Origin of the sequence: Methanoculleus sp. 10 (assembly GCF_913757945.1) — an archaeon.
Taxonomy (GTDB): Archaea; Halobacteriota; Methanomicrobia; order Methanomicrobiales; family Methanoculleaceae; genus Methanoculleus.
Genome location: NZ_CAJYDP010000011.1, coordinates 1 through 111,799, shown reverse-complemented (window position 1 = coordinate 111,799; position 111,799 = coordinate 1). Strand labels below are relative to the sequence as shown.

The following is a 111,799-nucleotide window of genomic DNA, read 5'->3' as shown; positions in this document are numbered from 1 at the left end:
CCACCACGTACCTCCCCTCCTTCTCCAGTCCGACGACGACCTCATCCGACCGCGCCAGTTTCTCGATATTCAGTTCGTACGAACCGGGGCCGAGGATACGGATACTCTCGATCCGCTCAAACACCTCGATCTCCGCTTTACGCCGATCCGCGCGGACCTCGAGCACGTCCTCGCCCGTATCCCGGACAATCTCCTCGATCGTCTTCTCCTTCAGCACGTCGTCGTGCCGTTCGGCCTCACGGATGTAGAGAAACTTCTTCCCGCCGCAGCTCGGGCACCCCTTCAGTATCTTCGTCGAACCGTCCTCGAACTCCCTGCCGCATTGCGTACACTTGTGAGGCATTCCCCGTCACCCCGCCTACCTCGAGGAGGAGACCCATGCGCTGATGAGATCCTTCTCCTTCTTGAGCGTCTTGAGCTGATTTGCGGGCCCGATCACGGTCAACCGGGTCTCAGAGCGTTTCCCCCCGAGAAGTTTGCTGAGAAACCCGGTCGGCGCATCCCTGACAGGATAGGTCTCCATCTCGATCCCCGAGAACCCGTCCGGCGCAATCTCCCGCATCGTGATCTCGATGAGTTTGCTCTGTTCGTCCGGCGCAAGACCCTTCTCCAGGATAACGATGTTCCCCTCCATAACATCGTCAAGGATCAGGCGAATCTTCTCCATTGCCGTGAGCCGATCAAGGCGCTCCGCCGAAATAAGGTCTATCTGTACACCCTGTATCATCTCCATCACCCAAAGTATGACGTCATCTTCTCGTACAACTCATCCACGTTGTTCCCCTCAAGACCCGATATCGATATCACGGGGTGCTGGGGAAACGCACTCTTGATCCGCGCGGGAGAAGCGTCGGGGAGATCGTTCTTGTTTGCGACGATCAGGACCGGGAGCTTGCGGCTCTCGATGATCCCGACAAGCATGATATTCACCTGCTGGAACGGATCCTGCGTGGCATCAAGCATGTAGATGACGCCGTCGATATCCTCGCGGAGCCAGTGCATCGCCTCGGCCACACCCTCCGTCGCCTCCCGGGCCCGCTTGACCGCCTCCTCCTTCTCGATCCCGTACTCGACGAACTCGTTATAGTCGATCTTGGTCGTCACGCCCGGCGTATCGACGATATCGATCGTGACCGAGTGACCGTTCTGGCTCGATATGGTGATATCCTCCTTGCGCCGCACGCGGCGGGTCTCGTGAGGCACCTCGCTGACCGGCCCGACTGCATCTCCCGTCCAATCCCGCACAATCCTGTTTGCGAGCGTCGTCTTGCCTGCATTGGGAGGCCCGTAGATCCCGATGCGGCAGGTCCGCCTCTTAAAGAACGCATTCAGGAACTGCGAGATCTTTTGTTTTGTACGAACTAAGAACTTCATTTAGCACCCTCCGATAGGCCGATTCACCTACACTTGAGTGAGTATGGCACCCGGGAATAAATATAATTATATGTTCCGTCCGGCGCATTCTCCTCAAATTGGAGACAAACAGCATTCCTCAGACGAGAGAATTCTTTTATACTGTCGAAACCTAGATACACTTGCACCTGGAAAATCGGCTCTTACAGCGACCAGATTAGGAGAATCCCATGATGAATAATAGCGATGCCATCCACTTCGAGACGCGGGTACCAATCAGGGAGGTCATGCGGAGCCATCCAACGACCGTCGATGTGGGGGAGACAGTCGCCCGTGCGGCGCAGACCATGTGCCGCGACGAGGTCGGCAGTTGTATCGTACTGCAAAACAGCCTGCCCATCGGGATCGTCACAGAGGAGGACATCAACTGTAAAGTCGTGGCAAAGGACGTAAAACCGGGCAGCGTTCGCGTCGACGGGATTATGAGCACCCCGCTGATCACGATCGGTGCCGACAAGATGGTAGGGGATGCCGTGGCAATGATGGTGAAGCACCGCGTCCGCCGGCTCCCTGTCGTTGAGAACCAGCGGGTCATCGGGATCGTCACGGTCAGGGATATCCTCACCGTCGCGGCCGAGGTGAACGAACTGCTGGCGGATCTCATCGAGATCAACCGCGAGGAAGAGTACACCATGGGCGTCTGCGACCGGTGCGGGAACATGTCCGACGACTTATCAAGGGTCGACAACCTTATGCTCTGCCACGCCTGTCGGGAGGAGGAGCAGTTGCTATGAAAACGGCCGCGAACCTGATGGTGAGTATACCCACCCTGCGCTACGACGACTACGTCACGAAAGCACGGAGCGTTCTGCGGGACGACGTCTTTCGCGAACTCTACGTCGTGGACGAGAAAGACCGGCTGGTAGGCTATCTCGACATATCCGACGTCCTGCGGGTCATGGACACCAAGTCCAACGTCACCATCAAAGGGTTTGTCAGGGAGGCCGCCCGGGTCGCCCCGGATACGCCCCTCGCGGAGGTCGGCCGCGCCATCATGAACGCCCGCACGAACAGTGCCGCGGTCGTCGACGAAGACGGCGTCTTCCTGGGCGGAGTGCTCTTCTCGGAGCTCTTCCCCGTCCTGATCTCCCGCCGCGACATCCCCGGCAGGGTCAAAGACGCCATGTCGCGGGAACCCGTCACCTGCGCACCCGAAGAACCCATCCACCGCATCTATAACCTGATTGTTGCAAGCGGCTTTATCGCGTTCCCGGTGGTGCAGAAGAGAGAGCCCATCGGCATCATCTCCCGCCGGGACCTCCTGCGCGCCGGGAACGTCCGCATATCAGTGAAGAACCAGGCCGACACCACCGTGGACCGGGTGATGACGACCCCCGTCATCACGGTGACGCCCGACGACCCGGTCGCGACGGCGGCGCGGCTGATGGTCGACCACGATATCAGCATCCTTCCGGTCGTCGACGAGAAGAAGAAGATCGTCGGCGTCATCGACCGTCACGACGTCTCAAGTTGCCTCACCCCGTGAGGGCATCCCCAGATACCATATCCCCAGAGGAGTGATACCATGCAACCGAACTCGAATAACGCAGATAAGAAACCGGCTGATCGGCTCCTGAAGATGCCGGGCAAACGTGATCGCGGGCCAATCGACTTTAAAACAAGGATCGCCGGCTACGAAGGCGAGATCATGGCGATCGCCACAAAGAACGTCGTCACGGCGCAGCGGACCACCACGATCATCCAGGCGGTCGGGATCATGACCCGGGAAGGGTTTCGCCGGCTGCCGCTCGTCGATGCGGGAACGCACCGGTTGCGGGGGATCGTGACCGTCAGCGACATCATCGATTTCATGGGCGGCGGCGACAAGTTCAACCTCGTGCAGGTGAAGCACGGGGGCAACTTCCTTGCCGCCGTCAACGAGGAACTCCGCGAGATCATGACCCCGCAGCCGGTCACCATGCCGGCTACCGGGAGGATCGCCGACGCGGTCGATATCATCGTCAACCGCAACGTCGGCGGGATCCCCATCACCGACGCCGAAGGAAACCTCAAGGGCATCGTGACCGAACGTGACGTGATGAAGGTGCTCGCCACCGAGCACTCGGGCCGCAGGGTCGAGGACGTCATGCGGTCGTCGGTCCGCGTCACGAGCCCCGACACCCCGATCGGCAGCGTCTGCAGGGAGATGGTGAAGTGCAGGTTCCGGCGGCTCCCGGTCGTCGTGGACGACGTCCTCTGCGGCATCGTCACCGCCACCGACGTCATGAGTTATCTCGGGAAGGGCAGGGCCTTCGAGCAGTTGACGACCGGGGATTCCGCCGAGGTGATGGGAGCGCCGGTGCGGTCGCTCCTCTCCGGGGAACTCTACACCACCACACCGGACCGGAACATCCACGACATCGCCGTCGAGATGATCCAGAGACGCATCGGGGCGTTCCCCGTCATAGAGGACTCCCGCCTCGTCGGGCTCGTGACGGAGTATGATCTTGTGAAAGCATTTGCAGAGGAGTGATTGAGTGTATGCGTGCCGTAGATGTGATGTCTGCGCCGGTGTACGTCGTTGCACCGACGGATAACGTGGCCTATGCCCGGAACCTCATGCTCAGGTACCGCGTATCGAGGCTTCCCGTCATGGAAGGGGATGAACTCCGGGGCATCCTCACCAAGAAGGATATCGCCTACCGGCTCAGGCAGACGGAACCGATGTGGCGCCGCCGCCCGATCGACCGGATCCCGGTCAGTATCCTGATGGCGGAGAACCCAATCACCGTGACGCCGGAGACCAGCATCCACGATATCGCCGCGACGATGCTCGACCGCGACATATCGGGGCTGCCCGTCGTCGACGACGGTAAGGTGGTCGGTATCGTCACCAAACTGGACGTCATGCGTTCGGCCCACGTCCACGGGCTCTCCGCGCGGGTCGACGAGATCATGGAGGATGCGATCACCGTCAACCGGTATCACTCGCTTGACCACGTCATCGACACGATAAAAGGGAAAAACGATAAACTTATTGTCGTTAACGACAATGGAAGCCTTGCAGGCATTATAACGGAGAGCAACCTCGCATTCTATGAGTACCTGGACGAACGGATGAACCTGCCGAGAAAAGACGTCACCCATCTCCGCAAAGAGGAGCCGGGAGGACAGAAGCGGTTCAGGTACGTGGTCGAGGTTTCGGCAGTCGCAGAGGACATCATGAGCCGCCCGGTCATCACCGTCCCCCCCGATGTATCCATCCAGGATGCCGTCGGGCTGATGCTCAAACACCAGATCAACAGCCTCGTGGTCGTGGAGGACAACGATATCCGGGGCGTGCTCAAGAGAGATGATATCATCAAGGAAGTGGCAAAATGAGCGACAGATTTCAGATACTCGTCAAAGACGTGATGACAAAACCGATCACCATCGCAAAATCCGCCTTTGTCAGCGAAGCGCTCGAAAAGATGCTCGATGAGGGTGTCGACCCGCTCATCGTGACCAACAACGGCACGGTCATCGGCACGACGTCCCGGGCGGCGATCGCCGAGACGCTCGGGAGCAGGAAGACCCATGCGCTGAAGGCCACATCCATCCATGTCGCGAACACGGTCGAGGAGAACTTCACCTCCGCATACCCGGACCAGAACATCGACATCCTGGTGCCGCTGCTCCAGCACTACAAACTGGTCGTGGTCTTCGACTCCGAGCACCGTCTCATCGGCCAGGTGACGGCAGGCGACCTTCTGAAGGTGCTCCGGCCCTCGGGCGATCTCCCCGACGTCATGGAACCAGCACACAGCATCCAGGTCGAGGAGCGTGCCGTCCACCTCCGGCGGAGGATGCTCGACGGCAAGATCAACCGGTTCATCGTCGAGGAGGGCGACCGGACCCTCGGCATCGTCACGGAGACCGACGTCGCAAAAGCGCTCTATGCGTTCAAGGACATCGTGGAAGGGACGCGCCAGGAGTACCGGATCAGGAACCTCCTCGTGCGCGACATCATGAGCACGCCCCTGATATCGGTGAACGCGGATACGGACGTCTCGGATATCATCGACCTGATGCTCAAGAAGAACATCAGTTCCGTCCCGATCACGCAGAACGGTAGAATCACGGGCGTCGTAACCAGGAACTCGCTCGTCCAGGCCCTGTGAGAAGGGGCCGGCACGACCTCTTTTTCGGCCCCCCGGAGAACGCATCGGCTCTCAACCGGCACCCTCGCCAGAGGGGAGCACGCCCGCCCACGACAGTTCCCGGGGAGCGCCACGCAATGCCCCCGTCCCCTCAGAGGAAGGGGAAGGGGGGGCGAGGCGGGGGTTTCCGGGTGTCGCCCGTGCAGGGAGGGGCGGCCCCCGCACCCCGGGGCGATAGCCACCACGGTCCAGCGCCCGGGGATTGCCTCCGGAGAGGGTATTTCCCTGCGTGCAGCCTCTCGCCACATCCCATGGCCGCGGTTTCGCATCGCCCCCGGAAGAGAGCGGCGGGCCTGACGAACCCCACCGCAGGTGTGCTTTTCGCGGTGCATCGCCGTCCCCGTGCCAGGCATTTAATACCCTCCAACCGAAACCCATAACCAGATTTGAGCATGAAACCAACGCAGCCAGTCAAACCAAACAGGGATGTAACGGCCCTCCTTCTATCCATGAGCAGGACCGGGTTTCAGGGAAGAAAACTCGGGGAGTCGCTCGGCGTCTGGACCAGGATGGTCAGGGATCCGGACTGCACAATATTCATGGGACTGTCGGGCGCGATGATCCCGGCAGGTATGCAGAGCGTGCTCATCGAACTCGTCAGGCACCGCTACATCGACGTCCTCGTCTCCACGGGCGCAAACATCTTCCACGACACCTGCGAACACCTCGGCGTCCGGCACTACATCGGTCACCACCACGCCGACGATGCGGCGCTCTTTGAGGAGGGAATCGACCGCATCTACGACGTCTTTGCCTACGAAGAGGAGTTCCGGAGCGTCGATGCAGAGATCGCCCGGTTCGCCGACGAAGTCGCCCCCTTCCGGGGGTCGTCGCGGGAGTTCATCCGGCGCCTCGGGAACTGGCTTTGCGAGCAGAAACCCGAAGGCCGCTCGCTCATCGCCACCTGCGCCGAGTACGACGTCCCGATCTTCATCCCCGCCCTCGGCGACTCGTCGATCGGGATCGGCCTCGTGATGGCGCGCCGGCGCGGGGTCGACGTCGACGTCGACCAGCTCGCCGACACCGACGAGATCACCCGGATGGTTGAGGAGTCGCAGAAGACCGGCGTCATCTACGTCGGCGGCGGCGTCCCGAAGAACTTCATCCAGCAGACCCAGGTCATCGCCTCGATCCACGAACAGCACCTCGGCGGGCATGCCTACGCCATCCAGTACACCACCGACGCCCCCCACTGGGGCGGCCTTTCCGGGTGCACCTTCGAGGAGGCGATCAGCTGGGGCAAGGAGGCACCGGAGTCTCCCCGTGTCCAGTGCTTCTGCGACGCCACGATTGCACTCCCCATCGTCGCGTCGGCGCTGATCGGGAGCGGGGTCGAGCGGGCACGCCGGTCCCGCTGAAGAGAGTCCAGGGTTGACGGCCGGGAGGCAGCGGAACAGAGAGTGATATGACCTGCCCGCACCGGCACCCGGGGGCCGAACCACCACAATCATTATTAATGCATCTCACCAAAATTAGTAAGCACAAGTCATAGAATGCTGTGTCTGGAGCAGCACCCGTGTGCTGCGAGTGTCGAAAGATGCGAAGTTCTATGTTGAGGTAGCCAAGCCTGGTATGGCGCAGGTTTGCTAAACCTGTGTCCCCCTGGGACTCGAGGGTTCAAATCCCTCCCTCAGCGCTTTCACCGACAACGTCGATGAAGAGGCGATCACATGGATGAAGAAGAGATAAAATACTTTGTTCGAGTCAGGAACACTGATCTCGACGGTACCAAGGCCGTGCACATCGCACTGACCGGCATCAAGGGCATCGGTTCGCACACGTCACGCACCATCGCCGCTCTTGCCAATGTCGACCCCCGTGCCATACTCGGCAAGATGGACGACGAATCCGTCGGGCGGATTGCAAACGCCGTCGACACCTACACCGAGCAGGTGCCTGTCTGGATGGTGAACCGCCAGAAAGACGTCTACACCGGAGAGGCCCGCCATCTTCTCGGGACCGATCTCACCATGGCAAACGACGACGACGTCAACCGCATGAGGAAGATGCGCAGTTACCGCGGCATCAGGCACGAGACGGGACAGAAGGTCCGCGGCCAGCGCACCAAGTCCACCGGAAGAACGGGCACGACCGTCGGCGTCAAGAGAAAGAAAGAGTAACGCGGTGATTGAATGGGATATCCCGGAAAGAACTACAAGCAGTACGCGACGCCCAAGCGGCGGTTCGAGAAGACGAGACTTGAAGACGAAAAAAGGCTCCTCATTGACTACGGGCTCCGGAACAAGCGTGAACTCTGGAAGGCCCAGAGTGTCCTGCGCAAGTACCGGGCTGCCGCCCGCGAGCTCGTGGCGCTGCGGTCTGCAGGCCTCAACGTGGATGAGTACCAGAAGAAGAAAGATCAGCTCACCAACCACCTCTACCGCTACGGCCTCGTCGGTGAGGGCGCCGATCTCGGCGACATCCTCGCGCTGAAGGTCGAGCAGCAGCTCGACCGCCGCCTCCAGACGCTGGTCCAGAGGAAGGGGCTCGCACGCTCCCCGAAACAGGCCCGCCAGTTCATCACCCACGGGCACATCGCGATCGCCGGCCGCCGGGTCACCGTGCCGGGCTACCGCGTCGAGAGAGCAGAGGAAGCGGAGATCGCCTACTACGGCCCCTCGCCGTTCACGAACGACGTTCACCCCGAGAGAAGCAGGATCGCCCGCGCAGGAGTGAGATAACACCATGGCAGAAGAGAAATGGGGCATTGCACACATCTTTGCCTCCTTCAACAATACCATCATCACCATCACCGACCTCTCCGGCGCCGAGACGGTCACCAAGAGCAGCGGCGGCATGGTCGTGAAACAGGACCGAAACGAGAGCTCGCCGTATGCGGCCATGCAGATGGCGATCCAGGTCGCCCAGAACGCACGCGACAAAGGGATAACCGGCGTCCACGTGAAGGTGCGCGCGCCCGGCCGGGGCAAACAGAGGAGCCCCGGTCCCGGCGCCCAGGCAGCGATCCGCGCCCTCGCCCGTGCGGGGATGAGGATCGGCCGCATTGAAGATGTCACCCCGGTGCCCCACGACAGCATCCGCGGCAAGGGCGGCCGGAGAGGAAGGAGAGTGTAATGGAGATTGCGTTTTCTCGACTGGATGAGAGAGTCGCCAAATTCACCATAAGCGGCGTTTCGACGTCGTTTGCGAACATGCTCCGGCGGGCGATGATCAGCGAAGTGCCGACGCTCGCCATCGAAGATGTCCGCATCTACGACAACACAAGCGTCATCTTCGACGAGATGCTGACACACCGGCTGGGGCTCATACCCCTCCGGACCGACCTCGCACGCTACGCCGTCCGGAGCGAGTGCTCCTGCGGAGGCGCCGGTTGTCCGGTCTGCACCGCGACCTACACGCTCTCCGTCGAGGGGCCGAAGACGGTCTACTCAAGCGACCTGATTCCCCAGGACCCCGACGCAGCACCGGCGGAAGGGGAGATCCCCATCATCGAGCTCGGGCCGGAGCAGAAGATCGTGCTCGAGGCGTATGCCATCGTCGGCACCGGGAAGGAACACGCCAAGTGGCAGGCGACGACCGCCTGCGGCTACAAGAACTACCCGCAGATTGTCATCGATGAGTTGTGCGACGGGTGCGGCATGTGCGTCGACGAGTGTCCACGCGATGTGCTCGAGCCCGGGCAGGGGAGGATCCGGGTCGTCAGCGGACGGCAGGAGTACTGCTCACTCTGCAGGCTCTGCGAGCGGGCGTGTCTTGCCGGGGGCATCGGAACCGAGCCGGCCATCCACATCGGCACCGATCCGGAACGATTCATCTTCGTGGTGGAAAGCGACGGCTCGATGCCCGTCCGGGAGATCATCGAGAGAGCGCTCCAATACATTCAGAGATCATCAGACGACCTGGTAGACGTGATAAACGATATAACGGGAGAGGGGACTGAATGAAGAAGACAACCGAGACAAAATCAAACCCCCGGCTGGCCGCCCTCATCGTGACGCTGAAAGACGCGTCGCGCGTACATGAGGCGAACATCTGGCGTGAGATTGCACGGAGGCTGGATGCACCCCGGAAGAACTACGCCGAGGTGAACCTCAGCAAGATCGACCGGTATGCAAATGAGGGCGAGACGATCCTGGTGCCGGGCAAGGTGCTCGGCAGCGGCGCGCTCAACCTGCCGGTGAAGGTCGCCGCGCTGGACTTCTCCGAGGCTGCGGTGAGCAAGATCACCGGCGCCAACGGAACGTGCATGACTATCGAGGACCTCCTCAGGGACAACCCGAAGGGGAGCAGGGTACGGATCCTCAGGTGAGACGAATGGTTACAGTTATCGACGCAGACGGACTGCTGCTCGGGAGGATGGCAAGCATCGTCGCGCAGCGCGCGCTCGCCGGCGAAGAGATTGCCCTCGTGAACGTCGAAAAGGCAATTGTCTCCGGCAACCGGGCGCACGTGCTCGCGGCCTACTACACGAAGCGCGACCGGGGGTCCCGCGAGGGCGGCCCGTTCTTCCCGCGCAGACCTGACCACATCGTCAAGCGCACCATCCGCGGGATGCTTCCCTACAAGCGCGAGCGCGGCATCGCCGCGTTCAAGCGGATCAAGACATACGTCGGCGTTCCGGTACAGTTCGCCGGGATGGAGACGGAGACGCTCGAAGCGGCCCACATCGACCGGTTAAGCAGCCCGAGGTACGTAACGGTCGGGGCGATAAGCAGCAACCTCGGGGCAAAGTACTGAGAAACAGGGTGATGGAATGGCAAAGATTATCAATACAAGCGGTAAGAGAAAGACGGCAATCGCCCGGGCGACCCTGAAACCCGGCAACGGCCGGGTCCGCATCAACTCCGTGCCCCTGGAGGTCTACGGGACCGAGTTGATTCGCATGAAGATCGCCGAACCCCTGCTGCTGATCCCGAACGCGCTCGACGGCGTCGATGCGGCGGTCGACGTCTCCGGCGGCGGCGTGGTGGGACAGGCCGAAGCGGTCCGGACGGCGCTTGCGCGCGGCATCGTGGAGTGGCACAACGACCCCGCGATCAAGGACGCGTTCCTTGCATACGACCGGACGCTGCTCGTAAATGACTCGCGGCAGAAGGAGTCCAAGAAACCGCACGGTCCGGGTGCACGGGCACGGTTCCAGAAGTCCTACCGGTGAGGAAAAGAGATATAAGGGATGCAGGACAATTTATATGATACCCGTACGATGTTTTACATGCGGTAAAGTCATCTCTACAGCCTGGAAGGAGTTCGAGGAGCGGCGGGATGCGGGCGAGGATCCAAAACGGATCCTCGACGATCTCGGCCTGGAGCGGTATTGCTGCAGGCGGATGCTGCTGACGCACAAGGAAGTAGTGGAGGACCTGAATCCGTATCAATGAGGGGTCGTGGGGTAGCCTGGACTATCCTATGGCGTTCGGGATGCTGTGACCTGAGTTCAAATCTCAGCGACCCCATTTTATTATGAATGATTTTGAGGCTGCACGATGGAATCATATACCCGATACGAACGAGCGCGGATCATAGGGGCTCGTGCTCTGCAGATATCGATGGGTGCACCGGTTCTGGTAAAAACACCAAAGACCGAGCCGCTTGAGATCGCACTTGAAGAGTACGATCGAGGCGTGATCCCTATAACGGTGAAGAGAAAGTAGTGATCTGATGACGACCATCGAACAGATTATCTTAAGAACAATCCTGGATAGCCGGGGAAACGAGACGGTCGAGGCCGAGATCCACACGGACTGCGGTTTCGGGCGGGCAGCGGCGCCGAGCGGCGCCAGCACCGGAACCTATGAGGCAAAGGTACGGCCGCCGCGTGAGGCTATCGAGGACGCACGGAAAAACCTGATTCCATCGCTCATCGGTGAGGACGCTCACGATCAGATCACGTTCGACGCACTGCTCCGGGAGAACGACGGAACACCCGACTTCAGTTCAATCGGCGCAAACGTCGCCGTAGCACTCTCGCTTGCGTGTGCAAAGGCGGCTGCATCGTCTCTCGACCTTGAACTCTTCCGGTACCTGGGCGGCGCATTCGCCGCCGAGACGCCTCTCCCGCTCGGGAACGTCATCGGCGGCGGCGCGCACGCATCGGGCGCCACCTCCATCCAGGAGTTCCTGGTGGTCCCCACCGGGGCTTCCGGTGCAACGGAGGGCGTCTTCGTGAACGCTGCCGTTCACAAGACCGTAAAGAAGATTCTGCAGGCGCAGGGCAAACTCTCCGGCAAAGGGGATGAAGGTGCCTGGGCACCCGCCATATCCGATACCCAGGCGTTTGAGATCATCACCGAAGCAATCGACGCCGTCTCCGACGAGATGAACGTCGAGATCCGGATGGGGATCGATGTCGCGGCAAGCGAACTCTGGGACGGCGAGCGGTACCGCTACAAGGACGCCGCCCGGACCTGCGAAGACCAGATCGCCTACATGGCGGATCTCGTCGACCGCTACAATCTCATCTACATCGAAGACCCCCTCTTTGAGGAGGACTTCGACGCGTTCGCCGACCTGACCGGTCAGGTCGGGGACCGCTGCCTGATCTGCGGAGACGACCTCTTCGTGACCAACGTCGAGCGGATCACCAGGGGCATCGAGACCGGCGCGGCAAACTGCGTCCTGATCAAACCAAACCAGATCGGCACGCTCACCGACACCTTCGAGGCGATCCACCTCGCCCAGGAGAGCGGGATGGAGACAGTCATGAGCCACCGGTCCGGCGAGACCACCGACGCGACGATCGCGCACCTTGCAACCGCATTCGGATGCATATTCCTCAAGACCGGCGTGGTCGGCGGGGAACGGATAGCCAAATTAAACGAACTGATTCGCATAGAGGAGCTGATCTAACTTGACAGGAAACGAACTCGAGATCGAGCTGAAAGAGCCGCTGGTGCCCGTGGAGGAGTACCTCGCAGCAGGCGTGCACATCGGCACCCAGCAGAAGAGCAAGGACATGATGAAGTTCATCTACCGCGTCCGCGGGGATGGATTGTATATCCTGGACATCCAGGCGACCGACGACCGGATCAAGACGGCCGCGAAATTCCTTTCGCAGTACGAGCCTGCAAAGGTCCTGGTCGTCACCTCCCGGCAGTACGGCCAGTACCCGGCGAAGAAGTTCGCCGACGCCGTCGGCGGCATGGCGGTCATCGGCCGGTTCATCCCGGGGATGCTCACCAACCAGCGCCTGAACAAGTACATCGAGCCCGACGTGGTCGTGGTGACCGACCCCATCGGCGACTCCCAGGCGATCAACGAGGCCGTCCAGGCGGGTATCCCGATCGTCGCCCTCTGCGACACCAACAACATGACGAAGTACGTCGATCTGGTCGTCCCCACCAACAACAAGGGCAGGAAAGCGCTCTCGATGATCTACTACCTCCTGACAAAAGAGCTGCTCCGCCTGCGCGGTGTTGCCACATCGCTCACCCCCGAAGACTTTGAGACAGAGTTATAAGACTCGAAGGCACAAGAGCTCAATCTTGATGGATATGCGCCCATGCAGTGTAGCGGGAATGTTCTATCCTGCCGAGCCCCGGCATCTGGAGCAACTGCTGGAGACATTCTTCCAGAAGAAGAAGGCCCCCGGCATCGATGCCCGGGGGATCGTCTCCCCTCACGCGGGCTACGTCTACTCAGGAGAGACCTCGGCCTGTGCCTTCTCGACCATACCACCTGATTTTGACGGCACCCTTGTCGTCATCGGCCCAAGCCACCGGGGGTACATGACCTGTGCCTCCGCCGTGCCGTGGGAGACGCCGCTCGGGATCGTCGACGTCGATACAAAGTTCGTCGACGCCCTGGATATCGATATCGATGAGGTGTCGCACCGGAATGAACACTCGATCGAGGTGCAGATGCCCATCATCAAGTACCGGTTCCCGAGAGCGAGGGTTGCGCCCGTTATGATGGGAGACCAGAGATACGAGGCAGCGACAAGCCTTGCGGAGCGCCTGCTCCGGGCGATCGGGCACACGGGAAGGAACGTGCGGATCGTCGCCTCAAGTGACTTCTCCCACTACGTCCCGGGGGAGACCGCCCGGCGGCAGGACCTCTATGCGATCGACGCGCTCACCACCCTGGACGTCCCGGAGTTTTACCGCCGGCTCCAGGAGACCGGCGCTACGGCATGCGGCTACGGCCCGATCGCGGCCATGTGCATCGCCTGCCGGTCGCTCGGTGCAGAGCGGGGGGAGTTGCTCCGGTATACAACAAGCGGCGATGTGACGGGGGACTTCAATCAGGTAGTGGGGTATGCGGCAATAGCGGTGGTGTGATTGGCAACGTGGAGCGCGCCGGGCAAGGTCTTCCTGTTCGGCGAGCATGCAGTGGTCTACGGAAAACCGGGGGTAGCGATGGCGATCAAACCCCGGGTCTTTGTCACCGTGAGGAAGTCGCGGAGCCCGACCCGCCCGAAGTCGCCCTACATCGACGAGTGTTTCAAACGGATGGGTGTCCGGGGCAGCGTCTACGTCAACTCGCAACTCCAGAGTTCTTCAGGGCTCGGGTCTTCGGCCGCGGTGACGGTGGCGACGCTCTCTGCGATCAACGACGAGTTCGGGATCGGGCGCACCCGGGACGAGATCGCCGAGATCGCGTTCACCATCGAGAAGAAGGTCCAGAACGGGCGGGCAAGCCCCACCGACACCTACGTCTGCGCAAACGGCGGGATGGTGCTCATCACGGGGACCTCCAAGCGGCGGCTCCCGCCGCAGAGCCTCCAGCTCGTCGTCGGAAATACGCTCGTGCCGCACAGCACCGCGAAGATGGTGGAACTGGTCGGGACCCTGCAGAGGAAACACCCCGATATTGCAGACCCGATCCTGGACGCCATCGGGGCGGTGACGCTTGCCGCCCTCCACAACATCAACAACCCAAAAGTGCTCGGGCAGTGCATGGACACAAACAACGCCCTCCTGGAAGCCCTCGGCGTCGGCCACCCCGCAAGCAGTAAACTCGTGCTCGCGGCAAGGGCGAGCGGCGCGTATGGCGCAAAGATCACCGGGGCGGGCGGCGGCGGGTGCATCATCGCCCTCTGCCCCCGGCGCGCGAAGAGCCGGGTTGCCGGGGCCATCGAGGCCTGCGAAGGGAAAGCCATCATCACCACGATAGACACCGACGGCGCGAGAAAAGAGAAGCATGACTGAGACCGTGGTACTGAAACTGGGAGGGAGCGTGATCACCGACAAGTCGGGAGACTGCGTCATCGATCACGCACGCCTGCACAAGATTGCGGAAGAACTCGCCAGGGAGAGAGCCACCGCGCTCGTCCTCGTCCACGGCGCGGGATCGTGCGGGCACCCGGAGGCCCGGCGCTACCGGATCAACGACGGTCTCACGGGAGAGAACGTGCCCGGCGTCTACCACACGCATGCCGCCGTCTCCCGCCTGAACACTGCGGTTGTCAAGGCTCTGCGGGACGCAGGCGTCGAGGCTATCGGCATCCACCCCCTCGACCTCGCCCTCGCCGAAGACGGCCGCCTGGTCTCGTTTGAGACTCGCCATATCGCCGAAATGACAGAACACGGCATTGTGCCCGTGCTGCACGGCGACGTGGTGATGGACCGCCGGCGGGGTTCCTGCATCGTCTCAGGAGACCAGCTGGTGACCCGGCTTGCCACGGCTCTCGCGAGCAGACGTGTCGGGCTTGCGACGGATGTCCCCGGCGTCCTGCAGAACGGGTCGGTCATCCCGCGCATCGACCGGCATATCGCGGAGATGCTCGATATCGGCGGATCGACGAAGACCGACGTGACCGGAGGCATGCGGGGCAAGATCGTGGAACTCCTCGCGCTCGCCGACGCCGGCACCGACGCTCACATATTCCACGTCTCTAAGATCGGCCGGTTTTTAGACGGCACGGGGCACGACGGGACGATCGTAACGCGGAGAGGCGCACCATGACCCGCGAGACCGCGACATCCTCAAGGAAACGGGATCACCTTCTCATCTGCGCGGAAAAACCCATCGAGGCCGGCGACGCCGGCTTTGAGGATGTTCGTCTGGTCCATAACGCCCTTCCCGAATGCAATATGGACGCGATCGAGACAAAGACGCAGTTTCTCGGTAGAACACTCAACTCCCCCCTCTTCATTGCAGCGATGACCGGAGGACATCCGGACACCCTCGAGGTGAACCGGCGGCTCGCACGTGCTGCCGACCGGTATAACCTCGGTATGGGCGTCGGTTCTCAGCGAGCGGCATTGGAGAAACCCGAGCTGGAGGACAGTTTCACCATCGTGCGGGAGGAAGCGCCACGGGCCTTCCTCTGCGCGAACCTTGGAATCATCCAGCTGCGCGACCACGGCATCGAGTGGGCAGAGCGGGCTGTCGAGATGATCGACGCACAGGCGATCGCCATCCACGTCAATTCGCTCCAGGAAGCGATCCAGCCGGAAGGCGATCATAACGCGGAGGGATGCCTTGATGCGCTCCGCAACCTCTGCGACGAGTTTCCCCTCCCGGTCATCGTGAAGGAAACCGGTTCAGGCATATCCGCCGGAACCGCGAGGATAATCCGGGGAGCCGGAGCGGACGCCATCGACATCGGCGGTTACGGAGGAACGTCCTGGGCGAAGATCGAACGCCTGCGGGCGGACGACTCCGGTCTTGCCGATCTCGGGGAAGCGTTCCTCTCCTGGGGCATACCGACCGTGGTAAGCCTCTGCGAGGTGCGGACGGCAGGAGGCCCGATCATTGCGACGGGCGGGCTGCGTTCAGGGATCGATATCGCGAAAGCCGTTGCACTCGGGGCGAGTCTCGGGGGCATGGCGCTCCCTCTCTTGAAACCGGCCATGGAGAGCGAGGACGCACTCTTTGCAGCCGTCGAGAGGATACACCGCGAACTCTGCGTTGCGATGTTCCTGACAGGATCCCGGACGACACGGGATCTCCGGCACGCACGGGCGTATATCACCGGATTGACCCGGCAGATGATTGAAAACAGCGACTAACCACAAAAAAACCACAGAAGACATCCGGCAAGGAGGCTACATGGATATTGAGATCATAGCAGTGGGCGGGTATAACGAAGTCGGCAGAAATATGACCGCCGTCCGCTGCGGAAAAGAGATTGTCATCTTTGATATGGGTCTACGCCTCGACCAGGTGATGATCCACGAGGATGCTGATATTGAGAACATGCATTCTCTGGACCTGATCGAGATGAAAGCCATTCCTGATGATACCATCATGAATGCGATAGAGGGGAGTGTCAAGGCGATCGTCTGTTCGCACGGGCATCTGGACCACATCGGCGCGATACCGAAACTGGCGCACCGGTACAACGCCCCGATCATCAGCACGCCCTATACCTCGGAACTGATCAGGCAGCAGATCGCGGGCGAACAGAAGTTCGGGGTGAACAATAAGCTCTTCGCCCTGAAGGCCGGGCAGCGCTACACCATCTCCCCGCACCTGACGCTTGAGTTCGTGCGGAGCCAGCACTCGATCATCGATACCGTCTTCCCGGTCCTGCATACGCCGCGGGGCGCGATCGTCTACGCAAACGACTTCAAACTCGACCGGACACCGGTCCTCGGGGAGCCGCCGGACTTCGCCCGGTTGCGCCAGCTCGGCAAGGAGGGCGTGCTTGCCCTGATCGTCGAGAGCACGAACATCGGCGAGAAGGGGCGCTGCCCGAGCGAGAAGATCGCGCGGGACCTCGTCAGGGATACCATCACAAGTTATGAGGACGACAAGAGCGCCATATTCGTCTCGACGTTCTCGTCGCACATCTCCCGCGTCAAGACCATCGCCGAGTGCGCCCATGAGATCGGGAGAAAACCGGTCCTCCTCGGGCGGTCGATGGAACGCTACAGCTCGGCGGCTGAGCAGTTGAAACTGGTCGGGTTCCCCGAGTCTCTCTCGATGTTTGGCAACCGGCGAACCGTCGACCGGACGCTGAGAAGGATCATGAAGACCGGGAAGGACAAGTTCGTCCCGATCGTCACCGGCCACCAGGGGGAGACGGGCGCCATCCTGACGAGGATCGTGATGGGGGACACGCCCTACAAACTGGAGAAGGGCGACAAGATCCTCTTCTCCGCGAAGGTGATCCCGAATCCGATGAACTACGGGCAGCGTTACCTTGTCGAGACGCGCGCCAGGATGGCGGGGGTGCGGATCTTTGACGAGCTGCACGTCTCGGGCCACGCATACAAGGAGGACCACTACGAGTTCCTGCACCTCTTAAACCCCCAGCACGTCATCCCGGCCCACGGCGACATCAACATGACCGGCGGCTACGCGAAGTTCGCGGAGGAGATCGGGTACACACTCGGAAACGACCTCCACATCCTCAGGAACGGGCAGAAGGTGCTGATAACATAGGAGATGAAGGCATGACGACGCTGAACGATTATCTGGAGAAGAATGCCGACCGGATCGACAAGGTGATCCACCGCTACTTTGGAGACGTCCACGGCGACCTCTTCCGGGCGAGCGCCCACCTGCTGCTTGCGGGCGGCAAAAGGCTCCGCCCGGCGGTTGTGATCCTTGCTGCGGATGCGGTGAGGAAAGGAGCCTCGGACGACCTGCTCCCCGCGGCTCTCGCGCTCGAACTGACCCACAACTTCACCCTCATCCATGATGACATCATGGACGGGGACGTCACCCGGCGCGGCGTCCCGACGGTGCATACCGTCTGGGGCGAACCGACGGCGATCCTTGCGGGTGATGTGCTCTACGCGAAGGCGTTTGAGTTCATCTGCCTCTCGGATGCGGGAGATGCCGCAAAAGTCCGGGCGACACGGATGCTCGCCCGGACGTGCGCCGAGATCTGCGAGGGGCAGAGCCTCGATATGGCGTTTGAGAAGCGGGACGACGTCTCGGGGGCGGAGTACCTCGAGATGGTCAGCAAGAAGACCGGCGTACTCTACGGCGCGTCTGCCGCCATCGGCGGGATCCTCGCGGGCGCAAACCCGGTCCAGGCCGATGCCCTCTACCTGTTCGGGGTGAACAGCGGCGTCGCCTTCCAGATCCAGGACGACCTGATCGACCTCGTTGCCGACACCGCAAAGAGCGGCAAGGACCGTGCCTCGGATATCCGGGAAGGAAAGCAGACCCTGATCGCGATCAAGGCGCGGGAGAAGGGGCTTGACCTCTCTTCGTACCGGCGGGATCTTACGGATGCGGAGATCGACGACCTGATCGCCCGCCTCGAGGATGCCGGCGTCATCGACGAGGTCCGGGCCGCGGCCTTCGAGCGGGCCGCCGTCGCAAAAGAGGCGCTCGGAGTCCTCCCCGACTCGGAGGAGAAGCGTCTCCTCGGAGAGATCGCCGACTACTTCATCAACCGGGGCAACTGATACCATGGACGCGGATCTCGGGCACCTGCTCTTCATCTACGCCCTGCAGAACGCGGTGAAGCACGGCGGCACCCCGAAGAGCGGGGCGGTCATCGGCACGGTGCTCGGGAAACACCCCGAGTTCCGGAGCCGGGCCCGCGAGCTCGGGCCGGTCGCCGGGAAAGCGATCGCGGAGGTGGCGGCGATGACCCCGGCGGAGAGAAAGAGCCGTCTCCTGGAGATCGCTCCCGAACTCCTCGAGGAGCTCACCGAGACGCACGAGCGCTCCCGGGAACTCCCCGCCCTCGAGGGGGCGGAGAACGGCGTGGTGATGCGGTTTGCACCGAACCCGAGCGGGCCGCTGCACCTCGGGCACGCGCGGGCCTCTGTCCTGAACGACTACTATGTCCGGCGCTATGGGGGCCGGTACGTCCTCCGCATCGAGGATACGGACCCAAGGAGGGTCGATCCTGAGGCCTACCGGATGGTGCTTGAGGATATCGAGTGGCTGGGGCTCAAGATCACCGATATCGTCTACCAGAGCGACCGGCTCGACGTCTACTACGACTGGTGCCGGCGGCTCATCGAGCTCGGCGGCGCCTACGTCTGCGTCTGCGACGCCGAACGGTTCCGGGAACTCAAACTCAGGGGGAAGGCGTGCCCCTGCCGGGACCAGACGGTGGAGGAGAACCTGGAACTCTGGCAGCGGATGCTCGACGGTGAGTTCTACGAAGGCGACGCGACGGTGCGGGTGAAGACGGACCTCGCCCACCCGGACCCGGCGATGCGGGACTTCTCGGCGATGCGGATCGTGAACGCGCCCCTCCACCCGAGGGTCGAGGCCACGGTCTTTCCGCTGATGAACTTCTCGGTCGCGGTGGACGACCACCTGCTCGGGATCACCCACGTCATCCGCGGGAAGGACCACATCGCAAACACGGGGAGACAGCGGTATATCTTCGATTACTTCGGCTGGAAGCCGCCGGTCTACCGCCACTACGGCCGGATGGGGATATCGGGGGTCGTCCTCTCGACGTCGGGGATGCGCGAGGGGATCCGGAGCGGGGTCTACACGGGATGGGACGATATCCACCTCGGGACGCTGCGGGCGATCGCGCGCCGGGGGATCGAGCCCGACGCGGTCCGGAACGCCATGGTCGATATCGGTATCGGGGAGACCGATATCACGTTCTCGTGGGAGAACCTCTACGCCCGGAACAAGGAACTCATCGACCCGAAGGCGAACCGGTACTTCTTCGTGCCCGACCCGATCGAGGTCGCCGTGGAGGGCGCCCCGGTCCACGAGGCCCGTGCAGCCCTCCACCCGAACGATCCCTCGCGGGGGGTCAGGACCCTCGTCACCGCGGGAAGGGTGCTCCTCCCGAAGGCGGACATCGAGGGGAAGAGCATGGTCCGGTTAAAGGATCTCTACAACGTCAGGATCGCGTGGGACGGGGACGTGCCGCGCCTCTCCTACGCGGGCGAATCGCTCGAAGACGCCCGGCGCGAGAAGGCGCCGATCATCCAGTGGCTGCCGGCGGATACAAAACTCCCCTGCGTCCTCCACCGGCAGGACGGCGACCTCGAGGGGTTCTGCGAACCGCTGGTCGCCGGAGAGGCGGACAACGTCGTCCAGTTCGAGCGGATCGGGTTTGCCCGGATCGACGCGGTGGACGGCGGCCGGGTGAGCGCGTTCTTTGCGCACCGGTGAACCATTCACTTTTTTCGGCCCTGGCAAAAGACCGTTCCGGCCTCTTTCTCCCCACCGCGCTCACCGGCGCTGAACCGCCGGCCTCTCCGCCCTCCCGACGAGTTCCTGGAGCACCGCCCGCGCGAGGGCGACGTTGCCGTAGTCCCGCTCCGTGACGACGTCCCGGATGCAGGCCGGCACCTCGACGAACCGCTCCGCCTCCCGGATCTCGGTTGCGAGCGCTTCAAGGTCCCTCCTCTCCTGCATACGCTCCCGGTGCCAGACCGCAGAACCGCGGGAGGGGTCGAGCCGGACGACCTCCTCATAACAGGCTGCCGCCTCGTCGTACCGGCACATGATCCCGAGCACCCAGCCCCGGCTCTGCCAGGCAAGGATATGCTCCGGGTCCCGCATAAGCGCCTCGTCGCAGCAGGCGACGGCATCCTCGCTCCAGCCCAGGCAGGCGAGCGCATACCCTTTCCGCTGCCAGGCCGTCGTATCGTCGGGATCGAGAGCGAGCGCCCGGTCAAAACTGGCGGCCGCCTCGCGGTAGCGCCCGGCCTTGATGAGAGCAAACCCCCTGCGCTTCCAGAGGAGAGGGTCGCCGGGGGAGAGTTCAAGAGCCCTATCATAGCAGGCGACCGCTTCATCGAACCTTCCGTCGCTGCAGAGAGCCTGGCCCCTGTGGTACCATGCTCCGGCATTCCTGTCCCTGATCGCCATCGGACCTATGAGGGAGGCCAAACCATAAGAACATAACCGTACCTCCCGGTAACGTTTAAGGCCGGCCGGGCGAGAGATAGGTACATCATGGCAGACAGGATTCTTGTTGCCTACGCCACCCGCTACGGCTCGACCGCAGAGGTGGCGGAGGCGATCGGCGACGAACTCCGGAAGGCCGGTGAGACGGTCGACGTCCGGCCGATCACCGGGGTCACCGACCTCTCCCCCTACCGTGCGGTCATCATCGGGAGCCCGATCTACATGGGCAAATGGCTCCCGGAACCGCAGGTCTTCATCGAACGGCACCAGCAGCACCTGCAGAGCATCCCGGTCGCTTACTTCGCCGTGGGGCTCACGGTCAAAGAAGGGACGCCCGAGCTCCTCCGGAAGGCGGAAGCGTCGATGGACCAGGTCCGTCTGCTCGTAAATCCCGTCGAGGTCGGCGTCTTCCCGGGGAGGCTCGATACCAGCCGCCTCTCCATCGCGGATCGTGCGATCGTCAAGCTCATCCGGGCAAAGACGGGGGACTTCCGGGATCTTGGGGCCGTCCGCACCTGGGCACGGGCGGTGCGCGAAAAGATCGCTTTGGCGTGACCGGCCGCCACCCGGATCTTTGCGCCCACAGGGCTCATCCCGGGATACGGGGCCGCAACATGCCCCATCCCCCGATCGGGGCCTTCCGCGCTGCAAGATAAGATGGAAATAGATCGACGGCGTAGTACCGATATCTCCAGGTGAACCGGGTGAACAAATACTCCTTTATCGCCAGAATGCCCGACGAACCGGGCGCGCTCCACCGTGCCGCCGAGATCGTCAAGTCCTACTCGGGGAACATCAACCGCATCCAGTACGACCGGCGGATCGATCCCGCCACGGTCTTCTTCGAGGTAACCGCGACGCCCGCGACCTACCTGCAGATGAAGGAAGACCTCCACGCCATCGGCTACCTCCAGGAGACGCTCCCTACGATCGGGTTCCTCAAGTTCTCCGTATACCTGCCCCACAAACCCGGCTCCCTCTTCGAGCTCCTCACCTACATCACCGGGGCGGGGGCAAACATCGCCTACATCGACTTCGACGACCGGCGGTGCGACCCGGGAAGGGTCACCATCAGCCTGAACGTCGAAGAGACCGCGATCGTGGAGAGCCTGCTCGACCGGCTCAAGTCGCGCTACCGGCTCGACATCATCGAGTACGACACGACCGGCGAGAAACTCGACGACACCGTCTTCTACGTCAGGTTCGCCCAGGCCGTGCGCGGGCTGATCGGGACGGCGGAAGACGGGTTCCTGCTCTCCTTCCTGCAGGACGTCAACCATATCGTTCAGGAACTCAACAGCCTCGGCCAGGACCCAAAGGAAGTCTTTGAGTCCATCCTGCTCACCGGGAGGACGCTCCGGGACACCACCGGGGATCGGTTCTACGCGGACGTCCAGCGCATCCGGCTCAGCGACGCCGTCGAGCTCTTCTGCTTCCAGATGCCGGGCGGCGGCAACATCTTCCTCCTCTGCGCCCCGGACGAGACCGTCATGATCGATACGGGATACGGGATCTACCACGAGGACGTCGTGCGGATGTTCCAGCACTACGGCCTTCCAAACCAGCAGATGATCGGCAGGGTCTACATCACCCACGCCGACGCGGACCACTGCGGGGGGGGAGGGTTCTTCGGCGCAAAGGCGTATACGCACGCCGGATCGCTTGCGATCATCCGCCAGGCGAACCGGGCCTACGGCTCGCGCAGCGAGTCCTCGATCCTCGAGGAGGTCTACACGACCGTCATCAACCTCTTCTCGCGCTTCACCCCGCCGGAGAACCCCGAACTCTTCCCGGCGGAGAAGATCGGCATGCGCTCGATCTTTCCCGTCCTCGCCCGCGTTAAGGTCCACGACCTCGAGTTCGAGGTCCTTGAATCCCTGGGCGGGCATCTGCACGGTCAGGTCTACCTCTTCTGTCCCGGGCACGGGATTGTCTTCACCGCCGATACGCTGATCAACTTCGGGAGCCTCGACGAGGACCGGAAACGCTACAACTCGCTCGCGGACTTCCTGGTGACGTCGGTCAACGTCGACAGCGAGTGCGCACGCCGGGAGCGTAAGGCGCTCCTTGAGCTGATCCGGGGCCTCGATGAGGAACTCGCGCCGAGCGGCCGCCGGTGCCTGGTCGCGTGCGGCCACGGCGCCGTCTCCGTCCTCAACGACGGAAGGCTGGAAGCGGTCGGCCCGGTCGAACGTTACCGGGCCGGGGAGTCAAAGGGCGGGTAGCGGACCGGTAGCAGCCGCCGGGGCACCCCGGCTAATCCCGGACCTGCGATTACCCGGGCGAAGAGAGAAAGATCCTCAGTCGACCCGGACAAAGCCCTCTTCCTCGACGATCGCCTGGCCGTCGGGGCCGAGGATGAACTCGATGTACGCCTTCGCAAGGCCGGTTGCCTCACCCTTCGTGAACATGACGACCCCGCGCGAGAACGGGTACGTCCCGGCCTTCACGGTCTCGACCGTGGGCGGGACCGCGGTTTTGTTCACAACGATGGAAAGGCCTTTTACGGTGTTGTCGAGGTAACCGAGCCCCACGTACCCGATGGCGCCCGGGGTCTGGGCGATGGTCTGGGCCATGGCGCCGTTTGAGTTCTTCTCGAGCTGGGTCTCGACGAAGGCATCCTTCTGCATCACGACCTCCTGGAAGTACTCACGGGTCCCCGAAGCGCTGTCACGGCCGACGACGACGATCTCCCCGTCCAGCCCGCCGACCTGGTCCCAGGCGGTGTAGGTGCCGTTGTAGATGCCCCGTACCTGGTCCGGCGTCAGGCTCTCGACGGTGTTTGCCGGGTTGACGATGACCGCGATACCGTCGATGGCAACCGTGTGCCCGACAAGGCCGGGATACTCCGCCTTCTCCGTCTCTTTCAGGTCGCGGGAAGACATACCGATATCCGCGGTGCCCTCGCCGACGGCCTGGATGCCGACGCTCGACCCGCCGCCGCCGATCTGGACGTCGACCCCGGGGTTTTCGGCCATGAAGGCCTCGGCAGCCAGCTGGGCGATCGGGAGGACGGTCGTCGAGCCGGTGACCGAGAGGGTCCCGGAGAGCCCGGCTCCCGGAGCGGGCGTCTCATCCCCGGTGCCTGCCGTGCATCCGGCGGCAAACGTGACGGCGACGACAAGGAGCGCGAGAACCAAAAGAAGCGCTCCGTCGTTCCGGACAGAAGACAGGCCTGCCATGCATACCGGTGAGGGACCCCGGGGGATAATAGTGTTTCCCCGAGGTGAACCCGGCAGGTGCAGGGCAGCTCCACAGACCCTATAAGGGGCCGTTCTCGCCCGTCATGCCGCCCCATGAGGCTGCCACTCCCCGGCCAGCGCGAGCCCGGCACCGAGAACGACCAGGACCCCGCCGACCAGCAGGACCGGGGTGCCGAGCTGGGCGAGGAGAAAGAGGCTTGATGCCATCCCGATGACCGGGATGACCGGCAGGGTCCCGACGGCGCCCGGGATCCGGAAAGGCCGCACCACATCGGGCGCACGGTACCGGAGCGCGACCACGGATGCGTTGATGACGATGAACGTCACAAAGAGCGTGAAGTTCGTGACGTTCGCGACGAAATCGATCCTGCCCGCAAAGAGGAACGCCAGGGTGGCGAGCAGAACGGCGACGACGGCCGTCCAGGGCGCCCGGGTCCGGGGGTGCACCCGGGCGAGGAAGGGGGGAAGCGAGTACGAGGACGCCATGCCGTAGATGATCCGCGACGATGCCATCATCATCAGGAGAGCGGTGTTTGCCGTGGCGAAGAGGGCGATGACGGATATGAGGGTGAACGCCGCGGGGCCGAGGGCGACCGCCGCGACGTCGGCGAAGGGTGCCCGGGAGGCGGCGAGCTGCTCGGAGCCGACGACCGAGACGGCGGCGAGGGATACCAGGATGTAGAGGAGGATGGAGACGGCAAGCGCGATCATGAGAGCGAGCGGGATGGTCCGCTCGGGGTTCCTGGTCTCCTCCGAGAGTTTTACGATCTCCTCAAACCCCATGTAGGCGAAGAAGACGAGTGCCGACGCCTGCAGGAGGCCCGGGATGCCCCGGGGCATCTCAAGGTAGTCCACCTGCCCTAAATACGGGAGGCCGATCAGGATGATCATGACGATGCCCCCGGCCTCGATGAGGGTCATGGCGATCGCGACCCGGGCGGTCTCCCTGATCCCGGCGAGGAGGATCGCGGCGAGGACGAGGACGATCAGGATTGCGGAGGGGATGACCGGCAGACCGGCGAGGTCCGAGAAGTAGCCGGCGAACCCGAGCGAGACGGTCGCGGCGCCGAGGATGCCGGAGAGGATGATCAGCCACCCGACGACGAACGCGAGCCTCTTTCCAAACGCGTTTGAGACGTACTCGAACTCGGCGCCTGCCCGGGGAAACATCGACGAGAGTTCGGCGTAACTCAGGGCGCTGAACGCGGCGATGACGGCGGCGATGGCGAACGTCAGCCAGACGGCGTTGCCGGCCATGCCTGCCGCTTCCCCGAGCAGGGCGTAGATCCCGGCGCCGAGGATGATGCCGATGCCCGACAGGGTGACTGCAGGGAGCCCGAGATCACGCCGGAGCGAGTTTCCGCGATCCGGAGCGCCGGATCCCTCTTTTTGCATATGCATGATCCTATGCGCCTGCGCCATTTATGGGTATCCGGCGGACCATACGTTTTTATCCGATGCAGACACCGGAAAACACTCGAAGCAGGGGAGAGAGACATGGGGCAGAACATCCTGGACCTCTTACGGCGGGAACATGCAAAGGTGCTCGCCGGGCTCGACGAGCTGCAGCGAAAAGGTATCAGCGACCGGGCGGAGAAGTTCAACCGGATGAAGAACGATCTCCTGCCGCACATGGCAGGCGAGGAGCGGGTCTTCTACCCGGAGCTCGATGCACGGGGGCTGCACGACGTCACGGCGGTGTCCCGCGGGGAGCATAAGGCCGTCCGGGCGCTTGTCGACCGGTTGAACGGCATACCCATGGCAAACGAAGCGGAATGGGTCCGCGCGGTGCCGGAACTCCGCGAGGCGATGAAGAACCATATCGACCGGGAGGAGAAGACGGTCTTCCCGGAGGCCAGGAGGACGATGGATGACGCTCACCTCCTGTATATCGGGGGCCGGTTCGAGGAGGCGAAGGGGAAGGCCCACCTGCGGCCGCTCAGGTGACCCTGCAGTTGCCCGGGCAAGTGCCGCGATGAGGGGCGCCGGCCCGGATCGGGACATAGTTTATATACCTGCCCCGCACCAGGTGACCTCCCTCCACAGCGGGGGGGGAGTGATCGGATGGCGCAGAACGTTATCGATATCCTGAAACAGGAGCACGAGATGGTGCTCTCAATGCTCTCGGAACTCGCGAGCAAAGGCACGAGCAACCGGGAGCAGAAGTACAGCACCTTAAAAGAGAACCTCATGCCGCACCTCATCGGGGAAGAGAAAGCCCTGTACCCCAGGCTCATGGAGGCGGGGATGCGGGACATGGCGCTCGAGTCGATCGAGGAGCACAGCGCGGTCAAGACGCTGCTCGGCCAGCTCGACAGCGCGCCCATGTCAGAGGAGGACGTCTGGGTGGCGAAGATGAAGGTGATCCAGGAGAACGTGGAGCACCACATCAGCGAGGAAGAGGATAAGATCTTTCCTGCGATGCAGCAGAAGATGAGCAGCGACGAACTTTCGAGCCTCGGCAGCCGGTATGAAGAGGCAAAGAGAAGCGCGATGCCGGTTGCGGCACGCTAACAGCGGGTGCACTGCACCGGCGCCCCTACTTTTTTCCGGGCGGGATCCGGCGAAATCGTTAAGTGCCCCACCCCCTATTGCTCACCCGGACGGAGGCAGAGTATGGTCCATATTCTTGAACTGATCCGGAATGACCACGACTTTATCCGGGGCCTCTTTGACGAACTCGAGAGCAACTCCGATGCGCGGGACGTCCGGTGCATCACGCTCCGCCGCGAGCTGCCCGGGCATATGTACGCAGAGGAGGCCACCCTGTATGCACGGCTCCGGGGCGCGGAGCCCGGGGAGGTCCGCCGGCTGATGGCGGAGCATACCGGAATCCGCGAGACGCTCGCCCGGTTCGAGACGATCCCCCAGAGGGACGACGCCTGGCTGCCGGCGCTCGCCGATCTTCGGGAGGAGGTCGAGGCGCACTTTGCCTTCGAGGAAGGGGAGGTCTTCGAGCGGGCGGAACGCCACCTCGACACGGGCAGCCTCTTCGAGCTCAGCGAGGCGTTTCAGCGGGAGAAGGAGGCGGCGGCACGCTACGCGGTGGTGTGAGGGTGGGGTTCCGGCACGGGGGAGCGTGGCCCGCACTCCCGGGGCCGGAGCGCCTGCAGGAGCACCCGGCACTCGCCGGCAGTGCTCCGCCACGTAAACCAAATTAACCTAACAAATAGATAAAATTAAATATTTATAGTTTATATGATCAGGATGATGCCATCGCATAGCGGTGCATCAAGGATTCAGCGGAACTGAACCGATGAGCTGGAACACCAGAGCACGGATCTCTGCCGTCGATGCCATGGTCGATGCAGGTTGCACTCAAGCCCTGAAACCCTCTCTTTCATCAACGTAAAGCCCGGGGCACCCGTGGGAAGGAAAGGCAGCACACCGGACGGAGAACGCCCCGGATGCCCCGGGCGGTGCCATACCGGAGAACGGGCGGGAACGGCCTCCCGGGCCCGCCCCATACCATGCCTCGTGGGACATGCCCGGAGGGAACGGTGCCTCCGGACGGCCCCTTCGGCCCCACTGCCCGGTCGCGCGCGACCGCCCCTCTTCTCTCTCCGGGGTGCGCCTGCCGGGGATGAACCGGCAGCACCTGCACGCCCGGAAGGCCGCATCCCGCGACACTCGCCACAGGACCGGACGCCCCGTTCGGGAGGGATCGCACGCCGGACTTAGTAAATATAATTATATTAACAAACAGTAAAAGTTAAATTGTTATACCCCATACTGATAGTATGGTGCGGCCGCACCAGCGGCGCATCATGGCTACCATGGAACTGAATCGATAAACCTGAACACCGGCGAGGTATCTCCTACCATCGACGTTGTGCCGGCGCAAATTCCGGTCAATAGCCTGAAACCCTCTCTTCCATGATGTAAAACCCCGGGGCATCCGCGACTCCGGGACGGGAAGGAGTCGCCCCGGGGCATCGTGCCGGATGCCCCGGGAGGTGCCGCAAGAGAGAAACGGCGGGGCGGGGAGGCCGCTCCCTCCCCCCAACTGGCACGGCTGCTTTTGAGAACATGTTCCCGGCAGGAATCGCTCTCCCGGGAAGTCCCTCGTGACCCCTGTCCGGAGTATAACCGCGGTTCGCCCCGGGTTGTGCCGAACAGGGAGGATCCGGCGGAACGTTGCAGCCCGCCGATCCCCGGACCGCCCCTGGTGGGCAGTCACGCATCCGCTTTCGTGTAGTATGAGCCCTCCACGCAATTTTTACACATAATATTTCCCCCCACGACAGTTTCCTTGTGATCCAGAACCAGTTCTCCGCAAACGCTGCATCGTGCTTTATGCCCCGGTGTTCCCGGCAGCTCCTCCTGCATGACGACATTCACCGGCAGAACCCGGATGAGCTCGGACTCGGGAGCCTCCAGCAGGGTTCTGGCCACACCTCGTACGTCCGTCTGGCCCGGGGTTACGCGGATTTTTTCGGTGACTGAAACCCTCACCGCTTTACCGGTGTCCATATCCATGAACGTGGCCGCGAATTTACCGTAGGGTTTGTACTTCAGGGTGCGATGGCCCGGAGTACACCGGGTAATAGCCTGTATCGCATCAGCGATGCAGCGATCGGATTCCACGTACACGACAAGGTTCCGGTTTTTTTCCGCGGGATTCATCCCCAGTTCGCGCATACCCGCAATCGTCATCCGGGTTCCCAGAATGATGCCCGGGCACAACCCCTCATGAGAATCTTCCATTATGGTTAATAAGGCGTCAACACCACACATAGACAGCACTTCCAGACAAGTTGATTGCTTCCGGCATGTCCAACCCTGTTCCATGCTAACGCTTCAAGAACCTCACTGTGAGCCACTTTTTCAGTGAACAACCGTTGCAGCAACTCATATCATATTATTGGGTGTCGAACCAGGCACATAAATATTTTTGTTTAAGTTTTACAAAGTGTTATACCATAATGACTTTTCATGCCCCAACCCATAGTGCAACGATTCCCAATTACCGGCACTCTCAACGGGGGATTATCGCTCTTTTTTCGCGCTGCCCGGAAGTTTGCATCCCGGGGCACGGTTTTTTTCCGGATATCCCCATGCACCGCCCCCGCCTCCGGAGGGGGTTACCGGCGGATGGCAATCAGGAGGAATTGAGTCCGGACGCTGAAGACACGAGGCAGGGACAGGGGAGGGGGCTCGCCCCCGCGAGCCGCCACCTCCCATGGCGATAGCCACCACGGTCCAGCGCCCGGGGAAAGAGCCGCTTTCTGGCTAACGCCTGAACCTCATCTGACCCCTCAGGGAAACCGGCGTCAGCGCCGCTCCCGGGCCCGGCTCCCCACCGGGTATCGCCATGACTGCCCTCGCCCCGGAGGACGGGGAGGAGGCCGGGCGGGGTGGGGGACGAAGGAACTTTCATGAAAATCCCATCGAAATCGAAAACAGGTCTGGCTGTCGCGCTTCCAACCGCGACGTACTTGCCAGTTATCACCCTTCGGGGATTTTCATCAGTTGCGCCTGTGTGAACGCGAGCCTCATGGAAGCGTTTTGGTGACATTTGCCCGGGAAGGAAAGCCCCCTCCCGGCCCCTCCCATGGCGATATCCCACGGTCCACTCCACGGGAGATCCGGAGAAGAACCGGATAGGGCTTTGTCGCCACGCCCCGCCCCAGGAGGACGGGGAGGAGCGCACGCAACGCGGGCGGGCGGGGATGCCGGGGAAGCGCATGCGGGTATGCGACCCGTGTAAAGCGCGGGCGGGGCGGGGGGGACGGAGGGGAACGCTCCGTGGGGATGGGACGAAGGCCAGAGAGGGTCTGTTCGTTTGGAACCGATGCAATAGCGGGGCACTGCACCTGACATTTCGCGGGCAACATTGCCTCGCGCAAAGCCTCGAAGATTATATGCCTGGCTCTGCAAGCATGAATCGCGACAGGATATCCCTCACCCGCTTCGCCGAAGGAGACCTGGAACGCTCTGGAGAGGATGAAAAGCACGCACTCCTGCCGGGTGAGAACCCTGCGGGAAACGCCCGCGCTCTTGCGAAGAAACAGCGGCGGCATCAGGGGGATCTTACTCTTATCAGAACGCGTTATGAAGAAAGGTCGATCCAGGAGAAATAACCTGCGTTCGCACAATAAATCATCAGAAAAGCAATCGTTCAATGTAAAGGGAGGTAATAGCAGCGAGTTGGGCTTCCCGAGGACTCTCGTACCTCAGTACCACACAGCACGTGAGAGGGCTTAACTTCTGGGTTCGGAATGGGTCCAGGTGTTTCCCCTCTGCTATGGCCGCTATTACCAAAGCCAAGGCCCGGATTTGAACCGGGGTGTAGTTGATCTGCAGTCAACCGCGTGGCCGCTCCGCCACCTTGGCAAGCCGTGTTACCTCCTATAGGTTAGCCCCCCAGACATATAAAGGTAATCACCTCACACCGGGATAGGGCTTCTGAGATAAGGTGCGTACTCCGGATTTCGTCTGAGTTCAGCGGAAGGCATCGGACGTTAGTACCTGCGGACTGAACATGTCGTTGCCTTCATGCTTACATCCCAGGCCTATCAAACGGGTCTTTTACCCATGTCCTCAGCGGAGTCTCTTTTCAGGTCAGGTTTCAAGCTTAGATGCTTTCAGCTTTTACCCCTTATCGCGTAGCTGCTCGGCATTGCCCTGTCGGACAACCGATCGACCAGAGGCGACGACGGAAAGTTCCTCTCGTACTATTTCCATCTTACCTTCAGACTCCCGACACTCCAGATAGATAGTAACCGACCTGTCTCACGACGGTCTAAACCCAGCTCACGATCTCCTTTAATAGGCGAACAACCTCACCCTTGGCCGCTGCTGCACGGCCAGGATGGAAAGAACCGACATCGAGGTAGCAAGCCGCCGGGTCGATATGTGCTCTTGCCGGCGACGACTCTGTTATCCCCGGGGTAGCTTTTCTGTCGTCAATGGCCCTCATCAATAAGGCTCATTGGTTCGTTAGACCCGAGTTTCCTCTCGCGATTACTTGCTTTGCGTAATCGCGTCAGGCCAACTTATGCTCTTGACACTCTCCTGTGAGTTTCTGACTCACATGAGTTGACCATAGGGCACCCTTGATATTTTTTCGAGGGTGTGGCGCCCCACCCAAACTGCCTACCTACCGTTGTCCTCTCCGAAGAGAGTTAGTGTTACAGTAAACCAAGGATGGTGTCTCATTGACGGCTCCCCACCCCCCGGAAGGGGTGGTTCGACGCCTCCCATCTACGCTGCGCAAGGAATACCGTAACACAGCGACAGGCTGCAGTAAAGCTCCACGGGGTCTTCACTTCCCATCTGGAGTCCCTAGTCTCTGCACTAGGATAAAATGTTCAACGGATTCGTGTTAGGGACAGTAGGGCTCTTGTTAATCCATTCATGCAAGTCGCCAATTAAGCGACAAGGTACTACGCTACCTTAAGAGGGTCATAGTTACCCCCGCCGTTTACGAGTCCTTCGTCCGGTTGAACCCGGTATTCAGATACTCGCACTGGGCAGGAATCAGTGACTATACTAATCGTTTCCGAGTTGCAGTCACCTATGTTGTTATTAGACAGTCAGAGCCCCCTGGTCACTGCGACCTGCCTGATCGCCAGGCAGGCACCCCTTATCCCAAAGTTACGGGGCCAATTTGCCGAGTTCCCTTAACACGATTAAACCGACACGCCTTAGCCTCTTCAGCTAGGGGCACCTGTGTCAGATCTCGGTACGGTCATTCATCCCCCTTTTCACGGGCTCCGGGAATTTGCCTGGTTACCCCATCACGTCTTCACTCGCTTCTCACCATGGCGGTACTCCACGAGCTTGAACGCTTGGACAGGGCGACGGCCCTGCCGGGCATATCCCGAAGCGTCAGGGCGAATTAACGCTACGGATGAATGGTACAGGAATATTAACCTGTTTCCCTGTTGATGTGCTCGAATTACGACACACCTTAGGACCGACTAACCCTCGGCTGACGAACATTGCCGAGGAAACCTAGCCCCTCCGGCGGTTGGGATTCTCACCCAACTTTGCTTCTACTAATGCCAGAATTCTCATTACTACCCGGTCCACAGGAGCTCACGCCCCTGCTTCGACCCAGGCAGCACGCCTCTCTACGCCATCACACAAACGTGTGGTCCGTGGTATCTGTAGTAGGCTTTAGCCCCGTCCATTTTCAGTGCCCCAAACCTCGACTGGTAAGCTGTTACGCACTTTTTAAAGGATAGCTGCTTCTGAGCTCACCTTCCAGTTGTCTTTGGCCTGGGACGCCTTTCAGTGTTGACACTTAGCCTACATTGAGGGACATTAACCACGGTCTGGGTTGTCTCCCTTACGGACTACAAGCTTACCCCGTAGTCCGGACTGCCAGCCATCTTCGACGACGGGGAATTTGGAGTTTGACAGGAGGGTGAGGGATTTCTCCCCCAGCTCCCCCAATCAGTGCTCTACCTCACCGTCTATCTCCGGCCAGGTCATGCTACGGCATGTTTCGAGAGGAACCAGCAGATGCCCAGCTCGATTAATCTTTCACTCCTATACGCAGGTCACGCGAATGATTTGCATATCAAAACCGCTTGCGGTCCTCCACGCGCCTTTCGGCACGCTTCAACCTGCCCACGCATAGATCGCTAGGCTTCGGGTCTTATCCTGCAGACTCCGCGCACTTTTAATACGCCGTCCCATGCAGACGCTACGGACCTGTTGGTTTCCCTTCGGCTCCCCTTTTGGGTTAACCTTCGCCTGCAGAATAAACTCTCTGGCCCGTTCTTCAAAACGTAGGTTACGACACCGGCAACCACGCCCGTACTACCGCCTCGCGACGGGTTCCTTCACGTGGAAGATCCTTTCGCGCCGTAACTCACCATCACCTATCAGTTTCAGGCGCTTTTAACCACCTTTCAAGGGTTACTTTTCAGCCTTCGCTCACGCTACTAATACGCTATCGGTTTCGAGTAGTATTTAGCTTTGGAAGTTGATGACTCCCAGATTCCCGCGAGAATTCCGACCCGCGGTACTCAAGACACTACCAGGACACCTTGGCTTACACGTACGGGACTATCACCCTCTTTGGTACCACGTTCCAGAGGATTTCCGTTTGACCTTGGTATCCGGACGGTAGGCTTACTACACCACATCTCCCCGTGAGGGGATTCAGTTTGAACTCTGTCGTGTTCGATCGCCTCTACTAACGACATCTCGGTTGATTTCTTTTCCTCCCCCTACTAAGATGTTTCAATTCGGGGGGTTCCCGATCCTTACGGATCAACACCGAAGTGTTGGGATGTCCCATTAGGGAATCTCCGGATCGTAGACTCCATGCGTCTTCCCGGAGCTTATCGCAGCTTGGCACGCCCTTCTTCGGCACTCGAACCGAGCCATCCACTGACAGGCATATCGCCGTTCCGCTGAACTCATTTAACGTCCAGAGTACGCACCTTTACACGGCTTCTTCAGGTCAAAGACCTTCAGCCCTTCCCCGGTGACTCTCATCTCCGAGTGCATCGAAGGCGGGAAAAGGACTCCCCGCCCAGTGGACTCAGGGGGATTTGAACCCCCGGCCTCCGCCTCGCAAAGGCGGCGCTCTTCCAGCTGAGCTATGAGCCCGGTCTTCCGGTTGACATCGGCAATTTTACGTTTTGTTCAGCAACCGCATGAACCCCAAGCAATTTCTTTAGGAGGTGATCCAGCCGCAGATTCCCCTACGGCTACCTTGTTACGACTTAACCCCCCTTGCGGAACCTAGATTCGACTACGGCAACGACCGCAGCCTCATCCAAACCCCACTCGGGTGGTTTGACGGGCGGTGTGTGCAAGGAGCAGGGACACATTCACCGCGTTATTTTGAAACGCGATTACTACGGATTCCAGCTTCATGTGGGCGAGTTGCAGCCCACAATCCGAACTAAGGACAGGTTTAGGAGATTGCCTTCACCTTTCGGTGTCGATACCCATTGTCCCTGCCCATTGTAGCCCGCGTGTAGCCCGGATAATTCGGGGCATGCTGACCTACCGTTGCCCATTCCTTCCTCCTCTTTAGCAGCGGCGGTCCCAACAGTGTCCCCGTCACTCCGGAGAGTACGCTGGCAACTGTGGGCGTGGGTCTCGCTCGTTGCCTGACTTAACAGGATGCTTCACAGTACGAACTGACGACGGCCATGCACCTCCTCTCAGCTAGTCATGCAGAGTCTTCAGCCCGGCAATCATTCAGCTGTCTTATCCGGTGAGCTTCCCGGCGTTGAGTCCAATTAAACCGCAGGCTCCACCCGTTGTGGTGCTCCCCCGCCAATTCCTTTAAGTTTCAGCCTTGCGACCGTACTTCCCAGGCGGCACGTTTCACGGTTTCCCTTCGGCACCTCGGTGACTCGTGGTCACCGATACACCTAACGCGCATCGTTTACGGCTGGGACTACCCGGGTATCTAATCCGGTTTGCTCCCCCAGCTTTCGTCCCTCACTGTCGAAGCCGTTCTGGTGAGGCGCCTTCGCCACAGGTGGTCCCTCGAGGATTACAGGATTTCACTCCTACCCCCGAAGTACCCCTCACCTCTCCCGGTTCCAAGATTGCCAGTATCCCTTAGACGCCTGACGGTTAAGCCGCCAGATTTCCCAAGAGACTTAACAACCCAGCTACGAACGCTTTAAGCCCAATAAAAGTGGCCACCACTCGAGCCGCCGGTATTACCGCGGCGGCTGGCACCGGTCTTGCCCGGCCCTTTCTTCAGGTGTGTTTTAGACACCTGAACAGCCTGCATGTACAGGCACTCGAGGTTCCCTTATCACGGTTGCCCGCATTGTAAAGTTTTCGCGCCTGCTGCGCCCCGTAGGGCCTGGATTCGTGTCTCAGAATCCAACTCCGGGCTCTTGCTCCCACAACCCGTACCGATTACTGGCTTGTTGGGCCATTACCCCAACAACTACCTAATCGGCCGCAGATCCATCCTAAGGCGCCGGAGCTTTGGGTTACAGGGCATTCCAGCATCTGTAACCTATAGGGTATTATCCCCAGTTTCCCGGGGTTATCCCCTTCCTTAGGGCAGGTTATCCACGTGTTACTGAGCAGTACGCCGAGGGCCGAACCCTCTCGACTCGCATGGCTTAATCGAACCCCGATAGCAGTGACCTCTGGCAGGATCAACCAGAATTTGGAAGTATGCACACTACTAAACTTGGGAGGAATTAGCGGTTACTGAACAAATTTCCGCATTGCCAATGCCAACGTCAGAACCAACCCGCTCAAAGAGCGGTCGCGTTGATTCTCCATCAACAGGAAAACAATGTTTATTTTGTAAGTATTTAAACATTTGTTTCCTGCATCAGATCCAAGCCTTGAGAGCTTGGACCTTCATGTCCTTTTTAATACAGGGAGTTTGACCCGGACCGGGTCTTGTCATTTCACCTGTAGGGGAACTAATGTTTATTGTTCTTCACATATAAACATTTTCATCCCGCTTCAGGATCCATTCCGGAGATCCCCCAAGGAATTCCGGCCCGATCACAGAAACTCGCCGGAACTTCAGTCCCCGGCGGCCCCGTTTCACCTGTGCAGGAATTAATGTTTGTGAGTCATCACATATAAACATTACTTCCTGTTCCAGGATTCGAGCCGGAAGTTCATCACATATTCCCGACCCGATAGCGCCAGGCCGCCCGCATCGCGGGCGTCATGCACCTTGCGAGAATACATATTGAATTTCCGGATATATAAACATTGTCAACCCGAATCAGACCCAAATCAAGACTTGGGCCCTCACAACGGTTGAGAGAGCGCCGACCAGACCACCCGGATCGGGCTGCACGGTCTGACACCCTGGCAACACAGCCTTACTATGTTAGCGCCAATGTCATATAAACATTTCCCTGCTCAGTCGGATCCGAGCACCCGGCTCGGACCCCCATGAACGCCGGAAGCATCGTGCATCCTGCACCTGAATGCAGAATCAGGCACGAGAACCGCTTCCGGCTTGACTACTACATGTTGACACCGGAGGTATTTATACATTTACCCCAAACCCGTGCACAAAACCGGTATCCGACCGGTGAACGGCCCGGGGCCGCCGCCCGGCGTGCCATCACATATAAACAGGGCGCGTGGCGTTGCGGCACGCGCGCAACGGTACAGCCCATCTCCCCGGTGGGCCGTCCTGGAAGAACAGGGGAATTTGCAACGCCCGATCGGCCTGTTCTCGCCGGATCGGGATCAATCCTCGTCAGCGCCGCCCTCAGGGATGCGGTCGCCGACGTACACCTCGCCGAAGAACTCGTCCTGCCAGAGCGCAAGTCTCCCCTCAAGCATCAGGAAGAGGAGCGGGATGTACACCTCGCGCCGGGTCCGCCCCATCGCCGTGGAGAGGCCGGCGAGCGTCAGGACATCCCCGTCCCGGTTCGCGCGCCGGAACTCCTCCATCACAGCCGAGACCGCCTTCTGGTACCCCTCGTCGTGTGCCACCGCCACCACATCGCCGGCGCTGAGGTCGAGATCCGGCTCCCGCTCCGCCGGAGCCCTCCGGCGCTGCCTGCGGCGCTGCTCTTTCTCCGCCGTCTTCAGCTGCTTGATCAGCTCGTAGAGCGTGACCGGCGGCCGTTTCCGGAGGCTCTTACGCCCCAGGCGGCGCTGGATCTCGCGCTCCAGGCGACCTATAGGCTCGCTCTCATCACCTGAGCTGAAATCAAAGTCGATATCCGGAAATGCATCGTCCTCATCATCAGGAGAGGCCTCATCGTCCTCCTCTCCATCCCACCCCTCGAGATACTCCGACTTCAGGCGCAGCAGGCACGCGGCATAAAAGAGCGTCCTCCCCGAGACCCGCAGGTCCAGTTCCTTCCGGCGGTCGAGCTCGGCGAGAAACCGGTCCGTCACGTCCACGATATCGACGTTCCAGGGATCGATCTCTCCCCGCTCGGCCATGCCCGCCAGGATCTCGACAGGTTCTTCATCCATTGTTCTGCACACCGGTCACGTAGGTGCTCTTGTCGGGGCGGATCGTCACGCCCACGATCCGGTCGGCGCGCTCGATCATCGGCTTTCGGAGCGAGACGATGATCGACTGCGCGTTCCCGGAGAGGTCGCTGATCATGGCGGCGATCCGGCCGACGTTGTTCCCGTCGAGGAACATATCCACCTCGTCCAGCGCATAGAACGGTGCGGGCATGTACTGCTGGATCGAGAAGATGAACGCGAGCGTGGTGAGCGACTTCTCACCCCCCGAGAGCGCGGAGAGGAGGTGGACCTTCTTGTCGCGGGGCTGGACCGCAAACGTCATGCCGCCGGCAAACGGGTCATCCTCGTTCTCGAGGACCAGCCTCCCGCTCCCCTCCGTCAGCCGCGCGAAGATCTCCTGGAAGTTCGCATCGATCGCGTTGAAAGCCGTCATGAACGCCTCGTACTTCATCTTCTCGTACCGCTCGATCCGCTCTAACAGCATCATCCGCTCCCGCGAGAGCACCTCCTTCTTTGCGGTCCGCTCCTCAACGCGCGTAGCGACCCGGTCGCATTCCTCGATGGCGAGCATGTTCACCGCGCCGATCTTCTTTAGCGCCCGTTCAGCCTCCGCTATCCCCGCATCGATAGCCGCAAGGTCGAGGTCGGTCTCCACGTCGCCGGCCTGCTCCCGGAGCGCCGCAAGCTCCGCGAGGAGCGTCCGTTCCCGCTCCGCGAGGGCGTCGATCTGCATCCGGGTGCGCTCCATCGCGCCCGAGAGGTCGAGAGCCTGCCGGTCCAGCACCCGGATCTCCTCAAGGATACGGTCCCGCTCGCCGTGCAGGCCGGCAAGCTCGTTCGAGAACTCCTTCTGGCGGGTCTCCAGTTGAACGATCAGGCGGCGCAGGCTCTCGATCTGCTCTGTGGCGGCGGCGATCTCGCCGTCGATCTCCTGGTTCTTCGCCGTCAGGCGGTCCCGCTCCGCGGTGAGCTCCTCTGCCCGGTTCGCGAAATGCTGCCTCTCGCGTTTGGCGTCGGTGATATCCGCGTCCTTGTTCCGGAGCCGGCGCTCGATATCCTCGACGGATTTACGGTGCCGCTCGTACTGCTCGGTGAGCGCGGGGATCTCCGTGTCGTCGAGTTTCTTCTTGAGGGCGTCGACCTCCCCCGAGATACGCGCGATCTCGACGGTGATGCGTTCCCGGTCCGCCTCGAGCCGCGCAAGTTCCTCGCCGCCGGCCTTCGCCTCAAGGAGCATCTCCTGCAGGGTCTCCGCGAGGGCCTGCCTCTCCCCGGCGAGCACTTCCATGCGCTTCGAAAACTCTTCCGCGAGCATGCGGTAGCGCGCAATCTGCTCGTCGACCGCACTGCGCTCCGCCCGCTTCGCCTCCGCGGCCACCGCAAAGCGGCGTATGGACGCCTCGATCTCCGCCGCCTCCGCCTCGAGGCCAGCGAGCGTCGCACGGACCCGCATAATCTCGTCGTCGACCGCCACCCCGAACCCGCGGACCTTCTTCGTCTGCGCGCCGCCGGTCATGGCGCCGCTCTTCTCGACAAAATCCCCCTCCAGGGTGACCATCCGGTACCGGCCCATCAGTCGCCGCGCCCGCTCGAGGGTGTCCACCACCACCGTCGCGCCGAAGACGACCCGGAAGGCGCGCTCGAACGCCGGGTCGAACTCAAGGAGGTCGACCGCGTAGCCGACGATGCCCGGGTCCGCCTCGAGCGGCGCGAGCACAGGAGGACGGAGCTTGTTGAGCGGCAGGAAGGTGGCCCGCCCGAGACGGTTCTCTTTCAGGTAACGGATCGCGTCGGCCGCGACCGCATCGGTATCCACGACCACCCAGCGGAGCCGGCCCATCGCCGCCACGTCGAGCGCGGTCGCGTACTCCGGCGGCGCCCGGCCAAGCTGCGCCACGGTGCCGTGGACCCCTTCCATGCCAAGGACGGCGTCCATCGCCCTTCCACCGGCATCGCCCTGCGCCTGCTGCTGCGCTTCAAAGCGCATCAGGCTCTGCTGGTTCTCCCGGATCTCCTTCTGCAGCCGGTCAAGGGCCGAGCGCCGCGCAAAGAGGGTGCTCTCGGCCTCGGAGAGGTCGCGCTCAATCCGGCGCTTCTCTGCCTCGCAGCCGGCCGCGCTGGAAGCGTAGTCCGCCGCCTGCGCCTGTTTGTTCGCCAGTTCCTCCTCGATCTGGCGGGTGCGCGCCTCCAGGCGCTCGCGCTCCGATGTCCGCATCCGGCTCTTCTCGATGAAGATGTCCTGCTCGCGGAGGATCTTCGCCCGGAGCTCCTTCTTGTTCTCAAGGTCCTGCATCCGCGCGAAGAGCTGGTCCTTGACCCCCTCGACCTCCTTGCTCTCGCTTGCAATGCGCTCCTCGACCGCCGCGAGCTGATCGCGCTTTGTTGCGAGCTCCATCGCGAGGTTCGCCCGGTCGATCGAGAGGGTGCGGATCTGCCCGGCGCACTCCTCGACCTTCGCCTCGGCGCGCCTGCCGTCCATGTAGACCCGCTGGATTGTTTCGAGGTTCTCGTCCCGGCCGGCCGCGAGACGCTCGATGGTCTTCTCGGCGAGCTTGATCCCGCCCCGCGCCTCCTCGAGCCGCCCGACGAGCGCCAGGTACTCCGGGCCGCTCTTTTTGTTGATCTCTTCGTCGACCGCATGCCGGCGCCCGCGTGCTTCCTCGGCCCGCGCCCGGACGGCATCGGCCTCACCGGCGGTGCGCCCGAGCGCCTCCTGCTGGTCGAGCGCGAGCGTATGGAGAGTGCCGACCTCCTGCTCTTTCTGCCGGACGAGTGCCGCACCCCGGCAGCGGTTGAGGTGTTCCAGTTCGTCCTGCCACCGCCGGTACTCCATCGCCTGCTCGCGCTCGTGCTGGAGCGCGTCCAGCCGCGCCACGAGCTCGTTTAAGAGGATCTCCTCGCGCTCGATCCGCTCCCGGACCACCTCAAGCTCCGAGAACGCCTGTTCGCGCTTATGGTCGAACTCGGCGACACCCGCTATCTCGTCGATGATCTTCCGCCGCTCGGTGTCGCTCATCTCCATGATGCGGGTGATGTCGCCCTGCATCACGACGTTGTACCCCTCCGGCTTGATCCCGATCTTCGCGAGGAACTCGATGACGTCGCTCTGCTTGCAGAGACGGTTGTTTAGGTAGTTGTAACTGTAGTATCCCGCCGGGGTCCGCTTGATCCGGCGGCGGATCGTCGTGCCGTCCGAGAACGTCGCCGTCACTTCGGCGGTGTTCTTCCCGGAGTTGACGTTGATGAGATCGGTCAGTTTCTCGGCCCGCAGCCCCCGCGCACCCGAGAGAGCCAGGACAAAGAGGATGCTGTCGATGATGTTGCTCTTCCCGGAGCCGTTCGGGCCTGAGACGACCGTAAACCCTTCAAAAAAAGGGATTTTCGTCTTTCTCGCGAAAGACTTGAAGTTGTCGATCTCAAGCTGCGTGATGTACAAGGATCGGGCTCCCCTGGTTATCTGTCGAGATCGACGGTGTCGTCCTCTTCAGCCTGGATGACGCTCTCGACCTCCCGCTTCTTCTGCTCCACGAAGAGCGTCCGGTCGGACGATTTGCCGCCCCGGCCCCGGCCCTTCGCCGGGGCGTTCCCGAACTTGTTGCTTGCGATGATATACTCCGAGGATCTCCGCGGCTCCGGTTTCAGCGTCCCGTCGTTCTGCATGATAAGTTCCATGTTCGCGTCGTCCTGGTCCGCACGGGCCCGCTGCTTCTCCACCGGCCGCGCGGATTCCCGGGGTTCGGCGGCACGCACCGGCCGGGGCCCGGCGGCGGCGCGGGGCTCCGCCTGGAGCGTCGCCCCGGCCCTCCTCCCTTCGGCCGCGACGGGCTTAACCTTGCGTTCTTCCGTCTCCCGGGAGAGTTTCATCGTCACGGACTTGAGGTCCAAAACCTCCTCCGTCAGGCCCTTGACGAGGGCCTCGAGCTCCCGCACCTTGCGCTCCAGATCGCGCAGGCGCTCATCGCCCGCATCCGGTACCGCCGGCTGATCAGACTCCGTCATCGTCTCCATCTCCTTCTCGCGTTCCGCGAGTTCCCGCTCAAGGAACCGTATCCTCGCATCTTTCTGTGCCATTGTCTCCCTCGAATTAATCCTTGATAATAATTACGTAATAATATTACTATGGATTCCCGAAAAGAAGAATGATTACTTTTTATCCGGGATATGTCAGACTACAGGCCGGCAGTCGCCGGATATGCAGCCTGCACGGACAAATCCTGCAAAAGAAAGAATATTACCTCACCAAAGCAACCTTTTTTCTGCATGTCTAATCTGGCAAACTTCGATCCGGAAGTCGCAGGCGTCATCGAGAAGGAGCGCCTGCGTCAGATCAACGGGTTGGAGCTGATCGCCTCCGAGAACGTCGTCAGCAAGGCGGTTCTCGAGGCGATGGGCTCCATCATGACCAATAAGTATGCCGAGGGCTACCCCGGCAAACGCTACTACGGCGGTTGCGAGTTCCACGACGTCGTGGAGAACCTGGCGCGCGACCGGATGTGTAAACTCTTCGGGGCGGAGCACGCAAACGTCCAGCCGCATTCGGGAAGCCAGGCAAACCAGGCGGTCTACTTCGCCTACCTCAACTACAAGGACAAAATCATGAGCCAGAGCCTCACCCAGGGGGGCCACCTCTCCCACGGCTCGCCGGTCAACATCACCGGGCGCTGGTACTCCATCTTCCACTACGGCGTCGACCCCGTGACGGAGACGCTCGACTACGCGGTCATCGAGGATATGGCGCGGATCGTAAAACCCCAGATCATCGTCTGCGGCGCGAGCGCCTACCCGCGCGAGATCGACTTTAAGGCGTTCCAGGAGGTCGCCGACACCGTCGGTGCGCGGTGCATGGCCGACATCGCCCACATCGCCGGACTCTGCGCGACCGGATACCACAACTCCCCGGTCGGCGTCGTCGATATCGTGACGACGACGACGCACAAGACCCTGCGGGGCCCCCGGGGCGGCGCCATCATGTGCGGCAAAGAGGACGCCGCCGCCATCGACAAGTCCGTCTTCCCCGGCATGCAGGGCGGCCCGCTGATGCACATCATCGCCGCAAAAGCGGTCTGTTTCAAGGAAGCGCTGACCCCCACGTACAGGGACTACTGCGGACAGGTCGTCAAGAACGCACGCGCGATGGCCGGCGTCCTCGCAGAGGAAGGGCTCGACCTCGTCTCCGGCGGCACCGACAACCACTTAATCCTCCTTGACCTGACCGGGGTTTCCACAAACCACGAGCACCTCACCGGCCTTGCGGCCGAGACCGCGCTTGGAGAGGCGGGCATCACCGTCAACAAGAACACCATCCCCCGCGAGCAGCTCAGCCCCTTCGTGACGAGCGGTCTGCGCATCGGCACGCCGGCCGTCACCTCCCGTGGCATGAAAGAAGAGGAGATGAAACAGATCGGTCACTGGATCGCCCGGGTCGTGAAGGATGTCGCCCGCGACCGGACCTCAAAGAAGGCGATCACCGAAGTGAGGGAAGAGGTTATTGCCCTCGCAAGCAAGTATCCCCTCTACCCAGAAGTAGCATGATACTCGACGGAAAAGCGGTCTCTGAGAAGAGGCTCGAGATCCTCAAGGAGAAGATAGACGAGTCCGGGCTCTACCCACGCCTCGCGACCGTCATCGTGGGAAACGATCCCGCATCGCAGATGTATGTCCGGATGAAGCACCGGGCGTGCGAGCGCGTCGGGATCGGGTCCGTCGGCATCGAGCTCCCGGAGGACGCCTCCACGGAACGGGTGCTTGAGACGATCGCGCGCCTCAACAACGACCCGGACATCGACGGCATCCTGGTCCAGCTGCCGCTCCCCCGGGGCGTGGACACCACCCGCGTCATCGATGCGGTCGCGCCCATAAAGGATGTGGACGGGTTCCACCCCTTCAACCTGGGCCGCCTTCTTGCCGGGAAACCGGTCTACGCCCCCTGCACCCCGCAGGGGATCATGACGATCCTCGACGAGTACGGGATCCCGGCCCGCGGGCAGCGGGCGGTCGTCGTCGGCCGGAGCATCGACGTAGGGAGGCCCATGGCCGCCCTGCTCCTGAATGCCGACGCAACCGTCACGATCTGCCACTCAAAGACGAGGAACATCGAGGACGAGACGCGGAACGCCGACATCCTGGTCAGCGCGGTCGGAAGAGCGAAGTTTGTCAGGCCGGAGATGGTAAAGGTTGGCGCGACGGTCATCGACGTCGGGATCAACTACGACGAGCAGGGTAAACTCTGCGGCGACATTGATTTCGAGGCGGTGCGCGAGCGGGCGGGGGCGATAACCCCGGTCCCCGGCGGCGTCGGCCCCATGACGATCGCGACGCTGATGGAGAACACCTTCAAGGCAGCCAGGTTGAGGACATGCTGCGACGAGACTGCACGATAAACCGCCTCCGGATCGGCGGCGACGCTCCCGTCCGCCTGATGGGCGTCATCAACTGCAGCCCCGAGTCGTTCTACCGGGGTTCCTACACCCCGGCCGGCCGGATATACGACCGGGCTCTTGCCATGATCGATGCGGGCGCCGACCTGATCGACCTCGGGGCGCGGAGCACGGCTCCGGGCTCTTCCCCCATCACCGTTGCCGAGGAGGCGGCACGGATGGACACGGCGCTCTCCGAACTCGACGGGACCGGGATCACCCTCTCGGTGGACACCCGCTATGCGGAGGTGCTCGAGGTCTGCCTCCGCCACGACGTCCACGCGGCAAACGACATCTCCGGTCTTGCCGACGAGCGCTACGCCCGGGTGGTCGCCGACTCCGGGCTCCCGGCATTCGTCATGGCAAGTTTCAGGGAGCCTGGCGATGCGGTCGGGCTTGCCGCAACGCTCGCCGCGCTCGATGCGGTTGTGGCGCGGTGCGCGCGCCTCGGGATTGAGGACGTAGTCCTCGACCCCGCTGTCGGGAGATGGGTCCCGGGGAGGACGAGCGAGGACGACTGGGAACTCTGCCGGAACTTCGAGTCGTTCTCGTCCTTCGGCCGCCCGGTGCTCGCTGCGGTCTCCCGGAAGACGTTCATCGGGGATCTGCTCGGGAGAGAGCCCGAAGACCGGCTCGCCGGGACGCTCGCGGTCACGGCGATGCTGGTGGAGAAGGGAGCGAGCGTCGTGCGGAGCCACGACGTCCGCGAGACTGCCGACCTCCTGCGGGTCTCCGGGAAGATGAGGAGACTATGACGACACCGTCGTTCTCGGTCTACGGCCTCGCGACCGCGCTGATCTGTGCCGGCGACGACGTCGCGGCTCACCTCATCGCGGCGGCCGGGCGTTCGGAGTGCGGGGGGTTTTTGGCCGGCGACGTCGTGGTCGTCGCCGAATCGGCCGTTGCCACCGCCGAAGGGCGGGCCGTGCACCTTGCCGGTGTCGAGCCGTCTGATGAGGCGCTCAGGCTCGCTGAAAAATACCATATGGACCCCCGCCTCGTCGAGGTGGTCCTCCGGGAGAGCGACCGGGTCGTCGGGGGCATCCCCGGGTTCCTGCTCTGCATGAAGAACGGGACGCTCCTCCCGAACGCCGGGATCGACGCCTCGAACACCCCCCACGGCTCCGTCCTCCTCCTGCCGGCCGACCCCGACGCATCCGCGGCGCGGATACGCACGGCGATCAGGGTTCGGTCGGGGGCGGACGTCGGCGTCATCGTCATCGATTCAAGGACGCACGCGATGCGCCTCGGGTGCAGCGGGGTCGCCATCGGGTGCTCAGGGATCCCGTCGGTGCTCGACGAATGCGGAAAACAGGACCTCTTCGGCCGCGAACTCGAGGTCACCAAGCGGGCAGTGGCGGACTGCATCGCGTCCGCCGCGGAACTCGTGATGGGAGAGGCAAACGAGTGCGTCCCCGCAGCCGTGGTGCGGGGGCTCGGGCTCCCGGTCGGCGACTACGCCGGGGTCGCCACCATCGACGCGTCAGAGTGCCTCTTCATGGGCGTCGCGCTGCACGCCGACCCGTCCCTTCTCGTCGATGACAAGAGAGAACCCTGAGTTCTCCAGGTACTCCCGGCTCTTCCTCCCTTTTCCATGGATCAGGATCTCGACGAGGTCTTCCTTCTCGTCGATATCGGTCGACATCCGGAACGAGTCGATCACCTCGACGGAGAAACCGCACTCTCCCGCGATCCGCAGGTGGTCGAGGAAACTTGCGCCGTAGTAGTCGGCGCGGAAGCACCGGGGCTTTTTGAGAAATATAATGTTCGTCCCGCCGCCCCGGCCCGGCACGATGGCCATATCCTTCTCGGTGCGGATCAGCCGCTGGATGTCCCCGGCCGTCACCAGGGGGAGGTCAGCCATGATGATGAGTGCCGGACAGTGGAACTGCCCGAGCGCCCAGTTGATCGCCTCGTTCAACGACTCTTTCCTGACGGCGACGAGCGCGTTCTCGTGCTTGAACGGGTGGGTGCAGAGGAGGGTGGCGCTGCACCCGGACTTCAGCACGGATGCGATCACGTCTTCAAGCATCGCCCGGGCGAACGCCTCCCGCTCTTCCTGGTCGAGGATGCAGGAGAGGCGTGTCTTTGGGTTGACGGGCTTAAAGGGGATGAGCGCGTGGAAGTACATTGAGAAACAGTTGTCGGGATAGCATCAAAAAGGCATCGTTACGGTTGTGCGCCGGACACCTGACCCCTAACCTTGATGTGGAAAGGTGCCGACATATACCCATGCACCGCCGCGTGATCACCTTCTCAAGGAACGCGTTCCTCCCCTTAACGACGGTCTGCAGGAACCGTTGCGGCTACTGCTGTTTCCGGACGCCGGTACGGGAGGGGTGCGTCATGCCTCCCGGCGAGGTGCTCCGCACCATGGAAGCGAGCGCGAGTCTCGGCTGCACGGAGGCGCTCTTCACCTTCGGGGAGCGCCCGGGTGCGGTGCCGGGGTTTGCCGCCGTGCTCGGCAGGATCGGCTATGCCGACATCCTCGACTACGTCTACGACCTCTCTCTTGCGGCCGTAAGAAGGGGGCTCCTCCCGCACACCAACGCCGGCATCCTCTCCTACGAGGAGCTCGACCGGCTCCGCGCGGTGAACGCGAGCATGGGGCTGATGCTCGAGACGACCGCAGAGATCCCTGCACACCGCGACTCCCCCGGAAAGGATCCGGCGGTCAGGATCGAGATGATCGAGAACGCCGGCAAGCTCTCGATACCGTTCACGACCGGGATCCTGGTCGGGATCGGCGAGACGATGGAGGACCGCGAGGAGTCCTTCGAGGTCATCCGGGACCTTCATTCGCGGTTCGGCCATATCCAGGAGGTGATCGTGCAGAACTTCTGCCCGAAACCCGGGACACTGATGGAAGGCGCACCGGCGCCCGACACGGACGAACTCTGTGCGACGATAACCCTCGCCCGGGAGATCCTCCCGGCAGACGTCGCAGTGCAGATACCCCCGAACCTCGCAGACGCATCGCACCTGGTCGGGTGCGGCGTCGACGACCTCGGCGGGGTCTCCCCGCTCACCATCGACTACGTCAACCCCGAGCGCCCCTGGCCGCAGATCGAGGAACTGAAGAGGGTTGCCGGGGACGCCGAACTGCGGGAGCGGCTCTGCATCTACCCGCAGTATATCGAGAAGGGCTGGTATTCCCCTCTTCTCGAACCCCTGATCCGGCGGCTCGCGGCGCGGATCGCGGCACCCGGCCAGGGGGAGGGTGCATAACCTCATCATGCATCCCGATCAACACCTACGAGGAGATCTGGCGATGAAACAGGTTGACCTCCTCTACACAGGGAAGGCTAAGTCCGTCTATCGCACCGACGACCCGGACGTCTACATCATGAAGTTCCGGGACGACATCACGGCCTTTGACGGCGGGAAGAAAGATACCCTGGGCGGCAAGGGGAGATATAACGCGGAAGTCTCCTCGTTCTTCTTCAGGTACCTGGAGGAGAACGGGATCCGGACCCATTACCTCGCGAGCGTCGAACCCGCCGTCATCGCGGTGCGGGGTCTCACGATGATCCCGCTCGAGGTGATCGTGAGAAACGTCGCGGCCGGCTCCATCGTGCGCAACTACCCGTTCCGGGAAGGAGAGGTGCTCGATCCGCCGGTGATCGTCATCGACTACAAGAGCGACGCCCACCACGACCCGATGCTCAACGACGACCTGATCTACGCTCTCGGGCTTGCCACGCCCGAAGAACTCGACCAGATCAAGGCGATGGCACTCGCGATAAACGAGGTGCTCTCGGAGTACCTCGATGCGCGCGGCATCACCCTGGTCGACTTCAAACTCGAGTTTGGCCGGAGTAATGCCGAGATCGTCGTCGGCGACGAGATCAGCATGGACTCGATGCGGCTCTGGGATAAGGAGACCGGGGCGTCTCTTGACAAGGACGTCTACCGTTTCAACAAGGGAGACGTCCTGGAGACGTACGCCGGCGTCGCGAAACGAATACTCGCGCCGCCCAAAGGAGGATCTGCATGAACTATACCGTAACCATCACCATTGCACTCAAGGAAGGAATGCTGGACCCCGAAGCGCGCGCCATCCGGCACGCCCTCGCGAACCTGGGGTTCCCGGCCGGGGACCTCGCTACAGCGCGCCTTTTCCGGATCACGCTCGACGCGGCGGATGCGGCGGCGGCGAAAGAAGAGGCACGGCAGATGTGCGAGCGGCTCCTCGCAAACCCGGTCATCCACCGCTACACGATTGAGGTCGAGTGAGGTATGAGGTTTGCTGTGGTGCAGTTCGGCGGGAGTAACTGCGACCGGGACACCCACCACGTTCTCGCGGACGTCTGCGGGGTCGATACGGACCTTGTCTGGTACAAGGACGGCCTCGTCCGCCCTTACGACGCCGTGGTGCTCCCGGGCGGGTTCTCCTACGGCGATTACCTCCGGGCGGGGGCCATCGCCGCCCGGACGGCGATCATGGCCGATGTCGTCAGGCACGCGAAGGGCGGGGGGTTGGTCCTCGGGATCTGCAACGGCGCGCAGATCGGCTCTGAGGCCGGACTGGTCCCTGGCACGTTCACGCTGAACGCCTACCCGAAGTTCATATCGCGGCACGTCTACCTCCGCGTCGAGAACGCCGCATCCCCGTTCACCAGCCTCTACCGGGAGGGCGAGGTTGTCCGGGTGCCGATTGCCCACAAGGAAGGCCGGTATGTCGCCCCCGCGGACGTGATCGCACGGCTGAACCGTGAGGGAAGGGTCGCGTTCCGGTTCTGCGACGAGCACGGCAACGCAACACCGGAGAGCAACCCGAACGGGTCGGCGGAGAACATCGCCGGCGTCCTCTCGGAGGCGGGAAACGTCCTCGTGATGATGCCGCACCCCGAGCGGGCGAGCGAGTCCGTCCTCGGAACGGAGGACGGGGTCAAAATCTTTAACTCGATGATAGCCCATATCGAAGAGCACGGACGGCAGGAGGCCTGATACATAGTATGACCGAAGAAGAGATCGAAGCGACGCGCGCGAAGGCGAAGGCCTACGCGAAGGAGAAAGGCTACGTCTTAAACGTCGACGAGAAACAGCTCTCGGCCGTCCTCCGCGGGCTTGCCCGGAACAAAGAGCGGTTGGGGGCGGCATACTGCCCCTGCAGGCTCCGGAGCGGGGATCCCGAGAAGGACCGGATCATCATCTGCCCCTGCCTCTATCACGAGCAGGAGATCGAAGAGCAGGGGTCCTGCCACTGCAGGCTGTTCTTCAAGAAAAAATCCGAATAAAACCCTTTTTGTTCGCCCTCCCGGCCCCGGGACAGGGTGATTTCTCTCGGGACCGACGGGCTCCGGCGTTGAGCGCAAAGGAAGGTCACGAATGCATCGGTTCCCGGGAACCAAAGAGATTACCGCTCAGGTTTCACTCTATCCGGAAGGCCGCGAAGGGGGGGCACGCCCGGGCATTGCCCTCGCCCTCCCGGGGATAGGGGAGGAGGCCGGGGGCCGGCGAGGCGAGAGAATACAGAAAAGAACATCCGGGCGTCATTTTAGCCGGGGAGGGCTCGTCACCTCTCCCGCCCCCTCCCCGTGGCGATAGCCACCACGGTCTACCACCCGGGGGGAACCTGGGAAGAACCGGATCCGGGCTCGCTCTCCCCTCCGCCGGAAAACCGCTGTCAGCGCCGCTCCCCCGGCACGGCTTCCCATCGGGTATCGCCATGACTGCCCCTGCCCCCGGGAGGGGGCTACAGGCGTATGGCAATCTGTAGGAATTGAGTCTGGACGCTGAAGACACGAGGCAGAGACAGGGGAGGGACGGCCCCTCCCGTCAGCCCCACCCCCGTGGCGATAGCCACCACGGTCCAGTGCACGGGAGATCCCAGGAAGATCCGCCCCGGGTCGGCTCTCCCCGCCCTTCCCGGGAAACCGATGTCAGCGCCGCTCCCCGGGCACGGCTTCCCATCGGGTATCGCCATGACTGCCCCTGCCCCCGGGAGGGGGCTACAGGCGTATGGCAATCTGTAGAATTTGAGTCTGGACGCTGAAGACACGAGGCAGAGACAGGGGAGGGCTCGCCCTCCCGTCAGCCCCCGGGCGATAGCCACCACGGTCCAGTGCACGGGGAGATCCCAGGAAGATCCGCCCGGGTCGGCTCTCCCCGCCCTTCCCGGGAAACCGATGTCAGCGCCGCTCCCGGGCACGGCTTCCCATCGGGTATCGCCATGACTGCCCTGCCCCGGGAGGGCGGGGAGAGAAGCGCGGGCGGGTGGGGATGCCGGAGAAGTGTATGGGTATGCCACCTGGGTGAAGCGCGGACGGGTGGGGATGCCGGAGAGGGACGTAAAGTATCCTCCAGGAAGCGCGGGCGGGGTGGGGATGCCGGAGAAGTGTATGGGTATCCCACCTGGGTGAAGCGCGGGCGGAGTGGGGGATGCCGGAGAGCGCGTATGAGTAACCCGTCTGCCGGACTTCGCAGGCGCCAGCACCGGATACACGGCACACGCCCGTTGGGCGCGAACGGGGGACCGGCCCTCGTCCGGCCCCTCACCGCCGGAGAGCGCGGCCGTGCCTCAAGACATTGTAGACCGCGTAGAACCCGACGAGCACCGCGAAGACGTAGCCCAGGGCGGCGAGGGTCGTGACGTAGCCGGGGACCGGGAGGTCGGCCACCCGGAGCACCAGCGAAGAACCCACGACGATCGCGGCGACCACCAGCCCGACGATGATCTTGTCGCTCGTCCGGTCGATGACGCCGACGATCTTCCCAAGGTCGGTATCCTCAAGCTCGATCGTGACGGTCCCCTCCGAGAGGGTTTTTAAGGTCTCGTTCACGTTCGCCGGGATGGCAAGCAGCCCCTCCGCCGCGCCCGCGAGCGACCGCACCGCATTTGCCATGGTTTCGGGGGACAACCGCTGCTGCGCCGCGATTCCCGTCAGGTAGGGCCGGATCCGCTGGTCGAAGTTAAACGTTGGATCGAGCCGGGTGCCGACATCCATCACCATGACGATCACCTTCATCATCAGCATCAGGGCAGGCGGAACCCGGATGTGGTACCGCCGGAGGGTGTCGGTCAGGCCCCGGATCGCTACCGCAAAGTTCACCTGCTCAAGGCGCATCTCCCGGTAGTCCAGCAGGACCAGGTAGAGGTCGTCTTTGACGGCGTCAAGGTCGGCAGGGTCGATATGCACGTCGAGCCTCCTGAGCGCCGAGACCACGCCCGCGACGTCCGTCCGGGTCATGGCGAGGAGGAGATCGACAAAGACACGCTTTCTTTCCGGGCGGAGGACCCCGACGATACCGTAGTCGAGGAAGGCGATCTCGCCCCGTCCCGTCACGAGAAGGTTTCCGGGGTGCGGATCCCCGTGGAAGAAACCGTCGACGAAGATCTGCTGGACGTAAGCCTGAAACCCGAGATCGGCGATCTCCTCCGGGAAGAGGCCGAACGCGCGGATGGCCGCCACGTCGTCGATCCGGACCCCCTCGACGTAGTCCATGGCGAGCAGACAGGGGCCGGAGATCTCCCAGTGGATCCGGGGGACCCGCACGCACGGGATGTCGCGCATGTTCCTCCTGAGACGCTCCGCGTTCATCCCGTCCTGGGAGAAGTCCAGCTCGCGCCGGATCTGGACCGAGAACTCGTCCACCATCCCCGGCAGATTGTAGACCTGCAGGTCCGGGAAGAGCGACTCCACCCGCCGTGCAAGCGACTGCAGGATCAAAAGATCGGTCTCGATCAGGTCGACGATCCCGGGGCGCTGCACCTTGAGGGCGACGACCCGGCCGTCCCTCAGCACGGCCCGGTGCACCTGCGAGAGGGAGGCCGCCGCGACCGGATCGGCCTCGATGATGTCGAAACACTCCTCAAGGTTCGGGCAGTACTTCCGGATCTCGGGCAGGATCTCCACAAACGGGAGCGGGGCAACCTGGTCCTGCAGCCGCTGCAACTCCTCGATCAGTTCAGGGGGGAGAAGTTCCCGCCGGGTGCTCATGATCTGGCCGAACTTGATGTAGGTTGGCCCCAGTTCCTCGAGCGCAAGACGGATACGCTCGTATACCGACCGTCTCTCCTCAGCGGGTTTCGGGGCCCCCCGCAACCGCCCGATCCCGGGGAAGACCTCCTCGACCAGGATATCAAAACCGTACTTCGCCAGCACATCCGCAATCTGCCGGTAGCGCCGGAGCCGGGTGACCATCGGGATGAACTCTGCACTCCCGATACTTAAGGCATGGGGCCCGGCTCATCCCCGGGAGAGCGACTTCCAGGGATAGGGGACGGCGAGGAAGAGGGGGAAGGCAAGGCCGATCGCGAGCGGGATGGTCGTGAGGCCGAGCGGGAGGGAAGCCGTCAGGTCGGCGATCCACCCGGTGACCGCGACCCCCATCCCGCCCACGCCGACCGCGAGCCCGAGCATCAGGCCGGAGACGAGCCCGACGTTCCCGGGGGCGATCTCGTGGGCCATGGCGACGGTGACGGCGAAGGTCGACCAGAGGATGAACCCAAAGATCATCAGAGCGATGAGCGAGAGAATGCCGCCCGTCGAGAGGAAGACGAGGAACGGCGGGACGGCGGCAACCAGCCCGACGAGCGTGTACTCCTTGCGGCCGTAGCGATCCGAGAGCGTGCCCCCGACGACCTGCCCCACGACCCCGGCGATGAGCATCCCCGAGACGAGCAGGTTTGCGGTCACGAGGTCGATCCCCCGCAGGGTGAGGACGGTCGGGAGGTAGGCGACCGAGCCGAAGATCGCCCATGCCCGGAGGCCCGAGGCCGCGACCAGGAGGGCGATCGCCCGGTAGGCGGGCCGCTCGCTTGAGGCGGGCGCCGGCCGGTTCTCCGGGCGCTCCGGGGCAGGGAGGACCCGCCGGAGCACCGCCGCCATCGCTACGCCGGGGACGGCGAGGATGACGAGGCCGGGAAGACCCATGAGGCCGACCGCCACCCCGGCGCAGATGGGGCCGATCGCGTAGCCAAGATTCCCGCCGATGACAAAGTAGGAGGTGATCCGGCCCCGGCTCGCGTCCCGGGTCAGGCGGCTGACGGTCCCGAGCGCGCTCGGGTGGAAGAAAGCGTGTCCCAGCGCCGCGACGGCGACGGACGCGAGGACGAGATGGTAGTTGTTGAAGAGGCCGATGACGGATATGAATATCGCGCTTATCGCCACGCTCGTCCCGACGTGGACGGCAAACCCCCGGGTATCAAAGACCCAGCCGACGAGCGGCTGTACGAGCGACGACGTGAGGTTGTAGACCGTGACGATCAGCCCCGCGAGGAAGAACGAGTAGCCCTGCTCCGCGATGAGGAGCGGCAGGATCGCAGGGAGGACCGGCGAGTAGAGGTCGGTCACCAGGTGGGCGGCCGAGAGCCCCCAGACGGACTTGGTATCGGAGGTCACGGTATTAGATCCGCCGTAAGCGTATGACCTCTACAGTAATATCCACTCGCTCTTTGCGGTGGTGGGCAAACGTCCGCCGGAGGGGAAACGCGCACCGGATCACCTCGTCGATCGCCGCCCGGCCTTCGGTATAGGCCGCCACGAACGGGGTCGAGCCCTCGTTGAAGATGCCGTAGACCACACCCGCAAGTTCGAGCGCCCGATCGATGAACGGCCGGTCGGCGTGCGCCTTCTGCGCCCCGAACGGCGGATTCATCACGACGGTGTCGCACGCGAGCCGCGCCCAGTCGACGCTGGGGCTCCGGACGTCGGCGACGAGAAACTCCACGGAGACGCCGAGCATCTGCGCGTTCCGGCGGGCGGCGTCGATTGCGGCCGGATCGATCTCCACCCCGGTCACGGCCGAAGCGCCGAGGAGCGCCGCGCCGCAGGCGAGGACCCCCGTCCCGCACCCGAGGTCGCAGACCCGGCGCCCCTCGATCGCGCCCTGCATGGCGGCGTGGTGGAGGAGGCGGGCCGCCACCGGCGCCGGGGTCTGGTACTGTTCGAGGCGGGCGGTCGGCCGCCCGAAGCCTTCGAGGCGTTCGAGCCGCATCTCAAGGTGCCGGAGGTTCATGCAGCGAGGTACTCGTCTATCGTATAATCGTCCCAGGACCGGGCCCCGCAGAGGATCTCGAACTCCGGCGGCGTCAGCACCGGGACGGGGAACCGGGCCTGATCGTCGTAGGCCAGCCGGGGGCAGGCGGTGTTCACGTAAGCCGCAAAGCCGAGGTCGAGGAGCTCGCCGGGCGAAACCTCGCGCATCATGACCAGCACCGCCCGGTCGGAGAGGGCGACAAGCCGCCGGGCAAGCCCCATCCGCTGCTGCCCGCTTTTTGTGCTGACGATGATCCCGAAACTCTCAGCGCCCTCTGCCTTCGCCATCACCGCGGCGCGGCGGCGGACCAGGCGGTCGGCGTCAACCTCCTGCGCTTTTCGGGTGTAAGGGTCGAGCGCCACCACCCTTGAACGGGTCGCAAGCTGGATGCCGATGGGGTGAAAGACCCCGGTCCCGACAAAGAGGATCTCGTCTGCGCCCGTCGCCCGCGCGGCGGCGAAGTTGCACCCGAGCACCTGCCCCACGAGCGGTGTGCGCCCGTCGCCGGGCGCGACGACCGCCTCGATCCCGCGCTCGCGGAGGTAGGCCGCCATCGCGCTGAGCAGGTGGACGTGCTGGACGGTCGTGACGAGACCGATCCGGCGGGTGCGGAGGAGCGGCAGGGCTGCCTCAAGGGCGTTCACGTCGAAGTCGAACCTGACAGGCTCGTAGATGACATCCGGGCGGTCCTCGACCGGCGCATGGCCGAAATGGACCAGGACGTCAGCATGCAGAAGGGTGTCGAGCGCGAGATCGCAGGCCCCGTAACAGGGGTCGCCGCTGACGACCACGAAGAACCCCGCGTCGCGGAGGGCGGCGGCTACCTGTGGCGCCTGTCGCGCGAGCCCGGCGGGGAACTGGAGAGCGACGGACCGTACAGCGCGCTCGTGGAGTTTCACGACGAGGTCAGAGACAGGTATCAACGACACGCACCCGGTCCTCGGAGACCTCGATCTTGACCAGGGTCTTGAGCGGCCGGCCGATATCAGCGTCGCCCCGGCCGATGACCACGCATATGTCGGCGATATCGGCACCCACCTGCCCGAGCGCGCTGATAAGGGCGCGTAGCGTCCCCCCGGTGCTGCAGACGTCGTCGATGATCACGACCCGGTCGCCCGCACCAACGCCGTTTAAGTAGAGTTCCCCCTTCGAGTAGCCCGTGGTCTGGTGGACCGCAACCTCCCCGGGGAGGTTGTAGGACCGTTTCCTGACGACCACGAGCGGGATATCGGTCATCATCGAGAAGGCGACGCCGATGTGGATACCCATCGCCTCGCAGACGACGATCTTGTCGACGCCCGAAAGGTCGAGGATCCGCACCATGGCGCACGCGACCTCGCGGAGGAGCGCGGGCTCGACGAGCGGCACTCCGTCGGTGATCGGGTGGATGAAGTAGTTGTACTCCCCGCGCTTCATGACCGGGGAGGTTTCCAGCGAATGTATCAGGCGTTCAAGCATGCACATCACTCATATCTCCGAGAAACGCTTCTATCACGTCGCGGGTGACGTGGGGCATACAGACGATCCGTATATGCCCGGCGCGGGTCGTCGAGACCCGCCACCCCTCCGGCGCACGGCCGCAGGAGAACGTCGCCACGTTGACGTCCGGGGTCACCGCCCGTTCGTAGCCGAGCGTCTCCATCCCCTCGATCAGCCGTCGAGTATTCTCCATACACCCGGCGACCACCGCCCGCATGCCGTCCATCCCCAGGTACTCGAGGACCGCAAACGCGGCGGCCACCGACGCCCCGGGCCGGGTGCCGGCAAGGGTGCACTCCCGCTTCACCGTCAGGTAGGGCGTATCGACGTTGAGGCACGAGAAGCACTCCGGGTTCCTGACCAGGAGACAGCCGGCCGGGATGGTGCTCATCCCCATCTTGTGGGGGTCGACGGAGATGGAGTCGACCCCGGGGAGCCGGAAGTCGAACGGGATCGGCCGGTCGAGGAACGGCACCACCATCCCGCCGAACGCGGCGTCGACGTGGAAGAAGATGTCCCGGTCAAGGGCCACATCGGCGAGGCGGGCGATGGGGTCGACCACCCCGTACTCCGTCGTCCCGGCAATCCCGACGATACAGACCGTGTTCCTGTCCACGAGAGCCTCGACCGCCTCCGCGTCCACCCGGAATCGGGCGTCGAGCGGGGCCGTCCGCATCTCGAGCCCGAGGATATCGCAGGCTTTCTGGAACGAGAAGTGGCTCGACGCCGGGACCACGACGTTTGGGGACTCCACCGGCTTTTGCTTCTTTGCTATCCGGAACGCCTGGATGTTCGACTCCGTCCCGCCGCTCGTCGCATATCCCCCGGCTTTCGGGTGGTGCATCAGCGCACCGAGCCTCCGGACGAGGAGTTCCTCAAGTTCCGCCGTCCCGGGGAAGAGCCCGGGGTCGCCGAGGTTGGTCTCAAGGAACATGGCATGCGCCCGGGCCGCGACCGGGTGGGGCGGCGTGCACATCGAACTTAAGATGTTCCGGTAGCCGAGATCCTTCTCTCGCTGCGATGAAAGGAAGGAGAAGAGATCTCCCTCGGGGCATCCTTGCTCACGCATTTCTTCTCGCCGCATCTAACAGGATCTGCCGCTCTTTGCGCGCAACGGCCTCACGGATGCGCGGGACGGCATCGATGTTTGCGGAGACGCTGGTGATGCCGTGCCCGACGAGCCATGCGACCATAGCGGGGTCGGAGCCGGCCTGGCCGCATATGGAGCACTCGATCTCGTGCTCGCGGCAGGCTTTGATCGCGTAGTCGATCAGCCGGAGCACGGCGGGGTGCTCGGGCTCGTACATGTCGGCGACGTGCTCGTTGTTCCGGTCGATGGCGAGCGTGTACTGGACGAGGTCGTTCGTCCCGAACGAGGCGAACCGGATCCCGGCCCTGATGAAGTCCTCGATCAGGATGGCGCTGCTCGGGATCTCGACCATGACGCCGAGGGTTGCGTTCTCCACGTCGACCCCCCAGTCTTTCATCATTGCCCGGGCCCGGATGAACTCGCCGGGATGGTTGACCATCGGGAACATCACGCCGAGGTTGCTGTAACCCGCGGCCCAGAGTCTCTTGAACGCCTCGACCTGCAGGCGGAACTGGTCGGGGCTCCGGAGGTCCCGGCGGATCCCGCGCCACCCGAGCATCGGGTTGTGCTCGATCGGCTCCTCTTCCCCGCCCTCCATGTTCCGGAACTCGTCGGTCGGGGCGTCGAGCGTCCGGACCCAGACGGGTTTTCCCGAAAAAGCATCGAGCACCGTCTTGATGCCGCCGTAGAGTTCGCTGATGAACTCTTCCTCCCTGCCGTGCTCGACGTACCAGCCCGGGGTCTTGTTCAGCCCGAGAATGAGGTGCTCGATCCGGAGGAGGCCGACTCCGTCGGCGCCGGTTGCGGCGGCCCGCTTTGCGGCCTCGGGGAGGGAGACGTTCACCTTGACGAGCGTGCCGGTGATGACCGGGGCGGGCGCTGCCGCCACCGTCGCGGCTGCCGGTGCCGGCGCCGGGGCCGCAACCGCTCCCTCGTAGATGGTGCCTTTCTCCCCGTCGACGGTGATGACCTGCCCGTCCTGGAGCACCTTCGTCGCCTTCTTGGTCCCGACGACCGCAGGCGTCCCGAGTTCCCGGCTCACGATGGCCGCGTGGCAGGTCATGCCGCCTTCGTCGGTGACGATGGCGCTGACCCGCCGCATCGCCGGCACCATGTCGGGGTTGGTCATCTTCGTGACCAGGATGTCGCCTTCCTTGACGGCGCTCGTGTCCTTGACGTCGCGCACGATCACGACCCGGCCGCTTGCGACGCCGGGGGACGCGCCCTGGCCTTCGAGGAGCACCACGCCGAGCGGTTTTTCAGGCCGCGCGCCGGGTCCGGCCCCGGGGCGCGGGATCTCGGGCCGCCGGATCGTCGTGATCGGCCTCGACTGGAGGATGAAGACGTCGCCGCCGACGATCGCCCACTCGATGTCCTGCGGGACGCCGTAGTGGCTCTCGGCGATCCTGCCGAGCGTCGCGAGGCGCGCCACCTCGGCGTCGGAGAGGACCGGGGCAGTGCGCTGTTTCTCGGAAAGGTTGACGACCTTCGTCCCGTGCTCTCCCTCCGGCACGATCATGATCTCTTTCTCGGCGATCAGGCGGTCGACCACCCGCTCCGAGCGCAGGTCAAAGACGTAGTTGTCGGGCGAGACGCTGCCCGAGACGACGGCTTCTCCGAGCCCCCAGGACCCCTCGATGATGGTCAGGGGTTCGCCGGTGACGGGGTGGGAGGTGAACATGACGCCGGACTTCTCCGACCTGATGAGTTCCTGCACGACGACGGCGATGTTTACGCTCCGGTCGTCGAACCCCTGCTTGGCCCGGTAGTAGACGGCACGCGCGCCGTACAGGGAGGCCCAGCACCGCTGGACTGCGTCGACGAGGTCTTCGTCACCAAGGATATTGAGAAAAGTCTCCTGCTGGCCGGCGAAACTGGCCTCCGGCAGGTCTTCGGCGGTGGCGCTCGAACGGACGGCGACGACCGTCCCGTTCGCCCCCATCCGGGCGTATGCATCGGTGATCTCCTCGCGGATATGGTCGGGGATCTCGACGCTCAGGACGAGGTCCTGCGCGTCACGGGAGACGGACTCCAGCGCTCCGTTGTCGTCGACGTCGAGGCGCTCCAACCGCCGGAAGAGCGTCTCCTCGATCCCGGTCTCGACAAGGAACTTGCGGAACGCCTGCGCGGTCACCACAAATGCTTTCGGCACGGGAAGACCGATTGCCGTCATCTCACCAAGAGATGCCCCCTTTCCGCCTACGGAGGGGATATCTTCCTTTTTTATTTCTTCGAGCCACAGAATGTTGGGCATTTCCTTCATTCTCGCACCACACATATACTTCTCACCATTACATAAAAGATTTCGGAGGAAAAAGCATCAATACACATGATGTCGAATCAGATATGGGTTGAACTGTGAAATATAGAGTGCTGGTCAGCGACCCGCTGGCAGAGGAAGGGATTGACATCCTCAAGGAGTTCTGCGACGTGGATGTCAACACCGGGTTGACCGAGGATGAGCTCGTTCGCGCTATCGGGGACTATGATGCCCTGCTGGTGCGCTCGGGCACCGAGGTGACGGCGCGGGTCATCGACGCGGGAGCGAAACTGAAGTTCATCGGCCGTGCCGGCGCCGGGGTCGACAATATCGATACCGAGGCGGCGACACGCAGGGGCATCATCGTCGCGAACGCTCCGGAAGGCAATACCCTGGCGGCCACGGAGCATACGATGGCGATGATGCTCTCGCTTGCGCGCAATATCCCCCAGGCGAACGCGTCCTTGAAGAAGGGCGAATGGAAACGATCGAAGTTCATGGGGATCGAGTTGAACGACAAGGTCCTCGGCATCGTGGGGCTCGGGCGGATAGGTAACGAGGTGGCGAAGCGGGCACGGGCGATGGAGATGAAGTGCATCGCCTACGACCCCTTCATCAGCAAGGAGAGGGCGGCAAAGATCGGCGTCGAACTGGTCTCGCTCGACGACCTCTTCCGGCGGGCGGACGTCATCACGGTCCACACGCCGCTGATCAAGGAGACGCGCCACGTCGTCAACGCGAAGTCCATTGCCACGATGAAGGACGGGGTGCGGCTGATCAACTGCGCCCGCGGCGGGATCATCGACGAGAAAGCGCTCGCGGACGGGATTGCGAGCGGCAAGATCGCCGGCGCGGCGCTGGACGTCTTCGAGTCGGAACCGCCGACGGACTCTCCGCTCATGGGGCTGGACCGCGTGATCGTGACGCCGCATCTCGGGGCGAGCACGGTCGAGGCGCAGAAGAACGTCGCCATATCGGTGGCGAACCAGTGCATCAGCGTCCTTTCGGGCGGCCCGGCGAAGTACGTGGTGAACGCGCCGATGGTGCCCGCGGAGCAGCAGGCGCTGGTCGAGCCCTATGCGATGCTCGCGCAGAAGATGGGCCGCCTCCTCATCCAGCTCATCGAGGGGCGCCTTGAGTCGATCGAGATCACCTACGGCGGCGAGGTCGCCCAGATGCCGAACACGAAGTTCATCACCCGCGTCATCTTAAAGGGGATGCTCGACCCGATCCTGCAGATGCCGGTCAACATCGTGAACGCGGAGTTCGTCGCAAAGGAGCGCGGCATCCGGATGAGCGAGACCACCACCGAAGAGGCGCAGGGGTTCAGGAACATCATCAGCATCACGGCAAAGACCGACCGCATGGCCGAGTCGGTGAGCGGGAGCGTCTCGGGCCCGAACCGCGCCCGTATCGTGAGCATCGGGGGCTACATGACAGACCTGACCCCGACCGGCCACGTGGTGATCTCCCGCCACACCGACAAACCGGGCGTCATCGGGAAGGCCGCGACGATCCTCGGCCGGGCGAACGTGAACATCGCGGGGATGCAGGTGGGACGCCACCGGCCCGGCGAAGAGGCGCTGATGGTCCTCACGGTCGACTCCTCGGTGCCGGCCGATGCGATGGACGAGATCAGGAAGATCGACGGTATCCACACGGCGAAGCACGCCGAGATCTGACCGGTCCCGGCCAATCACCCCCTGTTCTACCGCGTGCCGGCCCCCGATGGGGCGGAGCCGGCACACGGGGGTTTTTGGGGGGAGGGAATAATTTTATACCCGGAGCACCAACCTTATTGATCGTCGGGTAGACACGGGCTCGTGGTCTAGCTGGTTATGACGTCGCCTTGACATGGCGGAGGTCCTGAGTTCGAATCTCAGCGAGCCCATCACTGTTTTTGAAACGATTGATTTCTTGAAGTTCTTTTTCCTGAGTTTCACCGCCGGGAGACGTCGATAAATCAGATAATTCCGTACCATCATCGTCGGGACGAATGTGCCTTCTCTGAAGGAGAATCTCCGGTTCTGTGCGTCTCCACCGGAGCGTGCACCTGCCACCCACGCGCGGTTTTTTCACAGATCTTACCCATTCCTGCGATCCCCGTCGTCCAAGGCTGGAGGAGAAGGCAGGTGGACAGTAGACGAAGGATTGCCGTACGTTCACAAGAAGGGAAGTGGGGAATTGTGGAGGGATTTGTGAGGATCGGGCATGCGCCGGTTCACGCGCCGATGGCGAGCGCAGCCGGACCGGCCGCCCCCTGTCCCTCACTGACTGTGGGGCACCTTCGCCAGCACCGGTTGTCGGCACAATCCCCGTTCAGGGCGCGAGCATAGTTCAGCAGGCAATCGTAGCAGAACTGCGCTGCATGCAGAATCGCCTCATCATGGCCTTCAAAGTCATGCCATCGCCACTCACCTTCGATGTAGGGCCATATGCCGCGCCACATGTCCCCCGATGTTCTTGGCATCGTAGCCGTGCCTGATCGCGGCCCTCTACCGGGGGCTCCTGCCGTCACGGGAGGATGAGCCGGAGAAGAGGGCGCTTGGAGAGGGGCGCAGGCCGGGACGGATCCCCATCCTGGCGTCACGGGAGGGCAGAAGCGCACGCTCGCTGATGAGGCAAAAGAGGAGCCGGCGATCGAGCATCCGCGGAGCCCTCCGCCCTGCGTGAGCGGGTGTATGGGCTCATAACCCCGATTCCTGGAACAGATGGGGCACCACGGGTCTCACCGCGGGGTCCGGCCCGGGCAGGCCGCCTCGCCGGCAACGCCGGCGGCATTGCCGGGGTTTTCCACCGGACGGCCGGGACCCGCGATATCGCTATCCTGAACGCCCGGCACCCACCACCGGGATTGCCGGCCTTCCAAAACCCAAGAGTGCCCGAGAGCCATTACTCCGGGCTACAGCATGCATATATCGGCCGGCATCTCAGGAGCAATCATGCCGACAGTCGTGCATCTCGATATCCCGGCGGAGGTACCCGACCGGGCCAGGACGTTCTACGAGAAACTTTTTCACTGGAAGTTCGAGGCCCCGCCGGGCTACACCGACTACTTCCTCTCTGCAACGACGGACGAGCAGGGAAAACCAGGTGTGGGACTCGGCCTCGGGAAGCGGGGAGCCCCGGACCAGAGGATAACGGCGTACTTCGACGTCGACTCGATCCCCGCCACCCTGCCCCTCGTCGAGCAGCTGGGCGGGAAGGTCGTGGTGCCGTATACGCCGATCCCCGGCTATGGGGCGCTTGCGGTCTGCACGGATACCGAGAACAACACGTTCGGCCTCTGGGAGACACATACGGGTTAGGGAAGGCGGCCACCTCCGGCACTTGAGATTTCTCCCCCACTCAGTCTTTCGCATCCGCCTCCTGAAAACCTCGGATAGATCTCCACGGCGCATACTGCAGAAACCACCCTCATGAGAGGCGCAACCCTCATCATCATCGGCGCCAATCACTCTACAATGAAACCCCGGGATCTCCCTGTCGAGGAGAAGCAGCAACTCCTCGACCTTCTCGCCGGACTGCTCTTAAAGAGAGAGGAGATTCTCTTTGTCTACGTATACGGATCGTTTCCGCACGGCCCCTTCCGCGACATCGACATCGGCATCTTCCTGCAGAAGAGCAGCAACGGGGCAACCGATACGCTCCGATACGAGATGGCGCTTGAGCAGGAACTAGAGGATGCCGCAGGCGTGCCCATCGATGTCAGGGTCCTGAACGCCGCGCCCCTGCCGTTCGCGTATTCGGTCCTGCAGACCGGGGAGGTGCTCATCTCCCGCGATGAAAAGGCTCGTTGCGACTTCGTATGCAGGATCTATACCCACTACCACGATTTCGCCTACTACCGAAAGCGTTACCGGAGGGAAGCCCTTGGTCTCCTACGATGATGAGAAAGTCACCGCACTCTCGTCGGAATTGGTTCAGGCGTGCGGGCACTTAAAAGACCTTGGCGAGATGGAAAAGGGGGTCGTTATCAAAGACCCACACCTGATTGCCAGTGCCAAATACCACCTCATCGTCGGCATCGAGGCTGCCATCGATCTCGCCAACCATCTGATCGCGAAAAACCGGTGGAGAGCGCCAGAGGATTACGCAGACACATTCCGCATCATGGAGGAGCAAGGTCTCATTGACGCGGAATTCTCCGCTCGCCTCCAGAGGATGGCGCGGTTCAGGAACCGTTTGATCCACATCTACTGGGATGTCGATAATGAAATCATCTACAACCTCCTCCAGGAAGATATCTGCGACATTGAAGAGTTTCTTACCGAATACCTCCGCTTTCTCAGGACAGAGTGAAGGTCGACACCTGCACCCCCTGAACGGGGTGACGGATCTTCTTGTGGCCGCTTGAAGATGTTACGAACCCGTTGCTCCGGAGGGAACGGCCCGGTATCCAGAACCTCTTTACCCCTGCCGGTCATGATCAGGAGGTATATGGCAGACCTTCATCCCTCACTCCTCTTCGTGCTGGCAGCCGGAAGCATCATTGTTGCCGTGCTGATCGGCGGATGCCTCGACGGCGGCCCTGCACCGGGGCACCAGACCGTGCGGACCATCCCGCCCGCTGAGGCGCTTGCCCTGATAGAAGAGAGGGGAGAGGACCCGGGTTTCGTTATCATCGACGCGAGAAGGCCCGACGAGTTTGCCGGAGGGCATATCGCGGGTGCGGTCAACATCGACTCGGCAACGTTCACAGAACACATTAAGGACCTCGACCCGGACGGAACCTACGTCATATACTGCCGGACGGGCGGGCGGACCGCCGGTGTCCGCGATATGATGCGGGAGGCCGGGTTCCGCGAAGTCTACGAGATCCAGGGCGGCATCAGCGCCTGGACGGCCGCCGGGCTCCCTGTGGTGAAGGAGTGATCCTCAGTCCTCAGGCTTCACGTAGGTGACGCCTTCCGGCTCCTCGCTCTCCCGGGTCTCTATCACGACGGTACGGGAGATCCGGTTGAAGAGTCTCTGCTTTGAGCCCGGCATCGCGAGCCACCCGATCAGGCAGTCAGGGATGAGGAGGAACGCCTTCCCGAAACTCTCGATTGCAGCGGCGGCAAAACCGATCTCCTCCCCGGCGCGGCCGGCGACCCGGATCTTCAGCGCCATCTTGCCGATGGACTGGCCCCGGTACCCCTCAAGCAGTGTCCAGTAGAGGAAGAGGACGACCGAGGAGAGGCTTATCGATACGAGGCCCGGATCGATCGTGAACCTCCAGGAGGGCGGCAGCCGGTCGGAGAGCGCCCAGAGGGGCAGTCCGACCAGGACCATGTCGATGAGCCATGCCCAGAACCGGGTTTCCCACCGGGCGAGGTAGAGGGTGACCATACGTATTCACCTGTCGTTTTCTGTGACTCTTAACGGTTTGTATCGGTGGATCTGTGGAGGCCCCGGTGAGAGGGGCTGAGCGCCGGGGGCCCGGGTGCAATAGAACTCTATCCGGTACTCGCCCCACCCCGATGAGGAGGGGGCCGGATCTTTTCCGGGATCTCCCTCTGCAAGTGGATCGTGGTAGTCAATCGCACCCGGGGGATACCCGTATGGCTCTCGCCGGCATCCCCCAACCCTGCCCGGGTGTTGTTTCTCCGGCGGGCGGCGTCTGCTGTCCTGGTGCATCTTCAGGCCGTGGATTCAAGATACCTGTACAGAAGATACGCACCGACGATGATGAGCCCCAGCGTCACGATGGTCTCAAACGTAACACCTTGAGCTTCCGGCTGCTCCGCTACAACGTAGCGTCTTAATTCATCCTGTTCTGCCGGGGTCAGCGAGGTGTGTTGAGCCTTGCCAAGCAGGTATTCCATCCTTTCAAGTTGCGCGGGCAGTAGCGGCATCACTCATCCCCTCTCTGTTTTTTATATGCATCTTCCGATTCGCGGAGGCCGGCTTTCCTCAACAGTTCAGGATCATGGGCCGAGGAACCCCCCTCATCTCGTCGGGGAAGGAATCGGGCCTCTGCAGGTCCCGATACACGTTCACCCCGCATGGGTATTCTTTATGTGTGCTGGGTGCCCACAGGGATCTGGTTGCGCCGCAGGAGGCACGAAGCAGGAACATTCTCCTGTGGATTACAGTTACACGCGATTGGCGCAAACGACACCACGGTGCAGCGATCTTGCTGCTAGGGCCGCCGTCAACCGGCCTATTGCGGTCTGCTCCCCTGACACCGGGAGAGAAGTTGAATCGCAAGCCTGTAAAGAGCATGGTGCCACCTACGATATCATGCCCCGACTTCAGTCGGGGGTAGTTGACAAGTTGTCTGCAGCACTAATATATCTCTCCCTCGCCTTAAGGCTGCCCCGATCCCCCGGTTGAGCCTATCCCGGAGTGCAACCCGCCCATGCCTGCCCGCGAACCCCGCGATAACCAGGGCAGGCGCTCCCGGGCCGGACCATCCCGCCCCGGAGGAAAAAAGAATATCAGCCGATATAGTTCAGCTCTTCCCGGCCCCGGGCTTCCTCGGCTTCCCGGATATTCGCTATAATCTGCTCCATATCCTCGGCACGCTGCTGCAGGGTGGTATGATCGATATCGATCCCGATCAGGCGGGAGAGGATGGTGAGAAGGCTGTCGGCGCTTCTCGGGTCGACGATGTAACCGCTCGTCTCGCCCATCAGGCAGATGCCCTCGATGCCCCGGGCCTTCCCGAGGCCGAGCAGGAGGCCCGACGCCCCCATGATCATCCCGCCGCTCCCGGCGTTCTCAAACGACCCCCCGGCCGCCTCCACCTCCGGCCGGAGATGCTCCATGTTGACGGCGGAGAGCACCCGCGGGTGCTCGACCAGGTGGCCGACGCCGTACCCCCCGAGCGTGTAAATCCTCCGGACGCCAAGATCTTCGGCGACATCCAGGTAACGCTCGGCCAGGATGTAGTGGCCTTCGGCCGAGGTGCCCTGGAAATCCCCCACGAGAAAGAGGATCGCGAGCCCATCCTTCTCGCAGCGATAGATCTCGTTGTTGACCAGGTGAGTGACGCCCTGCTCGTCGATGACCACCTGCGGCGGGAAATGGACCGAGGAGATCTCCGCGATCTTCTCGCCCCCGAGCTCATCGATGAGGTGGTCGGCAACAAGTTTCCCGACGTGCCCGATGCCGGGCAGGCCCTCGACCAGGACCGGAGCGCCGCCGGTATCATCCCGGAAAAATTTCACGACGACGTCTTCCATCTGCGCACCACCCTCCTGTAATTACCGTACCTATCCTCGGGAGAAAAACGTGCCGGATGAGCCGGTCGTGTCGACCGGCCGCAGATCGGGCAGACCAGCGCGAGCGTGTACCTCAGGTCGTCCGGACAACAGCGAATACGATTGCTCATGACGCTTTATCCGGCCTTCTGCTTCCGGATAAACTTGCCGGACCCGCCCGCCCGCTCGACCACGCCGACGGCGGCGCTTGCCGCCTTCTCGATCGCCCGCTCAGCCGCCTTATAATCGGGCGCGGTCACTTTTATCCGGTATTTCGGCGCTCCGATGTAGATCAGGTCGATATCCACATCCTCGATCTTCGGCTGAGCGCTCCGGAGCGCACGGCGGATCACGTTGACGCCGTCGGGCCGGGGCGACATCAGGACGAGATGCCCCGTGATGGTCACCTTCGAGACCTTCACGTTCTCGTTCGCGATGGAGGTGAGCGCCTCCCTGACCGGTTCGTCAAGGTCCAGCCTATCCGCCGCCTCGCCGCCGGTGGTGACGATATCCTCGAAGGCCGGATACAGCAGGCCGTATTCACGGTACATGGCCTCTTCGATGACCTTCCGGTTCACACCCGCGGCTTCGGAGGCAAACCCGATCCACTTCGCGGCCTTCTGCTCGCTCTTCCACTCGTGAATCTTCTCGCGCCGCTGGTGCTCGTTGACGTCTTTTAACGAGAGATCGATGTGGCCGCGGTCGGGGTCAACACCCAGGACTTTGCAGACGACCTTCTGTCCTTCCCGTATGTAGTCCCGGATATATTTTATCCAGCCCCGTGCTATCTCGGATATCGGTATGAGCCCTCTTCGCCCGTCGTACTCATCCAGGGTCACGAACGCCGCAAAGTCTTTGACGTCCGCGACCGTGCAGACAACGAGCTCTCCTTCCTCGGGCCACTCTCTCTCATGCATGGAATAATCACTCAAGTACTGCCAGTATATCAGCCTTTATATCTGCCTTTCCGCCGTGGGGCTCGGCAAGGATACGCCCGCAGACGCTGCATTCCACGACGGTGCTTGCTCTCTCAAAGACAATCTGCTCGTTCTCACAGTCGGGGCACTTTACCCGGAGGAACGTGCTCCTGTTCTCTCTGTTCAGCCGGACCATAATAACTTCACTCCGTAAGCTCGAATTTACCGATCCGGAATCCCGGCCGGAGGTGTGCCTTCCCGCAGACGGTGCAGCGGTATCTCACGTTGATCTTCTTCGTCGGCTTGTCGCCGCCGGGCACCTTACTGAACTTGCCCATGTTGCCCACCATGCTCCTGCGCCCTTTCTGGCGGTCGATCCAGTTGAAGTGACGCACTTTGCCCTTCTTCACCTTCACGACCTCATGGATCTGGTGATTTCTGCAGAACGGGCAGTACGTCTTGAATTTTGATGGCATTTTCATGATAGCAGCCTCTATTCAATAGATTCGAGTACCTATATTACTTGTTAAGCCTAATATTTAAGGCTATGTCGTGCTCGCAGAGCACGTCTGCATTGTTTTCCGGCAGGGTGACGATATCCCCCTGCTTTAAGACATAGACCTTGCCGTCCACTCCCATGAACGATTCCACATCGGAGCGGATGTGCACGAGGGCATACGGAGACGAGGCCGGGCGGGGAGCAGCGGGGGCCGCCCTCCCCGCTCCGGCGGTGGGAGGAACGTCCGGCTCCTCGATCGCCTCCACGGCCGCCGCACCGCTGCCCCCAAAGGAGCACACCTCCCCGCGGACGAGCGCTTCCCGGCAGCCCTCGATGGCGTCGATGATCTGCCCGTACATCGCCCGCTCCGCGGGGAGCATCTTTCTCGCCTCTTCCCTGTCGAAGTACTGCCCCTCAATCTGCTGGAACGCGAGATCGAGGATCTGGCGGGTCCGGATGGAGAAGATCTCCTGCACGGTCTCGGTGACGCTCCCGATCTCTTCGATGAGCAGGCTGCCCGACCGGCTCTCAAGGGGGTTTTGCAGGCTGTAGTAGTCGGCCTTGAGCTTCTCGACGTAGGCCCGGGCGCCCTCGTAGAGGCCGGGCTCGATCTCGGAGAGCCTGCCCGAGTGGTGCATGTCAAGGAGCGTCTGCCGCAGTTTCTCCAGGGGGTCGGCGGCCATCGGCTCAGGCACCCCCGGCGATCTCCGCCATGTTCCGGCAGCAGAGGAAGACCGCGAGCGCCTCGGGAACGCTTGCAGGACCCGCTTTGAGCGCATAGGTGTTCCCGAGCAGGGATGTGGTGAAGTTCGCCTTCACATCCACCCGCACCTCGCGGTCGCCGAAGACCACCGCGTCCACGAGCGGGTCGAAGTCCGCGAGGTCCCGGGCATCGAGCGGCACCACCCGCATCCCGCTGCCGCCGTGCAGCGACCCCGGCGCCCGGATCAGCCGCTTGATATCGGTCGTGACCGGTTCGTCCGCACGCGCCCCGGCGTCCCGGACCCGTTCCTCGAACTCGGGGGTGCCCGTGATCGCCCGGACGATCCGGTTCTCCCGGAGGGCGCCGGCGTCCTCCTCCCGGAGGGCGTCGAGACCTGCAAGGAACTCCGTGGCCGCCCGTTTCCCGATACCTGCCGGTCCCGTGAGGTATGCCGCCGCCTCCGCCGGGTCGAGGCCCGCGAGCCAGAGGAGGTGGTCCCGGAGGGCATCGGCGTAGCGCTGCCCCCACCCTGCCGGGGCTCTCCCGGGCGCGAGCATCACTCCCGGGTCGATCCCGATGCCGCAGACGTAGTCGACGACCTCGCGCCGCTCCGGGCTCTCCCATCCCCGGACGGCGATATCGGTGACGTGGACATGGTAGCCGCGCCCCCCGGAGAAGGCGATCCGGATGTGGTTTCGGGCAAAGCCGAGCTCGTCGGTCAGCATCCCGACCAGTTTCACGGTCTCCTCCTTGACCCGGGCAAGCATCATCGCGTAGGGGCCGCGGACGATCTGGTCGGCGTCGAGGTCGAAGATCAGGTCAGCGCCGGCCCAGTGCTTCTCGTTCATCGTCGGCGCCGACGGCGTCTGGTAGTAGGCCGTCGAGTAGTAGACGTGGGCGGGGACCAGGCTCCTGACGTAGGCGGTAAGTTCCAGCGGGTCGGCAAACGCCATGTGCCGCCGCATCCGGACCTCGGATGCGGCATCAAAGAAGGCGAACCCCCATTCGCGCTGCTCAAGAGAGGACGGAGCGGCGAGGTTCTGCCGCTGGTAGTAGTCGGTGAACCTCTGCTTCACAAACTCGATCGTCGCAGGCCTCATGAGAACGTCTTGATCATATATGGCCCCACTCGTTCATATCCCTGTTTCCTGTAGTAGGGCCGCACCCCGACACCGCTCATCACCGCGAGCTGCCCGTAGCCGTGGTCGCGGGCCGCCTCCTCGGCCGCGGCAAGGAGCCGCACACCGTAACTGCGGTGCTGCCACTCCTCGGCCGCCGCCGGGGTGCCGAGGGGGACCACGCTCCCGTAGACGTGGAGCTCGCGCAGGAGGGCCGCCCCGGCAAGTTCGTCGCGGAAGGGCCGGTGCGGGAACCGGAGCCGGGCGAACCCGACGAGGGCGTCCCCGGAACCGGCCTGGATGAATCGTTCTTCCCCGCCGCAGGAATGGTAGGCAAAGATCGAGACCGCCGTCTCCTCCGGCGCAACCGTCCTCCCGACCTCGCGGCACCGGATGCACCGGCAGCGGAGCCCCTGTGAATGGAGGCGCGCCGCCGCGAGCTGCCGGAAGTTGCTGTGCCGCGAGCCCGCGACGATCAACTTCGCCGGGATGTCCCGCTGAATCCGCTGGAGGCGGACGTACTCCGGGAGGAGCGATTTCGCGTAGGCGACGAGGTCAACCAGTTCCTCTTCGGTGTAGGGCCGGTAGTCGCCCCGCTCCCAGAGGGCCTCGATCTCTGATCCCGGCGTCACCAGGGTCGGGTAGATCTTCAGGAAGTCCGGCCGGAACCGTGCGTCGGCAAAGAGTTCCCGAAACATCCTCCGGTCGTCCTCCATGCTCGCTCCGGGGAGGTTCGGCATCACGTGGAACCCCACCTTCAGCCCGGCGTCGCGCAGGAGACAGTTCGCCGCGACCGAGTCCGCGACCGAATGGCCCCGGCGGTTGTAGTCGAGGATCCGGTCGTCGATCTGCTGGACGCCGAGTTCCACCTTGGTCACGCCCATCGAGAGCATCCGGTCGATATGCTCCGCCCGGCACCAGTCCGGCCTCGTCTCAAACGTGGTCGCGATGCACCGGACCCCCGAGCGCTCGTTTGCGGCAAAGACCGCGTCGAGGTCGGGTCGGGTCGGCGGGACCCCGGCCCGGGGGTAGTCGTTCATCGCCTGCACGGCGGCCCCGATGAACCACTCCTGGTACTCGACCGGCCGGGCGGTCATCGTCCCGCCCATCACGATCAGCTCGGCCTTGTCGACGTGGTGGCCGAGCGCCTCGAACTGCCCGAGGCGGGCCTGCACCTGACAGTAGGGATCGAACGCATGCTCGCGGGCCCGGAGCGCCGCGGGTTCCTCTCCGGTGTAACTCTGGGGAGACCCAAACGGGTGGTCCGGCCCGCCGGGGCAGGGGAGGCACTTCCCGTGAGGGCAGGGGTGCGGCGAGGTCATCACCGCGACGGGCGCCACCCCTGAAAGCGTCCGGGTGGGTTTGACGAGGAGGAGCGGCCGGAGGCGCTCGCGCTCATCGGGCGTGGCCGCGGCAAGAACTGTGGAGTTTTTAGGCATACCGACGCCCCGCTCCCGGCAGACCTCGAGCTTGATCTTCTGGACGTCGGCAGGACCGGGTCCGGTAGAAAGGATGCGGGAGATGATCTCCCGGAGGGTATCGGTATCGTTCATCGCTTAATGTTCGGTTGCGATTCGCTCGGATGGAAAATCAACGTGGTATTCGATGTAAGGGTTATGGTTGGCGCGGATGTGCTGGACGATCTCGCCTCCGAGCGTCAGGATCGCCTTTTTATGCGTCACCTTATTCTTATGGATATGGACGGGTGAGATGTGGAGAGCATTGTACTGGTCGGTCGGGACATCCTCCCCCGTGGTGCTTTCATAATACTTTCTGACGTGGACTAACAGCATGTGTAAATGGAGCAGCTCTTCTTTTTGCACAATATCACCTTTCCTCGAAGAATACTACTGTCCGCGGGTAGATATAATTTGTTGGTGATCTTTTTATATGCACAAGATGCGGGCGGTCGGGGCGTTTATCGGGCTTGCAATCGGCGATGCACTGGGCGCGCCCCTGGAAGGCCTTCCGCCGCCTCCGTTCGCCGTAACCGAGATGGAGGGGGGCGGGATTCACAACACCCTTCCGGGGCAGTACACCGACGACACCCTGCAGGCGTCAGCCCTCGCGGAGACGCTCGCCCGGTGCGGGAGACTGGATCAGGGCGACTTCTCCCGGCGCCTAGTTCTAGTATACCGGGCTCACCCGGAGTTCTTCGGGCCGACATCCCGGGCCGTCCTCGACCTGATCGAGGGGGGCGTCGATCCAGGAGATGCCGCGAGGATGGTGCACGAGGCGCGGGGAGGGAGCCGGAGCAACGGGAGCGTGATGCGGGGGATCCCAGTCGGCATCTTCTACCCGCCGCCGGAGGTGCGGGAGGCGAGCCTCGCGGCATCGCGGGTCACGCACTTCGACGCCGCCGCCGGTGAGGCCTCGGCGTTCGTCAACCGGATGGTCAGCGGCATGTGCCGGGGTGAGGAGGCGGGCACGGCGTTCGGGCACGCCCTCGCCGCCTGCCGCGACCCGGAACTCCAGGACCTCCTCCGGGACTACCGGGCGCACCCGCGCGAGCCATCGCTTGATGCCGTCCTCTGCACCCACTGTGCCGTCAGCGTCTTCATGGACGCATCGTCCTTTCGCGACGCGGTGGTCACGGCGGTCAACCTCGGGGGCGACGCCGATACCGTCGGCGCGATCGCCGGCGGCCTCGCCGGGGCGCGCTGGGGGGTTCGCGCGGTCCCGGCGTCCTGGCTCTCCGCGCTCCAGGACCGGGAAGAACTCCTCGATCGTGCCCGGCGGCTCTCTCGCGCGAGCAGGGCGTAACGGGACCTCCAATAGTTCAGGTGCACTGTTGCCTCATGCGAAGAGCGCGAAGGCCAGGCCGTGGGGTTGCTGCGCCTTCCTTCACGTGCGGCGGGCGACCGGCACATCCGCGCCTCGCGGCCTCAAAATGAAACTGAATCTGGACGCTGAAGACACGAGGTAGGGGCGGGGAGGAGGCAAGCCGCCACCCCCCATGGCGATAGCCACCACGGTCCACAGCATGAGGCCATGCTTGCGAGAAAAGGTCGAACTCAGGGACAGGCCGGGTCCGGCACCAATCTCGTCAGGGATGAACGACAGCCGGAATAGGGTGGGCTTTACCAGAGCCCGATAACGGAAATTTTCGGTCGGATCCACCGAGATCGATTATCAGTTCTCTGCTGGAGCACTACCGGCGCTCCCCAGTTGCGATATCCACCACGGTCCAGCGTACCGGGACATACTACATCCGGTACTGTGATGACGGCGTGATCCTGGTTGCGATATCCACCACGGTCCAGCGTACCGGGACAAGCCTGGAAAAACCGGGTTCCGGCTCTCTCCCCTCCCCCGGGAAACCGGCGTCAGCACTGCTCCCTTCCTGCGGTGGGGACGGAGTGGAGAATTGCCGGGTACAGCTTTCTATTGCGGGAAGGGGTAAGCGCCGGGAACAAACCAGCCCCTTGTGAAACCGCGAAGGGGCGTTGCCTACGACCATTGCCTGACTTCGCATGCGGCGGCGGGCGCATTCCGCCCCACACCTGCAAAAGAAGACGGTTCAATACGGCAACGTCAGACGGGCCGCAGTTCCACCAGTTTCAGGGGCCGGCCCCGCTCGCAGACGTCGGGAGCGTTGCCGAGGACCTCCCCGACAATGTACTTCTCCCCCTCGATGATGCCGTCGGGGCGGCAGAGCCGGTAGCTCCGGCACGCGGTCCTCGGGCAGGTGAACTCATAACTGATTTTTGAGTTCGCGATCGCCATGTCGGCGCCGATCAGCGCGACGACGGGGGCCTCCAGCACATCGACCGCGACCACCGCCTCATGGTGGACCGGGCAGTCGTGCCGGGTGTTTGAGCGGATGGCAGTCACCCGGTACCTCTTCCCGGGCTGCAGGTTGTGGCAGACCTTGCGCACCTTGCAGTTCTCGCACTCGGTGCACGTACTGCCTTCGTAGACGAAATCAAGCCCCGGTTTTGCAAGCGCGGCGCCGATCAGGGTCACTTTTGTCTTCTGTTTCACCATTCTTCCGCTCACTCCCGGTACAGCATCTTCACAAGGTCCCGCGCCGATTCAGGGGTCAGTCCCATATCGAGGATCGTGAACCGCTCCGGTCGGATCGTCCGGGCGGCAAGCAGCGCTTCCACGGCCGTCTCGTCGTCGACGCCGATATCGGCAGGGGTGGTCGGCGCGCCGATCTTCTTTAACGAGTCGCGGATCCCCTCCCAGTCCCCGCCGTGGAGGTACATCGTGATGATAGCCCCGATACCGCACTTCTCCCCGTGGAGGCCCTTCCCCGGCGCGAGCCGGTCGAGAGCGTGGGAGAACTTGTGCTCGCCGCCGCTCCCGGGCCGGGACGAGCCTGCGATGCTCATCGCGACCCCCGAGGAGACCAGCGCTTTCGTCACGATCCAGGCGCTCTCCTCGGAATGCGGTTTGATCAGGTCGGCGTTCTTAAAGAGGATCTCCGCGGTCATCCGGGAGAGCGTCAGCGCATACTCCGAGAGCGGTTCGCCCCTGAGGCGGTGAGAGAGTTCCCAGTCGAGGATTGCAGTGTGGTTTGCTATGATGTCCGCACACCCGGACGCAAGCAGCCGGTGGGGCGCCGATGCAATGATGGCGGTGTCGGCGACGACGGCGATCGGCGGTTCGGCGGCGAGCGAGACATTCCCGTCGGCGGTCGGGACCGAGGCCCTCGATGAGGCGATGCCGTCGTGCGATGCGGCGGTGGGGACGCTGATGAAGTGGCGGTCGGTGTTGTAGGAGGCGATCTTTGCCGTATCGATGACCCTTCCGCCGCCGACGCCGATGACGAACCCGGCCTTCGCCGCCGACGCCTCGGCCCTCTTGATGGTATCGAGGGGGTTCTCCGGGTCGGCGGCAAACGTCGTGATGTCGTAGGAGCCGCAAAGCAGCGCCTCGACCCTCTTCCCGGCCACATCCCGGGTTCGGTCTCCCGATATGATGAGCACAGAGTCGCCGAGCGCAAGGTCTTCACAGACAGCCGGGAGCTGCTCGATGACGTCGTGGCCGATGACGATGTCGCGGGGGAGCTGCATCCATTTGGACTTATCGAAGACCTTGGTTCTGAGTAGGTTTATGCCGTCTGCGCTCATTCAGATCAGTAATGATTAGGGAGTTCCTCTACAAATACTACATCGATCCCATTCGTTACGGCCAGCCGTATACGCTCGTCGATACGCTGACCTACGCCCTGATCCTCATCGCAGCGGTCTACCTTGTCTACCGGGGGCTCCGGCGCTATAAGATTGCCATCGACGACGAACTGGTGCTTGCAACCATGCCCTTCGTCGTCCTCGGTGGGCTGCTGCGGGTCGTCGAGGATACCGGCATGATCACATCGGACTTCCGGTTTCTCCTGATCACACCCCTGATCTTCTTCACGATATTTGTGGTTGCGGCGGTCGCCCTCTTCGCGGGGAAAATCGCTGAGAACGAAGGAATCGTCGCCCGCTACAGCCGGGTCTACGGGGGGGCGGGCATCGCCGCCTGCGTCGCGGCCGGGGCAGCGCTCGTCTGGTTCGGCCTCACCGAGACGAAGATCGCGCTCGACGTCCTCGCCGCCATCCTCGCGCTCGCGTCGGTCACGTCGCTCGCCCTCTGGGCTCTCCTCGTCTACGGCGCAAAGTGGGAGTATGCCTCGAACATCCTCTACAAACTCCTCATCTTCGGCCATATGCTGGACGCGAGCGCGACAAGTTACGGCATCGAGATCCACCCCGTCCACTACGTCGAGCAGCACGTCGTGGGCTCGAACCTGATCGAGGCGACCGGCACCGCGTTCTCGATGTTTCTCCTCAAGATCGTGGTGATCATCCCCGCCATTTATATCCTCGAACAGTACCGGCGGGAGGGGAACCCCGATCTCTGGCACCTCATATTGCTCGCGATGATCGTCGTCGGCATGGCGCCCGGGATACGGGACATGGTGCGGATGGTGCTCTATGTCTGAACGCCCCATCACCCGGGCCACGATCTTTGCGGCCGCCGTCTTTGCCGTCTCGGTCGGCCTCGGCGTCGTTGCCGTAGCCCGCGATCCGGCGGTCGGCGTGGAGGTCATGACCCTCTTCCGCGACCAGGTCGCAGGCCAGCTCCTCTCCGACTCCCCGGCGGTGCTCGCGGGCAAGATCTTCTTAAACAACCTCGGCACCTGTCTCCTCCTCTTCCTCGGAGGCGCATCCCTCGGCATCGTCACCCTGCTGATCCTTACGGTCAACGGGCTCCTGATCGGTGCGGTGATGGAGCTCGTGCGGCAGCAGCAGGGCCTCCTCTTCGTCGCGGCGGCACTCGTCCCGCACGGCATCTTCGAGATCCCTTCCTTCCTCATCGCCGGGGGCCTCGGGCTCCTCCTCGGACAGGAACTCATCGCCGAGTGGCACGGGAGAGGCGATGCCGCTGCCAGAGCCCTGCCTCTCGCCCGCCTCTTTCTCCGGGTCGTCGTCCCGCTCCTCGCGGTTGCCGCGATTGTGGAGGCATTTATTACGCCGGCAGTCCTAAGTGTGATCATATAAAGCAGGCAGATCAACAATTTTTGAGGTACGAGACGGATGGAAGAAGATACAGGCGCACTTCCCCGGAAAAACGATTTTTCCGAGTGGTATAACGAGGTTCTCTGGCGAGCCGAGATCATGGACGTCCGCTACCCGGTCAAGGGGCTGTACGTCTGGTATCCCCACGGGTTCGCCATCAGGAAGCGTGCATACGGCATACTCCGGGACCTGATGGACCGCGACCACGCGGAGACGATGTTTCCCCTCCTGATCCCCGAGACCGAGTTCATGAAGGAGGCCACGCACATCAAGGGGTTCGAGGACGAGGTCTACTGGGTCACCCACGGCGGCAAGAACGAGCTCGACGTGCCGCTCGCTCTCCGGCCCACGAGCGAGACGGCCATCTACCCGATGTACTCGCTCTGGATCCGGTCCCACACGGACCTCCCCCTTAAACTCTACCAGATCGTCAATACGTTCCGCTACGAGACGAAACACACCCGCCCGCTCATCCGTCTCCGGGAGATCACGTCATTTAAGGAGGCACACACCGTGCACGCGACGCGCGAGGAGGCGGAGGCGCAGGTCGAGGCCGCGCTCGCCCTCTATCAGGAGTTCTACGAGAGTCTCCGGGTGCCGGTGATCGTATCCCGCCGCCCGGCCTGGGACAAGTTCCCGGGCGCCGACTACACCATCGCGGTCGACACTATCATGCCTGATGGAAAGACCCTCCAGATCGGGACGGTGCACATGCTCGGCGACCACTTCTCCCGGACCTACGATATCACCTACGAGGACGCGAACGGGGAGCGGCAGTATGCCTGCCAGACCTGCTACGGTATATCCGAGCGGTCGATTGCAGCCGTGATCAGCGTCCACGGCGACGACAAGGGGCTCGTGCTGCCGCCGGAGGTCGCGCCGATCGAGATCGTCATCGTGCCGATCATCGTCGGGAAACGGCGCGACGAGGTGCTCTCGGCTGCAGCGGCGCTCGAGGAGGATCTCCGGGACGCCGGGTTCGCCGTGAAACTGGACGACCGGGACTTGCGCCCGGGCGCGAAGTACTACCACTGGGAGATGCGCGGTGTTCCGTTGCGGCTCGAGCTCGGGCCGCGCGACATCGACGCGAACACGGTCGTCGCCGTGACCCGGGACGGCCATAAGATCACCCTCGACCGGCGGGGCGTCGTTGAAGGAGTAATCTCGGCCCTTGCGGAGTTCAGGAGGGGGATTCTGCAGGCGGCACGGCAGGCGATGGCCGACCGGATCACCGTGGCGGCAACCCTTGACGAGACCGCCCTCGCGGTGAAGGACGGGGTTGCGGTCGTCCACTGGTGCGGGTCGCAGGAGTGTGCGGAAAAGATTGAGGCGGCGGTGGATGCGAGCATCCTCGGGTCCGACATCCGGTCAGACCTGATCGCCGTCTCCGACGGCCCGTGCATCGCCTGCGGCGGGAACGGCACGTCTACCCTGGTTGCCCGGACCTACTGATCAGCAGGACGGGCAGATATACGTCCGGGGGTGCTCGGGGGACGAGAGGTCTCCCGAGATGACTGCTTTTCCCCCGGAGAAGAATATCCTGCCGCATTTTGAGCATCGTTTCGGGAGCAGCCGTTCCCAGCGGCTCATCGGAACTTCCAGAGTGAACTGCATCTTCTCCGCGTCGGCGGGGTTGCACTGGGCGAGCTCCTCATACCGGGAGAGGACCTGCATGACCTGGAGCGGGTTTGCTCCCTCGCTGCAGAACCGTCTGAAGATAAAAAATTGAAGGATCATCCACCCAAGGTCAGAGCGCTCGAGGGTCTCCTCGTACTCGCTGCAGGTCCCGTCGTCTTCGTCGAGGGAGTACCCGCAGAGGGGACAGCGCCCGCCCACGAGTTCGTCCAGGAAGACCTCTTCATGGCAGCTGGGACAGGTGGTGTGGGGGGTATGCATTCTGGAAGTCATGGTTGTACTGGCCTCATACCTTTTACTCTTCCAACGGCACAAGGCAGAGCCGCACGCCGTTTGAAAGCATTCCACGCAATCTGCGCGGTCTCTACGATTGCCTTGAGGTTTTACTACGTATTGCGTTCGTGGTGCTCTTATACGTGTCGAATGCGGTTGCCCGGATCCACCTCCCCGGGGGGTGTGCCGGCCGGGGCGGCGCGGCGCTCAACCTCCCGCTGCCCGGAGACCTCCGGCCTGCTCGAGTACCGTCGGGGACGGGCGTGGCCGGCAGGAGCCCGGCCCACCTGCCGGTCACCGGGAACGGGCGACCACAACCCCTGAGGGGGAAGTGTTTTCAAAAACTGAGCCGCGAAAGAGTCTTTCAGGGTATATTTTTATAGATTGGCGGGATACCCTGCGCGCATGGCATCCCCGGCAGCATCTGAAGTCTACGTCATCGACGCATCGGATCGCAACCACGCTATTGAGACGCTCTGGCGCGAGGTCGGGCCCCCTGCCTTCGACGGGAAAGACGTCGCGGTCAAGGCGAACTTCAACAGCGACGACCCGTTCCCCGCCACAACTCATCCCGATACTCTGGAGGCCATCCTCGGGCTGGCCCTTGATGCCGGCGCCCGGACGATCCGGCTCGGGGAGCGGAGCGGGATGGGCGAGACCCGTGCGGTCTTGAAGAACCGGGGGGCCGTCGGCGTCGCGGCCCGGGTGGGGGCGGAGGTGGTGGCCCTCGACGATCTGCCCCCGGAAGGGTGGGAGGCGGTCCCCCCGGACGGCCTCCACTGGAAACAGGGGTTCCTGCTCGCCCGGCTCTTCCGGGAGGCCGATGCGGTGATCCAGACCTGCTGCTTAAAGACCCACCGGTTCGGCGGGCACGTCTCCCTCTCGCTGAAGAACCCGGTCGGGGCCGTGGCGAAGAAGAACCCCGAAGGCGGCTACAACTACATGGCGGAACTGCATGCCTCGCCGCACCAGCGCCGGATGATCGCCGAGATCAACCGGTTCTTCCCCTGCGCGCTCGCCATCATGGACGCGACGGAGGGGTTCTCGACGGGGGGGCCCGAACGGGGCCACCACATCGCCCCGAACGTCATCCTCGCAAGCACAGACCGGGTCGCCCTCGACGCCGCCGGAATCGCTCTCCTCCGGCTTCACGGCTCGACACCGGAGGTGATGCGGGGCCGGATCTTTGCGATGGACCAGATCGCCCGGGCGGCGGAACTCGGCGTCGGTGTCCGGTCGGCACAGGACCTCAGGCTTGTCGCGCTCGACCCGGAGAGCAAAGAGGTCACCCTCGAGATGCGGCGGATCCTGGACGAGACCGGGTGAGGTGCTGGTGCAACGAGTTCAGACGGACAGACCCTATCCGGCCTTCGTCCCGTTCCACCCGGGGCGCTCCTCTCCGGCAACCCCACCCCGCCCGGTAGGGGCGGGGGCAGCGCCCAGGCGTATATCCGGGGATGAGCCGTGCCCCGGGAGCGGTCCTCGCGCCGGTTTCCCGGGGGGGAGAGCGGGCCCGGACCCGGTTCTTCTCCGATCCCCGGGGCGGTGGACCGTGGGGTATCGCCACGGGGTGGGGCAGTCATGGCGATATCCAGTGGGAAGGCCGTATCCGGTTCTCCTCCGGGATCTCCCGTGCAGTGGACCGTGGGGTATCGCCCTTGGGGAGGGCCGACGGGGAGGGGCAAGCCCCTCCCTGTCTCACCAGGTAGTGATACTCGCAACCCCACCCCGCCCGGCCTCCGGCCTCTCCCCGCCCCTCCCGGGGCAGGGCAGTCATGGCGATACCCGGGGAAGGCCGTGCCAAGGAGCGGTCCTCGCGCCAGTTTTCTGGAAGGGTGAAGAGAACGGGCCGGTATCTGGTTCTTCTCCGGGATCTCCCCATGGAGTGGGCCGTGTGGGCATCGTCATGGGGGTGGGGGCCGTGCGAAACAAGATCGATAAGTCAAGAGTGCCGGTAATTGAGGATCGTTGCACTAGATGATAAGGTGGTCGAGCAGGATCCGCAGGCCGATGCCGATCAGGATCACGCCGCCGAAGACCTCGATCTTCCGCCCGAAGATCCGGCCTACCGAACCGCCTATCAGCACCCCGGCAGCGGAGAGGGCGAACGTTACGGCGCCGATCGTGACTGCGGGCCAGAAGATCGGCATATCCAGCACGGCAAACGTGACGCCGACGGCGAGCGCGTCGATGCTGGTCGCGACCGCGAGCAGGAGCAGGGTCGCCGTGCTCCCGGCGGCAAACTGCACGGTCTCGCCGTCCCCCCGCACCGCCTCGACGACCATCTTCCCGCCGATCAGGGCGAGCAGCAGGAAGGCGATCCAGTGGTCGTAGGCCCCGATGAACGAAGCGAGGCTCGCCCCGCCGAGCCACCCGAGCACCGGCATCCCCGCCTGGAATCCTCCAAAAAGCGCCCCGACGATGAGGGCGTACCTGAACCGGTCCTCCCGCACGGCGGCGCCCCCGCTGACCGCAACGGCGAACGCATCCATCGCAAGACCGACGGCGATGAGGAGGGTTGTCGCGAACTCCATCTCTCCTGTATACGAGGGGCGCGATACCGGATAACGGTATGGCCCGGCGGCGGTTGATATAAAGCGCTGGAATGCCCTACCGATACGGTGAGATGATACAGATGAGCACACAGAAGATCGGCCTCATCCAGACGACGGCGGGCGACGACCTCGGCCGCAACCTGGAGCACACCCTCGCCCTGGCGAAACGGGCGATCGCGGAGGGTGCCCGGATCCTCTGCCTGCAGGAACTCTACCGGACCCCCTACTTCCCGCAGTACGAGGATAGAGACGCGTCCAACTTTGCCGAGACCATACCGGGAACCTCGACTGAGGCGTTCTCGGCGCTCGCCCGGGAGCACGGCGTCGTGATCGTCGTGCCGCTCTACGAGCGGACGGCGTCCGGCGAGTTCTACAACACGGCGGCCGTCATCGATGCGGACGGGCAACTGCTCCCTCCCTACCGGAAGGTGCATATCCCCTACGACCCGCTCTTCTACGAGAAGAACTACTTCCGGCCGGGGGACCGCTACCGGGTCTACGACACCCGGTACGGCCGGATTGCCGTGCTCATCTGTTACGACCAGTGGTTCCCGGAGGCCGCGAGGGCGGTTGCGCTGCAGGGTGCGGAGATCATCTTCTACCCGACTGCCATCGGCCGGATTGCGGGAGAGGAGGAGCCTCCCGAGGGCGACTGGCGCGATGCCTGGGAGACGGTGCAGCGGGGCCACGCGATAGCAAACAGCGTCCACGTCGCCGCCGTCAACCGAGTGGGCGCGGAAGGCGATATCCGGTTCTTCGGGAGCTCGTTCGTCGCCGACGCTTTCGGGAACGTCCTTGCCCGGGCGGGGGAGACTGACGAGGAGGTTCTCGTCGTGGAGGTCGACCTCACAGGAAACGAGGCCGTCCGGGAGGGCTGGGGGTTCTTCCGAAACCGGCGGCCGGAGACCTACGGGGTGATCACCCAGAAACTCATGCCGGAGAAGACCCCGCAGGCGCTCGGGTACCATATGCCGGCGGAATGGGAGCCGCACGACGCCGTCTGGCTCTCCTGGCCCCACGACCGTGAGACGTTCCCCGACCTTGCAGCGGTGGAGGCGGTCTACGTCGAGATCATCGCGGCGCTCCGCGGGTCCGAGACCGTCAACCTCCTTGTCACCGGTGAGGCGATGCGCACCCGGGTCGAGGCGATGCTGGAGGAGGAGGGCGTCGATACCGGGAACGTCAGGTTCCACGCCACCGGGTACGCCGACGTCTGGTTCCGCGACTACGGCCCGACGTTTGTGGTCAACCATAAGACCGGGGGTCTTGCGATGGTGAACTGGACGTTCAACGCCTGGGGAGAGAAGTACCCGGAACTGATGGCCGATACCCAGATACCGCTCATCATGAACCGGGAGATGGACTTACCTCTCTTTACGCCCGGGATCGTCATGGAGGGGGGTTCGATCGAGGTGAACGGGTGCGGCACGGTGCTCACGACGGAGGCCTGCCTCCTGAACCCGAACCGGAACCCGCGCCTCTCGCGGGAGGAGATCGAGGCCTACCTGGAGGCTTACCTCGGTGCCGGCCACGTCATCTGGCTAAAGCAGGGGATCGCCGGCGACGACACCGACGGCCACATCGACGACATCGCCCGGTTCGTGAACCCGACAACGATCCTCTGCGCCATCGAGGAGAACGAGGACGACGAGAATTACGCGGTCCTGCAGGAGAACTACGCGATCCTCCAGGCGTCGACCGACCAAGACGGCAACCCCTTGACGGTCATACCGCTCCCGATGCCGGGGGCGGTCGGCGGCGAGGAGCGGTTGCCGGCAAGTTACGCGAACTTCTACATCGGGAACACCGTCGTGCTGGTGCCGGTCTTCGGTCACCCAAACGACGAGGTCGCTCTCGCCCGGATCCGGCAGGCCTTCCCGGACCGCGAGGTCGTCGGGATCGACTGCACGGCGATGGTCGCGGGGTTCGGTGCGATCCACTGCGTCAGCCAGCAGCAGCCGTCGGTGCAGGGGGTTACGCCGCGGCCGGAGTGGTGAGGGGTCCTGCCGGCCCGCCCGCGACGTCAACCATTCCCGGGAACGGGCCTCCCCACCGGCATCAGGTAGAGCGGCGTCATGTTCTCCGGGAGCATAAGGACCTCCCGGACCCGGTCATCGTCGAACGCCCCGATCGCGACGGTGGAGAGATCGAGCCCCTCCGCCTGGAGGTAGACATTCTCTGCGGCGTGCCCGGCCTCCATGGCGACGTAGCGTATCCCCCGGTCGCCGTACTTTCTAGTCGTCCGCTCCTGGACCGCGGCGATGACAAGCGTTGCCGGGGCCTCCCCCACGGGGGCCTGGTCGGCGGCCGCTGCCCGGAGGTCGGCCCGCCGGTCCCCGCCGCTGACCCGGACGAGCAGGTGGTCCCCGGGCCGGTAGTGGTAGATCCCCGGTTCAAAGTCCGCGACGTTGCCCGCGACGACGTAGACCTCCAGGGGGTAGAGGGCGCCGGCGGAGGGGGCGGTTCGGTAACCCCGCTCATCCGTGACCCCCTGCGCCGCCCAGAGGACCTGCCCGACGTCGGCAAGCATGAGCGGCACTTCGGCGTAGGCCCGGACAGAACGCCGCTCCCGGAGCGCCTCCTCAACGGAGGTGCTGCTTTCGGGACGGGGGGCCGGGAGGACGACAGCGCCGTCCGGCGGTGCCGGGGTGCTGTTCCCGCCCGTTGAGAGGAGACTGCCGGCGCATCCTGCGGCGAGCACCGCCGCAAGCAGCGCAGCGATGGCGAGGCTGAGGGAGAGATTCGTCAGGTTCATGATACCGGAACGGGGCTGCCCGGGTTGATGAAGGTATCGGAGCCGCTTTCCCGCCTCTACCGCTTCTTCCTCCGCCCGGCCCTCGCGGACGAGAAGGGGAACTTCACCAGGTCGCGGAGGCCTCCCGCCGGGGAAAAGTTCCGCATATCCCGCCGGACCCCCGCGATGAGCTCATCGACGATCTCCTGTTCCTTCGCCTCCCCCTCCTCCTGCACCGCGGCCAGGCGGTGCAGGGAGTAGAGCCCGAGGATGAAGGCGAAGAGGAAGAAGAACTCCCACTGCTGCAGGTCAAGGGTGACAAAGACAAGTTCGCGCACCGGGTCCTTCCAGATCAGGGTCCATATCAGTTCCCGCTCGGCAAAGAAGTCCACGAAGAGACCGCCGAGGATCGGGGCGATCCCGGCGGCGACCGAGTTCGTGAAGGTGCTCGCCGCAAGGTAACTGGTCGCCTGGCCCTGCGGGGCCATCTTTAAGCTGATGTTTCCCGAGGCGAGCGAGACACCCGCAAGCGATATCCCCATGAGGATGTGGATGAGGATGAGCAGCGGGTAGGTCAGGGGGTAGACGTCGGGGAGCGTGACGAACATCCACGCGAAGATCGCGAGCATAAAGAGCGGGCCGCTCACGGCGAGGACCGACTTGTTGGAGTAGCGGTCGGAGACCCGGCCCCAGGACCGGTAGAAGACGATGTTCATGATCTGGCTGAGGACGCCGAGGGCGACGACGACCGATATGTCAAGGCCTATCCTCTGCAGCATGTAGACCGTGAAGAACGGCGCTGCAAGGTTGACGGCGAAGTTCCACGAACCGAGGAAGACGATCAGGTTCCGGAAGTTGATGTCCGCAAAAGGTTTTCTGATGGCGGCGAGCAGACCGTCCTCCTCATCGGCGGTGACCATCCGGGGTTCGGGCGTGCGGGCAAGGAGGGTGATCCCGACGAGGCCGGCGATGAGCCCGAGGAGGAAGAGGGCAGAGTAGCCGTAGGCTGCAAGGTCCGGGAAGACGACTTTCCAGGAGTCGATGAAGAAACCGGCGGCGAGGCTGATGACGAGCGCAAGTGCCGTCGAGAGGGTCATCCGCCGGGAGAAGAAGGCCCCGAGCCGATCCTGCGGTATCAGGTCCCGCATCCAGGAGTTCCAGCCGCAGTGCGAGACCGCCGAGAACGACGAGTAGAGAGCAATCGATGCTATGAGCACGAATACGCCCTGTTCCAGCGAGAAGGCGAACGGTATCAGGATGATGGGTATCCAGCAGAGGCGGGCGGCAAGCGACGCCGCCACGACCACGAGCCTCCTTTTCCTGACGCGGTCGACGATGTAGATCGCGGGCATCTGCAGGAGTTCGGCAAGCGGCGGGATCGCGGCGAGCAGGCCGATGACGGTGTTGGATGCGCCGAGCTCCAGGGCAAAGGCTACGAGGAAGATGCCGCCGGTCAGCGTCACCATCGCCTGGGTGGCAAGACCGTCCCTGATGACGAGTTTTAAGCCGTGCTGGATCTCTTCGTCCGTCAGGTACTCTTCTGTCTCAAAGACCATGGTTTCCTGGATATCCAGTTCTGGTGCTCATGAAACTGTTCACCTTCGGGGATCGCCCGGGGGAGGGCGAGGGCCTTTCGTGCCGGAATCCCGGCAGCGGATCCTGCGCCGGGCGCCATTTTTTGGGTTTTACTGTATAAAAATAGAATTATATTAATTTGTTTGAATGAATCCGCCGGCCGGGATCCTGTGGGGGGGATCCCGGCTCGGCGGCGACCGTTTGCGGGGAGAACCTCTTTTGGCCCTCAGCTCCCGACGACCACGGCGTCCTGAAGTCGGCGCAGAGGGTCAGCCCCCCGTCGACGTAGAGCGTCTGCCCGGTGATGTAGGCGGCCTCGTCGGACGCGAGGAACACGAAGATCGCAGCGACCTCCTCCGGCTCCCCGGCGCGGCCCATCGGGATGTGTTTCTCCACCTCCGCCCTCTTTTCGGGATCCTCCAGCCACTCGCGGTTTATCGGGGTTGCGATGGCGCCGGGGGCGACCGTGTTGACCCGGATGCCCTGCCCGGCGTACTCGAGCGCAAGGGTCCTCCCGAGGGCCCCAAGCCCCGCCTTGCTCGCGGCATAAGGGGCGTAATACGGTTTCGGGATGGCCTCGTGGACCGATGTGTTGTTGATGATGATGCCCCCGCCCCCGCGGTCGAGGAAGTGCCGCACGGCCTCGCGGGCGCAGAGGAACGCGCCCCGGAGGTTCACCGCGAGGACCCGGTCGTAGGCCTCCATATCCGTCTCGTGGGCCGGGCTCGCGGCCTGGATCCCCGCGTTGTTGATCAGGATATCGAGCCTTCCCCATGCGCCAAGGATCTCGTGGAATATGCGCCTGACGTCCTCTTCGCTCGCGACGTCCCCCTGGACCAGCATCTCGCCGCATCCTTTCCCGCGGATGATGTTGCAGGTCGTTCTCGCCTCTTCAAGCGTTATCTCCGCTTCCGTCTCGCTCGTATAGTAATTGATGGCGACGTTTGCGCCCTCGTCCGCGAACCTGATCGCCGTCGCCCGGCCGATGCCGGTCGATCCGCCGGTGACGAGGACGTTCTTTCCTTCCAGCCGTCTCATCCCGCCTCACCTCGTGATCCGGGCCCGGGCGCCTGCCGGGACCCGGCGGCATCCCGCCCGTCCCCGGGCCCCCTGGGGGCCCGAGAGGATATAAAGGTCCCGGCCGGAACTCACCGCCGCCCCTCGATCATCTTCCGGACAAGCGCCCGCCGGTCCGGTTTCCCGGCGGTGAGCGCCTGGAACTTCTCCTCGTAGATCGGTTTTTCGACCGAGTAGAACGTCCCGAGTGCGATCGGCGCCTCTTGATCGTAGTCCCATTCCCGGATCTTTTCTTGAGCGCTCTCGAACCTGCCCGTCTCGACCTCCCCTTCCGCGAGCTCGTAGGCGTGAGCGTCGTAGTAGCCGGTCAGGTTGAAGTAGGTCGCGCAGATCTGGAGGACGTCGACGAACGAGAACCCCCGGTGCAGGATCGCCTCCTTGAAGAGGTCTTTGAGGTGCCGGACCTTCTTCGTGTAGCCCCGGGCGATGTGGGTGGCCCCGGCGGCGAGCATCACCTCGAGGGGGTTGATGGGGTGCTCCGTGATCCCGCCGGGGGTGGAGCGGCCGCGAAACCCAAAGGGCGACGTGGGGGTGTACTGCCCCGTCGTCAGCCCGTAGACCCGGTTGTCGTGGACGATGACCGTGATATCGCTGTTCCGTTTGGCCGCAAAGATGAGGTGGTCGAGCCCTTCCGCGTAGATGTCGCCGTCCCCGACGTGGCAGATGATCTTTAAGTCCGGGTTTGCAAGGCGCATCCCGGTGGCCGCCGGTATCGATCGTCCGTGGATACCGTAGAAACTGTTGACGTTTAAGTAATCGACCAGTTTTCCGTGGCACCCGATCCCCCCGAGGAGGACGAAGTTATGGAGGGGTATCCCCTCCTCCTCCGAGAGTTCGGCGATGGCCGACTTCATCATGTGCTCGATTGCGAAGTTGCCGCACCCGGGGCACCAGGTGTTCTGTGCCGGGCTGATGAGCCCGCCGGCCGGTTTTCCGGCAGGTTGCTCCGGGCTCATGCGAGCACCTCCAGAAGGCGTGCCTCCAGTTCGTCGACGGCAAACGGCCGCCCGTCGTACTTCAGGACCGGGCGGCCGGGGTCGAAACCCTGCTGCCGGAGGAGGCGGGCGAGCTCTCCCGTAGCGTTGTTCTCGACGCAGATGATCTTCCCCGCCCCGATCATCGCCTCCTTCCAGTGCCGGACGGGGAACGGCGCAAGGACGAGCGGCTGGACGACCCGCGCCCCGAACTTTTCGGCGGCCTCGATGCACGCCCACTTCTCCGAGCCCCAGCAGACGATCGTCGCCCCGGAGTTGCGGGGGCCGTAGGCCTTCACCGTGGGGTAGGTCGCAAGTTCCGCCTTGAGGCTCTCGCCTTTCGCGAGCCTCTTCTCCTGCAGCAGCTTCACGTCCGCCGCGGCCTCCGTGGTGAACCCGGCCTCGTCGTGAGCGTAACTGTTCACCCTGACGACGGCGCCTTCCCTCCCCGGGAACGCGAGCGGCGAGACGCCGCCCTCTCGCGGGGCATACCGGCGATACTCCCCGGCTCCGTCCCAGAGCACGGGTTCCTGGTCCGGGTGCGGGACGACAGTCTCGATATCGAAGGAGGAGGCCCCTTCTGCGAGGGTCTTGTCGGTCAGGATGATCGAAGGCACCTGGTACTTCCAGGAGAGCATCAGGGCGGTCGACGACCAGGTGTAGGCCTCCTCGAGGTCGCCGGGAGCGGCGACCAGCCGGGGAAACTCCCCCTGGCCCGCGTTCAGGACGAAGTGGAGGTCGCTCTGGGCGGTGTAGGTCGGCATGCCGGTGCTCGGGCCGGGCCGCTGCCCCATCACGATCGTCACGGGGAGCTCCGCCATCCCGGCAAACGAGAGGCCTTCGGTCATCAGGCAGAACCCGCCGCCCGATGTGCCGACCGCCGCCTTCTCGCCGGCGTAGGCGAGCCCGAGCGCCATCAGGATGACGCTGATCTCGTTTTCAGGGTGGAGGACCTTGATCGAGAAATCTTCGGCGTGTTCGGCAAGGAAGTGAAGGAGGTTTGAGGATGGGGTCATCGGGTAGGCGACGTAGGACTCAAGCCCGCCGTGGACGAGCCCGAGCCCGGCGGCCTCGTTTCCCGTCAGGACCGGGAAGGTCGGGGCATCGAGCGGCTCGACGGTGAAGACGTTCTCCACGGCGTCGTAACCCCTCCCGGCGACCCGGAGGTTTGCCTCAAGGTGCTTTGCGGGGACACTTTCGCGGAGGACCGCCTCGAGGAGATCCCGGTCGATACCCGCCACCTGCGCGAGCGCCCCGAGCATCGCGGAGTTCCCGGTGATCGGGGGTGCGTTCTCCTCCTTGAGGATCGCATCGAGCGGGAGGCCGTAGCCCTGGCCTCTCACCACCGTTGAAGCGTCGTAGACGACGGTCGTGGTGTCGCGGATCCTCTGGCGGTGGTGCTCGATGCTGTTCTGGTCGAAGGCGAGGAGGACGTCGACCGGCGTGCGGTGCGCCCCTATCCTCATATCGGAGGCCCGGACGATCGCGAAGTTGTGCCCGCCCCGGATGAGCGAGGGGTAATCGAAATACATGCAGGTGCGGTAGCCAAGGCGCGAGAAGAGGCGGGCGATGGAAAGGCCTGCCGTATTGATGCCTTCGCCGGCCCTCCCGCCGATCAGCACGGAGTATTCGCTCATGGTTATCAGGCGTGCCGTAGCCTGCCGGCGGGTATATAGGTTGCGCCGCGAGCGGGGGCGTGGTGCGGTCCTGCCGCACCCGGCCCGGAGAGGGGCGCCCCTCAAACCCGGAGGCGTGACGACGCCGGAACCTTGAGGGATGCCGGGACCATCCGCCGCTCTGCGATATCCGCCTTGATCCAGGCGACAAGGTCGAGCAGGCCCGCTTCGAGGGAGACCTCCGGCTCGTAACCGAGGGCCTCTCGTGCGCGGCTAATGTCCGCGATGCAGTGGCGGATATCCCCCACGCGTCCCGCCCCCGTGATCTCGGGGGAGAGGTCCTGCCGCCCGGTTATCGCCATAAGTCGGTCGGCGACGGTCCAGAACGTGTGGGGGCGGCCGCTCCCGATGTTGAACGTCTCCCCCCCGGCGCGGGGGGACTCAAGGGCCAGGCGGAAGGCGCGCGCCACGTCGTAGACGCTCACGAAGTCGCGCTGCTGGTAGCCGTCCTCGAAGAGGTGCACGGAGAGTCCCTGGAGCAGGCGGAACGTGTACTCGGTCAGCATGCCGGAGTAGGGGTTGGCATACCCCTGGTGCGGGCCGTAGACGGAAAAGAGCCGGAGGATGGTCGTCGGGATGCCGTAGGACTCACCGATCACCCTGCACATCTCCTCCTGGTCGTGCTTGGAGACGGCGTAGATCGAGAGCGGCGACGCCTCCTTCGCCTCCGGTGTGGGGAGGGGGTAGATCACCTCGCCGTCCGGGCTCCGGGGCTCCCAGTCCCCCTTCGCCACCTGCCCCGGAGAACGCCGGATCTTCGGGTAGATAGCGCCGTTGTACGAGCAGTACAACCCTTCCCCGTAGACGGCGCTGCTTGAGGCGACGACGAGCCGCTTGACCGGGTGATCCAGTAAGGCCTCGAGGAGGACGGCGGTCCCTGAGGTGTTGACGCTCATGTACTTCTCGATCTGGTACATGCTCGACCGTTCCCCGACGACCGCAGCCAGGTGAATGACGGAGTCGATTCCATCGAGGGCCTCCCGCAGCCGGTGCGGGTCCCGGACGTCCCCGACGACGACCTCAACCCGCCGGTCAAGGTGCCGGGGCCGTTGGCGTTCCGGGCCGTGCACCCGCGGCGTCAGGTTGTCGAGGATGCGGACCCGGTAGCCGTGCTGCAGCAACTCGGTTGCGAGGTGTGACCCGATGAACCCTGCCCCCCCGGTGATGAGGAGGGTCGGACTGGTATCCGTATGCATGGTGTATCAGGGCACACCTGATGCACTCTTCGCATTAAATATTATCGTGAATACAAAATATTATTAAAACTTGTTTATTCCGGTTATCCCGGTGGTTTTTCCCGGCCGCCGGTTCGGTCTGTCCGGATGAGGGAGGCCGGGGAAGGATGGCGCCCATGCCGTCTCCCGCTCACGAATCAAGGATCGCCTCGGCCGCATCGCGGTAGGCCCGCATGACGTAGGGTATGCCGGAGACCGCCTCCGCCTCCTCGGTCAGGGCCATCAGGTCGCTCCGGGCGATTGTCCGGAGGCTGAAGTTCCGGGTCCCGGCCATGATCTGCTGCAGCCCCGTCCTGAATTTCTGCGTGTAGGTGTAGATCCCGACCGCACCGAGCGGGATCTCGTCGATCCGGTCGGAGTACTTCTCCCGGAGCTCCTCGTAGCAGACGAAGATCTCCTCTTTGGTGCGGCCGTACTTCGAGACGGTCTTTGGGAGTTCGCCGGCATCGAGCCACTTTCCGATGTTCTTTCCGACCATGCCGGGGATCATGAGGCCGCGGCCCATGCAGACGGCCCGGACGTAGGGGCTCCCCATGGCAAGCGCCTTGAAGACGTTCGCCTCGTCGGCAAACCCGCCGGCGACGGCGATGTCCGGGACCCGGATGCCCCGCTCCCGGAGCCGCTCGCAGAACTGGTAGGCAAGGGACTCGATGTAGAAGGTCGGGATCCCCCACTCGTTCATCATCGGCCAGGGGCTCATCCCCGTGCCGCCGGGCGCACCGTCGATGGTGAGGAGGTCGATCTTCGCCTCGGCACCGTAACGGATTGCCATCGCGAGTTCGACGGCCGAGTAGGCGCCGGTCTTGAGGGTGACCCGCTTAAAGCCGATGTCGCGGAGCCGGTCGACCTCGTCGAGGAACCCCTCCCGGGTGATGAACCCCACCCGGGAGTGCCGCTCGAACTCCCGTAAGGCGCCGTCCTCGAAGGCCTTCTGCACCTCGCGGATCCCGGGGTCCGGGAGGACGATGTAGCCCCGGCTTTTGAGCTGGTTTGCCTGGGCGAGGCTGTCGACCTTGATCTCCCCACCGATGCACTTTGCGCCCTGCCCCCACTTCAACTCGATCGTATCGAGGTTGTGCTTTGCGGAGACGTACTCGGCGGTCCCAAGCCGTGTGTCCTCCACGTTCAGCTGAACCAGGAGTTCGCCGTACCGGTCGCGGAACTTTCGGTAGATCTCGATCCGGCGGTCCATCTCGGGGGACCTCGCGACCCTGCCGGTGTGGTCGAGCACCAGCCCCGGGTCGACACCACAGACGTTCTCCCCGCAGACGAGCGTGATACCCGATATGGCAGCCCCGATGGCGAACTGCTCCCAGTTCGCGCGGGCGCTCTCGGTCGACCCGAGCGCCCCGGTGAAGATCGGGATCCGCATCGGGACCTTCGCGCTCCACCCGTACTCGGTCCGGGTATCCGCGGCGTAGAATACAGCGGTGTCGGGGCCGGCCTCGGCGCCCTCCGGCAACCCTTTCGCACCGACCGCGTAGCCCTGAATGTTCAGGTGCGAGTAGTCGACCGGGTAGTTCTTATCGGCGCCGGCCGTGATCTCGCCGAACGGGCCGGGGTAGAGGACTTCCCTGCCACGGAAGGAGGAGAGCCAGATCTCGCAGGCCCCCTTGCAGCCGTCGACGCACCGGGTGCAGATCCCGGACATGGGCACGACGTCACGGGAACGGTTGCTGGTTCCCGTCGCTTCGTTTGCGTTCGGTCTTCGCAGATTCATCGTTGCACCAGCAGATTTGTAGATAGAAGATTCCTTCCTCCAATTATAAACTTTTCTGTCGGCCGGAGAGCCGTTCCGGGATCTGCACCGGGTATTTATACTGTCGTATCGCCGGGATGCCGGGAGCGTGACGAAAGGGTAAAATATCTTGATGTAGATGAATGGCTTATGAACTTCAGGTTGCTACCTGCTCTGATTGTGCTTCTGCTCGCGTTTTCGTTCAGTGCCGCCTGCACGGGCTCCGGCGGCGACGCCGGGCCGTCCACGCCGGGGACCGGGACCCCGGCGGCAACGGAAACTCCCGTGCCGACGACAGGGGCCTCGCTCGCGCCCGGCCCGACGCAGACGATGCCGCCGGGCAAAGAGGTTGCGTTCCAGATTACGGCCGGATACCCCTCCCGGTTCACCCACGACCTTACCATCACCTTCAGCGGTGGCAAAGGCCAGGATTTCGTGAACAAAGAGAACGGCATCAATCTTCGCGTGACCAAATCGACCGGGGAGGTCGTCACCAGGACGATGCAGCCGCGCATCGGCGACGCGGTCACCATCAATGAAGCAGAAGGTGAGAACCGGGTTGAGATAACTGTCTCCCTCGTCACGGGAGGTTCATACAAGGTTACAGACGAGATCGTGAAGGTCCCCTGAACCCCGGGTTCCCATTTTTTTGCGGCCGCCGCCCTCAACCGGCGGCAGTCGACTCTTTCTCCACGCTCCACCGTATGAGCAGGCCGTCGTCGAGCCGTTCGGCCTCGATGATGCGCAGCCGTGCAAAATCCACTTCCCTGAGAAAACCGGCGCCGTCGGCAGGCGTGGGAGCGTCCTTGCCGCCGATGACGATGTTGCCGACGAACGTCTGGAGTTCGTCGACGAGTCCCTGCGCAAAAAGCGCCCAGATCAGGGTCCCGCCCCCCTCGACCATCAGCCGCCGGACCCCCTGCCGGTAGAGTTCCGCGAGCAGGGCCGCGAGATCGACGGTCTCATCACCGGCGACGACGACGGTGGCGTGCTCGCCGAGGGCCGCCACCTGTTCCGGGTCCGCCCTGCGCGAGACGGCGACGATCCGTTTCCCGGTCCCCTTGTGGAGGATATCAGCATCCGGGGGGGTTTTCCCGGCACTATCCACGACGACGCGGATGGGGTGTTCGTCCTTCCCGGCCGCTCGCCGCCCGGCCCGGAGTTCCGGCGATTTAACGGTGAGCGAAGGGTTGTCGGCGAGCACGGTGCCGATGCCGACCATGATGGCATCGCTCTCCGCCTTGATCCGGTCGACCCGCGCAAAATCCGCGCTCCCCGAGATCCTCACCTGCCGCCGCTCTCGTGTCGAGATCTTCCCGTCGGCACTCATGGCGACGTTGACGAAGACAAACGGGCGCATATTCCAGGGTTATGCGGCGATCCACATATAGGCTCTCCTCGGAAGCGGTACAGGACACTGCGCGGCGCCTGCCCTCTCCCTCCCGGGACCGGAGAAATATTCGGGATGAGGTTCCCGGCAGGTGAAGGCATATATTTCTTTTTGGGAAAAATTATTTAACTCCTGATGCAATATTCCGAACAGCATATATACCCTTCCCGGATAATTCTCTGTATTCCTTATGTCCGTAAACCGGCGCCTACCGATCCGTCTCCGGGAAGACCTCTTTACCGGAACGGATCTCGTCAAAATGATCGTGGTCGTGTCATTTTCGGCCGTATCGCTTATGTTGACGGCGGTCGCACCGGATTACGGCGTCTATCCCGCCTGTTCCCTGATCTACTGCATCCCGATACTCCTTGCCGCTCTCTGGTACCCCAGGCAGGGGCTCAGGGTGACCGCATTCCTCGTCGCCGGGTTCGCCCTCATCCGGACATACCTCTCAGCCCTCGGCTTTGCCGTAGACCCGGTGATGACGGGACTGCACATGATGATCTTCTTCTGGGTCTTCGGGGCGGCGACCCTTTTTTCGCAGGCCCCTCACCTCGCCATCTCCCGGTGCCGGCAGGTCGTCGAGAATACGCGCGACGCAAAGTTTCTCTGCGATCCAGAGACCCTCCGGCTGCTCTGCGCCAGCAGGCGGTGTGCCGATATCCTCGGGTACGCGCCCCACGAACTCATCGGGACCACGGCAGAGAAGTTCTGGCCGGATGAGGCGGACAGGGCCCGGTTCGCGGCGGAGATGGAGCGGGAAGGCTACATCGGCAATACCGAGACGACGTTTCGCACCAAAAACGGCGAGGACCGCGCGGTCCTCGTATCCTGTCGGGCGCTGACCGCCGAGAACCTCTTCGAGTGCACGGTCGTGGACACCGGCAGGCTCGGGGACGGGCGCGCCGCTCTCATCCAGACAAACGGGCGGCTGACGGAACTCATCCACCAGTCAAACGATATCTTCTTCATGCAGGATGCCGCGGGCCGCATCCTCCACTTCTCCTGGCTGCGCGCCGCCGAGCACGGGATCTCCCCCGAGACACTCGTCGGGCAGGGTGTGGATGCCCTTCTCCCCGCTGATCTCGCCGCGCAGCATATGGCACGGTTCAAGGAGGTGGTCGAGGATCGGAAGAACACGCGCTACGATCTCGACCTGGAACTGGCGGGAATCCGCCATGCCTTCTCCGTCACGATGGCCCCCTATTACGGGGCGGACGGCAGCCTCATCGGTGTCGCCGGGTCGGCGCGCGACATCACCGAGATACGACGGCAGAGACTTGCCGGCAGGCAGATGGCCCTGGAGGTCGACCAGTGGAAAGGGCTCGTCGCCGTCCTCTCCCACGAGCTGCGCACGCCGTTGCAGCCGCTCATCGGGTATCTCCAGATGATCACCGAAGATCCCGGGCACTACGGTCTTACCGGGGAGACGAAGGAGTCCCTTACGACCTGCTTCGAGTGCGCCCGGCAGGAGCAGGCGGTGGTGGAGAGGATGGTCGAGTTGAGCCTGCTTGCAGCGGACCACGTCGAACTCGTCATCCAGGACGTGCCCCTCCGCCGGCTCGCCGATTCCGTCATCTCCGGGAGCGGCTACGACCGGGAAGCGGAATTTTGCAATGAAATACCGGAGGCTGCCCGTCTCTGGGGAGATCACGATCGGCTCTATCAGGTGATGGAAAGCCTGGTATCAAATGCAGTTAAGTATAATGAGCCGCCAAAAAAAATATGGATCCGCTATGCGGAATCAAATAGAAACCATTATATTATGGTGTGCGATAATGGCATCGGTATCGGTGCCGATACCATCAAGTCGATCTTTGGGCCGTTCTATACCGGGGGCACCGAACGACCGAACCGCAACGGGGGACGAGTGGGCCTCGGGCTCTCGATCGCAAATAAGTATGTCGAGCTGCATGGAGGGGAGATAACGGTGACAAGCGTGGTGGGCGAGGGAAGCACCTTCACCATCAGGATACCAAAGGAGGTGTAAAACAGTGGGAAACAAGATCATGGTCGTCGATGATGACCTGCCGACACTGGAAGTAATGGAGCTGCTGCTCAAAAAGATCAACCGTGAACCGCTCCTGGTTCACAACGGGTGGGACGCCCTGAGGATGCTCAAGAAGGAGAAACCCGCGCTCATCATCCTCGACGTGATGATGTCGCCCATCGACGGGTGGCAGTTCCTGGAGGAACTGAAGCGGAACGAGGAGTACAGGGAGATCCCGGTCCTGCTCTTCACCGCAAAACATGTCTGGCCCGAGGAGTACTCCCGGTATTCGGGCGATATCGTCGGGGTCCTCGAGAAACCCATCTCGCTTGCCGAGTTGAAGGCGGCTCTTGAGAGGGCGCTCCCCCGGGACGCCGCTTCCCATACCGACAACGACGCTCACCCAAGATCGCAGGCCCGCAGCGGGTAGTCTTTTTTCCCCGGGCAAACGCCCGCCGCGAGCCTTTCCGGAAGAGGGGCCCCGCCGTCCGGGTACGGGAGCGGCGAAACCGCGCCCGGCCTGCTCCACCAGGGCCGCTGCACCCCCACCGAAAGGCATTTTATTGGCCGGGGGTGTATCACCGGGCAGGAACTCTGATGATCGTTACGGACCTCCCCGGCTGCCCTTCCCTCAAGGAGTACCGGCAGATCGTGGGAGCGGAACAGTTCTCGGCCATCGAAGAACTCGCCGGGCGTCTTTCGGGCATCAGGATGCAGGAGATCAACTCGACCCGTTACGGGGGCGGCGTCGCAGAGATCCTGATCTCATACGTCCCGTTCCTTAACGCGCTCGGTCTTGAGACGACCTGGAGTGTCATGGAGGCAGGACCCGCGTTCTTCGATGTCACCAAGACCCTCCACAACTTCCTCCAGGGCCGCGACGGGTTCTCGCCGTCGATGATCGAGACCTACTGGGAGGCCCAGCGGCAGAATGAAGGCCTGATCGAAGATGACGCCGACGTTGTTACCGTCCACGACCCCCAGCCGCTCGGTCTCATCGAGTTCCTGACGGCCCGGGAGCTTGAGCAGAAGAGGCTGCTCTGGCGGTGCCACGTCCAGCTCGAGACGATCCCCACCGGGACCGTAGGGAGTATAGGAAACATCATGCGGCGGCTGGTCGAGAAGTACCACGCAAGCGTATTCTCCAGTTTTCAGTATCTTCCCCTCTGGAGCGTGCCGAGTTTCATCATCCCGCCGTTCATCGACCCCCTCTCCGAGAAGAACCGCGACCTTCCTGCAACCGAGATCGATGCCACCCTGGAGAGATACGGGATCGACCCGGAAAAGCCGATCGTCACCCAGGTCTCCCGCTATGACGTCTTCAAGGACCCGGTCGGCGTCATCCAGGCGTTCAAAAGAGTCCGCCGGAAGACGCCCTGCCAGCTCGTCCTCGTCGGCGGACGGGCATGCGACGACCCGGAGTGTTTCCTCGTCCTGCGCGAGGTCCGGGAGACGGCCGAGGACGACCCGGACATCCATGTCCTCGACCTCCCGCCGGACAGCCACCGGGAGATCAACGCGCTCCAGCAGGCGTCGGACGTGATTGTCCAGAAGTCCATAAAAGAGGGGTTCGGGCTGACGGTGACCGAAGGGCTCTGGAAGGGGAAACCCGTCGTCGCCGGCAACGTCGGCGGCATACCGCTCCAGGTCCGCGACGGCTGGAACGGCTACCTGGTCTCGACGATCCAGGAGACCGCCGACCGGCTCCTCCACCTCCTCCGGCACCCTGAGAAGGCCGCGGAGATGGGGGAGCGGGGGCGGGAGTTCGTGCGGGAGTATTACCTCCTCCCCCGGGGCGTGCAGGACCATCTCGCGGCCATCGACCAGGTGAAGAACGGCAAGATCACCGCCCGTGACAGCGTCATCTGCTACCATCCCCAGGTGGTGACGAGCAGGATGGCGGCAGGTGCGGCCCGGTTCTGATGGGTGCTCCTCTGCTCTTCCTGCCCTGTTATATACCTTGACGTGCTGAGGGTGAGCCCGGCGATAGGGAGATGAGGATAGCAGTTGCCGGCATGGGAGCCGGGGGACTTGACGATACCGTATCGCCGGTCTTTTGGGCGTCGCCCTCGTTTACCCTGGTCGATGCGGAGGACCGGGAGATCCTCGCCGTGAGGATCATCGTGAACCCAACGGACTGCGTGCCCGGGGGGGCCGCCGCCGACCGGTTCGCACGCGACCTCGCCGGCCGGGGCGTGGATGCCGTCATCGCAGGGGAGTTCGGGCCGGAAGAGACCCGGGTATTCTCGGCGGCCGGCACCGGCATGTATCGCCTTCAGGATATGCCGGTCCGTGATGCCGCAAAGCAGTTCCTGAACCTTGCCGCCGATACCGTGCGGGTTGTCGGGCGCGGGACCGTGCCAACGGGCTACGTGACCCGGACCCCCGGCCGCCAGCGGCGGGCGGGCGGGGGGCCGCGGTAGCCCCGGTCACTCGATGGGGATCTCCTTACCCCCCGGCCCGGTCCCGCCCTTCATCTTCTGCAGGCGCACCTCGAGGACACCGTTTTTGTACCCCGTCACGGCGCCTTCGGCGATCACGCTCGCGGGCAGGCGTATCAGCCGGCTCAGGATGCCGGTTCCCCGCTCCCGGGTGAAGTGCCCTCCCGGCTCCTCCTCGATGGGCACGGCGCGCTTTGCCGTTATCCGCAGGGTCTGCGGGTTCAGGAGCCGGATGGTGATCGTCTCCTCATCGACGCCGGGCAGTTCCGCAACCACGATCACCCGGTCGCCGTGGTCGAGGATATCGACCCTGAAGTCTGCGGGGAGGCCGGGGAAATCGCGGCTGTTCCCGCGGGAGGTCGTGGGCAGCCTGCCGGCCTCCCGGCTCCGGGCGGCGTTGTCAAACCCCGGATCACGGTTCTCGGTCGTCTCATCAGGCTCCCGCCGCCCGGTGCCGGACGGCTCGTCTTCGCTTCCTGTCATGGTCCCTGTCTCCTGGCCATCGGATGGCTGGCTGGCCGGCCACCCGGCGATCTCTCTTCTCCCGGCACACTTAATCTTTTGTACCGGGGGAGCGGCCCGCCCGGCCGATTCGACGGTGGTGTATACCTTGCGTTCCGGGGACGATCCGGGGGAGACCGGGCCGGGAAACCCGGCAGGCGCCGCCGGAGGTATCGCCGGATCGGCCGGGAGAGGCGTTTTCGTCACACCCTTCCGCCGGCCGTTAGGTTTTTGTGGCATGACCGGCATGGGGGGAGGCCCCCCGGTTTCCCGGGGTGCGGGGTGATCGGAACAGTTCGAGCCTTTCGCCGCTGCATCGCCGGAGTATCCGTACTGATGGAATCGGCGGGGATCAGGGAGGAGGAAGAATGGCCCAGTTTAAACCCTTTGAGACGGAGGGCATGCCGATCGAAGAGCAGCCCATGGACTGGAAGGATATGGTCAAGGCCCCGTACGACAAGAAGGCGGTCGACGCCTACACCCGGACCCGGATCATTCTCATGAACGGCATCGAGAACAACGCCGTCCTTATGTCGCATGCTATCGAGCGGATGCACCCCGACCCTGAGGTGAAGAAATCGATGGCCCTGATGCGGCGGATCGACTCCCAGCAGCAGGTAGCGGTCAACTGGCTCAACCCGGCAGACCAGTCGGTCATCGAGACCACGCTCGGCTACGAGCAGGTGGCGGTCGACCTTACGGCGAACCTGGCGAAGAACGAACCGGATCCCTACGTGAAGCAGACGCTGGACTTTGCGCTGCTGGAGGACTTCGACCACCTCTACCGCTACAGTTGCCTCTACGACTACATCGAGGGCGGCGACCCCGAGGCGATCGTCCAGGGTAAGACCGAGGTGAAACCGGGCCGGCCGACGAGCATCGAGCACCGCCACCCGGTTGACTCGATGCGCAAGCACTACGACAAGGACACGGCCGGCATCAAGACGAAGATGAACTACACCACGATCGTCTCGGGGGAGCAGCAGACGATGCTCTACTACCGCTCGCACGGGTTCATGTACCCCGACGAGATCGCGCGGCAGCTCTACGCGGAGATCGCGGAGATCGAGGAGCAGCACGTGACCCAGTACGGGCTCCTTGGTGATCCGCGGGAGACGATGCTTGAGAAGATGGCGATGATCGAGCTCAACGAGGCCTACAACTACTACTCCTGCGCACAGACCGAGAGCGACCCGAGGATCCGGGGGATCTGGGAACTCTTCACGAGGATGGAGGTCGCGCACTTCACCGAGTGTGCCCGGCTCATCAAGAAGATCGAGGGGCGCGATATCCGCGACATCATGCAGGCCGATATCATCGAGCCGCTGATCGTCTTTGAGTCGAACAAAGACTACGTCAACAGCGTCATCGAAGACCAGCTCGATCTTGCGCCCCACAACATGGAGTACGTGCGGATGCGGGACCTCCCGGACGACTGGGCGAGTTTCGGCTACCAGCGCGTCATGAACGCGAAGGGCGTCCCGAGCGAGGAGGTCGTCGGCAAAGCGGGCCGGGAGCTTGCAGAGCGCGACCAGGCGGAGAAGATCAGGAGGGTCAAGCAGGAGATGGCCCGCCGGGTGGAGAAGGGCATGGCGGCGGTGCCGGCTCGGTGAATATCTTTTTGCGTGACATCCCCGGGGTGCCCCCCACGGGTCGCACCTCTAACCGTGATTCCGGCACCATATCGAGCCCCGTTCAAATCACGCGGCAACACGAGGGGCTCCGTCACCACCCCCGCACTTCGCGCGGGAGATCGGTTACCGGGGAGCGCGGGATGCTCCCGGCTCCAGGGGTTCGCTGCCGCCGGCCTTCCTGAGTGTGAGCCGGAACGCCGCGCCCTCCTCCGGGTGCCCCGCCACCCGGTCTTCGGCCCAGATCCGGCCCCCATAGCGGTCAAGGAGCATCCGGCAGATCGAGAGGCCGAGGCCCTGGCCGCTTTCCCGGGCCGCCCCCTGCTCGAACCGGGCAAAGATCCTCTTCTTTGCGCTGTCCGGGACCCCGGGGCCGGTGTCGGCGATGGTGACGGCGACCATCCCTTCCTCTTCGGCATCCTCGACGGTTACAACGATCTCGACACCCGGCCCGCCGTGTTTTGCGGCGTTGCCGATGAGGTTTGTGAAGACCTCGGGCAGGAGGTCGTCGGCGAGGACCAGTGTGCGAGACCCCTCGTAGGTGATCCGGGCGTCCGGATGGTGGGCGATCTCCTCCCGGATCACCTGGTCAAGGTCGACGGGGACAGGTCCGGCCCGGCCCTCGCGGATCCTCCTGATGGTCGCGACGTTTGCCGTGATCTCGATGCTCTTCTTGATGCCCGCCCGGAGTTTCTGCAGGTACTCCCGCTCCTCCCCCGAAAGGGTCTCGTCGAGGAGATCGGCATAGATGCTCGTGATATTGTCGGCGTTTCGGACGTCGTGGGTGAGGATATCCAGGTAGAGGTTCGCCTCCCGGTTCGCCGCCTCGAGCCGATCATACAGTATCCCCCGGAGCGCCCCGGCACCGACCTCCCGGCCGATCGCCTCGAGGAGCCGCCGGGCTTCCTGCGATATCTCCGGTTCGGTGGTGCTCCCGAGCAGGAGCGCCCCGACGATCAAGGACTCGGCGACGAGCGGGATGAAGGCGAGAGAGGCGACGCCGAAATCCGCAAGCACATCCAGGGCCCGCATATCCACCCCTTTCGCTCCCTCGACAAACCACGGCTGGCCGGCGACGAAGACCCGGTTATACGGCCGGTGGCGGACGTTGAGGGCCCGATTCTGCATTAGAGTGAACTCGGATACCTTCCGTTGGCACCGGAGGACAGCCTGCATCCGGTCCTTCCCCTCCAGCATGTAGATCAGCCCGAGATCGAATTCGAGGTTATCGAGGGCCGCATCGAGCGTGTTGTCGAGCAGTTCATCCAGAGTGAACGCAGATGCCGATGCCGTGATGACCGCATTCAAGACAGCGAGCCTCCTGTTCCCGATACGGACTTCTTCTTCCGCCCGTATCCGCTCCGTGACGTCGGCAAGCGAGAAGACCAGTCCCTGGACGTCACCCCTCGCACCCTTCACCGGCACGAGGCTCCAGTCCCAGTAGGTCGTCCCGCGTTCGGGCTGATCTCGATAGGTGAATGGTTTTGCGTAGATACGGAACGCCTCCCCGGTATCCCGCACCCGTTCAAAGATCGCCTGGTTTTCCGGGTCCGGGAAGAGATCGAAGTGCTTTCGCCCGAGGAGCTCCTCTTTCGTGTATCCTGAGCCCTGTGCGTAGGCCGTGTTCACGCGGACGAACCGGAACTCCGGATCGAGGTAGGCGAGGTGGACGTCGGTATACGCCATGACCGTCCGGAGGAGGTCGCGCTCCTCGGCGAGGGCGGCCGCGAGCGCCTGGTTCTCGGCGAGGAGCCGCTCCCGCTCGGCGTCCACCTGCTTCCTCCGGGTGATGTCCCGGGCGAGCAGCCGGATCTCTGCAAGGCTTCCCCGGTCGTCCCGGACGGTCGTGACCGAGATGGAGGCGGGGGCGGGCCTCCCGGTCGCGGGCTGCACCCAGACCTCGACCCCCCGCAGGGGCTCGGAGGCCCTGCCGTCGAGATGCGCGATGAGGTTCCGGAAGGTCTCCCTGCACTCCGGGATGATGTAGGCCAGGCTGGATGTTCCGATCAGGCTCTCCCTCTCTCTGCCGAGGAGGAGGGATCCTGCACGGTTCACGTCGAGGATCGTTCCTCGTGGGTCGCAGACAAAGTAGCCGTCGGGAGCGAGGTCGAAGCGATCCTTGTAGTGGCCGAGTTCCTGCTCAAGGCGGCGGCGCTTCTCCTCGCTCTCCTTCCTCGCGGTGATATCGGTGATGAGAAGGGCCACCATCCCGCCGTCCGTGACCCGGATCGAGCACGCCATTCGCCGGGTGGGGGCGATCCGGCACTCCAGCCCGGAGAGTGCTGTCCCTGCCCGGAGCGCCGCCAGCATCCTTCCTGCTGCTTCCGTCTCGACATGCGGTGCAATGTGGGTGCGGACGAGCGCCATCCCATCAGCCCCGGCAAGATCGCGGTCGTCCGGCAGCGCGATCAGGCGGCGAAAGGCCTGGTTCGCCAGCATGACCCTCCTATCGGCATCGAGCAGAAGCAGGGCTTCGTCAGGGCTGTCAAGGATGGTCTCCGGGACGGTCAGCATCGGAGGTGTCGTTGCGTGCATGGTGCGATCGGTCTCCCGCGTCTCTGCTACGGTAAGGAGAGGTACGTCTGGTGTGAACGAAGATAAAGATAGGCAGGATGGGTTCCTGCGCAACCGGCTGCCCTGCCCGCATGCGCGTACATCGGCATCACCTACCCCGGAATGCCATAAATACCCACTCTTTCGGCATTGACCGGATGCAGCGGCGGGCTTCCCTCACCGGGAGTATGGAGCTCTCAATCATCCCCCTCAAGCGCTTCTTGCTTCGCGAGCGAACGCAAGCGTCCTCTCAGGGTTACGGACGCCATCTTTCTTGACGCCGGTATGCACGTCGACCCCGTATGGGCGGACTCTCCGTATGGCTTCCGCCACATTCTCCGGCGTGAGCCCTCCTGCGAGTATGACGGGGATTGCCGAGTTTGTCACAATCGTTGCACTGATATTCCAGTCGTGAGGGACCCCTGTCCCCCCGATCCGCTCTCTGGTCCTGGAGTCGAGGATGAGGGCATCGGCGTAGGGCTCATAGAGTTTCGCTGTCGCTCTAGCCGATTCGTCCGTCACGTGAACGGCCTTCACGATCTTCAGGTACGGGAGAGCATCGCGGATGACCGGTATCCCGGACGGTTCGACGACATCCTGGATCTGCAGCGTCGTGCAGCGCGAATCTTTCACCAGCCCGATGAGGTCCTCCGTCTCCCGCAGATGGGTGACTGCGACCGGTTCGATGAACGGCGGGAGTTCCCGTATCATCTCCGCCGCTTCCGCCGGGGTTACGACATCGGCGCTCTGGTAGGTCACGCCCATGATGAACCCCACGGCATCACAGCCTGCATCGATTGCACACCGCATATCCGCAAGGCTCGCCGTCCCGCAGAATTTGATACGCATAGAATTCTCTCTGTCGTTATGGGAGATAGGGTATTTGCATATTCAGAGCCATGACGGCGGCCCGCCCTGCACAGGTGCCGGGATCACAGAGGTCAGGAGGAGCGTCCGATATCTTCTTTTTCGAGGTCAAAGGCTCAGGGCACTGGCGGGAGAGCACGGAGAGCGTTAACCCGGAATCGGGAGAGACCTGATTCTCTTAGGTATTGAGATGACAAGGTGTACTAATAATACTGCCGGATGTAGGCATAGGCCCTATCGAAGAGTTCTTGATCGGTGTGGAGTTTGTACTTGAGAAGAGTACGCCGGAGTACCTTCTGCACGAGCCGCTCGCCCTGTGAGGTATGCTGCCAGTCAGGGAACCGTACTTTCCGCACAATCTCATCAATATCATTCACGACTCGTTCGACAATGATATGCGTCCCTTTGCTTTTTGCCTCGTTGAAGAGCTCGGTGAGCGCTTCCCTGGCCTGATCGCGTTCCTCTTCGGGGTCGACCGTTCGCTCGGCCTCGACAACGTCTCTCGCCACCTCAAGAATCGCTTTCAGGAACTCCAGGCTGGTGAGGAAACCCTGTTCATGGCGTTCCCTGATCTTCTCCAATCGCTCGCCCAGCGCGATGAACGTCGGGTTGTTCGCGTGCTTGCGGAGCCGGGCAACGAGTTTGATCTCGATCTCGCGGGCCTTCTTCCCCGGGTCGGTATCATTGAGGATCTCGTGGAGCACCTGCGCATCCAGCACCAGCGTTTCGACGTCGTCCCGCACCGACTCAACGTGGACGTTCCGGTTGATCAGGTAGACGGTCTTCGCGCCGAGGGCATGCCATAGCAACCTGCCGGGGGACACCGGCGGCAGGCACGTACTCCCAGCGGGCCGGGCGGAGATCGCCGCCGAGGGACCCGTCCCAGCCGGGAGGATTTTCCCGGACGGTCAGGCGGGCGAGAGATCGCTTTCGGGTGACGGTGTCGAGGATCATCTGCTCGACGGTAGAGGATTCGGTGAAGGTCATTCCAGGACCTCCCAGCGGCCGCCGCGGGCAGGGCCGATGCGGCGGAGCCGGCCGTCTCTACGCAGGTGGGCGATCTGCTTTTCGACCGCCCTCTGCGTGATATCGAGTCTTTCTGCGACTATTCTTGCTGCCAGGTCGGGCTCGGCCTTCAGGAGTGCAAGAATCTTCTCCGAACTTTTCTCCGAACTTTTCTCCGAACCTTTCTCCGAACCGTTCTCCGAACTTTTCTCCGAACCTTTCTCCTCCTTTCGGTGAACCGTGGCGGTGAAGAGACAACCGTCCCGGTCGTCGGCAAAGTCGATCTCGGGCCAGTCTTCGAGGGCACGCTTGATGCCGGAGCCGAGGCCGCGGTACGGCAACAGCCCCTTTGCGACGTACGATGCCAGGATCGGGTTCCTGATATTCGAGTTGCCGGTCCGGATCTTTTCCACCGTCAGGTTGTTCGGGAGGTGGCCGGGGCTGATGATCTCGATGCGATTATCGAAGATGAACAGCCGGATCGGTGCACTGACCAGATAATCCCGGTGCACCAGAGCATTGACCAGGAGTTCCTCAAAGACTACCGGCGGGATCTCCGGAACCCCCGGGGCATTTACTCCCTTACCTGCCTGGACCTTCCGTAGATTGCGCATAACAAAGGCCATGGCGCCCTCGAAGAGCTCAGGAAATGTCCCGGAAAAATCCTCTGTGTCGAGGTATTCGCTTATATGGATGGCATTGCCCGGATAGCGGATAGCCTTGATGATGAACTGTGGTTTGATCCACTCGGGCTTCTCGGCAAAGAGGAGCACCCCGGCCAGATTCAGCATGCCGTCATCCGTGGCAAGGTTCATGTTCTGCAGGAGCGTTAGCAGTTCTTCAGGCGAATCCGGATAGGGCTGGTTGTAGGTGTCCCGCAGGAAATCGCGGAAGCGCAGCATGTCCAGTTTGTCGACGCCTGCTCTGGTCGGCAGCTCGTCGGCGTGGAAAATATCGACGCTCTGGAAGAGGCGGCGGAGTTCTTCCCTGGAGTTCACCCGCCGTTTGTCGGCTCCGTTTTTGAGCCAGATCACACCGTTCCTATCAAAGTACGGCTTATCCTGTCCCTTCGGAACGGTGAGTACGATAACAACGCGGTCTTCGTCCACCTGGATATTCTCGGTCTGTACCGTCAACGGGCTCTTCACGTGCTGAGAGGCCGCGTTGCTGATGAGCTGATTGATCCGGCTCACATCCCTGCGCGACAGACCGGGCACGGAACCGTCATCAGCCACACCGAGAAAGAGCGTACCTCCATCGGCGTTGGAAAATGCCGCCATCTCCGCAGCAAGGGCATCGGTATTGGTGATGTCGCGCTTGAACTGGCGGCGGCTGTCTTCACCGGCGGCGAGCAGGGTCTGGAGGGTATCAGGGATCATGGGGGTGCCTCGCCGTGGGTCGTATTAACCCGCCTAACAGGTCAATCATTGAAGAACCCTCCTCCGGCTTCCCGCTCAGCATTATGTTCGTACGAGCCTGGGCGAGAGCTCCCATGAAGTGCGATTGTATTGAGCGGCCGCGCGGGCGAGAACATGGAGCAAATCCCCCGGTTGATATCTGTGCAGCAAACGCAGCCAGGGCAGGTGTTTCAAAAATAACTACACTGCCACCGGAGGGGGTTGGATTGCTGATCTTTTTTGCCCGCGGCCTCATTCAAACGTTCATTAAACGTTCTGATTGATTACAGTTCCTATTTAAATCTGGACGGTTTGTTGCAAAAAGTGCTGGAAAGTATCGCATTCCTATTACGGCGACACTATAGCGTGCCTTCACTCGGACTATGGTCTTGATCGTCAGATCCTGTGTGCTGACCTTATGACGCGGTTGACTGTAGATACGGCCATCGACCACGACAGAAGAGAGTAAGCGATTTTCAGTTTTAGTGGATGACAAAGCAGGGATGTTAGGAGTTCACGCCATCTGCTCACCAGAAGCGCCCTTCCCCGCGAGGATATCCCGCAGGCGCTCCCGGCCGCTCGGCTCCGGGATCTCCCGTCCCTCCTTCCGGGCGGTATCGAGCCGGAGGCCGATAGCCACCCTCACTTCGGAGAGCGCCTCCTCTTCGGTCTCGCCGAACGTGGAACACCCCGGATGTTCCGGGACGACGGCGATGACCCCCTCATCCTCGTCGCTCGGGACGATCCGGATCGAATAGGTCATCGGCTGCCTGCCTCTTCGGCGAGCAACGCCGAATATATTGCCCGTATCTTCGGTTCAACCGCCGGAACCTCATTCTGCACCACATCCAGGACGATCTCCCACCTGACGCTGAAGTAACCGTGGATCAGCCTATCCCGCATCCTCACCATACCGTTCCAGGGAATGTCGGGATACCGTGCCCTGACCCCCGAGGAGAGGTTCTTCGACGCCTCCCCGATGACCTCAAGGCTCCGGAGAACCGATCGCTTCATCATCTCATCCTGGACGATCTCCTCGAAAGAGCGGCCGGAAAAATAGGTCTGGAGAAACTCCATCTCCTCGAGGATGTGGGCGAGGTACACGGAGTCACGCTTCACACCAGACCACCTCGCTCTCCACATCCTGCCGGATGAGAGGATCGATCCCCCCGACGGTGAGCAGGTCGACCTTCCGCCCATAGAGATCCTCCAGGAAATCGGCGAGCGCAATGAAGTTCCGGAATGTAAGGTGGTCCGGTGACAGCTCGACCAGCACATCCACATCGCTCCCCGGCCGGTCTTCACCCCGGGCGATCGACCCGAAGATGCCGATCTTCGTCACGCCGAACCGCTCCCGGAGCAGCGGGAGCACTTCTTCGAGCCGGGTGACAAAGATGCTCTTCTCCTCACACTGTACCCGGGCGTCCATACGGGTTCTGCTCGCCTCCTGATCGTACCTGGGGGTGAGGAGATGATGAAGATTGCCCCTCACGGGGCAGGGGGATGAGCATCAGAACTCACCCTTCTGCTTCTTCTCCTCGATCAACTCGTTGAGCAACTTCCGCACGAGTTCGGAGTTGTCGAGCACGGCCTTGCCCATCACCTCCTGCACATCCTCCTCGCCGCCGGTGAACGCTTTCATGCAAGGGAGGTCAGAATAGAGGTAAAAAGCGTTTGCTGACAGATCTGAACTTGAAAAACAGAGTGCCCCCGCCCGGATTTGAACCGGGGACAACCAGATCTTCAGTCTGGCGCTCTCCCAGTCTGAGCTACAGGGGCTTCTGCCTTACAATGTTGTCTGTTGTCCCTAATAAATTCTGTGCTCCGGGAGCGGCAGCCCTTCGCACCCGGCGGCGAGACGGCAACGGGCACGGAGCCGCCTTTTTATCTCATCCCACACCGATATATGAACAATGGACCGGAGTGATCAGAAGTCGGACTCCCGGGGCACGAACCTCATGCAGGCGCTCTCCGGGAGGACGGCGACCGTCGTACACCTCACGCACAACGACCTCGACGCCGTCGGGAGCGACGCCATCCACCGGAGGGTCTACGGGGACGTCTTCACCGTCTGGTCCCCGGTCGGGAAGTTCCTCGCGAACCTCGACGCCGTGGCCGGCTCCCCGGGGCGGGGCGACCTCCTCAGCATATCGGACATCGGCTACCAGCAGGGCGTCGAACAGCGGCTCGCCAAAGCCCGGTCGAACGGGTGGCGGATCGAGTGGCGGGACCACCACCGCTGGAAGGACGAGGAGGCCCGGGCCGTTGATGCGAAGACAAGCCTCCTTTGCATCGACACCGGCACCTGCGCGACCGGGATCGTCGCCCGCGACCTTGCCGCAGGCGACGCAGTAGCCGCGGAGATTGCGCGGGTCGTCTGCGACTACGACCTCTGGAAGCACCAGGACCCCCGGTCGAAGATGCTCGGCCAGGTGGTGATGCGGAAAGGCTACCGGGAGTACGTCCGCGACAACCTCGTCCGGGGCACCATCGTCGACGCGAAGGTGGAGAGCGAGTACGCCGGGATCGTCCGGGAGATGGAGCGCGACATCAGAAAGAGCATCCGGCACACCACCATCATCGAGAACGGCCGCTACCGGATAGCCTTCACCCCCCTCTACGGCTACCCGAGCGAGACCGCCCACGCCATCCGCGACGAGCTCGGCACCGACATCGAGGTCGTCGTCTCCGGGAACGGCCGGATCTCCATCCGCTCCGTCCCCCCGATCAGCCACCTCATCGCCCGCGAGTTCTCCGGCGGCGGCCACCCCCACGCGGCGGGGGGCACGTTTACGTTCAACCTCCTCGACCGCCTCCTCTTCTGGCTCGTCAAACGGAACCGCCACTACCGCCGCCTTGCGGATGCGGCGGAGTCTATCGGAGGATGAACGCCCGGTCGACGAGGCGCTCCCAGTAGTCCGGGCAGCCCTCCCCGGGGCAGTAACCGCCGACCTCGAGCTTATCCGGGTCAACGAGCGCCGTGGCGGCAAGAAGGTCCTCCGCCTCCGGGTCGAGCAGGACCAGTTTCCGGACGCGGAACCGCTCCATCAGGTCCGCCGCCCGGTCGAGGTCGCCTGCCGGGAGGATGAGGTCGCCCTGGTACTCGAGCAGGAGTTCAAGGTCGAACCTCCCGGGGTTCCTCGGGAAGAAGACGATCTTATTGCCGGCAAGCCGCTCGAGCTCAATCTCGTCCGCCCGGTCGGCCACGAGGACGTGCCCCCGCACGCCCAGATCGCGCATCTCCCGCGCGAGCCGGGCATATCCGGCCGCGACCATCCCGGAGAACTCCTCCTCGTCCCCGATGTAAGCGTCGCGAAACCCGAGCATGTGGGGGGCGGGGAGGGAGAACCATGCCTCTTTCCGCCTCGCCCTGACGTAGCGGGCATCCGCGGCCAGGGCGGACGGGTCGACGCCCGGCTCATTGACGAGCACCCCGTCCGCCATCCCCGTGAAGGCTTCCCGCCACCGCTCACCGTAAAAGACGCCGCCGGCCGCGGGCACCGCCACGCCCTCCTGGGCGCCGAGCGAGCGGGCGAGCCGGTAGGTCGTGAGGTCCGCCTCCTCTCCCCTCATGCCTTTCAGCCACTCCGCAACCTCCAGGACCGCGGGCATCCCGACCTCGGAGCCGAAGGACCTGACCGGTATCGTAATCCGTCGTGCCATGCGCTGGTGTCTTTATTAGCATCGCAACCAGAGTAGATAAGGATGAGTGGTAAGCCGTTGCTGGTAACGTGCGGGCTCCCGTACACAAACGGTCCCTGCCATATCGGGCACCTGCGGACCTACGTGCCGGCGGACTTTTACGTGCGGTATATGCGCCGGTCCGGGGAGGAAGTCGTCTTCATATGCGGTTCCGACAACCACGGAACCCCGATCGTGATCAGTGCCGAGCGGGAGGGTTCGACCCCTCGCGCCCTCTCGGAGCGCTATCATCAGCACTTCTACGAGACGTTCCGACGGATGGAGGTCGTCTTCGACCGGTTCGGCATGACCGACGATGCCATGAACCGCGAGACCACGCGCTCGATCGTCGAGCGTCTCATCGATAACGGCTACGTCTACTCAAAGACCATCAGCCAGAGTTACTGCCCCGCGTGCGAGCGGTTCCTCCCGGACCGCTATGTGGAGGGGATCTGCCCCCACTGCGGGGCGGTCGCCCGGGGCGACGAGTGCGACCAGGGGTGCGGGCAACACCTCGAGCCCGGCGAGATCAAGGATGCGGTCTGCAAGATATGCGGCGGGAAGGCGGAGAACCGGGAGCAGGAGCACTATTTCTTCAAACTCTCGGCGTTCCGGGATTTCCTCCTCGAGTACCTCCCCACCCTCGGGGGCACCGCGACCGCCCGGAACTATGCCCTCGGGTGGGTGAAGGAACTCCTGCACGACTGGTGCATCACCCGGACGATGGACTGGGGCGTTCCCTTCCCGGGGAGCGACGACCTCGTCGTCTACGTCTGGGTCGACGCGCCCATCGGCTACATATCGTTCACGAAGGAGTGGGCACAGATCGCGGGAGCCGACTGGAAGGCCTACTGGTGCGGCGATGAAACAAGGGTCACCCACTTCATCGGCGGGGACATCATCTACCACCACTGCATCTTCTGGCCCGCCCTCCTCAAGGCGGCGGGCTACGGTCTCCCGCACGCGGTGGTCGCAAGCGGCATGGTCACCATCGAGGGCAGGAAGTTCTCGAAGTCCCGCGGCTACGTCGTCTGGACAAACGATGACTACCTCGACCGGGGCCTCCCGGCAGACTACCTCCGCTACTACCTCCTCTCCTACACGAACCACACGAAAGAGCTCGACTTCTCCTGGAAGGTCTACGCCGAGCGGGTGAACAAGGAGATCGTCGGGACGCTCGGGAACTTCGTCTACCGGACGATGTACTTCGCGGAGAAGGAGTTTGGCGGCGTGCCCGACCTCCCTCCCCGGCCGGCCATCCTCGAAGAGGTCGAGCGGTCGCTTGCCGGGGTCGATGCAGCGATGCGGGACTACGACTTCAAGAACGCTGTCGACTCGATGATGGCGCTTGCGTCGTTTGGGAACGCCTACATCCAGAACAACGCCCCCTGGAAGTTGATCAAGGAGGACCGGGCCGCGGCAGAGCAGGTGATCGCCGACTGCCTCCAGGTCGTGAAAGCGCTCGTCCTGACTTTCCAGCCCCTGATGCCTGATGCGATGCAGCGGGCCTGGACGATGCTCGGCTACGACGACAATGTTGCGGATCACCCCATCGCCGAAGCCACGGCGCCGGTCGGGGCACGAGCGCTCGCAAAGCCCGCCCCCCTCTTTGCGAAGATCGAGGAGGCGCAGGTGAACGACCTTGAGAAGGTCCTCAACGCGCGGGTGGACGCGGCGAATGCGGCCGCGAAGAAGAAGACGAGCACCGTCTCCATCGAGGAATTCGGGAAGCTCGAGATCCGGATAGCAAAGGTCGTCTCGGCCGAGCCGATCAAGGGCTCGAAGAAACTCTACAAACTCATCGTCGACCTCGGGGGCGAGAAGCGCCAGGTGGTCAGCGGGATCGCACCGTTCTACGCTCCCGACGAACTCGCGGGGAAGGACGTGGCGATGATTGTAAACCTTGCGCCGGCGAAGATCTTCGGCGTCGAGAGCAGGGGGATGATCCTCGCCGCCGGGGACGAGGCCTCCCTCCTTGTCCCCCTCCGCCCGGTCAGGCCGGGGACGCCGGTCCGGTGATCAGGAGAACCTGATCGACCCTGTTTTTCATCGAGCCCGGATCGTAGACGACGATCCGCCACTGCCCGCCGGGGGAGAACGGGTGGACCCCGGGGTGGTAGGCGGCCGAAAAGACCATCCCGGGCTCGTCGGTGATCCAGTAGCCTGACGCGGGGCGGTCATCTACAGGGAAGTGGAAGACGTATGCGGCCTGGCCGGCGCCGAGCGTCGCGTTTTTGAGGATCGCGGCATTCACTTCGTACAGGACCCCTTTCGGGTCGATGAGGTAAATCCGGCAGGCCGTGAGGTTGATCGCGCACTCCCCGCCGGATATGCGTATTGCCGGGGCATCCGCGGACCCGCCGTCGCCATACCCGGCGACGACCTCCACCGGGAGGGCGGAGAGGGGCCGGGCCGGGCCTGCGTCCGGCGCCCCTTCCCCGGGGACCAGGAGGACTCCAGCCACAACGAGGGTCAGCACCGCAGCCATCCCGATGGCAGAGATCGTCGCCGTCCCGGTGGATATGGGGCCCCGTTTCATGAGCAGCCTTTGGGCACCCGCCGGTATTTGAAACTATGGGTGGAGCGGCGCGAGAAGAGGTAAAGCGGGCCTGGAGGGATTCGAACCCTCGGCATCCGGGTTAGAAGCCCGGCGCTATGTCCTGGCTAAGCCACAGACCCCTCTGGTATTCCCATACATTTTGGCGGTCTTGAGATATTAACCCTTTGAGGCCCGGGGCGCCCGGACACTCGAAAATCGGGCTCTGTTGGAAACCTCCACCTGTCCGCTCGGTGCGGTCGCAGTCCCGGGCTACACCCGGTATCCCCATGAACTGCCCCTGCAAGGATCAGAGGAGCGCACGCTTGGCGGAGCGGGGTGAGGTATAGGAAGGGAATTGCGAGTATCCCGTGCGGGGAGGGGAGCCCGCCCCATATACGCTAACTTTAGCCATAAGGATTCGAGATTATAATGCCTTATTCCGTAAAATGGGGTCGATTTGGTGGGATATTGGCCATACGGCTCCGGTGGTGTGCGGCAATAATCTTCCTACCCTGTAAACGCTATCGATACCGGGAATCTCATTGGAAAAGGACTGCTTTAGAGCATAGATGAGAACCAGCCGATTGCCTGGTACTTGACGGTATCAACGAGAATTTATTACACTCAGCTGGTAAGTTAACGCCTATGGGGGTCTTCCCCTCCCCTGTCTCCAACGCGTAAAGATCCGTGCCTGTCATCAACCCCACTCCACCCGCGCTTCGCGCTCCTCCCCCGCCCCTCAAGGGGCGGGGGCAGTCATGGCGATACCCAGGGGAAAGCCGTGCCCCGGATTGCATGCAAGCGGGAACA

Annotated in this window: 111 protein-coding genes, 7 tRNA genes and 3 rRNA genes (1 of these 121 cut by a window edge); 60 read left to right on the top strand and 61 right to left on the bottom strand. The window is 63.1% G+C overall.

The window, feature by feature from the left end:
- The 3 genes in view from QZ408_RS13295 to QZ408_RS13285 are tightly spaced (at most 15 nt apart) and all read right to left on the bottom strand, a layout consistent with a single transcriptional unit that may run on beyond the window.
- Window positions 1-343: the 5' portion of a Zn-ribbon domain-containing protein gene (locus tag QZ408_RS13295; protein WP_292492226.1), read on the bottom strand. 32 nt of this gene lie to the left of the window's left edge; the window shows 343 of its 375 coding nt (coding positions 1-343); the start codon lies at window positions 341-343; its stop codon lies beyond the left edge, outside the window.
- A gap of 15 nt (window positions 344-358) precedes the next feature.
- Window positions 359-727 carry a DUF2073 domain-containing protein gene (locus tag QZ408_RS13290; RefSeq protein WP_292492224.1) on the bottom strand — a complete coding sequence of 123 codons (369 nt, stop codon included), beginning with the start codon at window positions 725-727 and terminating at the stop codon, window positions 359-361.
- A gap of 5 nt (window positions 728-732) precedes the next feature.
- Entirely contained in the window at window positions 733-1,374 is a 642-nt protein-coding gene (locus QZ408_RS13285; RefSeq protein ID WP_292492222.1) for an Era-like GTP-binding protein, read from the bottom strand.
- Window positions 1,375-1,583: 209 nt separating this feature from the next.
- On the opposite strand from QZ408_RS13285, the gene QZ408_RS13280 reads away from it, so the two are divergent.
- From QZ408_RS13280 to QZ408_RS13155, 26 genes are all read left to right on the top strand, one after another.
- Window positions 1,584-2,147, top strand: coding sequence for a CBS domain-containing protein (locus QZ408_RS13280; RefSeq protein WP_292492221.1), 564 nt, complete (start codon window positions 1,584-1,586; stop codon window positions 2,145-2,147).
- Window positions 2,144-2,899, top strand: a complete 756-nt coding sequence (locus QZ408_RS13275; protein WP_292492218.1) for a CBS domain-containing protein — start codon at window positions 2,144-2,146, stop codon at window positions 2,897-2,899. Before QZ408_RS13280 ends, QZ408_RS13275 begins: the two co-directional genes overlap by 4 nt.
- Window positions 2,900-2,938: 39 nt before the next feature.
- Window positions 2,939-3,886, top strand: a complete 948-nt coding sequence (locus tag QZ408_RS13270) for a CBS domain-containing protein (protein ID WP_292492216.1) — start codon at window positions 2,939-2,941, stop codon at window positions 3,884-3,886.
- 8 nt (window positions 3,887-3,894) lie between these two features.
- On the top strand, window positions 3,895-4,734 hold the full coding sequence (locus QZ408_RS13265; RefSeq protein ID WP_292492214.1) for a CBS domain-containing protein: 840 nt from the start codon (window positions 3,895-3,897) through the stop codon (window positions 4,732-4,734).
- Window positions 4,731-5,513, top strand: a complete 783-nt coding sequence (locus tag QZ408_RS13260; RefSeq protein ID WP_292492212.1) for a CBS domain-containing protein — start codon at window positions 4,731-4,733, stop codon at window positions 5,511-5,513. Before QZ408_RS13265 ends, QZ408_RS13260 begins: the two co-directional genes overlap by 4 nt.
- A gap of 431 nt (window positions 5,514-5,944) precedes the next feature.
- Window positions 5,945-6,910: a deoxyhypusine synthase gene (locus QZ408_RS13255; RefSeq protein ID WP_292492210.1), complete on the top strand. Its 966-nt coding sequence runs from the start codon at window positions 5,945-5,947 to the stop codon at window positions 6,908-6,910.
- A 193-nt stretch (window positions 6,911-7,103) separates the two neighbouring features.
- Window positions 7,104-7,188 (top strand) — tRNA-Ser (locus QZ408_RS13250).
- A 34-nt stretch (window positions 7,189-7,222) separates the two neighbouring features.
- Entirely contained in the window at window positions 7,223-7,672 is a 450-nt protein-coding gene (locus QZ408_RS13245) for a 30S ribosomal protein S13 (protein WP_292492208.1), read from the top strand.
- Window positions 7,673-7,684: 12 nt separating this feature from the next.
- Window positions 7,685-8,233, top strand: a complete 549-nt coding sequence (locus QZ408_RS13240; protein WP_292492206.1) for a 30S ribosomal protein S4 — start codon at window positions 7,685-7,687, stop codon at window positions 8,231-8,233.
- Between the two features lie 4 nt (window positions 8,234-8,237).
- Window positions 8,238-8,627: a 30S ribosomal protein S11 gene (locus tag QZ408_RS13235; protein ID WP_214076864.1), complete on the top strand. Its 390-nt coding sequence runs from the start codon at window positions 8,238-8,240 to the stop codon at window positions 8,625-8,627.
- Complete coding sequence (locus QZ408_RS13230; protein WP_292492204.1) at window positions 8,627-9,457, top strand: DNA-directed RNA polymerase subunit D; 831 nt, start codon at window positions 8,627-8,629, stop codon at window positions 9,455-9,457. Before QZ408_RS13235 ends, QZ408_RS13230 begins: the two co-directional genes overlap by 1 nt.
- Complete coding sequence (locus tag QZ408_RS13225) at window positions 9,454-9,822, top strand: 50S ribosomal protein L18e (protein ID WP_292492202.1); 369 nt, start codon at window positions 9,454-9,456, stop codon at window positions 9,820-9,822. The genes QZ408_RS13230 and QZ408_RS13225 overlap by 4 nt, the downstream gene beginning before the upstream one ends.
- Before the next feature lie 5 nt (window positions 9,823-9,827).
- A complete protein-coding gene (locus QZ408_RS13220; RefSeq protein ID WP_292492200.1) occupies window positions 9,828-10,250 on the top strand; it encodes a 50S ribosomal protein L13 in 423 nt (140 codons plus the stop codon).
- 16 nt (window positions 10,251-10,266) lie between these two features.
- Entirely contained in the window at window positions 10,267-10,668 is a 402-nt protein-coding gene (locus tag QZ408_RS13215) for a 30S ribosomal protein S9 (RefSeq protein ID WP_292492199.1), read from the top strand.
- 34 nt (window positions 10,669-10,702) lie between these two features.
- Window positions 10,703-10,891, top strand: coding sequence for a DNA-directed RNA polymerase subunit N (locus tag QZ408_RS13210; RefSeq protein WP_292492197.1), 189 nt, complete (start codon window positions 10,703-10,705; stop codon window positions 10,889-10,891).
- A tRNA-Pro gene (locus QZ408_RS13205) sits at window positions 10,892-10,966 on the top strand. It begins immediately after the preceding gene.
- A gap of 30 nt (window positions 10,967-10,996) precedes the next feature.
- On the top strand, window positions 10,997-11,164 hold the full coding sequence (locus QZ408_RS13200) for a DNA-directed RNA polymerase subunit K (RefSeq protein ID WP_292492195.1): 168 nt from the start codon (window positions 10,997-10,999) through the stop codon (window positions 11,162-11,164).
- Between the two features lie 7 nt (window positions 11,165-11,171).
- Complete coding sequence (gene eno, locus QZ408_RS13195; protein WP_292492193.1) at window positions 11,172-12,359, top strand: phosphopyruvate hydratase; 1,188 nt, start codon at window positions 11,172-11,174, stop codon at window positions 12,357-12,359.
- 1 nt (window position 12,360) lies between these two features.
- Window positions 12,361-12,969 (top strand): 30S ribosomal protein S2, encoded by a 609-nt coding sequence (gene rpsB / locus QZ408_RS13190; protein ID WP_292492191.1) that lies wholly within the window; start codon window positions 12,361-12,363, stop codon window positions 12,967-12,969.
- Between the two features lie 28 nt (window positions 12,970-12,997).
- Entirely contained in the window at window positions 12,998-13,789 is a 792-nt protein-coding gene (amrB, locus tag QZ408_RS13185; protein ID WP_292492189.1) for an AmmeMemoRadiSam system protein B, read from the top strand.
- On the top strand, window positions 13,790-14,659 hold the full coding sequence (mvk, locus tag QZ408_RS13180) for a mevalonate kinase (protein ID WP_292492187.1): 870 nt from the start codon (window positions 13,790-13,792) through the stop codon (window positions 14,657-14,659).
- Entirely contained in the window at window positions 14,652-15,416 is a 765-nt protein-coding gene (locus tag QZ408_RS13175) for an isopentenyl phosphate kinase (protein WP_292492185.1), read from the top strand. The genes mvk and QZ408_RS13175 overlap by 8 nt, the downstream gene beginning before the upstream one ends.
- Entirely contained in the window at window positions 15,413-16,465 is a 1,053-nt protein-coding gene (gene fni / locus QZ408_RS13170; protein WP_292492184.1) for a type 2 isopentenyl-diphosphate Delta-isomerase, read from the top strand. Before QZ408_RS13175 ends, fni begins: the two co-directional genes overlap by 4 nt.
- 40 nt (window positions 16,466-16,505) lie before the next feature.
- Window positions 16,506-17,843, top strand: a complete 1,338-nt coding sequence (locus QZ408_RS13165; protein WP_292492182.1) for an RNase J family beta-CASP ribonuclease — start codon at window positions 16,506-16,508, stop codon at window positions 17,841-17,843.
- 11 nt (window positions 17,844-17,854) lie between these two features.
- Window positions 17,855-18,820 (top strand): polyprenyl synthetase family protein, encoded by a 966-nt coding sequence (locus QZ408_RS13160; RefSeq protein ID WP_292492180.1) that lies wholly within the window; start codon window positions 17,855-17,857, stop codon window positions 18,818-18,820.
- Window positions 18,821-18,824: 4 nt separating this feature from the next.
- Window positions 18,825-20,510, top strand: a complete 1,686-nt coding sequence (locus QZ408_RS13155; RefSeq protein ID WP_292492177.1) for a glutamate--tRNA ligase — start codon at window positions 18,825-18,827, stop codon at window positions 20,508-20,510.
- A 60-nt stretch (window positions 20,511-20,570) separates the two neighbouring features.
- Here QZ408_RS13155 and QZ408_RS13150 read toward each other — a convergent pair whose 3' ends face one another.
- Window positions 20,571-21,212, bottom strand: coding sequence for a tetratricopeptide repeat protein (locus QZ408_RS13150; RefSeq protein ID WP_292492175.1), 642 nt, complete (start codon window positions 21,210-21,212; stop codon window positions 20,571-20,573).
- 87 nt (window positions 21,213-21,299) lie between these two features.
- Between QZ408_RS13150 and QZ408_RS13145 the strand changes: the two genes are divergently transcribed.
- The gene (locus QZ408_RS13145) at window positions 21,300-21,806 is read left to right on the top strand and encodes a flavodoxin domain-containing protein (RefSeq protein WP_292492173.1); all 507 of its coding nucleotides are present in this window, start codon (window positions 21,300-21,302) and stop codon (window positions 21,804-21,806) included.
- A gap of 176 nt (window positions 21,807-21,982) precedes the next feature.
- Window positions 21,983-23,476 (top strand): MBL fold metallo-hydrolase, encoded by a 1,494-nt coding sequence (locus tag QZ408_RS13140; RefSeq protein WP_292492171.1) that lies wholly within the window; start codon window positions 21,983-21,985, stop codon window positions 23,474-23,476.
- A 75-nt stretch (window positions 23,477-23,551) separates the two neighbouring features.
- Here the strand turns inward: QZ408_RS13140 and QZ408_RS13135 are convergent, their stop codons facing one another.
- Both QZ408_RS13135 and QZ408_RS13130 read right to left on the bottom strand, forming a co-directional pair.
- Window positions 23,552-24,433, bottom strand: coding sequence for a phosphate ABC transporter substrate-binding protein (locus QZ408_RS13135; protein ID WP_292492169.1), 882 nt, complete (start codon window positions 24,431-24,433; stop codon window positions 23,552-23,554).
- A 102-nt stretch (window positions 24,434-24,535) separates the two neighbouring features.
- A complete protein-coding gene (locus QZ408_RS13130; protein WP_292492167.1) occupies window positions 24,536-25,849 on the bottom strand; it encodes an APC family permease in 1,314 nt (437 codons plus the stop codon).
- A gap of 102 nt (window positions 25,850-25,951) precedes the next feature.
- On the opposite strand from QZ408_RS13130, the gene QZ408_RS13125 reads away from it, so the two are divergent.
- The 3 genes from QZ408_RS13125 to QZ408_RS13115 all read left to right on the top strand — a co-directional run bounded on the left by QZ408_RS13125 (window position 25,952) and on the right by QZ408_RS13115 (window position 27,508).
- Window positions 25,952-26,401: a hemerythrin domain-containing protein gene (locus QZ408_RS13125; RefSeq protein WP_292492165.1), complete on the top strand. Its 450-nt coding sequence runs from the start codon at window positions 25,952-25,954 to the stop codon at window positions 26,399-26,401.
- A 117-nt stretch (window positions 26,402-26,518) separates the two neighbouring features.
- Window positions 26,519-26,968: a hemerythrin domain-containing protein gene (locus QZ408_RS13120; RefSeq protein WP_292492163.1), complete on the top strand. Its 450-nt coding sequence runs from the start codon at window positions 26,519-26,521 to the stop codon at window positions 26,966-26,968.
- Window positions 26,969-27,070: 102 nt separating this feature from the next.
- Complete coding sequence (locus QZ408_RS13115; RefSeq protein ID WP_292492160.1) at window positions 27,071-27,508, top strand: hemerythrin domain-containing protein; 438 nt, start codon at window positions 27,071-27,073, stop codon at window positions 27,506-27,508.
- Window positions 27,509-28,630: 1,122 nt separating this feature from the next.
- Here QZ408_RS13115 and QZ408_RS13110 read toward each other — a convergent pair.
- The 9 genes from QZ408_RS13110 to QZ408_RS13070 form a co-directional block, all read right to left on the bottom strand.
- The gene (locus QZ408_RS13110; RefSeq protein WP_292492158.1) at window positions 28,631-29,191 is read right to left on the bottom strand and encodes an FmdE family protein; all 561 of its coding nucleotides are present in this window, start codon (window positions 29,189-29,191) and stop codon (window positions 28,631-28,633) included.
- Between the two features lie 1,400 nt (window positions 29,192-30,591).
- Window positions 30,592-30,713, bottom strand: a 5S ribosomal RNA gene (rrf, locus tag QZ408_RS13105).
- A 5-nt stretch (window positions 30,714-30,718) separates the two neighbouring features.
- Window positions 30,719-30,790: transfer RNA gene (locus QZ408_RS13100), tRNA-Cys, on the bottom strand.
- Between the two features lie 108 nt (window positions 30,791-30,898).
- Window positions 30,899-33,829: ribosomal RNA gene (locus QZ408_RS13095) — 23S ribosomal RNA — on the bottom strand.
- Window positions 33,830-33,951: 122 nt separating this feature from the next.
- Window positions 33,952-34,024 (bottom strand) — tRNA-Ala (locus QZ408_RS13090).
- Between the two features lie 69 nt (window positions 34,025-34,093).
- Window positions 34,094-35,561 (bottom strand): 16S ribosomal RNA (locus QZ408_RS13085).
- The 16S, 23S and 5S rRNA genes sit together here with 2 tRNA genes alongside, the layout of an rRNA operon.
- A gap of 1,055 nt (window positions 35,562-36,616) precedes the next feature.
- Complete coding sequence (locus QZ408_RS13080) at window positions 36,617-37,357, bottom strand: segregation/condensation protein A (RefSeq protein WP_292492157.1); 741 nt, start codon at window positions 37,355-37,357, stop codon at window positions 36,617-36,619.
- Window positions 37,350-40,793: a chromosome segregation protein SMC gene (gene smc / locus QZ408_RS13075; RefSeq protein ID WP_292492155.1), complete on the bottom strand. Its 3,444-nt coding sequence runs from the start codon at window positions 40,791-40,793 to the stop codon at window positions 37,350-37,352. Before smc ends, QZ408_RS13080 begins: the two co-directional genes overlap by 8 nt.
- 17 nt (window positions 40,794-40,810) lie before the next feature.
- Entirely contained in the window at window positions 40,811-41,428 is a 618-nt protein-coding gene (locus QZ408_RS13070) for a hypothetical protein (protein ID WP_292492154.1), read from the bottom strand.
- Between the two features lie 189 nt (window positions 41,429-41,617).
- Between QZ408_RS13070 and glyA the strand changes: the two genes are divergently transcribed.
- Genes glyA through cofE form a run of 4 tightly spaced genes read left to right on the top strand, consistent with a single transcriptional unit; the run spans window position 41,618 to window position 45,331 of the window.
- A complete protein-coding gene (glyA, locus tag QZ408_RS13065; RefSeq protein ID WP_292492152.1) occupies window positions 41,618-42,889 on the top strand; it encodes a serine hydroxymethyltransferase in 1,272 nt (423 codons plus the stop codon).
- Window positions 42,886-43,737, top strand: a complete 852-nt coding sequence (folD, locus tag QZ408_RS13060) for a bifunctional methylenetetrahydrofolate dehydrogenase/methenyltetrahydrofolate cyclohydrolase FolD (protein WP_292492150.1) — start codon at window positions 42,886-42,888, stop codon at window positions 43,735-43,737. Before glyA ends, folD begins: the two co-directional genes overlap by 4 nt.
- Window positions 43,713-44,528: a dihydropteroate synthase gene (gene folP / locus QZ408_RS13055; protein ID WP_292492148.1), complete on the top strand. Its 816-nt coding sequence runs from the start codon at window positions 43,713-43,715 to the stop codon at window positions 44,526-44,528. Before folD ends, folP begins: the two co-directional genes overlap by 25 nt.
- Window positions 44,525-45,331 (top strand): coenzyme F420-0:L-glutamate ligase, encoded by an 807-nt coding sequence (gene cofE / locus QZ408_RS13050; RefSeq protein WP_292492146.1) that lies wholly within the window; start codon window positions 44,525-44,527, stop codon window positions 45,329-45,331. The genes folP and cofE overlap by 4 nt, the downstream gene beginning before the upstream one ends.
- Here cofE and cofC read toward each other — a convergent pair.
- Complete coding sequence (gene cofC / locus QZ408_RS13045; protein ID WP_292492144.1) at window positions 45,257-45,904, bottom strand: 2-phospho-L-lactate guanylyltransferase; 648 nt, start codon at window positions 45,902-45,904, stop codon at window positions 45,257-45,259. The genes cofE and cofC overlap by 75 nt on opposite strands.
- Before the next feature lie 101 nt (window positions 45,905-46,005).
- On the opposite strand from cofC, the gene cofG reads away from it, so the two are divergent.
- The 5 genes from cofG to QZ408_RS13020 are packed head-to-tail and all read left to right on the top strand — an operon-like array spanning window position 46,006 to window position 49,013.
- Window positions 46,006-47,001: a 7,8-didemethyl-8-hydroxy-5-deazariboflavin synthase CofG gene (cofG, locus tag QZ408_RS13040; RefSeq protein WP_292492142.1), complete on the top strand. Its 996-nt coding sequence runs from the start codon at window positions 46,006-46,008 to the stop codon at window positions 46,999-47,001.
- A gap of 43 nt (window positions 47,002-47,044) precedes the next feature.
- Window positions 47,045-47,770: a phosphoribosylaminoimidazolesuccinocarboxamide synthase gene (purC, locus tag QZ408_RS13035; RefSeq protein ID WP_292492140.1), complete on the top strand. Its 726-nt coding sequence runs from the start codon at window positions 47,045-47,047 to the stop codon at window positions 47,768-47,770.
- Window positions 47,767-48,009, top strand: a complete 243-nt coding sequence (gene purS, locus QZ408_RS13030; protein WP_292492137.1) for a phosphoribosylformylglycinamidine synthase subunit PurS — start codon at window positions 47,767-47,769, stop codon at window positions 48,007-48,009. The genes purC and purS overlap by 4 nt, the downstream gene beginning before the upstream one ends.
- A gap of 3 nt (window positions 48,010-48,012) precedes the next feature.
- Complete coding sequence (gene purQ, locus QZ408_RS13025) at window positions 48,013-48,723, top strand: phosphoribosylformylglycinamidine synthase I (protein WP_292492135.1); 711 nt, start codon at window positions 48,013-48,015, stop codon at window positions 48,721-48,723.
- An 8-nt stretch (window positions 48,724-48,731) separates the two neighbouring features.
- Entirely contained in the window at window positions 48,732-49,013 is a 282-nt protein-coding gene (locus QZ408_RS13020) for a ferredoxin-thioredoxin reductase catalytic domain-containing protein (protein WP_292492133.1), read from the top strand.
- A 1,257-nt stretch (window positions 49,014-50,270) separates the two neighbouring features.
- Here QZ408_RS13020 and QZ408_RS13015 read toward each other — a convergent pair.
- From QZ408_RS13015 to ppsA, 7 genes are read right to left on the bottom strand one after another with little or no spacing between them, the layout of a single operon-like run.
- On the bottom strand, window positions 50,271-51,920 hold the full coding sequence (locus QZ408_RS13015) for an AarF/UbiB family protein (RefSeq protein WP_292492132.1): 1,650 nt from the start codon (window positions 51,918-51,920) through the stop codon (window positions 50,271-50,273).
- Between the two features lie 45 nt (window positions 51,921-51,965).
- Window positions 51,966-53,120, bottom strand: coding sequence for an MFS transporter (locus QZ408_RS13010; protein WP_292492130.1), 1,155 nt, complete (start codon window positions 53,118-53,120; stop codon window positions 51,966-51,968).
- A gap of 4 nt (window positions 53,121-53,124) precedes the next feature.
- The gene (locus QZ408_RS13005; RefSeq protein WP_292492129.1) at window positions 53,125-53,736 is read right to left on the bottom strand and encodes an METTL5 family protein; all 612 of its coding nucleotides are present in this window, start codon (window positions 53,734-53,736) and stop codon (window positions 53,125-53,127) included.
- Window positions 53,733-54,680: a diphthamide biosynthesis enzyme Dph2 gene (gene dph2, locus QZ408_RS13000; RefSeq protein WP_292492127.1), complete on the bottom strand. Its 948-nt coding sequence runs from the start codon at window positions 54,678-54,680 to the stop codon at window positions 53,733-53,735. The genes QZ408_RS13005 and dph2 overlap by 4 nt, the downstream gene beginning before the upstream one ends.
- Window positions 54,664-55,215, bottom strand: a complete 552-nt coding sequence (gene hpt / locus QZ408_RS12995; protein WP_292492125.1) for a hypoxanthine/guanine phosphoribosyltransferase — start codon at window positions 55,213-55,215, stop codon at window positions 54,664-54,666. Before hpt ends, dph2 begins: the two co-directional genes overlap by 17 nt.
- Complete coding sequence (gene mfnA, locus QZ408_RS12990) at window positions 55,208-56,305, bottom strand: tyrosine decarboxylase MfnA (protein ID WP_292492123.1); 1,098 nt, start codon at window positions 56,303-56,305, stop codon at window positions 55,208-55,210. The genes hpt and mfnA overlap by 8 nt, the downstream gene beginning before the upstream one ends.
- Window positions 56,298-58,589, bottom strand: coding sequence for a phosphoenolpyruvate synthase (gene ppsA / locus QZ408_RS12985; RefSeq protein WP_292492121.1), 2,292 nt, complete (start codon window positions 58,587-58,589; stop codon window positions 56,298-56,300). Before ppsA ends, mfnA begins: the two co-directional genes overlap by 8 nt.
- A gap of 95 nt (window positions 58,590-58,684) precedes the next feature.
- On the opposite strand from ppsA, the gene serA reads away from it, so the two are divergent.
- Together serA and QZ408_RS12975 are read left to right on the top strand one after the other, a co-directional pair.
- Entirely contained in the window at window positions 58,685-60,268 is a 1,584-nt protein-coding gene (serA, locus tag QZ408_RS12980; protein WP_292492119.1) for a phosphoglycerate dehydrogenase, read from the top strand.
- 135 nt (window positions 60,269-60,403) lie between these two features.
- Window positions 60,404-60,477: transfer RNA gene (locus QZ408_RS12975), tRNA-Val, on the top strand.
- 330 nt (window positions 60,478-60,807) lie between these two features.
- Here the strand turns inward: QZ408_RS12975 and QZ408_RS12970 are convergent.
- On the bottom strand, window positions 60,808-61,056 hold the full coding sequence (locus tag QZ408_RS12970; RefSeq protein ID WP_292492117.1) for a hypothetical protein: 249 nt from the start codon (window positions 61,054-61,056) through the stop codon (window positions 60,808-60,810).
- 472 nt (window positions 61,057-61,528) lie between these two features.
- Here QZ408_RS12970 and QZ408_RS12965 point away from each other — a divergent pair, with 472 nt between their 5' ends.
- From QZ408_RS12965 to QZ408_RS12950, 4 genes are all read left to right on the top strand, one after another.
- Window positions 61,529-61,894, top strand: a complete 366-nt coding sequence (locus QZ408_RS12965; protein WP_292492115.1) for a VOC family protein — start codon at window positions 61,529-61,531, stop codon at window positions 61,892-61,894.
- Window positions 61,895-62,050: 156 nt separating this feature from the next.
- Window positions 62,051-62,476, top strand: coding sequence for a nucleotidyltransferase domain-containing protein (locus QZ408_RS12960; protein WP_292492113.1), 426 nt, complete (start codon window positions 62,051-62,053; stop codon window positions 62,474-62,476).
- Window positions 62,460-62,888, top strand: a complete 429-nt coding sequence (locus tag QZ408_RS12955; protein ID WP_292492111.1) for a DUF86 domain-containing protein — start codon at window positions 62,460-62,462, stop codon at window positions 62,886-62,888. The genes QZ408_RS12960 and QZ408_RS12955 overlap by 17 nt, the downstream gene beginning before the upstream one ends.
- Window positions 62,889-63,026: 138 nt before the next feature.
- Complete coding sequence (locus QZ408_RS12950; RefSeq protein WP_292492109.1) at window positions 63,027-63,461, top strand: rhodanese-like domain-containing protein; 435 nt, start codon at window positions 63,027-63,029, stop codon at window positions 63,459-63,461.
- Between the two features lie 3 nt (window positions 63,462-63,464).
- Here QZ408_RS12950 and QZ408_RS12945 read toward each other — a convergent pair whose 3' ends face one another.
- The 11 genes from QZ408_RS12945 to QZ408_RS12895 form a co-directional block, all read right to left on the bottom strand.
- A complete protein-coding gene (locus QZ408_RS12945; RefSeq protein WP_292492107.1) occupies window positions 63,465-63,917 on the bottom strand; it encodes an RDD family protein in 453 nt (150 codons plus the stop codon).
- Between the two features lie 290 nt (window positions 63,918-64,207).
- A complete protein-coding gene (locus QZ408_RS12940) occupies window positions 64,208-64,423 on the bottom strand; it encodes a hypothetical protein (protein WP_292492105.1) in 216 nt (71 codons plus the stop codon).
- A gap of 585 nt (window positions 64,424-65,008) precedes the next feature.
- Window positions 65,009-65,755: a proteasome assembly chaperone family protein gene (locus QZ408_RS12935; protein WP_292492103.1), complete on the bottom strand. Its 747-nt coding sequence runs from the start codon at window positions 65,753-65,755 to the stop codon at window positions 65,009-65,011.
- Complete coding sequence (locus tag QZ408_RS12930; protein ID WP_292492101.1) at window positions 65,737-65,904, bottom strand: RNA-protein complex protein Nop10; 168 nt, start codon at window positions 65,902-65,904, stop codon at window positions 65,737-65,739. Before QZ408_RS12930 ends, QZ408_RS12935 begins: the two co-directional genes overlap by 19 nt.
- Before the next feature lie 6 nt (window positions 65,905-65,910).
- A complete protein-coding gene (locus QZ408_RS12925; RefSeq protein WP_292492099.1) occupies window positions 65,911-66,690 on the bottom strand; it encodes a translation initiation factor IF-2 subunit alpha in 780 nt (259 codons plus the stop codon).
- A 7-nt stretch (window positions 66,691-66,697) separates the two neighbouring features.
- A complete protein-coding gene (locus tag QZ408_RS12920) occupies window positions 66,698-66,886 on the bottom strand; it encodes a 30S ribosomal protein S27e (RefSeq protein ID WP_292395019.1) in 189 nt (62 codons plus the stop codon).
- 7 nt (window positions 66,887-66,893) lie between these two features.
- Window positions 66,894-67,172 (bottom strand): 50S ribosomal protein L44e, encoded by a 279-nt coding sequence (locus QZ408_RS12915; protein WP_292492098.1) that lies wholly within the window; start codon window positions 67,170-67,172, stop codon window positions 66,894-66,896.
- A gap of 37 nt (window positions 67,173-67,209) precedes the next feature.
- Window positions 67,210-67,872, bottom strand: coding sequence for a hypothetical protein (locus tag QZ408_RS12910; RefSeq protein WP_292492096.1), 663 nt, complete (start codon window positions 67,870-67,872; stop codon window positions 67,210-67,212).
- Window positions 67,873-67,876: 4 nt separating this feature from the next.
- A complete protein-coding gene (locus tag QZ408_RS12905) occupies window positions 67,877-68,992 on the bottom strand; it encodes a DNA primase small subunit PriS (RefSeq protein ID WP_292492094.1) in 1,116 nt (371 codons plus the stop codon).
- On the bottom strand, window positions 68,989-70,563 hold the full coding sequence (locus QZ408_RS12900; protein WP_292492092.1) for a tRNA uridine(34) 5-carboxymethylaminomethyl modification radical SAM/GNAT enzyme Elp3: 1,575 nt from the start codon (window positions 70,561-70,563) through the stop codon (window positions 68,989-68,991). Before QZ408_RS12900 ends, QZ408_RS12905 begins: the two co-directional genes overlap by 4 nt.
- 3 nt (window positions 70,564-70,566) lie before the next feature.
- On the bottom strand, window positions 70,567-70,833 hold the full coding sequence (locus tag QZ408_RS12895; RefSeq protein WP_292492090.1) for a UPF0058 family protein: 267 nt from the start codon (window positions 70,831-70,833) through the stop codon (window positions 70,567-70,569).
- A gap of 76 nt (window positions 70,834-70,909) precedes the next feature.
- Here QZ408_RS12895 and QZ408_RS12890 point away from each other — a divergent pair, with 76 nt between their 5' ends.
- Window positions 70,910-71,773: an ADP-ribosylglycohydrolase family protein gene (locus tag QZ408_RS12890; protein ID WP_292492088.1), complete on the top strand. Its 864-nt coding sequence runs from the start codon at window positions 70,910-70,912 to the stop codon at window positions 71,771-71,773.
- A gap of 771 nt (window positions 71,774-72,544) precedes the next feature.
- Here QZ408_RS12890 and QZ408_RS12885 read toward each other — a convergent pair.
- Both QZ408_RS12885 and QZ408_RS12880 read right to left on the bottom strand, forming a co-directional pair.
- Window positions 72,545-72,997: a UPF0179 family protein gene (locus QZ408_RS12885; protein ID WP_292492086.1), complete on the bottom strand. Its 453-nt coding sequence runs from the start codon at window positions 72,995-72,997 to the stop codon at window positions 72,545-72,547.
- 8 nt (window positions 72,998-73,005) lie between these two features.
- Window positions 73,006-74,088, bottom strand: coding sequence for an NAD(P)-dependent glycerol-1-phosphate dehydrogenase (locus QZ408_RS12880; RefSeq protein ID WP_292492084.1), 1,083 nt, complete (start codon window positions 74,086-74,088; stop codon window positions 73,006-73,008).
- 11 nt (window positions 74,089-74,099) lie between these two features.
- Between QZ408_RS12880 and QZ408_RS12875 the strand changes: the two genes are divergently transcribed.
- From QZ408_RS12875 to proS, 3 genes are read left to right on the top strand one after another with little or no spacing between them, the layout of a single operon-like run.
- On the top strand, window positions 74,100-74,945 hold the full coding sequence (locus QZ408_RS12875; RefSeq protein WP_292492082.1) for a DUF63 family protein: 846 nt from the start codon (window positions 74,100-74,102) through the stop codon (window positions 74,943-74,945).
- Complete coding sequence (locus QZ408_RS12870) at window positions 74,938-75,504, top strand: stage II sporulation protein M (RefSeq protein ID WP_292492080.1); 567 nt, start codon at window positions 74,938-74,940, stop codon at window positions 75,502-75,504. Before QZ408_RS12875 ends, QZ408_RS12870 begins: the two co-directional genes overlap by 8 nt.
- 36 nt (window positions 75,505-75,540) lie before the next feature.
- A complete protein-coding gene (gene proS / locus QZ408_RS12865) occupies window positions 75,541-76,974 on the top strand; it encodes a proline--tRNA ligase (protein WP_292492078.1) in 1,434 nt (477 codons plus the stop codon).
- Here the strand turns inward: proS and QZ408_RS12860 are convergent, their stop codons facing one another.
- Window positions 76,975-77,418, bottom strand: a complete 444-nt coding sequence (locus QZ408_RS12860; RefSeq protein ID WP_365996155.1) for a hypothetical protein — start codon at window positions 77,416-77,418, stop codon at window positions 76,975-76,977.
- A 417-nt stretch (window positions 77,419-77,835) separates the two neighbouring features.
- Between QZ408_RS12860 and QZ408_RS12855 the strand changes: the two genes are divergently transcribed.
- Entirely contained in the window at window positions 77,836-78,756 is a 921-nt protein-coding gene (locus tag QZ408_RS12855) for a DUF362 domain-containing protein (RefSeq protein WP_292492074.1), read from the top strand.
- 647 nt (window positions 78,757-79,403) lie between these two features.
- Here the strand turns inward: QZ408_RS12855 and QZ408_RS12850 are convergent.
- A complete protein-coding gene (locus QZ408_RS12850; RefSeq protein ID WP_292492073.1) occupies window positions 79,404-79,964 on the bottom strand; it encodes a manganese efflux pump MntP family protein in 561 nt (186 codons plus the stop codon).
- A 101-nt stretch (window positions 79,965-80,065) separates the two neighbouring features.
- On the opposite strand from QZ408_RS12850, the gene QZ408_RS12845 reads away from it, so the two are divergent.
- Window positions 80,066-81,982, top strand: coding sequence for an agmatine deiminase family protein (locus tag QZ408_RS12845; RefSeq protein ID WP_292492071.1), 1,917 nt, complete (start codon window positions 80,066-80,068; stop codon window positions 81,980-81,982).
- Window positions 81,983-82,008: 26 nt separating this feature from the next.
- On the opposite strand, the gene QZ408_RS12840 is transcribed toward QZ408_RS12845, so the two are convergent.
- The 7 genes from QZ408_RS12840 to QZ408_RS12810 all read right to left on the bottom strand — a co-directional run bounded on the left by QZ408_RS12840 (window position 82,009) and on the right by QZ408_RS12810 (window position 90,976).
- Window positions 82,009-82,740 (bottom strand): SagB/ThcOx family dehydrogenase, encoded by a 732-nt coding sequence (locus tag QZ408_RS12840; protein WP_292492070.1) that lies wholly within the window; start codon window positions 82,738-82,740, stop codon window positions 82,009-82,011.
- A 56-nt stretch (window positions 82,741-82,796) separates the two neighbouring features.
- On the bottom strand, window positions 82,797-84,275 hold the full coding sequence (locus QZ408_RS12835; RefSeq protein ID WP_292492068.1) for an MFS transporter: 1,479 nt from the start codon (window positions 84,273-84,275) through the stop codon (window positions 82,797-82,799).
- Window positions 84,276-84,423: 148 nt separating this feature from the next.
- Complete coding sequence (locus QZ408_RS12830) at window positions 84,424-85,332, bottom strand: glucose 1-dehydrogenase (RefSeq protein ID WP_292492066.1); 909 nt, start codon at window positions 85,330-85,332, stop codon at window positions 84,424-84,426.
- 110 nt (window positions 85,333-85,442) lie between these two features.
- A complete protein-coding gene (locus QZ408_RS12825) occupies window positions 85,443-86,327 on the bottom strand; it encodes a thiamine pyrophosphate-dependent enzyme (RefSeq protein WP_292492064.1) in 885 nt (294 codons plus the stop codon).
- Window positions 86,324-87,982: a 2-oxoacid:acceptor oxidoreductase subunit alpha gene (locus QZ408_RS12820; protein WP_292492062.1), complete on the bottom strand. Its 1,659-nt coding sequence runs from the start codon at window positions 87,980-87,982 to the stop codon at window positions 86,324-86,326. Before QZ408_RS12820 ends, QZ408_RS12825 begins: the two co-directional genes overlap by 4 nt.
- Window positions 87,983-88,083: 101 nt before the next feature.
- A complete protein-coding gene (locus tag QZ408_RS12815) occupies window positions 88,084-89,217 on the bottom strand; it encodes an SDR family NAD(P)-dependent oxidoreductase (RefSeq protein ID WP_292492060.1) in 1,134 nt (377 codons plus the stop codon).
- Between the two features lie 169 nt (window positions 89,218-89,386).
- On the bottom strand, window positions 89,387-90,976 hold the full coding sequence (locus QZ408_RS12810; RefSeq protein WP_292492058.1) for a glutamate synthase-related protein: 1,590 nt from the start codon (window positions 90,974-90,976) through the stop codon (window positions 89,387-89,389).
- Between the two features lie 168 nt (window positions 90,977-91,144).
- On the opposite strand from QZ408_RS12810, the gene QZ408_RS12805 reads away from it, so the two are divergent.
- A complete protein-coding gene (locus QZ408_RS12805) occupies window positions 91,145-91,624 on the top strand; it encodes a hypothetical protein (protein WP_292492056.1) in 480 nt (159 codons plus the stop codon).
- Between the two features lie 34 nt (window positions 91,625-91,658).
- Here QZ408_RS12805 and QZ408_RS12800 read toward each other — a convergent pair whose 3' ends face one another.
- The gene (locus tag QZ408_RS12800) at window positions 91,659-92,354 is read right to left on the bottom strand and encodes a 2,5-diamino-6-(ribosylamino)-4(3H)-pyrimidinone 5'-phosphate reductase (RefSeq protein WP_292492054.1); all 696 of its coding nucleotides are present in this window, start codon (window positions 92,352-92,354) and stop codon (window positions 91,659-91,661) included.
- A 220-nt stretch (window positions 92,355-92,574) separates the two neighbouring features.
- Between QZ408_RS12800 and QZ408_RS12795 the strand changes: the two genes are divergently transcribed.
- The 4 genes from QZ408_RS12795 (at window position 92,575) to QZ408_RS12780 (ending at window position 96,797) form a co-directional block, all read left to right on the top strand.
- On the top strand, window positions 92,575-94,374 hold the full coding sequence (locus tag QZ408_RS12795; RefSeq protein ID WP_292492052.1) for a PAS domain-containing sensor histidine kinase: 1,800 nt from the start codon (window positions 92,575-92,577) through the stop codon (window positions 94,372-94,374).
- A 4-nt stretch (window positions 94,375-94,378) separates the two neighbouring features.
- A complete protein-coding gene (locus QZ408_RS12790) occupies window positions 94,379-94,804 on the top strand; it encodes a response regulator (protein WP_292492051.1) in 426 nt (141 codons plus the stop codon).
- A gap of 167 nt (window positions 94,805-94,971) precedes the next feature.
- Window positions 94,972-96,297, top strand: a complete 1,326-nt coding sequence (locus QZ408_RS12785) for a glycosyltransferase (RefSeq protein WP_292492049.1) — start codon at window positions 94,972-94,974, stop codon at window positions 96,295-96,297.
- Between the two features lie 71 nt (window positions 96,298-96,368).
- Entirely contained in the window at window positions 96,369-96,797 is a 429-nt protein-coding gene (locus QZ408_RS12780; RefSeq protein ID WP_292492047.1) for a NifB/NifX family molybdenum-iron cluster-binding protein, read from the top strand.
- A gap of 6 nt (window positions 96,798-96,803) precedes the next feature.
- Here QZ408_RS12780 and QZ408_RS12775 read toward each other — a convergent pair whose 3' ends face one another.
- Complete coding sequence (locus QZ408_RS12775; RefSeq protein WP_292492046.1) at window positions 96,804-97,298, bottom strand: Hsp20/alpha crystallin family protein; 495 nt, start codon at window positions 97,296-97,298, stop codon at window positions 96,804-96,806.
- Between the two features lie 386 nt (window positions 97,299-97,684).
- Between QZ408_RS12775 and QZ408_RS12770 the strand changes: the two genes are divergently transcribed.
- A complete protein-coding gene (locus tag QZ408_RS12770; RefSeq protein ID WP_292492045.1) occupies window positions 97,685-98,929 on the top strand; it encodes a hypothetical protein in 1,245 nt (414 codons plus the stop codon).
- A gap of 144 nt (window positions 98,930-99,073) precedes the next feature.
- Here the strand turns inward: QZ408_RS12770 and QZ408_RS12765 are convergent, their stop codons facing one another.
- The 10 genes from QZ408_RS12765 to QZ408_RS12720 all read right to left on the bottom strand — a co-directional run bounded on the left by QZ408_RS12765 (window position 99,074) and on the right by QZ408_RS12720 (window position 106,548).
- Window positions 99,074-101,482: a PAS domain S-box protein gene (locus QZ408_RS12765; RefSeq protein ID WP_292492044.1), complete on the bottom strand. Its 2,409-nt coding sequence runs from the start codon at window positions 101,480-101,482 to the stop codon at window positions 99,074-99,076.
- A 228-nt stretch (window positions 101,483-101,710) separates the two neighbouring features.
- Window positions 101,711-102,349 (bottom strand): phosphoribosylanthranilate isomerase, encoded by a 639-nt coding sequence (locus QZ408_RS12760; RefSeq protein ID WP_292492042.1) that lies wholly within the window; start codon window positions 102,347-102,349, stop codon window positions 101,711-101,713.
- A 221-nt stretch (window positions 102,350-102,570) separates the two neighbouring features.
- On the bottom strand, window positions 102,571-103,176 hold the full coding sequence (locus tag QZ408_RS12755; protein WP_292492041.1) for a hypothetical protein: 606 nt from the start codon (window positions 103,174-103,176) through the stop codon (window positions 102,571-102,573).
- Window positions 103,115-103,354: a hypothetical protein gene (locus QZ408_RS12750; protein WP_292492040.1), complete on the bottom strand. Its 240-nt coding sequence runs from the start codon at window positions 103,352-103,354 to the stop codon at window positions 103,115-103,117. The genes QZ408_RS12755 and QZ408_RS12750 overlap by 62 nt, the downstream gene beginning before the upstream one ends.
- Window positions 103,351-104,751, bottom strand: coding sequence for an RNA-binding domain-containing protein (locus QZ408_RS12745; RefSeq protein WP_292492038.1), 1,401 nt, complete (start codon window positions 104,749-104,751; stop codon window positions 103,351-103,353). Before QZ408_RS12745 ends, QZ408_RS12750 begins: the two co-directional genes overlap by 4 nt.
- Before the next feature lie 532 nt (window positions 104,752-105,283).
- On the bottom strand, window positions 105,284-105,532 hold the full coding sequence (locus QZ408_RS12740) for a type II toxin-antitoxin system HicB family antitoxin (protein ID WP_292492037.1): 249 nt from the start codon (window positions 105,530-105,532) through the stop codon (window positions 105,284-105,286).
- Window positions 105,529-105,888 carry a DUF86 domain-containing protein gene (locus tag QZ408_RS12735; protein WP_292492036.1) on the bottom strand — a complete coding sequence of 120 codons (360 nt, stop codon included), beginning with the start codon at window positions 105,886-105,888 and terminating at the stop codon, window positions 105,529-105,531. Before QZ408_RS12735 ends, QZ408_RS12740 begins: the two co-directional genes overlap by 4 nt.
- Window positions 105,878-106,198 (bottom strand): nucleotidyltransferase family protein, encoded by a 321-nt coding sequence (locus QZ408_RS12730; RefSeq protein ID WP_292492035.1) that lies wholly within the window; start codon window positions 106,196-106,198, stop codon window positions 105,878-105,880. Before QZ408_RS12730 ends, QZ408_RS12735 begins: the two co-directional genes overlap by 11 nt.
- Before the next feature lie 81 nt (window positions 106,199-106,279).
- Window positions 106,280-106,411, bottom strand: a complete 132-nt coding sequence (locus tag QZ408_RS12725; protein ID WP_292492033.1) for a hypothetical protein — start codon at window positions 106,409-106,411, stop codon at window positions 106,280-106,282.
- Window positions 106,412-106,474: 63 nt separating this feature from the next.
- A tRNA-Phe gene (locus tag QZ408_RS12720) sits at window positions 106,475-106,548 on the bottom strand.
- 134 nt (window positions 106,549-106,682) lie between these two features.
- Here QZ408_RS12720 and QZ408_RS12715 point away from each other — a divergent pair.
- Window positions 106,683-107,657, top strand: a complete 975-nt coding sequence (locus QZ408_RS12715; RefSeq protein ID WP_292492031.1) for a phosphoesterase — start codon at window positions 106,683-106,685, stop codon at window positions 107,655-107,657.
- On the opposite strand, the gene QZ408_RS12710 is transcribed toward QZ408_RS12715, so the two are convergent.
- A complete protein-coding gene (locus tag QZ408_RS12710) occupies window positions 107,644-108,432 on the bottom strand; it encodes a hypothetical protein (protein WP_292492030.1) in 789 nt (262 codons plus the stop codon). The two genes, QZ408_RS12715 and QZ408_RS12710, sit on opposite strands and share 14 nt — an antisense overlap.
- Before the next feature lie 42 nt (window positions 108,433-108,474).
- On the opposite strand from QZ408_RS12710, the gene metG reads away from it, so the two are divergent.
- Window positions 108,475-110,469, top strand: coding sequence for a methionine--tRNA ligase (gene metG / locus QZ408_RS12705; protein WP_292492029.1), 1,995 nt, complete (start codon window positions 108,475-108,477; stop codon window positions 110,467-110,469).
- On the opposite strand, the gene QZ408_RS12700 is transcribed toward metG, so the two are convergent.
- On the bottom strand, window positions 110,444-110,989 hold the full coding sequence (locus QZ408_RS12700) for a hypothetical protein (protein WP_292492027.1): 546 nt from the start codon (window positions 110,987-110,989) through the stop codon (window positions 110,444-110,446). The two genes, metG and QZ408_RS12700, sit on opposite strands and share 26 nt — an antisense overlap.
- A gap of 65 nt (window positions 110,990-111,054) precedes the next feature.
- A tRNA-Arg gene (locus QZ408_RS12695) sits at window positions 111,055-111,129 on the bottom strand.
- Window positions 111,130-111,799 lie beyond the last annotated feature (670 nt).

Excerpts from the sequence above, each read along its gene's own strand:
- QZ408_RS12780 (WP_292492047.1), top strand. The coding sequence starts at position 96,369 with ATGAGGATAGCAGTTGCCGGCATGGGAGCCGGGGGACTTGACGATACC.
- QZ408_RS13155 (WP_292492177.1), top strand. The coding sequence starts at position 18,825 with ATGGACGCGGATCTCGGGCACCTGCTCTTCATCTACGCCCTGCAGAAC.
- QZ408_RS13275 (WP_292492218.1), top strand. The coding sequence starts at position 2,144 with ATGAAAACGGCCGCGAACCTGATGGTGAGTATACCCACCCTGCGCTAC.
- QZ408_RS12935 (WP_292492103.1), bottom strand. The coding sequence starts at position 65,755 with ATGGAAGACGTCGTCGTGAAATTTTTCCGGGATGATACCGGCGGCGCT.
- QZ408_RS13125 (WP_292492165.1), top strand. The coding sequence starts at position 25,952 with ATGGGGCAGAACATCCTGGACCTCTTACGGCGGGAACATGCAAAGGTG.
- QZ408_RS13260 (WP_292492212.1), top strand. The coding sequence starts at position 4,731 with ATGAGCGACAGATTTCAGATACTCGTCAAAGACGTGATGACAAAACCG.
- QZ408_RS13245 (WP_292492208.1), top strand. The coding sequence starts at position 7,223 with ATGGATGAAGAAGAGATAAAATACTTTGTTCGAGTCAGGAACACTGAT.
- QZ408_RS12710 (WP_292492030.1), bottom strand. The coding sequence starts at position 108,432 with ATGGCACGACGGATTACGATACCGGTCAGGTCCTTCGGCTCCGAGGTC.
- folD (WP_292492150.1), top strand. The coding sequence starts at position 42,886 with ATGATACTCGACGGAAAAGCGGTCTCTGAGAAGAGGCTCGAGATCCTC.
- QZ408_RS13255 (WP_292492210.1), top strand. The coding sequence starts at position 5,945 with ATGAAACCAACGCAGCCAGTCAAACCAAACAGGGATGTAACGGCCCTC.
- QZ408_RS12775 (WP_292492046.1), bottom strand. The coding sequence starts at position 97,298 with ATGACAGGAAGCGAAGACGAGCCGTCCGGCACCGGGCGGCGGGAGCCT.
- mfnA (WP_292492123.1), bottom strand. The coding sequence starts at position 56,305 with ATGCGTGAGCAAGGATGCCCCGAGGGAGATCTCTTCTCCTTCCTTTCA.
- metG (WP_292492029.1), top strand. The coding sequence starts at position 108,475 with ATGAGTGGTAAGCCGTTGCTGGTAACGTGCGGGCTCCCGTACACAAAC.
- folP (WP_292492148.1), top strand. The coding sequence starts at position 43,713 with ATGCTGCGACGAGACTGCACGATAAACCGCCTCCGGATCGGCGGCGAC.
- QZ408_RS13165 (WP_292492182.1), top strand. The coding sequence starts at position 16,506 with ATGGATATTGAGATCATAGCAGTGGGCGGGTATAACGAAGTCGGCAGA.
- QZ408_RS12950 (WP_292492109.1), top strand. The coding sequence starts at position 63,027 with ATGGCAGACCTTCATCCCTCACTCCTCTTCGTGCTGGCAGCCGGAAGC.
- QZ408_RS12765 (WP_292492044.1), bottom strand. The coding sequence starts at position 101,482 with ATGCACGCAACGACACCTCCGATGCTGACCGTCCCGGAGACCATCCTT.
- QZ408_RS12870 (WP_292492080.1), top strand. The coding sequence starts at position 74,938 with ATGTCTGAACGCCCCATCACCCGGGCCACGATCTTTGCGGCCGCCGTC.
- QZ408_RS12770 (WP_292492045.1), top strand. The coding sequence starts at position 97,685 with ATGGCCCAGTTTAAACCCTTTGAGACGGAGGGCATGCCGATCGAAGAG.
- QZ408_RS13290 (WP_292492224.1), bottom strand. The coding sequence starts at position 727 with ATGATACAGGGTGTACAGATAGACCTTATTTCGGCGGAGCGCCTTGAT.
- QZ408_RS13160 (WP_292492180.1), top strand. The coding sequence starts at position 17,855 with ATGACGACGCTGAACGATTATCTGGAGAAGAATGCCGACCGGATCGAC.
- QZ408_RS13210 (WP_292492197.1), top strand. The coding sequence starts at position 10,703 with ATGATACCCGTACGATGTTTTACATGCGGTAAAGTCATCTCTACAGCC.
- QZ408_RS12890 (WP_292492088.1), top strand. The coding sequence starts at position 70,910 with ATGCGGGCGGTCGGGGCGTTTATCGGGCTTGCAATCGGCGATGCACTG.
- QZ408_RS12940 (WP_292492105.1), bottom strand. The coding sequence starts at position 64,423 with ATGCCGCTACTGCCCGCGCAACTTGAAAGGATGGAATACCTGCTTGGC.
- QZ408_RS13080 (WP_292492157.1), bottom strand. The coding sequence starts at position 37,357 with ATGGATGAAGAACCTGTCGAGATCCTGGCGGGCATGGCCGAGCGGGGA.
- QZ408_RS13130 (WP_292492167.1), bottom strand. The coding sequence starts at position 25,849 with ATGCAAAAAGAGGGATCCGGCGCTCCGGATCGCGGAAACTCGCTCCGG.
- QZ408_RS12815 (WP_292492060.1), bottom strand. The coding sequence starts at position 89,217 with ATGCATACGGATACCAGTCCGACCCTCCTCATCACCGGGGGGGCAGGG.
- QZ408_RS12825 (WP_292492064.1), bottom strand. The coding sequence starts at position 86,327 with ATGAGCCCGGAGCAACCTGCCGGAAAACCGGCCGGCGGGCTCATCAGC.
- QZ408_RS13230 (WP_292492204.1), top strand. The coding sequence starts at position 8,627 with ATGGAGATTGCGTTTTCTCGACTGGATGAGAGAGTCGCCAAATTCACC.
- QZ408_RS12795 (WP_292492052.1), top strand. The coding sequence starts at position 92,575 with ATGTCCGTAAACCGGCGCCTACCGATCCGTCTCCGGGAAGACCTCTTT.
- purQ (WP_292492135.1), top strand. The coding sequence starts at position 48,013 with ATGAGGTTTGCTGTGGTGCAGTTCGGCGGGAGTAACTGCGACCGGGAC.
- QZ408_RS12740 (WP_292492037.1), bottom strand. The coding sequence starts at position 105,532 with ATGACCTATTCGATCCGGATCGTCCCGAGCGACGAGGATGAGGGGGTC.
- eno (WP_292492193.1), top strand. The coding sequence starts at position 11,172 with ATGACGACCATCGAACAGATTATCTTAAGAACAATCCTGGATAGCCGG.
- QZ408_RS12860 (WP_365996155.1), bottom strand. The coding sequence starts at position 77,418 with ATGCATACCCCCCACACCACCTGTCCCAGCTGCCATGAAGAGGTCTTC.
- QZ408_RS12915 (WP_292492098.1), bottom strand. The coding sequence starts at position 67,172 with ATGAAAATGCCATCAAAATTCAAGACGTACTGCCCGTTCTGCAGAAAT.
- QZ408_RS13070 (WP_292492154.1), bottom strand. The coding sequence starts at position 41,428 with ATGGCACAGAAAGATGCGAGGATACGGTTCCTTGAGCGGGAACTCGCG.
- cofE (WP_292492146.1), top strand. The coding sequence starts at position 44,525 with ATGACGACACCGTCGTTCTCGGTCTACGGCCTCGCGACCGCGCTGATC.
- proS (WP_292492078.1), top strand. The coding sequence starts at position 75,541 with ATGGAAGAAGATACAGGCGCACTTCCCCGGAAAAACGATTTTTCCGAG.
- QZ408_RS12900 (WP_292492092.1), bottom strand. The coding sequence starts at position 70,563 with ATGAACGATACCGATACCCTCCGGGAGATCATCTCCCGCATCCTTTCT.
- QZ408_RS12785 (WP_292492049.1), top strand. The coding sequence starts at position 94,972 with ATGATCGTTACGGACCTCCCCGGCTGCCCTTCCCTCAAGGAGTACCGG.
- QZ408_RS13225 (WP_292492202.1), top strand. The coding sequence starts at position 9,454 with ATGAAGAAGACAACCGAGACAAAATCAAACCCCCGGCTGGCCGCCCTC.
- QZ408_RS13015 (WP_292492132.1), bottom strand. The coding sequence starts at position 51,920 with ATGGTCACCCGGCTCCGGCGCTACCGGCAGATTGCGGATGTGCTGGCG.
- QZ408_RS13110 (WP_292492158.1), bottom strand. The coding sequence starts at position 29,191 with ATGTGTGGTGTTGACGCCTTATTAACCATAATGGAAGATTCTCATGAG.
- QZ408_RS12925 (WP_292492099.1), bottom strand. The coding sequence starts at position 66,690 with ATGCATGAGAGAGAGTGGCCCGAGGAAGGAGAGCTCGTTGTCTGCACG.
- amrB (WP_292492189.1), top strand. The coding sequence starts at position 12,998 with ATGGATATGCGCCCATGCAGTGTAGCGGGAATGTTCTATCCTGCCGAG.
- QZ408_RS12700 (WP_292492027.1), bottom strand. The coding sequence starts at position 110,989 with ATGAAACGGGGCCCCATATCCACCGGGACGGCGACGATCTCTGCCATC.
- QZ408_RS13270 (WP_292492216.1), top strand. The coding sequence starts at position 2,939 with ATGCAACCGAACTCGAATAACGCAGATAAGAAACCGGCTGATCGGCTC.
- QZ408_RS13115 (WP_292492160.1), top strand. The coding sequence starts at position 27,071 with ATGGTCCATATTCTTGAACTGATCCGGAATGACCACGACTTTATCCGG.
- QZ408_RS12960 (WP_292492113.1), top strand. The coding sequence starts at position 62,051 with ATGAAACCCCGGGATCTCCCTGTCGAGGAGAAGCAGCAACTCCTCGAC.
- QZ408_RS12760 (WP_292492042.1), bottom strand. The coding sequence starts at position 102,349 with ATGCGTATCAAATTCTGCGGGACGGCGAGCCTTGCGGATATGCGGTGT.
- hpt (WP_292492125.1), bottom strand. The coding sequence starts at position 55,215 with ATGCTTGAACGCCTGATACATTCGCTGGAAACCTCCCCGGTCATGAAG.
- QZ408_RS12930 (WP_292492101.1), bottom strand. The coding sequence starts at position 65,904 with ATGAGCAATCGTATTCGCTGTTGTCCGGACGACCTGAGGTACACGCTC.
- QZ408_RS13150 (WP_292492175.1), bottom strand. The coding sequence starts at position 21,212 with ATGGCGATCAGGGACAGGAATGCCGGAGCATGGTACCACAGGGGCCAG.
- QZ408_RS13175 (WP_292492185.1), top strand. The coding sequence starts at position 14,652 with ATGACTGAGACCGTGGTACTGAAACTGGGAGGGAGCGTGATCACCGAC.
- purC (WP_292492140.1), top strand. The coding sequence starts at position 47,045 with ATGAAACAGGTTGACCTCCTCTACACAGGGAAGGCTAAGTCCGTCTAT.
- cofG (WP_292492142.1), top strand. The coding sequence starts at position 46,006 with ATGCACCGCCGCGTGATCACCTTCTCAAGGAACGCGTTCCTCCCCTTA.
- QZ408_RS13135 (WP_292492169.1), bottom strand. The coding sequence starts at position 24,433 with ATGGCAGGCCTGTCTTCTGTCCGGAACGACGGAGCGCTTCTTTTGGTT.
- QZ408_RS13120 (WP_292492163.1), top strand. The coding sequence starts at position 26,519 with ATGGCGCAGAACGTTATCGATATCCTGAAACAGGAGCACGAGATGGTG.
- QZ408_RS13285 (WP_292492222.1), bottom strand. The coding sequence starts at position 1,374 with ATGAAGTTCTTAGTTCGTACAAAACAAAAGATCTCGCAGTTCCTGAAT.
- QZ408_RS13215 (WP_292492199.1), top strand. The coding sequence starts at position 10,267 with ATGGCAAAGATTATCAATACAAGCGGTAAGAGAAAGACGGCAATCGCC.
- QZ408_RS13280 (WP_292492221.1), top strand. The coding sequence starts at position 1,584 with ATGATGAATAATAGCGATGCCATCCACTTCGAGACGCGGGTACCAATC.
- QZ408_RS12905 (WP_292492094.1), bottom strand. The coding sequence starts at position 68,992 with ATGAGGCCTGCGACGATCGAGTTTGTGAAGCAGAGGTTCACCGACTAC.
- QZ408_RS13220 (WP_292492200.1), top strand. The coding sequence starts at position 9,828 with ATGGTTACAGTTATCGACGCAGACGGACTGCTGCTCGGGAGGATGGCA.
- QZ408_RS12920 (WP_292395019.1), bottom strand. The coding sequence starts at position 66,886 with ATGGTCCGGCTGAACAGAGAGAACAGGAGCACGTTCCTCCGGGTAAAG.
- QZ408_RS13145 (WP_292492173.1), top strand. The coding sequence starts at position 21,300 with ATGGCAGACAGGATTCTTGTTGCCTACGCCACCCGCTACGGCTCGACC.
- QZ408_RS12850 (WP_292492073.1), bottom strand. The coding sequence starts at position 79,964 with ATGGAGTTCGCGACAACCCTCCTCATCGCCGTCGGTCTTGCGATGGAT.
- QZ408_RS12965 (WP_292492115.1), top strand. The coding sequence starts at position 61,529 with ATGCCGACAGTCGTGCATCTCGATATCCCGGCGGAGGTACCCGACCGG.
- glyA (WP_292492152.1), top strand. The coding sequence starts at position 41,618 with ATGTCTAATCTGGCAAACTTCGATCCGGAAGTCGCAGGCGTCATCGAG.
- QZ408_RS13265 (WP_292492214.1), top strand. The coding sequence starts at position 3,895 with ATGCGTGCCGTAGATGTGATGTCTGCGCCGGTGTACGTCGTTGCACCG.
- QZ408_RS12820 (WP_292492062.1), bottom strand. The coding sequence starts at position 87,982 with ATGAGCGAATACTCCGTGCTGATCGGCGGGAGGGCCGGCGAAGGCATC.
- QZ408_RS12725 (WP_292492033.1), bottom strand. The coding sequence starts at position 106,411 with ATGAAAGCGTTCACCGGCGGCGAGGAGGATGTGCAGGAGGTGATGGGC.
- QZ408_RS12750 (WP_292492040.1), bottom strand. The coding sequence starts at position 103,354 with ATGACCTTCACCGAATCCTCTACCGTCGAGCAGATGATCCTCGACACC.
- cofC (WP_292492144.1), bottom strand. The coding sequence starts at position 45,904 with ATGTACTTCCACGCGCTCATCCCCTTTAAGCCCGTCAACCCAAAGACA.
- purS (WP_292492137.1), top strand. The coding sequence starts at position 47,767 with ATGAACTATACCGTAACCATCACCATTGCACTCAAGGAAGGAATGCTG.
- QZ408_RS12970 (WP_292492117.1), bottom strand. The coding sequence starts at position 61,056 with ATGCCAAGAACATCGGGGGACATGTGGCGCGGCATATGGCCCTACATC.
- QZ408_RS12910 (WP_292492096.1), bottom strand. The coding sequence starts at position 67,872 with ATGGCCGCCGACCCCCTGGAGAAACTGCGGCAGACGCTCCTTGACATG.
- QZ408_RS12945 (WP_292492107.1), bottom strand. The coding sequence starts at position 63,917 with ATGGTCACCCTCTACCTCGCCCGGTGGGAAACCCGGTTCTGGGCATGG.
- QZ408_RS13140 (WP_292492171.1), top strand. The coding sequence starts at position 21,983 with ATGCCCGACGAACCGGGCGCGCTCCACCGTGCCGCCGAGATCGTCAAG.
- QZ408_RS13005 (WP_292492129.1), bottom strand. The coding sequence starts at position 53,736 with ATGAACCTCCGGCACCTTGAGATGCGGCTCGAACGCCTCGAAGGCTTC.
- QZ408_RS12830 (WP_292492066.1), bottom strand. The coding sequence starts at position 85,332 with ATGAGACGGCTGGAAGGAAAGAACGTCCTCGTCACCGGCGGATCGACC.
- QZ408_RS12810 (WP_292492058.1), bottom strand. The coding sequence starts at position 90,976 with ATGAATCTGCGAAGACCGAACGCAAACGAAGCGACGGGAACCAGCAAC.
- QZ408_RS12875 (WP_292492082.1), top strand. The coding sequence starts at position 74,100 with ATGATTAGGGAGTTCCTCTACAAATACTACATCGATCCCATTCGTTAC.
- QZ408_RS13200 (WP_292492195.1), top strand. The coding sequence starts at position 10,997 with ATGGAATCATATACCCGATACGAACGAGCGCGGATCATAGGGGCTCGT.
- QZ408_RS12840 (WP_292492070.1), bottom strand. The coding sequence starts at position 82,740 with ATGAACCTGACGAATCTCTCCCTCAGCCTCGCCATCGCTGCGCTGCTT.
- QZ408_RS12745 (WP_292492038.1), bottom strand. The coding sequence starts at position 104,751 with ATGATCCCTGATACCCTCCAGACCCTGCTCGCCGCCGGTGAAGACAGC.
- QZ408_RS12880 (WP_292492084.1), bottom strand. The coding sequence starts at position 74,088 with ATGAGCGCAGACGGCATAAACCTACTCAGAACCAAGGTCTTCGATAAG.
- QZ408_RS12800 (WP_292492054.1), bottom strand. The coding sequence starts at position 92,354 with ATGCGCCCGTTTGTCTTCGTCAACGTCGCCATGAGTGCCGACGGGAAG.
- QZ408_RS13240 (WP_292492206.1), top strand. The coding sequence starts at position 7,685 with ATGGGATATCCCGGAAAGAACTACAAGCAGTACGCGACGCCCAAGCGG.
- QZ408_RS12855 (WP_292492074.1), top strand. The coding sequence starts at position 77,836 with ATGGCATCCCCGGCAGCATCTGAAGTCTACGTCATCGACGCATCGGAT.
- QZ408_RS12805 (WP_292492056.1), top strand. The coding sequence starts at position 91,145 with ATGAACTTCAGGTTGCTACCTGCTCTGATTGTGCTTCTGCTCGCGTTT.
- QZ408_RS12845 (WP_292492071.1), top strand. The coding sequence starts at position 80,066 with ATGAGCACACAGAAGATCGGCCTCATCCAGACGACGGCGGGCGACGAC.
- QZ408_RS12835 (WP_292492068.1), bottom strand. The coding sequence starts at position 84,275 with ATGGTCTTTGAGACAGAAGAGTACCTGACGGACGAAGAGATCCAGCAC.
- QZ408_RS13235 (WP_214076864.1), top strand. The coding sequence starts at position 8,238 with ATGGCAGAAGAGAAATGGGGCATTGCACACATCTTTGCCTCCTTCAAC.
- QZ408_RS12885 (WP_292492086.1), bottom strand. The coding sequence starts at position 72,997 with ATGGTGAAACAGAAGACAAAAGTGACCCTGATCGGCGCCGCGCTTGCA.
- QZ408_RS12730 (WP_292492035.1), bottom strand. The coding sequence starts at position 106,198 with ATGGACGCCCGGGTACAGTGTGAGGAGAAGAGCATCTTTGTCACCCGG.
- ppsA (WP_292492121.1), bottom strand. The coding sequence starts at position 58,589 with ATGAAGGAAATGCCCAACATTCTGTGGCTCGAAGAAATAAAAAAGGAA.
- QZ408_RS12715 (WP_292492031.1), top strand. The coding sequence starts at position 106,683 with ATGGACCGGAGTGATCAGAAGTCGGACTCCCGGGGCACGAACCTCATG.
- fni (WP_292492184.1), top strand. The coding sequence starts at position 15,413 with ATGACCCGCGAGACCGCGACATCCTCAAGGAAACGGGATCACCTTCTC.
- QZ408_RS13020 (WP_292492133.1), top strand. The coding sequence starts at position 48,732 with ATGACCGAAGAAGAGATCGAAGCGACGCGCGCGAAGGCGAAGGCCTAC.